The organism is Actinomycetospora sp. NBRC 106375, assembly GCF_030269665.1.
In the GTDB taxonomy this organism is placed as follows: domain Bacteria; phylum Actinomycetota; class Actinomycetes; order Mycobacteriales; family Pseudonocardiaceae; genus Actinomycetospora.
Genome location: NZ_BSTS01000003.1, coordinates 55865 through 168544, shown reverse-complemented (window position 1 = coordinate 168544; position 112680 = coordinate 55865). Strand labels below are relative to the sequence as shown.

112 protein-coding genes and 1 pseudogene (2 of these 113 only partly in view) are annotated in these 112680 nt (G+C 74.8%); 34 read left to right on the top strand and 79 right to left on the bottom strand.

Going from position 1 to position 112680, the window contains the following annotated elements; translation table 11 throughout:
* The 3 genes in view from pqqE to QSK03_RS06560 are tightly spaced (at most 55 nt apart) and all read left to right on the top strand, a layout consistent with a single transcriptional unit that may run on beyond the window.
* Positions 1–776 carry the 3' portion of a pyrroloquinoline quinone biosynthesis protein PqqE gene (gene pqqE / locus QSK03_RS06570; RefSeq protein WP_285649588.1) on the top strand. The gene continues 352 nt to the left of window position 1, outside the view, so only the last 776 of its 1128 coding nucleotides appear in the window; its start codon lies beyond the left edge, outside the window; it ends in the stop codon at positions 774–776.
* Positions 777–831: 55 nt separating this feature from the next.
* Positions 832–1419, top strand: a complete 588-nt coding sequence (locus QSK03_RS06565) for a TMEM165/GDT1 family protein (protein ID WP_285649586.1) — start codon at positions 832–834, stop codon at positions 1417–1419.
* Between the two features lie 13 nt (positions 1420–1432).
* Complete coding sequence (locus tag QSK03_RS06560; protein ID WP_285649584.1) at positions 1433–2512, top strand: sodium:calcium antiporter; 1080 nt, start codon at positions 1433–1435, stop codon at positions 2510–2512.
* Between the two features lie 23 nt (positions 2513–2535).
* Here the strand turns inward: QSK03_RS06560 and fdhA are convergent, their stop codons facing one another.
* Together fdhA and QSK03_RS06550 are read right to left on the bottom strand one after the other, a co-directional pair.
* On the bottom strand, positions 2536–3750 hold the full coding sequence (gene fdhA / locus QSK03_RS06555; RefSeq protein ID WP_285649582.1) for a formaldehyde dehydrogenase, glutathione-independent: 1215 nt from the start codon (positions 3748–3750) through the stop codon (positions 2536–2538).
* Between the two features lie 344 nt (positions 3751–4094).
* Entirely contained in the window at positions 4095–4706 is a 612-nt protein-coding gene (locus tag QSK03_RS06550; protein ID WP_285649580.1) for a hypothetical protein, read from the bottom strand.
* Positions 4707–4744: 38 nt separating this feature from the next.
* Between QSK03_RS06550 and QSK03_RS06545 the strand changes: the two genes are divergently transcribed.
* The gene (locus QSK03_RS06545; protein WP_285649578.1) at positions 4745–5131 is read left to right on the top strand and encodes an NUDIX hydrolase; all 387 of its coding nucleotides are present in this window, start codon (positions 4745–4747) and stop codon (positions 5129–5131) included.
* An 11-nt stretch (positions 5132–5142) separates the two neighbouring features.
* On the opposite strand, the gene QSK03_RS06540 is transcribed toward QSK03_RS06545, so the two are convergent.
* The 3 genes from QSK03_RS06540 to thyX form a co-directional block, all read right to left on the bottom strand.
* Positions 5143–6915 carry a ribonuclease J gene (locus QSK03_RS06540; protein WP_285649576.1) on the bottom strand — a complete coding sequence of 591 codons (1773 nt, stop codon included), beginning with the start codon at positions 6913–6915 and terminating at the stop codon, positions 5143–5145.
* A 103-nt stretch (positions 6916–7018) separates the two neighbouring features.
* Complete coding sequence (locus QSK03_RS06535) at positions 7019–7651, bottom strand: TIGR03085 family metal-binding protein (protein ID WP_285649574.1); 633 nt, start codon at positions 7649–7651, stop codon at positions 7019–7021.
* Positions 7652–7714: 63 nt separating this feature from the next.
* Complete coding sequence (gene thyX / locus QSK03_RS06530; protein WP_285649572.1) at positions 7715–8467, bottom strand: FAD-dependent thymidylate synthase; 753 nt, start codon at positions 8465–8467, stop codon at positions 7715–7717.
* Positions 8468–8564: 97 nt separating this feature from the next.
* Here thyX and QSK03_RS06525 point away from each other — a divergent pair, with 97 nt between their 5' ends.
* Both QSK03_RS06525 and QSK03_RS06520 read left to right on the top strand, forming a co-directional pair.
* Positions 8565–9401 carry a hypothetical protein gene (locus tag QSK03_RS06525; RefSeq protein ID WP_502872142.1) on the top strand — a complete coding sequence of 279 codons (837 nt, stop codon included), beginning with the start codon at positions 8565–8567 and terminating at the stop codon, positions 9399–9401.
* Entirely contained in the window at positions 9398–10330 is a 933-nt protein-coding gene (locus QSK03_RS06520) for a DUF4097 family beta strand repeat-containing protein (protein ID WP_285649570.1), read from the top strand. The genes QSK03_RS06525 and QSK03_RS06520 overlap by 4 nt, the downstream gene beginning before the upstream one ends.
* Positions 10331–10357: 27 nt before the next feature.
* Here QSK03_RS06520 and QSK03_RS06515 read toward each other — a convergent pair whose 3' ends face one another.
* The 3 genes from QSK03_RS06515 to QSK03_RS06505 are packed head-to-tail and all read right to left on the bottom strand — an operon-like array spanning position 10358 to position 13784.
* Positions 10358–11113, bottom strand: coding sequence for a succinate dehydrogenase/fumarate reductase iron-sulfur subunit (locus QSK03_RS06515; RefSeq protein WP_285649568.1), 756 nt, complete (start codon positions 11111–11113; stop codon positions 10358–10360).
* Positions 11110–13086, bottom strand: coding sequence for a fumarate reductase/succinate dehydrogenase flavoprotein subunit (locus QSK03_RS06510; RefSeq protein ID WP_285649567.1), 1977 nt, complete (start codon positions 13084–13086; stop codon positions 11110–11112). The genes QSK03_RS06515 and QSK03_RS06510 overlap by 4 nt, the downstream gene beginning before the upstream one ends.
* 2 nt (positions 13087–13088) lie before the next feature.
* Positions 13089–13784 carry a succinate dehydrogenase cytochrome b subunit gene (locus tag QSK03_RS06505; RefSeq protein ID WP_285649566.1) on the bottom strand — a complete coding sequence of 232 codons (696 nt, stop codon included), beginning with the start codon at positions 13782–13784 and terminating at the stop codon, positions 13089–13091.
* Positions 13785–13860: 76 nt separating this feature from the next.
* Between QSK03_RS06505 and QSK03_RS06500 the strand changes: the two genes are divergently transcribed.
* Complete coding sequence (locus QSK03_RS06500; RefSeq protein ID WP_285649565.1) at positions 13861–14805, top strand: LysR family transcriptional regulator; 945 nt, start codon at positions 13861–13863, stop codon at positions 14803–14805.
* Here the strand turns inward: QSK03_RS06500 and QSK03_RS06495 are convergent.
* Positions 14775–16040, bottom strand: coding sequence for a winged helix-turn-helix domain-containing protein (locus QSK03_RS06495; protein ID WP_285650067.1), 1266 nt, complete (start codon positions 16038–16040; stop codon positions 14775–14777). The genes QSK03_RS06500 and QSK03_RS06495 overlap by 31 nt on opposite strands.
* A gap of 132 nt (positions 16041–16172) precedes the next feature.
* On the opposite strand from QSK03_RS06495, the gene QSK03_RS06490 reads away from it, so the two are divergent.
* The 3 genes from QSK03_RS06490 (at position 16173) to QSK03_RS06480 (ending at position 19033) form a co-directional block, all read left to right on the top strand.
* Complete coding sequence (locus tag QSK03_RS06490) at positions 16173–16439, top strand: DUF8836 family protein (RefSeq protein ID WP_285649563.1); 267 nt, start codon at positions 16173–16175, stop codon at positions 16437–16439.
* 63 nt (positions 16440–16502) lie between these two features.
* On the top strand, positions 16503–17792 hold the full coding sequence (locus tag QSK03_RS06485) for an acetyl-CoA hydrolase/transferase family protein (protein WP_285649561.1): 1290 nt from the start codon (positions 16503–16505) through the stop codon (positions 17790–17792).
* Positions 17789–19033 carry a wax ester/triacylglycerol synthase domain-containing protein gene (locus QSK03_RS06480; protein WP_285649559.1) on the top strand — a complete coding sequence of 415 codons (1245 nt, stop codon included), beginning with the start codon at positions 17789–17791 and terminating at the stop codon, positions 19031–19033. The genes QSK03_RS06485 and QSK03_RS06480 overlap by 4 nt, the downstream gene beginning before the upstream one ends.
* Positions 19034–19075: 42 nt before the next feature.
* On the opposite strand, the gene QSK03_RS06475 is transcribed toward QSK03_RS06480, so the two are convergent.
* Positions 19076–19567 carry a beta-class carbonic anhydrase gene (locus QSK03_RS06475; protein ID WP_285649556.1) on the bottom strand — a complete coding sequence of 164 codons (492 nt, stop codon included), beginning with the start codon at positions 19565–19567 and terminating at the stop codon, positions 19076–19078.
* A gap of 93 nt (positions 19568–19660) precedes the next feature.
* Here QSK03_RS06475 and QSK03_RS06470 point away from each other — a divergent pair, with 93 nt between their 5' ends.
* Positions 19661–20254 carry a GNAT family N-acetyltransferase gene (locus QSK03_RS06470; protein WP_285649554.1) on the top strand — a complete coding sequence of 198 codons (594 nt, stop codon included), beginning with the start codon at positions 19661–19663 and terminating at the stop codon, positions 20252–20254.
* A gap of 95 nt (positions 20255–20349) precedes the next feature.
* On the opposite strand, the gene dapB is transcribed toward QSK03_RS06470, so the two are convergent.
* From dapB to truB, 7 genes are all read right to left on the bottom strand, one after another.
* A complete protein-coding gene (gene dapB, locus QSK03_RS06465) occupies positions 20350–21084 on the bottom strand; it encodes a 4-hydroxy-tetrahydrodipicolinate reductase (RefSeq protein WP_285649552.1) in 735 nt (244 codons plus the stop codon).
* Positions 21081–22373 carry a M16 family metallopeptidase gene (locus tag QSK03_RS06460; RefSeq protein ID WP_285649550.1) on the bottom strand — a complete coding sequence of 431 codons (1293 nt, stop codon included), beginning with the start codon at positions 22371–22373 and terminating at the stop codon, positions 21081–21083. The genes dapB and QSK03_RS06460 overlap by 4 nt, the downstream gene beginning before the upstream one ends.
* A 50-nt stretch (positions 22374–22423) precedes the next feature.
* Positions 22424–24757 carry a polyribonucleotide nucleotidyltransferase gene (locus QSK03_RS06455; RefSeq protein WP_285649548.1) on the bottom strand — a complete coding sequence of 778 codons (2334 nt, stop codon included), beginning with the start codon at positions 24755–24757 and terminating at the stop codon, positions 22424–22426.
* Positions 24758–25021: 264 nt separating this feature from the next.
* A complete protein-coding gene (gene rpsO / locus QSK03_RS06450) occupies positions 25022–25291 on the bottom strand; it encodes a 30S ribosomal protein S15 (protein ID WP_285649546.1) in 270 nt (89 codons plus the stop codon).
* 225 nt (positions 25292–25516) lie between these two features.
* Positions 25517–25984 carry a helix-turn-helix domain-containing protein gene (locus QSK03_RS06445; RefSeq protein ID WP_285649544.1) on the bottom strand — a complete coding sequence of 156 codons (468 nt, stop codon included), beginning with the start codon at positions 25982–25984 and terminating at the stop codon, positions 25517–25519.
* A 110-nt stretch (positions 25985–26094) separates the two neighbouring features.
* On the bottom strand, positions 26095–27039 hold the full coding sequence (locus QSK03_RS06440) for a bifunctional riboflavin kinase/FAD synthetase (protein ID WP_285649542.1): 945 nt from the start codon (positions 27037–27039) through the stop codon (positions 26095–26097).
* 347 nt (positions 27040–27386) lie between these two features.
* The gene (gene truB, locus QSK03_RS06435; RefSeq protein WP_285649540.1) at positions 27387–28334 is read right to left on the bottom strand and encodes a tRNA pseudouridine(55) synthase TruB; all 948 of its coding nucleotides are present in this window, start codon (positions 28332–28334) and stop codon (positions 27387–27389) included.
* 64 nt (positions 28335–28398) lie between these two features.
* Here truB and QSK03_RS06430 point away from each other — a divergent pair, with 64 nt between their 5' ends.
* The gene (locus QSK03_RS06430; protein ID WP_285649538.1) at positions 28399–29664 is read left to right on the top strand and encodes a geranylgeranyl reductase family protein; all 1266 of its coding nucleotides are present in this window, start codon (positions 28399–28401) and stop codon (positions 29662–29664) included.
* A gap of 5 nt (positions 29665–29669) precedes the next feature.
* Here QSK03_RS06430 and QSK03_RS06425 read toward each other — a convergent pair whose 3' ends face one another.
* The 12 genes from QSK03_RS06425 to rimP form a co-directional block, all read right to left on the bottom strand.
* On the bottom strand, positions 29670–30380 hold the full coding sequence (locus QSK03_RS06425) for a hypothetical protein (RefSeq protein WP_285649536.1): 711 nt from the start codon (positions 30378–30380) through the stop codon (positions 29670–29672).
* Between the two features lie 68 nt (positions 30381–30448).
* Entirely contained in the window at positions 30449–30991 is a 543-nt protein-coding gene (locus QSK03_RS06420) for a GrpB family protein (RefSeq protein ID WP_285649534.1), read from the bottom strand.
* An 89-nt stretch (positions 30992–31080) separates the two neighbouring features.
* Positions 31081–31302, bottom strand: a complete 222-nt coding sequence (locus tag QSK03_RS06415; RefSeq protein ID WP_285649532.1) for a hypothetical protein — start codon at positions 31300–31302, stop codon at positions 31081–31083.
* The gene (locus tag QSK03_RS06410) at positions 31299–31619 is read right to left on the bottom strand and encodes a DUF4288 domain-containing protein (protein ID WP_285649530.1); all 321 of its coding nucleotides are present in this window, start codon (positions 31617–31619) and stop codon (positions 31299–31301) included. Before QSK03_RS06410 ends, QSK03_RS06415 begins: the two co-directional genes overlap by 4 nt.
* 66 nt (positions 31620–31685) lie before the next feature.
* Entirely contained in the window at positions 31686–33026 is a 1341-nt protein-coding gene (locus QSK03_RS06405) for an MATE family efflux transporter (RefSeq protein ID WP_285650062.1), read from the bottom strand.
* Positions 33027–33069: 43 nt separating this feature from the next.
* Entirely contained in the window at positions 33070–34086 is a 1017-nt protein-coding gene (locus QSK03_RS06400) for a DHH family phosphoesterase (protein ID WP_285649528.1), read from the bottom strand.
* 75 nt (positions 34087–34161) lie between these two features.
* A complete protein-coding gene (rbfA, locus tag QSK03_RS06395; protein WP_285649526.1) occupies positions 34162–34695 on the bottom strand; it encodes a 30S ribosome-binding factor RbfA in 534 nt (177 codons plus the stop codon).
* Positions 34696–34725: 30 nt separating this feature from the next.
* Positions 34726–35022 (bottom strand): DUF503 domain-containing protein, encoded by a 297-nt coding sequence (locus QSK03_RS06390; protein ID WP_285649524.1) that lies wholly within the window; start codon positions 35020–35022, stop codon positions 34726–34728.
* Between the two features lie 29 nt (positions 35023–35051).
* Positions 35052–38213 (bottom strand): translation initiation factor IF-2, encoded by a 3162-nt coding sequence (gene infB / locus QSK03_RS06385; RefSeq protein ID WP_285649522.1) that lies wholly within the window; start codon positions 38211–38213, stop codon positions 35052–35054.
* Between the two features lie 61 nt (positions 38214–38274).
* Positions 38275–38547, bottom strand: coding sequence for a YlxR family protein (locus QSK03_RS06380; protein WP_502872141.1), 273 nt, complete (start codon positions 38545–38547; stop codon positions 38275–38277).
* A gap of 132 nt (positions 38548–38679) precedes the next feature.
* Complete coding sequence (gene nusA / locus QSK03_RS06375; protein ID WP_285649518.1) at positions 38680–39801, bottom strand: transcription termination factor NusA; 1122 nt, start codon at positions 39799–39801, stop codon at positions 38680–38682.
* The gene (gene rimP / locus QSK03_RS06370; RefSeq protein WP_285649516.1) at positions 39798–40466 is read right to left on the bottom strand and encodes a ribosome maturation factor RimP; all 669 of its coding nucleotides are present in this window, start codon (positions 40464–40466) and stop codon (positions 39798–39800) included. Before rimP ends, nusA begins: the two co-directional genes overlap by 4 nt.
* 212 nt (positions 40467–40678) lie before the next feature.
* On the opposite strand from rimP, the gene QSK03_RS06365 reads away from it, so the two are divergent.
* Together QSK03_RS06365 and QSK03_RS06360 are read left to right on the top strand one after the other, a co-directional pair.
* Positions 40679–41218: a hypothetical protein gene (locus tag QSK03_RS06365; protein ID WP_285649514.1), complete on the top strand. Its 540-nt coding sequence runs from the start codon at positions 40679–40681 to the stop codon at positions 41216–41218.
* Complete coding sequence (locus tag QSK03_RS06360) at positions 41215–41703, top strand: DUF4439 domain-containing protein (RefSeq protein ID WP_285649512.1); 489 nt, start codon at positions 41215–41217, stop codon at positions 41701–41703. The genes QSK03_RS06365 and QSK03_RS06360 overlap by 4 nt, the downstream gene beginning before the upstream one ends.
* Before the next feature lie 20 nt (positions 41704–41723).
* Here QSK03_RS06360 and QSK03_RS06355 read toward each other — a convergent pair whose 3' ends face one another.
* Positions 41724–43130, bottom strand: a complete 1407-nt coding sequence (locus tag QSK03_RS06355) for a hypothetical protein (protein ID WP_285649510.1) — start codon at positions 43128–43130, stop codon at positions 41724–41726.
* A gap of 107 nt (positions 43131–43237) precedes the next feature.
* Complete coding sequence (locus tag QSK03_RS06350; protein WP_285649508.1) at positions 43238–44056, bottom strand: SDR family NAD(P)-dependent oxidoreductase; 819 nt, start codon at positions 44054–44056, stop codon at positions 43238–43240.
* Positions 44057–44108: 52 nt separating this feature from the next.
* Here QSK03_RS06350 and QSK03_RS06345 point away from each other — a divergent pair, with 52 nt between their 5' ends.
* On the top strand, positions 44109–44519 hold the full coding sequence (locus QSK03_RS06345) for a secondary thiamine-phosphate synthase enzyme YjbQ (protein WP_285649506.1): 411 nt from the start codon (positions 44109–44111) through the stop codon (positions 44517–44519).
* A gap of 84 nt (positions 44520–44603) precedes the next feature.
* Here the strand turns inward: QSK03_RS06345 and QSK03_RS06340 are convergent, their stop codons facing one another.
* On the bottom strand, positions 44604–45797 hold the full coding sequence (locus QSK03_RS06340) for an ROK family transcriptional regulator (RefSeq protein WP_285649504.1): 1194 nt from the start codon (positions 45795–45797) through the stop codon (positions 44604–44606).
* 57 nt (positions 45798–45854) lie between these two features.
* Here QSK03_RS06340 and QSK03_RS06335 point away from each other — a divergent pair, with 57 nt between their 5' ends.
* The 3 genes from QSK03_RS06335 to QSK03_RS06325 all read left to right on the top strand — a co-directional run bounded on the left by QSK03_RS06335 (position 45855) and on the right by QSK03_RS06325 (position 48556).
* Positions 45855–46514 (top strand): HAD-IA family hydrolase, encoded by a 660-nt coding sequence (locus QSK03_RS06335; RefSeq protein ID WP_285649502.1) that lies wholly within the window; start codon positions 45855–45857, stop codon positions 46512–46514.
* Entirely contained in the window at positions 46511–47752 is a 1242-nt protein-coding gene (locus tag QSK03_RS06330; RefSeq protein ID WP_285649500.1) for an MFS transporter, read from the top strand. The genes QSK03_RS06335 and QSK03_RS06330 overlap by 4 nt, the downstream gene beginning before the upstream one ends.
* A 156-nt stretch (positions 47753–47908) precedes the next feature.
* Positions 47909–48556 (top strand): DUF1345 domain-containing protein, encoded by a 648-nt coding sequence (locus QSK03_RS06325; RefSeq protein WP_285649498.1) that lies wholly within the window; start codon positions 47909–47911, stop codon positions 48554–48556.
* Between the two features lie 65 nt (positions 48557–48621).
* Here the strand turns inward: QSK03_RS06325 and QSK03_RS06320 are convergent, their stop codons facing one another.
* Positions 48622–50370, bottom strand: coding sequence for a proline--tRNA ligase (locus QSK03_RS06320; protein ID WP_285649496.1), 1749 nt, complete (start codon positions 50368–50370; stop codon positions 48622–48624).
* A gap of 81 nt (positions 50371–50451) precedes the next feature.
* Here QSK03_RS06320 and QSK03_RS06315 point away from each other — a divergent pair, with 81 nt between their 5' ends.
* Positions 50452–50811: a hypothetical protein gene (locus QSK03_RS06315; protein ID WP_285649494.1), complete on the top strand. Its 360-nt coding sequence runs from the start codon at positions 50452–50454 to the stop codon at positions 50809–50811.
* Between the two features lie 37 nt (positions 50812–50848).
* On the opposite strand, the gene QSK03_RS06310 is transcribed toward QSK03_RS06315, so the two are convergent.
* The 3 genes from QSK03_RS06310 to QSK03_RS06300 form a co-directional block, all read right to left on the bottom strand.
* Positions 50849–51724: a hypothetical protein gene (locus tag QSK03_RS06310; protein ID WP_285649492.1), complete on the bottom strand. Its 876-nt coding sequence runs from the start codon at positions 51722–51724 to the stop codon at positions 50849–50851.
* 153 nt (positions 51725–51877) lie between these two features.
* A complete protein-coding gene (locus QSK03_RS06305; protein ID WP_285649490.1) occupies positions 51878–52975 on the bottom strand; it encodes a class I tRNA ligase family protein in 1098 nt (365 codons plus the stop codon).
* Positions 52975–53409 carry a LapA family protein gene (locus QSK03_RS06300; protein WP_285649488.1) on the bottom strand — a complete coding sequence of 145 codons (435 nt, stop codon included), beginning with the start codon at positions 53407–53409 and terminating at the stop codon, positions 52975–52977. Before QSK03_RS06300 ends, QSK03_RS06305 begins: the two co-directional genes overlap by 1 nt.
* 144 nt (positions 53410–53553) lie before the next feature.
* Between QSK03_RS06300 and QSK03_RS06295 the strand changes: the two genes are divergently transcribed.
* Positions 53554–54219, top strand: a complete 666-nt coding sequence (locus QSK03_RS06295) for an alpha/beta fold hydrolase (protein ID WP_285649486.1) — start codon at positions 53554–53556, stop codon at positions 54217–54219.
* On the opposite strand, the gene QSK03_RS06290 is transcribed toward QSK03_RS06295, so the two are convergent.
* From QSK03_RS06290 to QSK03_RS06265, 6 genes are all read right to left on the bottom strand, one after another.
* Positions 54220–54567 (bottom strand): cobalamin biosynthesis protein, encoded by a 348-nt coding sequence (locus QSK03_RS06290; protein ID WP_285649484.1) that lies wholly within the window; start codon positions 54565–54567, stop codon positions 54220–54222. It lies immediately after the preceding gene.
* Complete coding sequence (locus QSK03_RS06285) at positions 54568–55434, bottom strand: alpha/beta fold hydrolase (RefSeq protein ID WP_285649482.1); 867 nt, start codon at positions 55432–55434, stop codon at positions 54568–54570.
* The gene (locus QSK03_RS06280; protein WP_285649480.1) at positions 55431–56819 is read right to left on the bottom strand and encodes a cobyrinic acid a,c-diamide synthase CobB; all 1389 of its coding nucleotides are present in this window, start codon (positions 56817–56819) and stop codon (positions 55431–55433) included. The genes QSK03_RS06285 and QSK03_RS06280 overlap by 4 nt, the downstream gene beginning before the upstream one ends.
* 34 nt (positions 56820–56853) lie before the next feature.
* On the bottom strand, positions 56854–57468 hold the full coding sequence (gene cobO, locus QSK03_RS06275) for a cob(I)yrinic acid a,c-diamide adenosyltransferase (protein WP_285649478.1): 615 nt from the start codon (positions 57466–57468) through the stop codon (positions 56854–56856).
* Positions 57469–57525: 57 nt separating this feature from the next.
* The gene (locus tag QSK03_RS06270) at positions 57526–59691 is read right to left on the bottom strand and encodes a VWA domain-containing protein (protein ID WP_285649476.1); all 2166 of its coding nucleotides are present in this window, start codon (positions 59689–59691) and stop codon (positions 57526–57528) included.
* Positions 59692–59827: 136 nt separating this feature from the next.
* Complete coding sequence (locus tag QSK03_RS06265) at positions 59828–60697, bottom strand: S1 family peptidase (RefSeq protein WP_285649474.1); 870 nt, start codon at positions 60695–60697, stop codon at positions 59828–59830.
* A gap of 333 nt (positions 60698–61030) precedes the next feature.
* On the opposite strand from QSK03_RS06265, the gene QSK03_RS06260 reads away from it, so the two are divergent.
* Positions 61031–62419 carry a mycothione reductase gene (locus tag QSK03_RS06260; protein ID WP_285649472.1) on the top strand — a complete coding sequence of 463 codons (1389 nt, stop codon included), beginning with the start codon at positions 61031–61033 and terminating at the stop codon, positions 62417–62419.
* On the opposite strand, the gene QSK03_RS06255 is transcribed toward QSK03_RS06260, so the two are convergent.
* On the bottom strand, positions 62420–63283 hold the full coding sequence (locus QSK03_RS06255) for an ABC transporter permease (protein WP_285649470.1): 864 nt from the start codon (positions 63281–63283) through the stop codon (positions 62420–62422).
* The gene (locus QSK03_RS06250) at positions 63283–64287 is read right to left on the bottom strand and encodes an ATP-binding cassette domain-containing protein (RefSeq protein ID WP_285649468.1); all 1005 of its coding nucleotides are present in this window, start codon (positions 64285–64287) and stop codon (positions 63283–63285) included. Before QSK03_RS06250 ends, QSK03_RS06255 begins: the two co-directional genes overlap by 1 nt.
* A gap of 68 nt (positions 64288–64355) precedes the next feature.
* Here QSK03_RS06250 and QSK03_RS06245 point away from each other — a divergent pair, with 68 nt between their 5' ends.
* A complete protein-coding gene (locus QSK03_RS06245; RefSeq protein ID WP_285649466.1) occupies positions 64356–64997 on the top strand; it encodes a TetR/AcrR family transcriptional regulator C-terminal domain-containing protein in 642 nt (213 codons plus the stop codon).
* Positions 64998–65000: 3 nt separating this feature from the next.
* On the opposite strand, the gene QSK03_RS06240 is transcribed toward QSK03_RS06245, so the two are convergent.
* Together QSK03_RS06240 and QSK03_RS06235 are read right to left on the bottom strand one after the other, a co-directional pair.
* Positions 65001–65276, bottom strand: coding sequence for a hypothetical protein (locus tag QSK03_RS06240; RefSeq protein WP_285649464.1), 276 nt, complete (start codon positions 65274–65276; stop codon positions 65001–65003).
* 85 nt (positions 65277–65361) lie between these two features.
* Positions 65362–66018, bottom strand: a complete 657-nt coding sequence (locus tag QSK03_RS06235; protein WP_285649462.1) for a TetR/AcrR family transcriptional regulator — start codon at positions 66016–66018, stop codon at positions 65362–65364.
* Between the two features lie 112 nt (positions 66019–66130).
* Here QSK03_RS06235 and QSK03_RS06230 point away from each other — a divergent pair, with 112 nt between their 5' ends.
* The 4 genes from QSK03_RS06230 to QSK03_RS06215 all read left to right on the top strand — a co-directional run bounded on the left by QSK03_RS06230 (position 66131) and on the right by QSK03_RS06215 (position 68427).
* A complete protein-coding gene (locus tag QSK03_RS06230) occupies positions 66131–66580 on the top strand; it encodes a nitroreductase/quinone reductase family protein (RefSeq protein ID WP_502872140.1) in 450 nt (149 codons plus the stop codon).
* 187 nt (positions 66581–66767) lie between these two features.
* Positions 66768–66932 carry a hypothetical protein gene (locus tag QSK03_RS06225; RefSeq protein WP_285649460.1) on the top strand — a complete coding sequence of 55 codons (165 nt, stop codon included), beginning with the start codon at positions 66768–66770 and terminating at the stop codon, positions 66930–66932.
* Positions 66929–67141: a hypothetical protein gene (locus tag QSK03_RS06220; RefSeq protein ID WP_285649458.1), complete on the top strand. Its 213-nt coding sequence runs from the start codon at positions 66929–66931 to the stop codon at positions 67139–67141. The genes QSK03_RS06225 and QSK03_RS06220 overlap by 4 nt, the downstream gene beginning before the upstream one ends.
* 62 nt (positions 67142–67203) lie before the next feature.
* Positions 67204–68427 carry a saccharopine dehydrogenase family protein gene (locus QSK03_RS06215; RefSeq protein ID WP_285649456.1) on the top strand — a complete coding sequence of 408 codons (1224 nt, stop codon included), beginning with the start codon at positions 67204–67206 and terminating at the stop codon, positions 68425–68427.
* 3 nt (positions 68428–68430) lie between these two features.
* On the opposite strand, the gene QSK03_RS06210 is transcribed toward QSK03_RS06215, so the two are convergent.
* Positions 68431–68859, bottom strand: coding sequence for a hypothetical protein (locus QSK03_RS06210; RefSeq protein WP_285649453.1), 429 nt, complete (start codon positions 68857–68859; stop codon positions 68431–68433).
* Between the two features lie 102 nt (positions 68860–68961).
* Here QSK03_RS06210 and QSK03_RS06205 point away from each other — a divergent pair, with 102 nt between their 5' ends.
* Entirely contained in the window at positions 68962–69447 is a 486-nt protein-coding gene (locus QSK03_RS06205) for a MarR family winged helix-turn-helix transcriptional regulator (RefSeq protein ID WP_285649451.1), read from the top strand.
* Here the strand turns inward: QSK03_RS06205 and QSK03_RS06200 are convergent.
* From QSK03_RS06200 to QSK03_RS06160, 9 genes are all read right to left on the bottom strand, one after another.
* Entirely contained in the window at positions 69444–70964 is a 1521-nt protein-coding gene (locus QSK03_RS06200; RefSeq protein WP_285649449.1) for a cobyric acid synthase, read from the bottom strand. The two genes, QSK03_RS06205 and QSK03_RS06200, sit on opposite strands and share 4 nt — an antisense overlap.
* Positions 70961–71536: a pyridoxamine 5'-phosphate oxidase family protein gene (locus QSK03_RS06195; protein WP_285649447.1), complete on the bottom strand. Its 576-nt coding sequence runs from the start codon at positions 71534–71536 to the stop codon at positions 70961–70963. The genes QSK03_RS06200 and QSK03_RS06195 overlap by 4 nt, the downstream gene beginning before the upstream one ends.
* Before the next feature lie 43 nt (positions 71537–71579).
* On the bottom strand, positions 71580–72101 hold the full coding sequence (locus tag QSK03_RS06190) for a hypothetical protein (RefSeq protein WP_285649445.1): 522 nt from the start codon (positions 72099–72101) through the stop codon (positions 71580–71582).
* Between the two features lie 43 nt (positions 72102–72144).
* Positions 72145–73155 (bottom strand): dihydrofolate reductase family protein, encoded by a 1011-nt coding sequence (locus QSK03_RS06185; protein WP_285649443.1) that lies wholly within the window; start codon positions 73153–73155, stop codon positions 72145–72147.
* A 93-nt stretch (positions 73156–73248) separates the two neighbouring features.
* Positions 73249–74106 (bottom strand): type I methionyl aminopeptidase, encoded by an 858-nt coding sequence (gene map / locus QSK03_RS06180; protein WP_285649441.1) that lies wholly within the window; start codon positions 74104–74106, stop codon positions 73249–73251.
* Between the two features lie 92 nt (positions 74107–74198).
* On the bottom strand, positions 74199–74906 hold the full coding sequence (locus QSK03_RS06175) for a GIY-YIG nuclease family protein (protein ID WP_285649439.1): 708 nt from the start codon (positions 74904–74906) through the stop codon (positions 74199–74201).
* Between the two features lie 86 nt (positions 74907–74992).
* Positions 74993–75361: a DUF3054 domain-containing protein gene (locus QSK03_RS06170; protein ID WP_285649437.1), complete on the bottom strand. Its 369-nt coding sequence runs from the start codon at positions 75359–75361 to the stop codon at positions 74993–74995.
* Complete coding sequence (locus tag QSK03_RS06165) at positions 75361–76194, bottom strand: GNAT family N-acetyltransferase (protein ID WP_285649435.1); 834 nt, start codon at positions 76192–76194, stop codon at positions 75361–75363. Before QSK03_RS06165 ends, QSK03_RS06170 begins: the two co-directional genes overlap by 1 nt.
* 79 nt (positions 76195–76273) lie before the next feature.
* Positions 76274–78277, bottom strand: a complete 2004-nt coding sequence (locus QSK03_RS06160) for an alpha/beta hydrolase family protein (RefSeq protein WP_285649433.1) — start codon at positions 78275–78277, stop codon at positions 76274–76276.
* A 661-nt stretch (positions 78278–78938) separates the two neighbouring features.
* On the opposite strand from QSK03_RS06160, the gene QSK03_RS06155 reads away from it, so the two are divergent.
* Complete coding sequence (locus QSK03_RS06155; protein ID WP_285649431.1) at positions 78939–79382, top strand: hypothetical protein; 444 nt, start codon at positions 78939–78941, stop codon at positions 79380–79382.
* Positions 79383–79555: 173 nt separating this feature from the next.
* On the opposite strand, the gene ispG is transcribed toward QSK03_RS06155, so the two are convergent.
* The 3 genes from ispG to dxr form a co-directional block, all read right to left on the bottom strand.
* Positions 79556–80719 (bottom strand): flavodoxin-dependent (E)-4-hydroxy-3-methylbut-2-enyl-diphosphate synthase, encoded by a 1164-nt coding sequence (ispG, locus tag QSK03_RS06150; RefSeq protein WP_285649430.1) that lies wholly within the window; start codon positions 80717–80719, stop codon positions 79556–79558.
* 83 nt (positions 80720–80802) lie between these two features.
* Positions 80803–82095 carry a M50 family metallopeptidase gene (locus QSK03_RS06145; protein WP_285650058.1) on the bottom strand — a complete coding sequence of 431 codons (1293 nt, stop codon included), beginning with the start codon at positions 82093–82095 and terminating at the stop codon, positions 80803–80805.
* 65 nt (positions 82096–82160) lie between these two features.
* Positions 82161–83327, bottom strand: coding sequence for a 1-deoxy-D-xylulose-5-phosphate reductoisomerase (gene dxr, locus QSK03_RS06140; protein ID WP_285649428.1), 1167 nt, complete (start codon positions 83325–83327; stop codon positions 82161–82163).
* Between the two features lie 93 nt (positions 83328–83420).
* Between dxr and QSK03_RS06135 the strand changes: the two genes are divergently transcribed.
* The 4 genes from QSK03_RS06135 (at position 83421) to QSK03_RS06120 (ending at position 89280) form a co-directional block, all read left to right on the top strand.
* Positions 83421–83732 carry a DUF2631 domain-containing protein gene (locus QSK03_RS06135; RefSeq protein WP_285649426.1) on the top strand — a complete coding sequence of 104 codons (312 nt, stop codon included), beginning with the start codon at positions 83421–83423 and terminating at the stop codon, positions 83730–83732.
* Complete coding sequence (locus tag QSK03_RS06130) at positions 83729–85705, top strand: APC family permease (protein ID WP_285649424.1); 1977 nt, start codon at positions 83729–83731, stop codon at positions 85703–85705. The genes QSK03_RS06135 and QSK03_RS06130 overlap by 4 nt, the downstream gene beginning before the upstream one ends.
* A gap of 115 nt (positions 85706–85820) precedes the next feature.
* Positions 85821–88397, top strand: a complete 2577-nt coding sequence (locus QSK03_RS06125) for an ATP-binding protein (protein ID WP_285649422.1) — start codon at positions 85821–85823, stop codon at positions 88395–88397.
* Between the two features lie 79 nt (positions 88398–88476).
* Complete coding sequence (locus tag QSK03_RS06120) at positions 88477–89280, top strand: alpha/beta fold hydrolase (protein WP_285649420.1); 804 nt, start codon at positions 88477–88479, stop codon at positions 89278–89280.
* A gap of 52 nt (positions 89281–89332) precedes the next feature.
* Here QSK03_RS06120 and QSK03_RS06115 read toward each other — a convergent pair whose 3' ends face one another.
* On the bottom strand, positions 89333–90715 hold the full coding sequence (locus QSK03_RS06115) for an FAD-dependent oxidoreductase (RefSeq protein ID WP_285649418.1): 1383 nt from the start codon (positions 90713–90715) through the stop codon (positions 89333–89335).
* A 35-nt stretch (positions 90716–90750) separates the two neighbouring features.
* Between QSK03_RS06115 and ligD the strand changes: the two genes are divergently transcribed.
* Positions 90751–91695, top strand: a complete 945-nt coding sequence (ligD, locus tag QSK03_RS06110) for a non-homologous end-joining DNA ligase (RefSeq protein WP_285649416.1) — start codon at positions 90751–90753, stop codon at positions 91693–91695.
* Positions 91696–91713: 18 nt separating this feature from the next.
* Here ligD and QSK03_RS06105 read toward each other — a convergent pair whose 3' ends face one another.
* The 16 genes and pseudogenes from QSK03_RS06105 to rpsB all read right to left on the bottom strand — a co-directional run.
* Positions 91714–93321 carry a protein kinase domain-containing protein gene (locus QSK03_RS06105; protein WP_285649414.1) on the bottom strand — a complete coding sequence of 536 codons (1608 nt, stop codon included), beginning with the start codon at positions 93319–93321 and terminating at the stop codon, positions 91714–91716.
* A 73-nt stretch (positions 93322–93394) separates the two neighbouring features.
* Positions 93395–94648 (bottom strand): GNAT family N-acetyltransferase, encoded by a 1254-nt coding sequence (locus tag QSK03_RS06100; protein WP_285649412.1) that lies wholly within the window; start codon positions 94646–94648, stop codon positions 93395–93397.
* 4 nt (positions 94649–94652) lie between these two features.
* Complete coding sequence (gene rlmN, locus QSK03_RS06095; RefSeq protein ID WP_285649410.1) at positions 94653–95798, bottom strand: dual-specificity RNA methyltransferase RlmN; 1146 nt, start codon at positions 95796–95798, stop codon at positions 94653–94655.
* Positions 95795–96391 (bottom strand): hypothetical protein, encoded by a 597-nt coding sequence (locus tag QSK03_RS06090; RefSeq protein WP_285649408.1) that lies wholly within the window; start codon positions 96389–96391, stop codon positions 95795–95797. The genes rlmN and QSK03_RS06090 overlap by 4 nt, the downstream gene beginning before the upstream one ends.
* A 99-nt stretch (positions 96392–96490) precedes the next feature.
* The gene (locus QSK03_RS06085; RefSeq protein ID WP_285649406.1) at positions 96491–97465 is read right to left on the bottom strand and encodes an electron transfer flavoprotein subunit alpha/FixB family protein; all 975 of its coding nucleotides are present in this window, start codon (positions 97463–97465) and stop codon (positions 96491–96493) included.
* A gap of 11 nt (positions 97466–97476) precedes the next feature.
* The gene (locus tag QSK03_RS06080; RefSeq protein ID WP_285649402.1) at positions 97477–98232 is read right to left on the bottom strand and encodes an electron transfer flavoprotein subunit beta/FixA family protein; all 756 of its coding nucleotides are present in this window, start codon (positions 98230–98232) and stop codon (positions 97477–97479) included.
* Between the two features lies 1 nt (position 98233).
* The gene (locus tag QSK03_RS06075) at positions 98234–100744 is read right to left on the bottom strand and encodes a GcvT family protein (RefSeq protein ID WP_285649400.1); all 2511 of its coding nucleotides are present in this window, start codon (positions 100742–100744) and stop codon (positions 98234–98236) included.
* Positions 100745–100762: 18 nt separating this feature from the next.
* Positions 100763–101476 carry a methylenetetrahydrofolate reductase gene (locus tag QSK03_RS06070; RefSeq protein ID WP_285649398.1) on the bottom strand — a complete coding sequence of 238 codons (714 nt, stop codon included), beginning with the start codon at positions 101474–101476 and terminating at the stop codon, positions 100763–100765.
* Positions 101473–101610 carry a hypothetical protein gene (locus tag QSK03_RS06065; protein ID WP_285649396.1) on the bottom strand — a complete coding sequence of 46 codons (138 nt, stop codon included), beginning with the start codon at positions 101608–101610 and terminating at the stop codon, positions 101473–101475. Before QSK03_RS06065 ends, QSK03_RS06070 begins: the two co-directional genes overlap by 4 nt.
* Before the next feature lie 6 nt (positions 101611–101616).
* Positions 101617–102843, bottom strand: coding sequence for a glycine cleavage T C-terminal barrel domain-containing protein (locus QSK03_RS06060; RefSeq protein ID WP_285649394.1), 1227 nt, complete (start codon positions 102841–102843; stop codon positions 101617–101619).
* Between the two features lie 161 nt (positions 102844–103004).
* Positions 103005–103727, bottom strand: coding sequence for a class I SAM-dependent methyltransferase (locus QSK03_RS06055; protein ID WP_285649392.1), 723 nt, complete (start codon positions 103725–103727; stop codon positions 103005–103007).
* The gene (locus QSK03_RS06050; protein ID WP_285649390.1) at positions 103724–104701 is read right to left on the bottom strand and encodes a phosphatidate cytidylyltransferase; all 978 of its coding nucleotides are present in this window, start codon (positions 104699–104701) and stop codon (positions 103724–103726) included. The genes QSK03_RS06055 and QSK03_RS06050 overlap by 4 nt, the downstream gene beginning before the upstream one ends.
* A 15-nt stretch (positions 104702–104716) precedes the next feature.
* Positions 104717–105274, bottom strand: coding sequence for a ribosome recycling factor (frr, locus tag QSK03_RS06045; RefSeq protein WP_285649388.1), 558 nt, complete (start codon positions 105272–105274; stop codon positions 104717–104719).
* 12 nt (positions 105275–105286) lie between these two features.
* Positions 105287–106033, bottom strand: a complete 747-nt coding sequence (gene pyrH, locus QSK03_RS06040; RefSeq protein ID WP_285650057.1) for a UMP kinase — start codon at positions 106031–106033, stop codon at positions 105287–105289.
* A gap of 105 nt (positions 106034–106138) precedes the next feature.
* Positions 106139–106963, bottom strand: a complete 825-nt coding sequence (gene tsf, locus QSK03_RS06035) for a translation elongation factor Ts (protein ID WP_285649386.1) — start codon at positions 106961–106963, stop codon at positions 106139–106141.
* Between the two features lie 331 nt (positions 106964–107294).
* A pseudogene (gene rpsB / locus QSK03_RS06030) lies at positions 107295–108054 on the bottom strand (30S ribosomal protein S2); the annotation flags it as partial.
* 827 nt (positions 108055–108881) lie between these two features.
* Here rpsB and QSK03_RS06025 point away from each other — a divergent pair.
* Positions 108882–109457, top strand: a complete 576-nt coding sequence (locus QSK03_RS06025; RefSeq protein ID WP_285649382.1) for a murein hydrolase activator EnvC family protein — start codon at positions 108882–108884, stop codon at positions 109455–109457.
* Between the two features lie 4 nt (positions 109458–109461).
* Here QSK03_RS06025 and QSK03_RS06020 read toward each other — a convergent pair whose 3' ends face one another.
* From QSK03_RS06020 to dprA, 3 genes are all read right to left on the bottom strand, one after another.
* On the bottom strand, positions 109462–110607 hold the full coding sequence (locus tag QSK03_RS06020; protein WP_352231950.1) for a FliA/WhiG family RNA polymerase sigma factor: 1146 nt from the start codon (positions 110605–110607) through the stop codon (positions 109462–109464).
* Positions 110582–111529: a tyrosine-type recombinase/integrase gene (locus QSK03_RS06015; protein WP_502872145.1), complete on the bottom strand. Its 948-nt coding sequence runs from the start codon at positions 111527–111529 to the stop codon at positions 110582–110584. The genes QSK03_RS06020 and QSK03_RS06015 overlap by 26 nt, the downstream gene beginning before the upstream one ends.
* 450 nt (positions 111530–111979) lie before the next feature.
* Positions 111980–112680 carry the 3' portion of a DNA-processing protein DprA gene (dprA, locus tag QSK03_RS06010; protein ID WP_285649379.1) on the bottom strand. Its footprint extends 514 nt past the window's final position, so only the last 701 of its 1215 coding nucleotides appear in the window; its start codon lies off the right edge, out of view; its stop codon occupies positions 111980–111982.

Here is a 112680-nt window from a genome sequence, read left to right as displayed (position 1 = left end):
TGCTCTCCGACCGGCTGGCCGGCATCTCGTCGTTCCAGAAGAAGATCGAGGCGGCGCGGCTGGTCAAGGAGCTGGACTGGCCCCTGACGCTCAACGTGGTGCTGCACCGCCAGAACATCGACCGGATCGAGGCGATCCTCGGCTGGGTCGAGGACCTCGGCGCGGACCGGGTCGAGCTGGCCAACACCCAGTACTACGGCTGGGCGCTGCGCAACCGGTCGGCGCTGCTGCCGAGCCGCGAGCAGCTGGCGCACGCGGAGCAGGTCACCCGCGAGTGGCGCGAGCGGCTCCGGGGCCGGACCGAGGTCATCTACGTCATCCCGGACTACTACGCGGAGTACCCGAAGCCCTGCATGGGCGGCTGGGGTGCGCGCCAGCTCGTGGTCGGCCCCGAGGGCAACGCGTTCCCCTGCCTCGCGGCGCACGAGCTGCCGCTGCCCCGGGCGAGCGTCCGCGAGCACGAGCTCGCGTGGATCTGGGAGTCCTCGCCGCTGTTCTCCGCGTTCCGCGGCACCGACTGGATGCCCGACCCCTGCGCGAGCTGCGATCGCCGCGAGGTCGACCTCGGCGGCTGCCGCTGCCAGGCGTTCCAGCTCACCGGCGACATGGGGCGCACCGACCCGGTCTGCGTCCTGTCCCCCGACCGGCACCTCGTCGACGAGGCGGTGGCGGCCGCCAACGCCCCCGACGCGCCGTCGTCGCCGGGCCGGTCGGCGCGCGAGCCCGTGCTCGTGCCGGTGCCGGAGCTCGTGCCCCGCCCGCACCGCGCGGACTGATCACCCGACCCTCCCGGCGGTTGCGGTCGCGGCGCGCGACCGGTCACCATGCCCCGTGTCCGTGATCGCCATCACCTTCGTCGTCGTCGCGCTGGCGGAGATCGCGGACACGAGCGGCCTGGTCACGCTCGTGCTGGCCACCCGCTTCCCGGCCCGCTGGGTGCTCCTCGGCGTCTGCGCCGGGATGCTCGTGCACGTCGGCGTCGCGATCGCGGCCGGGAGCCTGCTGGGCCTGCTCCCGGAACGCGCGCTCGAGGCCGTCCTCGCCGTGGTGCTCCTCGTCGGCGCGGTGCTGCTGATCCGCGAGGGCGAGGAGGACGACGACGACGACGATGACGACGACGAGGAGCGGGAAGCGCCCCGGTCGCGGTGGGGGGTGGTCGCCATGGCCTTCGGCGTCACCGCGCTCTCGGAGTTCGCCGACCCGTCGCAGATCCTGGCCGCCGCCCTCACCGCGCGCTACGGCGAGCCGCTGCTGGTCGCCATCGGGGCCGTCCTGGGGCTGTGGGCCGTGTCCGCCCTCGCGGTGTACGGGGGCAACCGCCTGCGCCGCTTCGTGCCGGTGCGCTGGGTGACCCGGATCGCCGGCGCCATCATGATCGTGCTGGCCGTCATCAGCGCGATCGACGCCATCCGCGGCTGAGGGGGAGCGCTCAGTGGTCCCGATCATCGAGTTCGCGCTGGGCATCGCGGTCCTCGTCTACAGCGCCGAGAAGCTGATCGGTTACCTCGTCGGCGTCGCGAGCCGGTGGGCGATCTCGTTGTTCCTCGTCGCGGTCGTGTTCACCGGCATCGAGTTCGACGACCTCGCGTTCGGCATCGTGCTCAACGTCGAGGACCTGAGCGAGGTCGCGCTGGGCACGGTCATCGGGACGACCGTGGCGCTGACCGGCCTCGTGCTCGCGCTGGCCGCGCTCATCGCGCCGTGCCGCGTCGACGTCCCGAAGGACTACCTCGGCCTCTTCGTCGCCGGCCCCGTCGTCGTGTACGCCCTCGCGCTCACCGGGGCGCTGACGGTCGCCGCCGGCCTGGTGCTCCTCGTGCTGTTCGTGGCGTTCGTCGGCTGGATCGGCTTCCGCGAGTACACCTCGCGGCGCCCGGTGTGGCGCCACGCCGAGCTCTACGAGCAGATCGACCACGTGACCGTGGGGCGGGGCGCGACCGGGACCGGGGTGGGGCGGACGCCGCCCGACGGCGGGAGCGGGCGCTTCGACCTGCCCCCGGACCTGCGCGTCGACCAGGGCTTCCTGCGGGCCCGCCAGCACACGCCCGGGGTGACCGTCGCCCTCGCGGTGCTCGCGCTCGCCGGACTGATCGCCGGCGCGCTCGTCGCCGGGCAGGGCACCGACGGCATCCTCCGGGAGTTCGCCCTCTCGGGCACCGTCTTCGGCGTCACGATCGCGACGCTCGCCCTCTCGCTCGAGGACATCTTCCTCACGGTCGAGCCCCAGCGACGCGGGGCACCGGAGATCGCCGTCGCGAACATCGTCGGCAGCGTCGTGTTCTCGGTGACCGGCAAGCTCGGGATCATCCTGCTCGTCGGCGGCGCGATCGTGGTCACCCCGGACGTGGTGGGCTGGCACCTGCCGGCGCTCGTGCTCATGACGGCGACCGCGGCGGGGTTCCTGGCGACGGGACGCGTGCGCCGCTGGCACGGGATCGTGCTGCTCGCCCTCTACGCCGCGTACTTCGTCGTCAGCCTCGTGGCCTTCGGTGCGGTCCCGGTCGACGGCTGACGACCGGGACCGCACCGAGCGGGTCAGGCCGCGATCGACCCGTGCGGGTCGATGACGAACTTCTTCGCCACGCCCGAGTCGAACTGGGCGTAGCCCTGCGGGGCGTCGTCGAGCGAGATGACGGTCGCGTTGACCGCCTTCCCGATTTGGATCCGGTCGCGCAGGATCGCGTTCATCAGCTGCCGGTGGTACCGCATGACCGGGCACTGCCCCGTGGTGAACGCGTGCGACTTCGCCCAGCCGAGCCCGATCCGGATCGACAGGCTGCCCTCCTTGGCGGCCTCGTCGGCCGCGCCGGGGTCACCGGTGACGTAGAGGCCCGGGATGCCCAGCCGCCCTGCCGCGCGCGTGACCTCCATGATCGAGTTCAGGACCGTCGCCGGCTGTTCGTGGGCCGCGTCGGCGCCGTGGCCGCGGGCCTCGAAGCCGACCGCGTCGACGGCCGCGTCCACGACCGGCTCGCCGACGATCTGCTCGATCTTGTCGGGCAGCGATCCCTCCTCCGCGAGGTCGATGGTCTCGGCCCCGATGGCGTTCCTGGCGTGCTCGAGGCGCTCCTTGTTCATGTCGCCGACGATCACCGCCGAGGCACCGAGGAGGCGCGCCGAGGCGGCCGCGGCCAGGCCGACCGGACCGGCGCCCGCGACATAGACCGTCGAGCCCGTGGTCACGCCGGCCGTGACGCAGCCGTGGTACCCGGTCGGGAAGATGTCCGACAGCATCGTCAGGTCGAGGATCTTCTCCATCGCCTGCTCGCGGTCGGGGAAGCGCAGCAGGTTCCAGTCGGCGTAGGGCACCATCACGTACTCCGCCTGGCCGCCCTGCCAGCCGCCCATGTCGACGTAGCCGTACGCCGAGCCGGGGCGGTCGGGGTTGACGTTGAGGCAGACGCCGGTGTGCCCCTCCTTGCACATCCGGCAGCGGCCGCAGGCGATGTTGAACGGCGTCGAGACCAGGTCGCCCTGGGCGATGAACTCGACGTCGCGCCCGACCTCGACGACCTCGCCGGTGATCTCGTGGCCGAGGATCAGGCCGGGCGGCGCGGTGGTCCGGCCGCGCACCATGTGCTGGTCGGAGCCGCAGATGTTGGTGGCGACCAGCTTGAGGATCACCCCGTGGGGACACTTCCGTCCGATGTTGGCGGGGTTCACCCCCGGCCCGTCCTTGAGCTCGAGGCCCGGGTACTCGATGTCCTGGATCTCGACCTTCATGGGTTCGATGTAGGCGACGGCCTTCATGGGCGCTCCTCGGTGAACGTCGCGCTGGCCCTGACGGCCCTGTCGAGAGCCGCCGTGGCGGGCTGACCCCTCGATTCTCTTGGGGAAAGTGGGTCGCGTCACTCGCACAGCCGCAGCAGGTGACCCCGCTGGACAGGCTCGTCCGCCGTGGTCAGGAGGCCCAGTGGTGACCCGGGAGCCCGTCCCGCTCCCCCGGCAGCTCGCGGCGTGGTCGACGCCGGCCGCGGTGAGGGCGACCGTGGCGGGACCCGTGAGCCGGCGCCGCAGCCCGGTGTACCGGGCGACCAGCGCCCACCGCGGTGTGCGGTCGGTCCGATCGACGCGGCGCAGGCCTCGTCCGGTTCTCACGGCACCCCGGCGAGCAGCAGCACCGCCGTGCTCACGCCCGCGCCGACGACGAGCCCGGCGAGCACCTGGGCGAGGGTGTGCGCCCGCAGCACGAGCCGGGCCCACCCGACGGCGGGGACGGCGAGCCATGCGAGCGCCCACCAGGGTCCGCCCAGCAGCGTGAGGACGGCGGCCGCGGCGGCGACGACCGCGGTGTGGAAGCTGACCTTCCAGACCAGCGTGATGCCGGTGGCGACCGCGACCGTGACCAGCACGGCGAGCTGCAGCGCCGTGATCGCCCGCGGCGCGCCCAGGACGAACAGCACCACGACCCCGATCGCGACCGAGAGCGCCGCCAGCCCGAGCGGGACCGCCCGCTGCTCGCGTTCGCGCAGGTGGTGGTCGGTGTAGCGCCCCGTGCGCACGCCACGGTCGACGATGAAGGCCGGGACCGCCACGGTGAACAGCATCCCGATCAGTGACCACGCGACCCCCACCGGCCCCGCCGCGAGCGCGCCCACCACCGGGTAGAGCACCGCGAGCAGCAGCGTCGGCGAAGTGACCGTCGTGATGCGGGCGGCGACACGGCCGGCCGGTGTGGTCACCTGTGCGCCCTGGGTGGTGGTCACCCGCCGTAGCCTAAGCGGCCGAGCGCAGGGAGGGACGGATGAGCCGGGACGCGCAGCTGGTGCTGGCCGTGGTGACGGCGCCGCCGGGTCGGCTCCTGCTCGTCCACCGGCCGGGGGAGATCCCGCCGGCCGTGCTCCCCGGCGGGCGCCCGCAGGCCCGCGAGTCGCCCGGCGCGACCGCGGAGCGCGGGTGCCGCGAGGAGACGGGCGTCGAGATCCGCGCGGGCCGCCAGCTCGGGCGCTTCAACCACGACGGCATCGCGACCATCTACGTCGCCGCACGGCCGGTGCACGAGGTCGACCCGGAGGAGATCCCGGACAGCGTGCGCGCCGGCTGGTACCTCCACGACCAGGTCGACATGGTGCTGCCGAACCTGTGGGCGCCGGTGCGTCTCCACCTCGAGAAGACGATCCGGCGCCGCTGAGCCCGCCGCCCCTACACGGGCAGGACCGTCGGGACGATCATCGGACGGCGGCGGTAGGTCTCGCCCACCCACTTGCCGACCACGCGGCGCACCGCCTGGGCGATCCGGTGGGTATCGGTGATGCCCTCGGCCTCGGTGCGCGAGAGCTCCATCTCGACGAGCGAGACCACGTCCTCGAGCGCCTTGGGATCGTCGGAGAACCCGCGCCCGGAGATCCGCGGCGCGGACAGCGCGCGGCCCGTCGCGGCCTCGACGGCGACGGTGATCGCGATGAAGCCGCCCTCCCCGAGGACCGTGCGATCCGAGAGCGTCGACTCGCCGACGTCACCGACCTGGTTGCCGTCGACGTAGACGTGGCCGACCTCGACGCGCCCGGAGATCGCGGCCCGGCGCTCGACGAGGTCGACGACGACGCCGTCCTCGGCGATCACCACGTTCTCCACCCCGGTGCGCCGGGCGATCTCGGCGTTGGCCCGCAGGTGGCGCCATTCGCCGTGCACCGGCATGACGTTGCGGGGCCGCAGCGCGTTGTAGAGGAACATCAGCTCGCCGGCGCTCGCATGGCCCGAGACGTGGACCTTGGCGACCCCGGAGTGCACCACGTCGGCGCCGAGCCGCGTCAGGCCGTTGATCACCGCGAACACGGCGGTCTCGTTGCCGGGGATGAGGCTCGAGAGCAGGACGACGGTGTCGCCCGGGGTGATCGTGATCTGGCGGTGGTCGCCGCGCGCCATGCGCCCCAGGGCGGACAGCGGTTCACCCTGCGATCCCGTCGAGACGAGCACGACGTCCTTCTCGGGCATCGCGAGGGCGTCGTCGAGCTCGACGAGCAGGCCCTCGGGCACGTGCAGGAGGCCGAGGTCGGTCGCGATGCCCATGTTCCGCACCATCGAGCGCCCGGTGAAGCACACCTTGCGGCCGTGCTTCGCCGCCGCGTCGAGCACCTGCTGGACGCGGTGCACGTGGCTCGCGAAGCACGCGACGATCAGGCGGCTCGGTGCCTTGCGGAACACGTCGTCGATCACCGGCGCGATGTCGCGCTCCGGGGTGACGAAGCCCGGGACCTCGGCGTTGGTCGAGTCGACGAGCAGCAGGTCGACACCTTCGTCGCCGAGGCGCGAGAAGCCCGCGAGGTCGGTGAGGCGCCCGTCGAGCGGGAGCTGGTCGAGCTTGATGTCGCCGGTGTGCAGCACGGTGCCCCCGGGCGTGCGCACGGCCACGGCGAGCGCGTCGGGGATCGAGTGGTTGACCGCGAAGAACTCGCAGTCGAACGTGCCGTGGTGGTTGCGCTCGCCCTCGCGGACCTCGAGCAGGTGCGGGGTGAGCCGGTGCTCCCGGCACTTGGCCTCGACCAGCGCGAGCGTGAACCTCGAGCCCACGACCAGGAGGTCGGGACGCTGGCGCAGCAGGAACGGCACGGCGCCGATGTGGTCCTCGTGCCCGTGGGTGAGCACCAGCGCGTCGACGTCGTCGAGACGGTCCTCGACGGCCCGGAAGTCGGGCAGGATCAGGTCGACGCCGGGCGAGTCCTCGGACGGGAAGAGCACGCCGCAGTCGACGATCAGCAGCCGGCCGCCGTACTCGAGCACGGTCATGTTCCGGCCGATCTCGCCGATGCCGCCGAGCGCGACGACGCGCAGGGCGCCCTCGGGCGTCGGCGGCGGCGTGCCCTCGGAGCCGGGGACCGACTGCGTGGGGACGCCGGAGCCCCGGGCGCAGTCGTGGTCGTGGGAGCCCTGCTCGGCCTTGTTCTGGTCCTGGCGGCGGGCGGTGGAACGGCTCATCGGGCGGCTCCCGGGGACGGGAGCGTGGGACGTGCGGTGATCGGGTCCTCCTGGTGCGGGGCGGCGGTCGCCGCCGGGGGCGGGGAAGTGTGGGTGCGGCCGTCTACAGGCCGCGGTCGAGCGCCATCACGGCGGCGACGTCGGCGGGCTCGCCCTCGGGGTGCACGACGCACTCGTCGCGTCCCGCCGCGTGCAGCAGCAGCTCACCGGGCTCCCCGGTGAGGATGACGGTGCGCGGGCCCGAGCGCACGGCGTGCTCCTCGCCGTCGGGCCGGCGCAGGGTGACGGCCACCGGGCTGGACCGGTAGCTCAGCCGGCCGAGGAGGCCGGCCATCCGCCACAGCACGCGGTCGCGCGCCGCGTCCGGCGGCCGCGGCGACCATCCGTCCTGGGCGCGCCGTACGTCCTCGTGGTGGATGAAGAACTCCTGCACGTCGACCGCGCGCAGCGGGGGCAGCGCCATCGGGCTCCAGAACGGCGGGCCCGAGCGCATCGTCGCCACCAGCTCGCCGAAGTCACTGCGCGCCACGCCGGACTGCACGTGCTGGGTCCATGCGGCCAGCGGCGGGATCAGGATGCCCGGCGCGGCGTCGGGCCGCCGCTCACGCGTGATCAGGTGCGCCAGGAGATCGCGCGTCGTCCAATCCCCGCACAGCGTGGGTCGGTCGGGACCCAGGCGCAGGAACAGGTCGGCGAGATCGCGACGCTCGGCGTCGGCGATCTGGGCGGCACTCATGCAGTCCTCCTACCCGGTGGCCCACCCGCGCTCACGCCGGTGGCCCACCCGGGCTCGGCACACTCAGCCCTCGGCGACGAACGGGCTGCTCGCGACCTCCGAGCCGCTGGGCAGGGCGGTGATCTCGAAGTCGGCGAACACGTTGGGCACCTCGTCCTGCAGGACCTTGAGGCACGCGATGGCGAGATCGCGGATCTCGACGTCCGCGTGCTCGCTCGCCCGCATCGCGATGAAGTGCCGCCAGGCGCGGTAGTTGCCCGTGACGACGAGGCGCGTCTCGGTGGCGTTGGGCAGCACGGCACGGGCGGCCTGGCGGGCCTGCTTGCGGCGCAGCGTGCGGTTGGGCTCGTCGGCGAAGCGCTCCTCGAGCCCGGCCAGGAGCTTCTCGTAGGACGCGAGGGCCGCGGCGCTCGCCTCCGCGAAGAGCTGGTGCAGCTCCGGGTCGTCCGCGATGACGTCGGGCTCGACCATCGCGGCGTCCTTCTCCGGGACGTAGCGCTGGGAGAGCTGCGAGTACGAGAAGTGCCGGTGCCGGATGAGCTCGTGGGTGAGGCTGCGCGACATGCCGGTGAGGTAGAAGCTGACCGTGCCGTGCTCGAGCACCGAGAGGTGCCCGACCTCGAGGATGTGGCGCAGGTACCCGGCGTTGGACGCCGTCGCCGGGTTGGGCTTGCTCCACGACTGGTAGCACGCCCGGCCGGCGAACTCGGCGAGCGCCTGCCCGCCGTCGGCGTCGGTCTCCCACGGCACCCCGGGCGGCGCGCGGAACTCCGTCTTCGCGATCAGCGTGACCTCGGGCTGCACGGTCTCGGGCACGCTCGTCACGGTACAAGCCGCCTCCGACAACGTTCGCCCACGGCGGACTGACACCACGATGGTGGCGGCTTCGGCGTTGTGGTGTCACAGTGGTGTCATGGACCTGACACCGTACGTCGCCGCCCTGCGCGACGACCTCGCCGCGGCCGCCGCGGTCGGCGACGAGGCCACCGCCCGGGCGGGCACCTCCCTCGCCGCCGCCCTCGAGCCCGCCGTCCGGCTGGCGCTCATGAACGCCCTGTCCGACCTCGCCGGTGAGGTCTCCGAGTCCCTCGGCGACCGCACCGTCTCCCTGCGCCTGTCGGGCCGCGAGGTGAACGTCGTGGTCGATCGCGACCCCGCGGCCGAGGACGGCTTCTTCGCCGGCCCGTCGTCGTCGCCGTTCGCCGGCGCGCCGAACGGGGGCCCCGGCGGGCACGGCCCCACGCCCCCGCCGCCGCCCGGGCCGGGCTTCGGCCAGGGCTTCGGCCAGGGCTTCGGTCAGGGCTTCGGTCAGGGCTTCGGCGGCCAGGGCTCCGGCGGGCCCGGCGGTCCGGGCGGGCCGGACATGGGCGACATCTCGCGGATGACCCTGCGTCTGGTCGACCAGATCAAGGGACAGGCCGAGCGCGCCGCCGCGGCGCAGGGGATGTCACTGAACTCCTGGATCGGCCAGGCCGTCCAGGGCGCCCTCAAGGGCCAGTATGGCGGCCACCGGGGTGGCCCGTGGGGCGGCCGGTGGGAGGGCGGCTGGGACGCCGACCGTTCCTCCGAGCGCGACGAGAACTGGCAGAAGGGGTGGGACCAGGGTGCGCCGGGGTCCTCCACTCCCCCGGGAGGCGCCACCGGTTCCTCCGGCTCGTCCGAGGAGTCCGAGAAGAAGGACGACGGTGGCGACGGTGGCGACGGCGGCGACGGCGGCGACGGCGGCGTGGCCGGCTGGGTGAAGGGATGACCCCCGCCCGCGAGGTCGTCGGGGACGGGCCGGGCCCGGCGACGCTCGACCTCGCCCTCGACGCCGGGACGGTGCGCGTGACCCTGTCGGGCGCCACCACCGACACCGCGACCGACACCGCCGCCGTGCGGGTCCGCGTCGAGGCCGATCCCGAGGCACCGCCCGGCTGGCTGCGCGGGATCTCGGGCCTGCTCGGGCTCCTCGGGGAGCGCCTGTCCGAGGGTCCGTCCTCGCCCGACGAGCGCGCCGAGGCCGCGGTCGCCGCCACCACGCTCGACTGGGACGCCGACGCCCGCCGGCTGACGGTGCGCGGACCCCGCGACTGGAGCCTGCGCGGCGTGCCGCTCGCGGTCACGGTGCAGGCGCCCGCCGACTCCGACCTGCGGGTGCGGGCCGGCGCCGCGCGGATCGCCGTCGAGGGCCGGGCCGGCGAGGTCTCCGTGTCCGGCACCGGGGAGGTGAGCCTGGACGAGGTCGCCGGGCGCACGGAGCTGCGCTGCGGCGCCGGCGAGGTCCGCATCGGGCGCCTCGGCGCCCCGCTGCGCATGAGCGGCGGTGCCGGCGGCGTGCGCGTCGACCACGTGCTCGCCCCCGCCGAGATCACCACCGGCGCCGGGCGGGTCCGGCTCGGCGAGGTGCGCGCCGACGTGGCGGTGCGCGCCGCGGCCGGCGACGTCGAGGTCGCCGACGCCGTCACCGGCGAGGTCGAGCTCGGCACGGGCGTCGGGTCGCTCCGCGTCGGCGTCCACCCCGGCGTCGACGCCCGGGTGCGCCTCGACGCCACCGTCGGGCGGGTGCGCAGCGAGCTCCCGGTGCGCGCCGACCGCCCCGAGCACCCCGACGGCGGCCCCTTGAGCGTGCGCGCCCGCACCGGGGCCGGCGACGTCACCGTCACCGCCGCCCGGATCCCGGCGCTGCCGGCGTCCTGAGCCGCGTCCGGTGGGGGCGCCCCGGTGCTAGTCCGAGCGCGCGCCCGACAGGGTGGCGCCGAGGACGTCGTGGTTGAGCTGGGCGATCGAGGCCAGCGGGATGCCCTTGGGGCACACCTCGTGGCAGGCGCCGACGTTGGTGCACCCGCCGAAGTCCAGCTCGTCCTGCTTCGCGAGCATGTTCATCGCCCGCGTCGCCCGCTCCGGCTGCCCCTGCGGGAGCAGGCCGAGGTGGGTGACCTTGGCCGAGGTGAACAGCATCGAGCTGCCGTTCGGGCACGCCGCGACGCAGGCGCCGCAGCCGATACAGGTGGCGGCGTCGAAGGCGTCGTCGGCCGAGACCTTGTCCACCGGGATCGCGTGCGCCTCGGGCGCCGAGCCGGTGTTGACCGAGATGTAGCCGCCGGCCTTGATGATCTCGTCGAAGGCGCTGCGGTCGGTGACGAGGTCCTTGACCACCGGGAACGCCCGCGCCCGCCACGGCTCGACGTCGATCGTGTCGCCGTCGTTGAAGTGCCGCATGTGGAGCTGGCAGGTGGTGGTGTTCTTCTGCGGGCCGTGCGGGGTCCCGTTGATGACCATCGCGCACGAGCCGCAGATGCCCTCGCGGCAGTCGTGGTCGAACGAGACCGGGTCCTCGTCGTCGAGGATCAGCTTCTCGTTGAGCACGTCGAGCATCTCGAGGAACGACATGTCGGGTTCGACGTCGTCGAGCACGTACTTCTTCATCTTGCCCTTGGCGTCCGCCGACGGCTGGCGCCAGATGCGCAGGGTGAGTCTCACTTGTAGCTCCGCTGGCTCGGGTGGACGTAGGAGAACTCGAGGTCCTCCTTGTGGAGCACCGGGCGGTGGTCGTCACCGCCGTACTCCCAGGCCGCGACGTACGAGAAGTTCTCGTCGTCGCGCGCGGCCTCGCCGTCCTCGGTCTGGTGCTCGACGCGGAAGTGGCCGCCGCACGACTCCTCGCGGTGCAGCGCGTCGATGCACATGAGCTCCGCGAGCTCCATGAAGTCGGCGACCCGGCCGGCCTTCTCCAGCGACTGGTTGAAGCCGTCCCCGGTCCCGACGATCTTGACGTCGCGCCAGAACTCCTCGCGCAGCGAGGGGATCCGGTCGAGGGCCTTCTCCAGGCCCTCCTTGCTGCGGGCCATGCCGCACTGGTCCCACACGAGCTGGCCGAGCTCGCGGTGGAACGAGTCGACCGTGCGGTGCCCGTTGGCCGAGAGCAGCTTGTCGATGCGCTCCCGGGTGGACTCGACGGCCTCGACGACATCGGGGTGGTCCTCGGGGACCTCCTCGAACGGCGCGTCGGCGAGGTAGTTCGCCACGGTCGTCGGGAGCACGAAGTAGCCGTCCGACAGGCCCTGCATCAGCGCCGAGGCGCCGAGGCGGTTGGCCCCGTGGTCGGAGAAGTTCGCCTCGCCGCCGACGAACAGGCCCGGGATCGTCGAGCGCAGGTCGTAGTCGACCCACAGCCCGCCCATCGTGTAGTGGATCGCCGGGTAGATGCGCATCGGGACCTCGTACGGGTCGTCGCCGGTGATGCGCTGGTACATCTCGAAGAGGTTCCCGTACTTCGCCTCGACGGCGTGGCGACCCAGACGCTCGATGGCGTCGGAGAAGTCCAGATAGACGCCCAGGCCGCCGGGCCCGACGCCGTGCTCGGCGTCGCACATGTTCTTGGCGGCGCGCGAGGCGATGTCGCGGGGCACGAGGTTGCCGAAGGCCGGGTACTGGCGCTCGAGGTAGTAGTCCCGCTCGTCCTCGGGGATCTCGTTGGGCGGCCGGTCGTCGCCGCGCTCCTTGGGCACCCACACGCGCCCGTCGTTGCGCAGCGACTCCGACATCAGCGTCAGCTTCGACTGGTAGTCGCCCGAGACCGGGATGCAGGTCGGGTGGATCTGCGTGTAGCAGGGGTTCGCGAACAGCGCACCGCGCTTGTGCGCCCGCCATGCGGCCGTGACGTTCGACCCCTTGGCGTTCGTCGAGAGGTAGTAGACGTTGCCGTAGCCGCCCGAGCAGAGGATGACGACGTCCGCGAGGTGGGTGTCGATCTGCCCGGTGAACAGGTTGCGGGTGACGATCCCGCGCGCCTTCCCGTCCACGACGATGAGGTCGAGCATCTCGGTGCGCGGGTGCATCTCGACGGTGCCGGCCGCGACCTGGCGCTCGAGGGCCTGGTAGGCGCCGAGCAGCAGCTGCTGGCCCGTCTGGCCGCGGGCGTAGAAGGTGCGCGAGACCTGGGTGCCGCCGAACGAGCGGGTGTCGAGCAGGCCCGAGTACTCGCGCGCGAACGGCACGCCCTGGGCGACGCACTGGTCGATGATGTTGAGGCTGACCTCGGCGAGGCGGTGCACGTTCGACTCGCGCGAGCGGAAGTCGCCGCCCTTGACCGTGTCGTAGAACAGGCGGTGCACCGAGTCGCCGTCGTAGCGGTAGTTCTTGGCGGCGTTGATGCCGCCCTGGGCGGCGATCGAGTGCGCGCGGCGCGGGCTGTCCTGGAAGCAGAACGACTTCACGTGGTAGCCGGCCTCGCCCAGCGTCGCCGCCGCGGCGCCCCCGGCCAGGCCGGTGCCGACGACGATGACGCTCATCTTGCGGCGGTTGGCCGGGTTCACCAGGCGCGCCGAGAACTTGCGGTCGCTCCAGCGGTCGCCGATGGGGCTGTCGGGGGCGCGCGTGTCCGCGATCGGGTCGCCGACCACGTAGCGGCCCTCGCCCTGGGTGGCGGTGGGTTCCTGATGCAGTTCGGACATGGTCACCTCACCAGACCGGTCATGACGGAGACGGGGATGATCACGAAACCGACTGTGATCACCGCGGCGACGACGAAGGCCAGGGTCTTGAGCGCGTTCTGCTTCAGCGCGCTGTTCGCGCCGAACGTCTGCAGGGCCGACCAGAGGCCGTGCCGGATGTGCAGCCCGAGGGCCAGCATCGCGAGGATGTAGAAGATCGCCACGACGGGCCGGTCGAAGCTCGCGACGAGCTTCTCGTAGGCCCCGGACCCGGCCGGCGCGGGGTTCACCGTGCCGGTCGTCAGGTCGAGGATGTGCCACACCACGAACAGCGCGATGATCACGCCGCCCCAGCGCATCGTGCGGGCCGCGTAGCTGCCCTGCCAGCTCGGGCGGTGCTGGTAGCCGACGGGGCGGGCCCTCTTGGCCCGGTACCAGAGCGAGATCGCCGCCCACATGTGCAGCACCACGCTGGCGAGCAGCACGACACGCAGGATCCACAGGACACCCGAGTAGCCGAAGATCTCGGCGCCGAGGGTGCGCAGGTGCTCGGAGTACTCGTCGAACGCCGTGATCCCAAAGAAGATCTTCAGGTTGCCGAGCATGTGGGCGATGACGAACAGCAGGAAGATCACGCCGGTCACGGCCATGACCGACTTCCTGCCGACCGAGGTGCCCCACGTCCTCGACACGATGTTGCGCTGCGGGGTGATGACCACGTGAAAACGGTAGGTCCGCATCCGCCGGAGAGCCAATGCATGCAGGACCGTCATGCCATAGCGTGAGGCTATGGCGATGACCATCAAACAGCTCAGCTACTTCCTCGCTGTGGTGGACACCGGCCGATTCACGCAGGCAGCGGGCCTGTGCCGCGTCGCGCAGCCCACGCTGAGCAAACAGATCCGGGCCCTGGAGGAGGACCTCGGCGAGACCCTCGTCACGCGGGGTCACGACAACGTCACACCCACGCCGGCGGGCGAGGCCCTCCTGCCCCTCGCCCGGCGGATCGTCGCCGACTCCGAGACGGCACGGATGGAGATCGCCGAGCTCGCGGGGCTGCGCAAGGGCAGGCTGCGCCTGGGCGCGACCCCCAGCCTGTGCGTCAGCGTGGTCGCTGACGTGCTCGAAGTCTTCCACGGCCGCTACCCCGGCATCGCGATCCAGGTGACCGAGGGCGGCTCGCAGGACCTCGTCGCCGACCTCCAGCGCGGCCAGCTCGACTGCGCGCTCGTGATCGACCGCACCGAGGCGGTGGCCGATCTGGCCCTGACCCCGGTGCTGCGCGAGGAACTCGTCGTCGTCACGGGGCGTGGTCGGCCCGACCTCGGCGAGCACATCGGCGTGGCCGAGCTCGCCGCCCATCCCCTGGTGGTCAACCGCCCCGGCTACGAGCTGCGCGAGGTCACCCTCGCCGCGTGCGCCGCCGCCGGCGTCACCCCGCGGATCGCCGTCGAGGGCGGGGAGATGGACGCGGTGCTGCGCATGGTCGAGCGCGGCCTGGGCGTGGCGATCGTGCCGAGCCTCGTGCTGGCCGGGCACCCGTCCCTGCGCGCGACCCGCCTCGACGGCGGGGCCTGGAGCCACCGCACGATCTCGCTGGCCCACCGCACCGACGTCGCCCCGACCCGCGCCGCCCAGGCCTTCCGCGAGGACCTCCTGGCCGTGCTCGCCCGGACCTCACGCACCGGACACCTGCCCCCGGGAGTGCGCTACGTCCACCCGCCGGCGCTGACCGCCTGAGCCGTGGCCGCCTGGGCCTTGACGGCCTGGCGCAGCGCGTCCGCGTGGTCGCCGCCCTCGACCACGACACCCTCGAGCTCGAGCCACGCCGCCATCGTCGCGAGCTCGCCGGCGAGCTCGTCGGCGACACGGGCCTCCGGGGCTCCCGGCTCGAGGAAGGCGCCGGGCACCCGCAGCACGCCGGCCGCGCGGTCGGCCTTGAGGTCGACGCGGGCGACCAGGCGCCCGTCGAGCAGGAACGGGAAGACGTAGTAGCCGTGCGTGCGCTTCTCGGCCGGGGTGTAGATGCCGATGCGGTAGTGGAAGTCGAAGATCCGCAGGGTGCGCGCGCGGAACCAGATCAGCGGGTCGAACGGCGCCAGCAGCGCCCGACCGGTGACCCGCCGCGGGAGGCGCACGTCGGACGGGCGGTAGGCCGGCGCCGACCAGCCCTCGACGTCGACCGGCACCAGCTCCCCGGCGTCGACCAGCTCGGCGACGGCGGCCTGGCTCTCGGCGGGCGGCAGGCGGTAGTAGTCGCGCAGGTCGGGCTCGGTCGCGACGCCGAGGACACCCGCGGCCTTGCCGATCAGCGTGCGCATGGCCTCGTCACGGTCCGGCTCGCGGGCGTGGACCTCGGGCGGGAGCACACGCTCGGCGAGCTCGTAGGCCCGCCGGAAGCCCCGCCGGGTCCCCGTGGTGAGCACCCCGGTGGCGAAGAGGTGCTCGCAGGCGACCTTGATGTCCGAGCGCTGCCACCAGCCGCCGTAGGCGCGCGCCCGCCGGTCGCCCGCGTCGCCGAGGACCTCGCCGACCTCGCCCGCCTCCAGCGGACCGTGCTCGGCCACCACGTCGTGGACGGCCTGGAGGACGTCGGGCCGGTGGTCGAGCGCGGCGCCGAGCCAGCGGCTCTCCCGCGCCTCGTTGTCCCGCATCCGCCACCGGAACAGCGGCCAGTCCTCGATCGGCAGCAGGCTCGCCTCGTGGACCCAGTACTCGACCATCGTGCGCCGCCGGCGCTCGGCGGGCGTCTGCGGCCAGGCCAGCGCGTCGAGCGCGTCGCGGTCGTAGGGGCCGAGACGGGAGAACAGCGGCGCGTAGTGCGCCCGTACCGCCACGTTGACCGAGTCGAGCTGCAGCAGCCCGAGGCGCCGGGCCCCGGCCGCGAGCGTGGCCCGCGTGGCACGGCCACGCCGCGCGGGACCGCCGAACCCCTGCGCCGCCACGGCCGCCCGTCGCGCCTGCGCCGCCGACATCGTCTCCACGTCGCCGATCCTGCCCCAGGGGTCCGACAGCGGGACGGAGCGCCGCGGAGCCCGACCGTCGACGGAGCCGGAAGAAATCACCTCGCACCGGCGTTGACCAGGGAAAAGAGGAAAGGTGGACCCATGGTCGGGGACCGTGTGGAGATCGTCGTCGACGCCGGTGGCGCGACGCGGACGTGGGATGTGGAGGCCACCCGGGCCGGGCGGCGCGTGGAGATCGCGCACGGCCGTGGCGTGGTGGAGGTCAGCGAGGTCACCCGCGGCGGGACGCCGGTGCGCACCGCCCGGTTCATGTCCTCGCGGGTGCTCGCGCTCGTCGAGCACCCCGCGGCGACGGTGCGGATGAGCGACGACGAGGCGCCGCGGCTCCCGTTGCCACGTCCGGCCTAACTCGGCACCGTTCCGTCACGGGGAGTCTGTTCCCGGCGGGCGTGGTCGCCGAGGATGCGCACCATGACCTCCGTGCAGGAGACGATCGCGGCGCTCCGCCGGCCTCCCGAGGCCGTGCTCGACCACCTCGGGCCGGGCAGCGAGGTGGTGGTCGGCGCGGCCAACGGCGAGCCCGCCACGGTCGTCGACGCGATCGAGGCCGGCGCCGAGCGGCTGCGCGACGTGCGGCTGCACCAGATGCTGGCGCTGAGGGAGCGGCGCTCGATCGACGGCGCGGTCCCGGGGCTGCGCCACGTCTCGTGGTTCCTGTCCCCCGCGACCCGCGAGGCGTTCCGCGCCGGGCACTGCGACCTCGTTCCCAACAACTTCAGCGACGTGCCCCGGCTGCTGCGCCGCGCGGCCCGCCCCGACCTCGTCGTCGTCTCGGTGGCGCCGCCGGACCGCCACGGCTACTTCTCGCTCGGGACCAACGCCGACTACAGCGCCGCGTTCATCGGCGAGCTGCCCTTCTTCGTCGAGGTCAACGCCCAGATGCCGCGCACCTTCGGCGGCAACCAGCTCCACATCGACGACGTCGTCGGCTGGTGCACCGCCGACCGCCCGCTGTCCCCGCTCCCCCATCCCGAGCCCGGACCGCGCGACCGCGCGATCGCCGCCCTCGTCGCGGAGCGCATCCCCGACGGGGCCACGCTCCAGATCGGTCTCGGCGCGGTGCCCGACATGGTCCTGGCACAGCTCGGCGACCACCACGGCCTGGGCGTGCACACCGAGGTGCTCAGCAGCGGGGTCGTCGATCTCGTCGAGCGCGGCGCCGTCACCGGCACCCGCAAGACCACCCACCGCGGCAAGATCGTGGCCACGGTGGCGCACGGCGACCAGGCTCTCTACGACTTCGTCGCCGACAACGCCGGGGTCGAGCTGCACCCGGTCGACTACACCAACGACCCCTGGAACATCGCCCGCGAACCGCTGTTCCGCGCGGTCAACGCGACCCTCGAGGTCGACTTCCTCGGGCAGTGCGCCTCGGAGTCCCTGGGCAGCCAGTACTTCTCGTCCTCGGGGGGCCAGCCCGACTTCGCCCGCGGGGCGATCATGTCCGAGCACGGTGCGGCGTTCATCGTCCTGCACTCGGCCACGCACGACGACACGGTGTCGCGGATCGTCCCCCAGCTGCAGCCGGGTGCCGCGGTCACGACGTTCAAGAACATCGTCGACAACGTCGTCACCGAGCACGGCGTCGCCGAGCTGCGGGGCGCCTCGATCGCCGACCGCACCCGGCGCCTCATCGCGATCGCCCACCCGGGCTTCCGCGACGAGCTCACGGCGCAGGCGAAGGCCCTGGGGTACCTGTGACCCGCGTGCCGCTCTCCGACGAGGACCGGGCGATCCTCGACCTCGAGTGCGCCACGGTCGTCGGGCACGTGCTGCACATGACGATGCTCACCGGCCCGCCCGTGACCGCCGCCGAGCTGCGCGAACGGATCGCCGCCCGCCTGCCCGCCGCGCCGGAACTGCGCTACCGCCTCATCGACGGTCCGGCGTGGATCCCCGACGCGGACCTCGACCTCGACCGCCACGTGGTCGACGCCCCCGACGGGCCGTACGACGACGCCGGCCTGCGCGCCCTGGTGGCCGCCCGGTTCGCCGAGCACCTCGACCGGTCCCGACCGCTGTGGGCGATCGACGTCGCCCCGCTCGCCGACGGCGGCACGGCGCTGCTCTGGCGGGTCCACCACGCCCTCGCCGACGGCGCGACGATGACGCGCCTGTCGCACACGGTGCTCTACGACGAGGCGCCCGCCGGTCCCGTGACCGGTCCGTCCGCCTCGCCGCCCGCCACCGTGACGGCCGACCACCGGCGCCGGCGGGCGCACCTCCTGGGCGTGATCCACCGCGAGTTCACGGTCGGCCCGGCACGGTCGCCGTTCGACGGCGAGATCTCGACGCGGCGGGCCGTCGCGTTCGTCGACACCGACCTCGCGGCCCTGCACGCCGCCGCCCGCGCGGCCGGGGCGACCGTGAACGACGCGTTCCTCGCCGTGGTGGCCGGGGGGCTGCGGCGGTGGATCGACCACCACGCGGGCGCCGTGACCGACCTGCGCGTGCGCGTGCCGGTGAGCCTGCCCCGCGAGGACCCGTCGGAGGGCAACCGCGACTCGGCGTTCGACCTCCCGCTGCCGGTGCACGTCACCGACCCGCTCGAGCGCCTGCGCACCGTCCACGAGCTCACGACCTGCCGCAAGGACGCCCGCGACGCGGCGGTCCTCGACGACCTGCTGCACCACGTCGCCGACGTCTCGCCGCCGCTGCGCCGGGTCTGCGACCGGCTGCGGGCCACCGCCCGGGCGTTCACCGTCAGCGTCTCGAACGTGCCGGGCCCGCGGACGCCCGTCGCGGTGCTGGGCCGTCGCGTCCGCGCGACCTGGCCGCTGGCCGAGATCGGCTTCCACCACGCGCTGCGGGTCACCGCGGCGTCGATGGCGGAGGTGATGTCGTTCGGCCTGTGCGCCGACCCGGGTCTCGTGCCCGACGTCGACGTGCTCGCCGACGGGATGGGCGCGGAGGCCGCGCTGCTGGTCAGGGCATCCCCCTGAGCCGCCGCGGGACGTCGAGCTCGGCAGTGACGTCGAGGGCCGTCATGCGATCTCGGTGAGCGCCCCGGAGTCGACGTCGTAGACGAAGCCGCGCGCGGCGTCGGTGTGCAGCAGGAAGGGACACCCGCGGACCGCGGCGAGCGAGTCGCGGACGTCCTGCTCGGTGTCGGGGAAGGTCCCGGGCGCCCACCGCGGCTTCTCGCCGGTCTCGGCCTCGAGCTCGGCGACGAAGTCCTCGTCGGTGAACGTCGCCATGCCGCACCGCGTGTGGTGGAGCAGCACGACCTCGCGCGTCTGCAGCTTGCGCTGGCTGACCGCGAGCGAGCGCAGGACGTCGTCGGTGACGACGCCGCCGGCGTTGCGGATGACGTGCGCCTCGCCGTCGCCCAGGCCCAGCACGCGGTAGACGTCCAGGCGCGCGTCCATGCACGCGACGACGGCCACGTGGCGCGACGGCGGCCCGGGCAGCCCGGACCTGTCGAACGCCGCGGCGAAGCTCTCGTTCGCGGCCAGCATCTCGTCGGTCGCGGTCATGCGTCCTCCCTGGGGGTGTCGCGGCTGTCCGGTTGTCCCGTACCCGCTCCGGGCTGCGGCCCGCGGTGATCGTGGTCTCTAGGCTCTACGGCCATGGCGCTCGCCTCCGTCCGCCTCGCCACCGCCGACGACGCCGGCGCGATCGCGCACGTCCAGCGCACGGTCTGGACGTCGGCGTACGCGGACATGCTCCCGCCCGGCGCCGTCGAGGGGTTCGACGAGGTCGCCGTCGCCGCGGGCTGGGCCGACGCCATCGCGGCGGGCGCGGTGTGGGTGGCGACGGAGGGCGAGGCGCTCGTGGGCTTCTGTGCGGCGGGACCGGCGTCGCCCGACGACCTCGCCGACGCGGCGGGGGCGCTGCCGGACGACGCGGCGTCGGTCGCCGTCGTCGCGGCGCTGCTGGTCGAGCCGCGCTGGGGACGCCGGGGCCACGCGGGACGTCTGCTGGTGGAGGCCGCGGCGGCGCTGCGCGACGCGGGCGCGGTGCGCGGGATCGCGTGGGTGCCCGAGCGGGACACCGCCTCGCGGCGCTTCTTCGAGCGCGCCGGGTGGGACCCCGACGGCACCGTCCGCACCCTCGACGCCGGGGGGCGGCCGCTGCGCGAGATCCGCGTCGCGGGCACCCTCGATTTGGAGTTCCGGCCGGCGCCGTCGCTCGACGACCTGGATCTGCCGCTGCTGCCCTGAGCGCGCCGGCGTGTCGCCACAGCGAGCGTGTGGCGATCCTGGCGTGTCGTGCCAGGAAAGCCGCATCGCTCGCACACCTGTGTGCGCCGGTCGGGCTAGTCGAGGTCCGGGAGGGCGTCGAGGCCGACGGTGAGGCCGGGGTGGTCGGCGACCGTGCGGCAGGCGAGCAGGACGCCGGGCATGAACGAGCTGCGGTGCAGGGAGTCGTGGCGCAGCGTGAAGGTCTCGCCCTCCGAGCCCAGCAGCACCTCCTGGTGCGCGACGAGCCCGGCCATCCGCACGGCGTGCACCGGGATGCCGTCGACCGTGGCGCCCCGCGCCCCGTCGGGGTCGTGCGTCGTCGCGTCGGGCCCGGGGCCCAGGCCCGCCTCGGCGCGGGCGGCGGCGATCATCTGCGCGGTGCGGGTCGCGGTGCCCGAGGGGGCGTCCGCCTTGCGCGGGTGGTGCAGCTCGACGACCTCGACCGAGTCGAAGAACCGGGCCGCCTGCGCCGCGAAGCGCATCATCAGCACCGCGCCGATGCCGAAGTTCGGCACGACGAGCACGCCCTGGCCCGGCCGCAGGCGGGCGCGGACGTCGTCGAGGAGCTCCTCGCCCACCCCGCTGGTGCCGACCACGCAGTGCAGGCCGGCGTCGACGCACCAGCGCAGGTTGTCGGCCACGGCCGACGGGTGGGTGAAGTCGACGACGACGTCGGCGGCGCGCAGGACCTCGCGGTCGTCGCCGACGTCGACGCGGGCGACCAGCTCGAGGTCGTCGGCGCCCTCGACCGCGGCGCACGCCTCGGAGCCCATGCGCCCGGCGGCGCCCAGGACACCGACCTTCGTCAAGAGATCATCTCCCGCACCTCGTCCGGCAGCTCGTCGACGTCACCGTAGGGGCCGACGACGGCCGCGGCGCGCGGGCCGGTGAGCAGCTCGGACGCCAGCGCGGCGACCTCGGTGGCACCGACGGCGTCGATGCGCTCGAGGGTGCCGGCGAGGTCGGTGGCACGGTCCAGGCCGCCGTGGTCGAGCTCGCGGCGCCCGAGGCGGGTCATGCGGGCCGAGCTCTCCTCGAGGCCGAGCACGAGCTCACCGCGCAGCTGGCCGCGGGCGCGGGCGAGCTCGGCGTCGGTGATCCCGTGGGCGGCGAGGTCGCCGATCTCGTCGCGCACGACCGTCGCGGCGGCGCCGAGGCGCTCGGGCGCGCACCCGAGGTAGACCGCGAGCGTGCCGGAGTCGGTGTAGCCGGTGGTCGCCGAGTACACCGAGTACGCGAGCCCGCGCTGCTCGCGGACCTGCTGGAAGAGCCGCGAGCTCATGCCCCCGCCGAGCACGGTCGCGAGCACCTGGAGCGCGGGCCACCGCTCGTCGGCGCGGCGCAGCGAGCGCACGCCGAGCATGAGGTGCGCCTGCTCGGTGTCCTCGTCCCGGACGGCGAGGCGCTCGGCCGGGCCCGCCGGGCGGTCGCCCGCCTGCCGGTGCCAGGGCTCCGCGGAGCCCTCGAGCCGCCCGCCGTAGGCCGCCGCGACGGCGTCGAGCACCTCGTCGTGCGCGACGTTGCCGGCGACGGCCAGCACCGAGCGCGCGGGGACGTAGTGGCGGGCGTGGAAGTCCGCGAGACGGTCGCGGGTCATCCCGCGCACCGTCTCCTCGGTGCCGATCACCGGCAGACCGAGCGGGTGCGCCCCGAACAGCAGGGCGTCGAAGTCGTCGGCCAGCAGGTCCTCGGGGTCCTCGTCGCGACCGGCGATCTCGGAGAGCACGACGTCGCGCTCGAGCTCGACGTCCGCACCGGCCATGACGGCGTCGAGGACGACGTCACCGAGCACGTCGACGGCGAGCGGCATGTCGCGGTCGAGCACGTGCGCGTAGAAGCACGTGTGCTCCTTGCCCGTGAACGCGTTGAGGTCGCCGCCGACGGCGTCGATCTCCTCCGCGATCGCGCGGGCCGAGCGCCGCCGCGTGCCCTTGAACAGCAGGTGCTCGAGGAAGTGTGCGGCGCCGTGTGTGGCGGCGCCCGTCGCCGGCTCGTCCCGTGAACCGACCTCGACCCACAGTCCGACCGAGGCGGACCGGGCGCCGGCGACGTGCTCGGTGACCACCCGCAGGCCCCCGGGCAGCACGGTGCGTGCCACGCCGGGGGCCGGGTGCTGCGTCTCCGCGTGACCCGTGCTGGAGAGTGCCGTCACTCCGGCGACGAGCCCCCGATGGCACCGGTGACGGCACCGCTGGTGGCCGCGGGTCCGGTCGGGGCGGCCGGGGTCGACTCGGCGCCGTCGGCCGGGGCGTCGGAGCCGTCGGAGCCTTCGGAGCCGTCGCCGTTGGCGGCCGCGGCGTCCTCCTCCTTGACCGGGATCAGGCTGATCTTGCCGCGGTTGTCGATGTCGGTGATCTCGACGCGCAGCTTGTCGCCGACGTTGACGACGTCCTCGACCTTGCCGATGCGCTTGCCGCCGCCCAGCTTCGAGATGTGCACCAGGCCGTCGCGGCCCGGCAGCAGCGAGACGAAGGCGCCGAACGCGGCGGTCTTGACCACCGTGCCCAGGAAGCGCTCGCCGATCTTCGGCAGCTGGGGGTTGGCGATGGCGTTGATCCGGTCGATCGCGGCCTGGGCGCTCGGCCCGTCGGCGGCACCGACGTAGATCGTGCCGTCGTCCTCGATGGAGATGTCGGCGCCGGTCTCCTCGGTGATCGAGTTGATCATCTTGCCCTTCGGGCCGATGACCTCGCCGATCTTGTCGACCGGCACCTTCACCGTGGTGATGCGCGGCGCGTACTCGCTCATCTCGTCGGGCGCGTCGATGGCCTCGGCCATGACGTCGAGGATCGCGAGGCGGGCGCCGCGGGCCTGCGTCAGCGCCTTGCCGAGCACCTCGGACGGGATGCCGTCGAGCTTGGTGTCGAGCTGCAGCGCGGTCACGAAGTCCTTCGTGCCGGCGACCTTGAAGTCCATGTCGCCGAACGCGTCCTCGGCGCCCAGGATGTCGGTCAGGGCGACGAAGGTCTCCTTGCCGTCGACCTCGCCGGAGACCAGGCCCATCGCGATGCCCGCGACCGGGGCCTTGAGCGGCACACCGGCGTTGAGCAGCGACATCGTCGACGCGCAGACCGAGCCCATCGACGTCGAGCCGTTCGAGCCCAGCGCCTCCGAGACCTGGCGGATCGCGTACGGGAACTCCTCGCGCGACGGCAGGACCGGCACGAGCGCCCGCTCGGCGAGCGCGCCGTGGCCGATCTCGCGGCGCTTCGGCGACCCGACGCGGCCGGTCTCGCCCGTGGAGAACGGCGGGAAGTTGTAGTGGTGCATGTAGCGCTTGGTGGTCTCCGGGCCGAGCGAGTCGATCGTCTGCTCGAGACGGAGCATGTTCAGCGTGGTGACACCCAGGATCTGGGTCTCGCCGCGCTCGAACAGCGCCGAGCCGTGGGCCCGCGGGATCACCTCGACCTCGGCGGCCAGCGGACGGATGTCCGTGGTGCCGCGGCCGTCGATGCGGAAACCGTCGCGCAGGATGCGCTGGCGGACCGTCTTCTTGGTCAGCGAGCGGAACGCCTCGCCGATCTCCTTCTCCCGGCCCTCGAACTTCTCGCCGAGCTCGGAGACCAGTCGGTCCTTGATCGCGTCCTGGGCGTTGTCGCGGTCCTGCTTGCCCGTGATCTTGAAGGTCTCGTCGAGGTCGTTGCCGACCGCGGACTCGACCGCCGCGTACACGTCGTCCTGGTACGCCGGGAAGGTCGGGTAGTCCTTCGTCGTCACGCCGGTGGCGGCGTAGAGCTCCTTCTGCGCCTCGCAGAGGGAACGGATGAACGGCTTGGCCGCCTCCATGCCCTGCGCGACGATGTCCTCGGTGGGCGCCTGCGCGCCGTCGCCGACGAGCTTCCACGCGTGGTCGGTGGCCTCGGCCTCGACCATGGCGATGGCGACGTCGGAGCCGTCGGAGGTCACCGAGCCCGCGATGACCATGTCGAACACGGCGCTCTCGAGCTGCTCCCAGGTCGGGAACGCGACCCACTGCCCGTTGATGAGGGCAACGCGGGTCGCGCCGATCGGGCCGTCGAAGGGCAGGCCCGAGATCTGCGTGGACGCCGAGGCGGCGTTGATCGCGAGGACGTCGTAGGGGTCCTTCGGGTCCAGGCTCTGGACCGTGATGACGACCTGGACCTCGTTGCGCAGCCCACCGGTGAAGGTCGGGCGCAGGGGCCGGTCGATGAGCCGGCAGGTGAGGATCGCGTCGGTCGACGGGCGGCCCTCGCGGCGGAAGAACGAGCCGGGGATGCGGCCCGCGGCGTACATGCGCTCCTCGACGTCCACGGTGAGCGGGAAGAAGTCGAAGTTGTCCTTCGGCCGCTTCGACGCCGTGGTGGCGGAGAGGAGCATCGTGTCGTCGTCGAGGTAGGCGACGACGGCGCCGGCCGCCTGGCGGGCCAACCGGCCCGTCTCGAAGCGGACGGTGCGGGTGCCGTAGGCACCGTTGTCCAGGACCGCGGTGGTCTCGTGGACGCCCGAGTCGGTCTCGGTCATGAGGGTTCCTCCTCGAGGCCCCTCCCGCGGCGCGCCGACGGCTCCCCCGGCGACGCTGCTGGCGACGAGCGGTCTTCGATCGAAGCCCACGGACGTGTCGACGTCCGGAGGCCACTACCGAGGACCGGCCGGCGCACGGGCGTCCCGGGTGCGTGGGCGGCGGAGGTGGGGCCGGATGGTGGTGCGCACGCCGCCGCGCCGACCGGCGTCTGTGCCGACCGGCGCGGGGCGTGCGCGGGGTTCAGGGGTGCCTCGTCAGCTGGGTCAGCGACGCAGCCCCAGCCGCTCGATCAGCGAGCGGTAGCGGGCCACGTCGACGGAGGCGACGTACTTGAGCAGGCGACGACGACGGCCCACCAGCAGCAGGAGCCCGCGGCGGGAGTGGTGGTCGTGCTTGTGCATCTTGAGGTGTTCGGTGAGTCGCACGATGCGCTGCGTCAGCAGCGCGACCTGCGCCTCGGGCGACCCGGTGTCGGACTCGTGCACGCCGTACTCGGCGAGGGTCGCCTTCTTCTGCTCGGTGGTCAGTGCCACGGGGGTGGTGCTCCTCGTCTGCTTCGTCGGTGCCGTGAGATCGGGCGGCATCCACCGCGACCCGGAAGTCGGCGGTGTCGGGCGACGCACGCTCGCGGGGGTCGGGCTCTCGTTCTCGCCTGCCCGGATCCACCCGTCGTCCGGCCACCACGGACCGCAGCCGGACGAGTCGACTACCAGTGTACCGGTGCGCGTGCGAGCGCCTCGGGCGGGCCGTCGGGGCCGTCAGCCCTGGTCAGCGGCCCGGCGCAGCAGCCCCGCCAGCGACGGGAACCCGCGGTCGAGCGTGTCGGCGGCCCGCGCGAGCTCGTCGGGGTCGGCCACGGTGCGCAGGAGATCGTAGGAGTCCGCCGTCCGGGGCGCGGGCGGCCCGGAACGGGGCTGGCTCGCCCGGACCTCGGCGAGCAGGCGGCCGACGTCCACCGGACCGTTCGGCCCGCCGGCGAGGATCCGCTGCTCGAGCAGCACGAGGCGGCCCAGCACCGCCGGTGTCCCGATCTTGACCCGCCGGGCGCTGATCAGCTGGGAGAGCATCGCCGAGCTCAGCCCCAGCGTCTCGGCGAGCACTGCCTGCGAGATGTCGAGGGCGCCGAGCAGCCGGCGCAGACGGTCGCCGAGCGGCTCGCCGTAGAAGCGGCGCTGCAGCTCGCGGTTGCGTCGCACGGCGTCGGCGTCCCGCGGGCCGTCACCCACCGCCGCCCTCCCGTCCGCCCGGTACCCCCGCCCGCGGCGATGGTGGCACCGGCGTCGCGGCGGTGGTGGCCGTTCCGGGAGATCCGCCGGGGTCGGCCCCTCCGGATCCCTCAGACCCCGAGGACCTCGCGGGTGCGCGCGACGTCGCCGTCCATGGCGGCGATGAGCTCCTCGATCGAGTCGAAGCGGTCCATCCCCCGCAGGCGCTCGACGAAGTCGACGGCGACCCGGGCGCCGTAGAGGTCCTCGTCGGTGTCGAGCACGAACGCCTCGACGGTGCGCACCCGGCCGGAGAACGTCGGGTTGGTGCCGACCGACGTCGCCGCGGGCCGCCGGCGCCCCCGGTGATGGAACCAGCAGGCGTACACCCCGTCGGCGGGGATCGCGTCGTGCTCGCCGAGCTCGAGGTTGGCGGTCGGGTAACCCAGTTCGCGCCCGCGCTGGTCGCCGCGCACCACCACTCCCTCGAGGCGGTGCGGACGGCCGAGCGCCTCGGCCGCGGCCCGGACGTCGCCGGCGGCGATGCTGGCGCGGATGTAGGTCGAGGAGAAGGTCACCGACGACCCGGCGGGCGACGAGGGTTCGGCGACGAGGTCGACACCCTCGGCGGCGAACCCGAACCGCTGCCCGAGCCGCTCGAGCTCGGCGACGTCGCCGGCGGCGCGGTAGCCGAACGTGAAGTTGCGCCCGACCACCACCATCGCCGCGTGCAGGCGGTCGACCAGCAGCGTGTGCACGAACTCGTCGGGCGCGACGCGGGCCAGGTCGGGGGTGAAGGGCAGCACCCAGAAGGCGTCGATCCCGAGCTCGGCGACGAGCTCCGCGCGGCGGGTCAGCGACGTCAGCCGCGGAGGGTAGGTGCCGGGGCGCAGCACCGAGGCCGGGTGCGGGTCGAAGGTGATCAGCACGACGGGCAGGCCCAGGACCTTCCCGTGCTCCACCGCCCGCGCGATCAGCTGCTGGTGGCCGCGGTGCACGCCGTCGAACACGCCGATCGTCACGACGCACCGACCCCAGCCCGACGGCACCCCGTCGAGTCCCCGCCAGCGTTGCACGGCGCGGAGCCTACGGGCGGTGCCCGCGGTCACGCCGGATCGGAGGGGCCCGTCACCCCGGGCGTCGTGATCGCCACACGAGGGTGTCGCGGCGGCCGGTCACGGGTCGCCGGGCGCCCCACGCCTGCGTGCGTGTCTGCGCCCCCGGACCTGGACGTCGCGAGCCGGCGCGCCCGGAGGTCGCGATGGTGCTGCTCGTGCTCCGGTTCTCGAAGCATCGTGACGGGTGGTGCGGCCTTGCCCCGGGGCGCCGCGTGGCTGCGCCGGCCCTGCGGGCGAGAGGCACCTTCCGCAGGCCCGACGCCGCGTCGATCATGCGCACCGTGCCCCTCGCGGCGCGGGGCGACTCACGCCGGGGCGAGGACGAGCAGCGGGCGCGCGGCGCCGCGGTCGTCGGCGACGAGACCGATGACGTGCCCGTCGGGGCCGAACACCCCGATCGTCCCCGCGCAGCCGCCGGCGGCCAGCGGACGCCCGTGGGCGAGGCCGTCGGCCTCGTCGGCGTCGGCGTCGCGGCGGGGGAAGGCGGTGGCGACGGCGGTGTCGAGGTCGAGCGAGAGCGACGCGCGGCCGTGCTCGGACTCCTCGGCGGCCAGGGTGTCGATCGTGCGGGCGTGGGCGAGCGTGAACGGCCCGACCCGCGTGCGGCGCAGCGCGGTCAGGTGCCCGCCGACGCCCAGCGCGGCGCCGAGGTCGCGGGCCAGCGCCCGGACGTACGTGCCCGACGAGCAGTCGACGAGGACGTCGAGGTCGCGGAACGGCCCGTCGGTCCGGGTGGCGAGCACGTCGAACCGGTCGACCGTCACCGGCCGCGCCTCGAGCTGCACGTCCTCCCCCGCACGGGCGCGCTCGTAGGCGCGGCGGCCCTCGACCTTGATCGCCGAGACGCTGCTCGGGACCTGCGAGATCTCCCCGGTCAGCGCCGCGATGCCGCCGGCGACCGCCTCCTCGCCGAGCCCGCTCGCGTCCGCCGGCTCTCCGACGGGTTCGCCCTCGGCGTCGTCGGTGGTGGTCGCGAGGCCGAGGCGGATCGTGGCCAGATAGCTCTTGGTGTCGAGCGCGAGGTGGCCGAGCAGCTTCGTCGCCCGCTCCACCCCGAGCACGAGCACCCCGGTGGCCATCGGGTCGAGCGTGCCCGCGTGCCCGACCTTGCGGGTGCCGACGAGGCGGCGGGAGCGCCCGACGACGTCGTGCGACGTCCACCCGGCGGGCTTGTCGACCACCAGCAGCCCCGGCGGCGGGGGCTCGCGCCGTTCGCGGCGAGCACCGGGAGCACCTCGACCACGTCCGGACACGGCCGCCCATGATGCCTGCCACCGCCACCCGGCCCGTCACCGTCCCGCCAGGCATGCTGGAGGCGTGACCACCCCGACGCGCACCGACGTCCTCGTCGTGGGCGCCGGCCCCGCCGGTTCGGCCGCCGCGGCCTGGGCTGCCGACGCCGGCCACGACGTCGTCCTCGCCGACGCCGCGATGTTCCCGCGCGACAAGGCCTGCGGTGACGGGCTGACCCCGCGCGCCATCGCCGAGCTGACCCACCTCGGCCTCGGCGAGTGGGTCCGCGGGCGGGGCACGAACCGCGGCCTGCGCGCCGCGGGCTTCGGCCAGCTGCTGGAGCTGCCCTGGCCGGGCGGGTCGCTCCCCGCACACGGCGGGGCCGTCGCGCGCACGGAGCTCGACGACCGCATCCGGGCCGCGGCGCTCGAGCGGGGCGCACAGCCGGTGGAGGGCGCCCGCGCGGTCGACGTCGAGCGCGACGGCGACCGGGTCTCCGGGGTGGTGTTCGACGGACCCGACGGGGCGGCGACGATCTCCTGCCGCCGCCTGGTCGTGGCCGACGGGGCGCGCTCGACGCTGGGTCGGGTGCTCGGTCGCGAGTGGCACCGCGACACCGCCTACGGCGTCGCCGCCCGCGGCTACGTGCGCTCGGGCCGGCACGACGACGAGTGGATCTCGTCGCACCTGGAGCTGCGGGGCACCGACGACGAGGTGCTCTCCGGCTACGGCTGGGTGTTCCCGCTGCACGACGGGCACGTCAACATCGGCGTCGGCACCCTCGCGACGGAGGCCCGGCCCGCGAACGTGCGGCTGCGCTCGCTGATCGGGCACTACGCGCAGCAGCGCCGCGACGACTGGCAGCTCGACGGCGAGGTGCGCGACGTCGCGTCCGCACTGCTGCCGATGGGCGGCGCCGTGTCCGGCGTCGCCGGGCGGAACTGGGCGCTCGTGGGCGACGCCGCGGGGCTGGTGAACCCGCTGAACGGTGAGGGCATCGACTACGGCCTCGAGAGCGGGCGGACGGTCGCCGGGCTGCTCGGGGACGACGACCTCTCGCTCGCCTGGCCGGCCACGCTGCGGGCGCACTACGGCTCGGCGTTCTCGATCGCGCGGCGTCTGGCGAAGCTGCTGACGATGCCCCGCCTGCTGCCCATCGCCGGCCCCGTCGGCATGCGCTCGCGGGCACTGATGACCGTGGCCCTGCGGGTGATGGGCAACCTCGTGACCGACGAGGACGCCGACCTCGTGGCCCGCGCCTGGCGGGTGGCCGGTCGCGCCTCGCTGCGCGCCGACGATCGCCCGCCGTTCCCCGCCGCCGACCTGCGCTCCCCGGTGGCCGCGGGCTGAGCACGTCACGGCCGGATCCGCAGCGGGGTCCGCGTCCGGGGCAGCGCCACGAGCGGCTCCCGCGGGCGGGGTACGAGATCGGGACCGTGGTGCCAGACCTCCGTTGCCGCGAGCCACGGCGCGCTGCCCGGCGGACCGGCGTAGGGCACGGCGAGCCACCCGGTGGTGACCGCCGTACGCGGGTCGCCGGTCCAGACCAGCACGATGTGGCGCAGGCGCACCGGGTCGGCGTCACCGTCGTCGCCGACCAGGCCGCGCCACCACGTCTGGCCCCACTGGTGCTCCGGGCCCGGCTCGTAGCGGCCGGCGTTCTCGTGGGCCGCGTGACGGCGCACGTCGCTGGCGGTGTCCCACCGCGTCGCGTCCCAGCCCAGCTCGGCGGGCCCGACGGGGCCGAGCGCGCGGTCGGGCACCTTCATCAGCAGCAGCCGCAGGGTCCCGAGCCGCAGGACCAACGCCTGCTGCTCCGACGTCACGAGCACGCCGCGCGCGGCCCAGGCGGCGAGGTCCTCGCGCAGGAGCAGTGTGCGGATGTTCTCCGACGCCGTGATGCCCAGCGACGTCGCGGTGTCGCCCGCGACCGCGGGGTCGTACCGGTCGACGTTGCGCTCCCAGACCTGCGCGATCGTGCGCTCGAGCAGGTCGGCCAGCCCGATCGCCCGGACGGTGCCCAGCACCCCGTCGAGCCAGCCCTGCACCTGCTCGTCCCACCGCATGCACCCATGGCACCACCGACCCCCGACACTCCCGTCCGCGCCGACGTCGCGACCGGCCCGGCGACGTCTCAGAGCCGCGCCAGGACGCGCCGGACGAACGCCGCCTTGGTGTCGCCGTAGGCCTCGCGGTCGGCGGGGTGGTCGGCGATCGCACGGTCCTTGACCGCGGCGTACTCGGCGCGGAGCCCGGGGTCGGCGCGCAGGCAGTCGCGGAACGCGAGCTGCTCCGCCCAGCGGTCCTGACCCGGCGCCGTGAGGTGCAGGTGCGCCAGCCGGGTCCTCGCCGCGTCGTCGACCCGCACGAGGAACCACCGCCACGGTCGGCGGTCGAGCTCGCGCGGGACGAGCATCCAGCCGGCCGTCGCGGCGGCGTCGCGCGCCTCGCCCACGGCGGCCGCCGGGTCGTGCGCGACGGCCTGGAGGTCGATGATCGGCTTGGCGCGCAGCCCGGGGACCGCGGTCGACCCGACGTGCTCGACCCCGGTCGCGAGCCGGTCGCCGAACAGGTCCGCGACCTCGGCGGCGTACTCGCGCGCCCGCGCCGCCCACGCGGAGTCGTGCGCGACGAGCCGCGGCGCCTCCGTCGCCCACGCCGGGAGAGGCTCGCTCATCGACCCACCCTGCCACGCGCCGAGGAGCACGTTCCGCAGCCCGAGAACGCTCCTGATCATGCGCACCGTGCCGCTCGCGACGGGAACGATCACTCCCGCAGCGACTCGTGCACCGCGCGGGCGTCGTCGTCGAGGTGCCGGCCCGGGATCTGGGCGAGCGACCAGGGCACCGCGTCGACGTCCAGGACACCGGCGATGCGGTCCATCAGCGCGTCGGCCTCGGCGGCCGTGGCGATGACACCGACGCGCAGCTCCCAGAGCTCGGACTCGCCGGGTCGAGCTCTGCACCGCTCCGTCTCCGGCCCCGTCACCACGACGTGCTCGCCATGAGCGGCTCGAAGCGGCGGTAGGCGTCGAGGTCGCGGAAGTGGCGACGGTAGAGCTCGCCGCCCCCGAGCACGGGGGCGACGTCGACGAGGCGCACGAGCGAGGTCACCACGGTCTCGCCGAGGTGGTTCACCACGATCGTCTCCCGGGCGCGGGCGTGCGTGAGGGCCGCGGCGCGGGCCTCGGCCTCGCTCGCGGCCGGGAACACGGTCACGTCCTCGCGGTACACGGCCTGGTAGTCCGGCGCCTCGCTCGTCGAGCGGAACACCAGGATGGCCACCCACGGCTCCGTTGCGGTCACGCGGACGACGATCACAGCTCCGCGACGTCGGTGTCGTCAGGGTTTCCCCTCAGGGCGACCCCGAACTCACGTCCCCGTGACGGCCCAGGCCTCGCCCCGGACCCGCACCCCGACGGCGACCGCGCGGGCGAGGATGAACAGCGCCAGGCCGGCCCAGATGCCGAGCAGGCCCCAGCCGAGGACCAGGGACAGCCAGATCATGGGCAGGAAGGCGAGCAGCGCGGACCCGACCGTGATGCGCCGTAGGTAGGCGGCGTCGCCGGCGCCGAGCAGCACGCCGTCGAGGGCGAAGACGTACGCCGCCACGGGCTGGAGGGCGACGAAGAACCACCACGCCTCCGGGACCACGTCGCGGACGGCGGGGTCGGGCGTGAACACCCCGGGCAGGACGCCGGCGGTCGCCGCGAACACCACGCCCGCGAAGCACCCCAGCACCAGCCCGTAGCGCGTCACGCGCCTCGCCACGCCCCGCGCCGTGGCCACCGACGCCGCGCCGAGGGCGGCGCCGACCAGCGACTGCGCCGCGATCGCGAGGGCGTCCAGCACGGTGACCATGAACATCCACAGCTGCAGGACGATCTGGTGCGCGGCCACCGAGGGCGCGCCGAACCGGGCGGCGACCGCCGTCGCCGACAGGAAGCACGCCTGGAACGCGGCGCTGCGCAGCAGCAGGTCGCGGCCGAGCCCGAACTGCGCGCGCATGTCGGCGACGACGGGCCGCAGGGAGACCCGCTCGCGGGCCAGCGCCCCCACGAACAGCACGCCGACCGTGGCCTGGGCGACGACGTTCGCCCACGCCGAGCCCTCGAGGCCGAGGGCCGGGAACGGGCCCAGGCCGTACACGAGCGCCGGGCACAGCAGCGCCGAGAACCCGTTGCCCGCGAGGACGATGACGATGGGCCGGCGGGTGTCCTGCACCCCGCGCATCCAGCCGTGGCCCGCGAGGGCGACCAGGATCCCGGGCGCGCCCACCACCGCGATCCGCAGCCAGGAGGTCGCGGCGCCGGCCACCGCTCCCCCGCCGCCCAGCACGTCGCCGACCCACGGCGCGAGCGTCCAGCCGGCAACGACGACCAGGGCGCCGACGCCGAGCGCGATCCACGTCGCGGCCACGCCCTCGCGGACGGCGGCCGCCCGGTCGCCGGCGCCGTGGTGCCGGGCCGCGCGGGCGGTGGTGCCGTAGGCGAGGAACGTGCCGAGGCTCGCGACCTGCGCCAGCACGATGCCGCCGACCGCGAGGCCCGCCAACGGGATCGCGCCGAGGTGGCCGACGACCGCGGTGTCGACGAGCAGGTAGAGCGGCTCGGCGACGAGGACGACGAGCGCCGACGAGGCGAGCGCGAGGACACGCCGGGCGCCGGGCTCGTCGTCCGGGCGCGCCGCGTCCCGCGAGCGAGCGTGTGGCATCACGGACGCTCAGTGTCTGCGGTGGCCCACCGCTGACACTCGCTCACCCCAGCAGGGGCGCGTCCGCGAGGGCGCGGCGGACGCGGTCGAGGATCGCGGGGGCGTCGCCGTCGAGCGTGAACCCGGACGCCACGCGGTGGCCGCCGCCGCCGAGCGCGGACGCCGCCGCGGCGACGTCGAGGCGCCCCTTGGAGCGCATGTTGGCGGTCCACCGGTGCGCGCCCACCTGCTTGAGGACGACCGCCACCTCCGCCTCGGCGGTCGTGCGCAGCACGTCGATGACGCTCTCGATCTCCTCCTGGCGCCCGGTCGAGGTGTGGTCGCGGGTCACCAGCGCGTGCACGAGGCCCAGCCCGCGCGCCTCGCCGACCTCGAGCCGCGCGGTGGCCAGCACCGCCGAGAGCATCGACAACCACGAGAAGGGGTGCGTGTCGAGCAGGGGACGGGTGACGGCCTCGGCGTCGACGCCGGCGACGAGCAGGCGCGCGGCCATGGCGTGGGTGTCCGGCGACGCGGCGCGGAAGTTGCGGGTGTCGGTGACCAGCCCGGCGTAGAGGCAGCGGGCGGTCGGGAGGTCGACGGGCGCGCCGATGGCGTCGAGCAGGTGCAGCACCATCACCGCGGTGGCCTCGGCGCGCGGGTCGACGTAGTAGTAGGTGCCGAAGCCCGAGTTCGAGATGTGGTGGTCGATCACCAGCGTCGTGCCCGCGGTGTCTGCCCTGTCGGCGAGCGGGCCGAGACGGTCGACGCTGCCGGTGTCGAGCACCACGAGCAGCTCGGGCACGTGCACGACCCGGTGGTGGGGCACGACGAGCCCGGCGACGTCGAGGTCGCGCAGCGACTCCGCCGGGTGCTCGGGCGCCCCGAACGACACCTGGACGTGCGCGCCCCGCCGGTGCAGCGCGAGCCCGAGGGCCAGCGCGCTGCCGAGCGCGTCCGCGTCGGGGTTGACGTGTGCGAGCAGCACCACCTGCCGGGCGTCGGTCAGGAGACCGACCGCGTCCTCGAGCGGGATGGGACGGCTGCCCGTCTCGCCCCGTCTCGGTTCCGCCGCGACCATGGTTGCTGCGCTCCCTCGTGTCCGCGCCCCGAGGGAGAGCGTCGACGTCTCGACGGTGACCGTACGGAGTCGTCGTCAGCCCGTCGACCGCACCCCGTCACGATCCGCCGCGGATCCCGGGTCCGGCTCGTCGTGCTCGTCGCCGACCGGGACGTCGTCGAGATCCTCCGGGTCCTCGAGGTCGTCGTCCTCGCGCGGCTTGCGGTACGGGTCGGCCTCGCCCGCGTAGGAGGCGCCGACGGCGAGGGTGGCCACCTCCGCGTCCGCCTGCCGGACGCCCTCGAGCAGCTCGTCGAGCCGCGCGGCGCCCTCCGGCACCGCGTCCGGGACGAACGCGAGCGACGGCGTGAACCGCACGCCGGTCTGGCGTCCGACGGCGGTGCGGAGCACGCCCCGGGCGCTGGCCAGGGCGGCCGCGGACCCGGCCTGCTCGGCCTCGTCGCCGTAGACGGTGTAGTAGACCGTCGCCTCGCGCAGGTCGGCGGTCACCCGGGTGTCGGTGATCGTCACCATCGCCAGGCGCGGGTCCTTGACCTCGTGCTCGAGCGTCGAGGCGACGATCTGGGAGATCCGCTTGGCGAGCCTGCGGGCCCGTGGCGCGTCGGCCATGGCGCGGTTCCTCCTGTGTCGAAGGGTGGTCTAGTCGTCGTGCGGACCCAGCCAGCGGGTCCGCGCGGAGAGCACCTGGAACTCGGGGTGGGCGGCCACCAGGCGCTCGCAGTGGTCGAGCACGTCGGTGACGTGCTCGGGGTCGGCCGCCACCGCCGCCACCCCGATCAGGGCGCGGCGGTGCAGGTCGCGGTGACCCGCCTCGGCGACCGACACCGCGTACTTCCGCTTCAGCTCGGCGACGACGGGCCGCACCACGGAGCGCTTCTCCTTGATGGACCCGACGTCACCGAGCAGCAGGTCGAGCTCGAGGGCGCCGACGTACATCCGTCAGCGCCCCCGGGCGGGCATGACCGTCACTCGCGGGGCTTCTCCCGCATCTCGTAGGTCATGATCTTGTCGTCGACCTTGATGTCGTTGAACGACCCGAGCGTCAGACCGCACTCGTAGCCGTCGCGGACCTCGGTGGCGTCGTCCTTGAACCTCTTGAGCGAGTTGATCGTGAGGTTCTCGGCGACGACCGCACCGTCGCGGACCAGGCGCGCCTTGGCGTTGCGCCGGATGATCCCGTCGGTGACCAGGCAGCCGGCGATCGAGCCGACGCGCGAGGAGCGGAAGACCTCGCGCACCTCCGCGGTGCCGAGCTCCACCTCCTCGTAGATCGGCTTGAGCATGCCCTTGAGGGCCTGCTCGATCTCGTCGATCGCCTGGTAGATCACCGAGTAGTAGCGGATGTCGATGCCCTCGCGGGTGGCCAGCTCCGTGGCCTTGCCCTCGGCCCGGACGTTGAAGCCCAGGACGATGACGTCGGAGGCGATCGCGAGGTTGATGTCGCCCTCGGTGATCGCACCGACGCCGCGGTGCAGCACCCGCAGCTGGACCTCCTCGCCCACGTCGATCTTCATGAGCGCGTCCTCGAGAGCCTCGACGGTTCCCGAGTTGTCACCCTTGATGATCAGGTTGAGCTCGTTGGTCTCCTTCAGCGCCGCGTCGAGGTCCTCGAGGGACACGCGCTTGCGACGCGAGGCCAGCTGGGCGTTGCGCTCGCGGGCACGACGGCGGTCGGCGATCTGGCGCGCCACCCGGTCCTCGTCGACGACGAGGAAGGTGTCGCCGGCGCCCGGCACCGACGTGAAGCCGATGACCTGCACCGGGCGGGAGGGCAGCGCCTCCTTCACGTCCTCGCCGAACTCGTCGAGCATCCGCCGGACACGGCCCGACGCGTCGCCCGCGACGACGGAGTCGCCGACGCGCAGCGTGCCGCGCTGGACCAGCACCGTGGCCACCGGGCCGCGGCCGCGGTCGAGGTGCGCCTCGATCGCGACACCCTGGGCCTCCATGTCCGGGTTGGCCCGGAGGTCCAGGGAGGCGTCCGCGGTGAGCAGGACGGCCTCGAGCAGCCCCTCGATGTTGATGTTCTGGCGGGCCGAGATGTCGACGAACATGGTCTCGCCGCCGTACTCCTCGGCCACCAGCCCGTACTCGGTGAGCTGCTGACGGATCTTCTGAGGGTTGGCGCCCTCCTTGTCGATCTTGTTGACCGCCACCACGATCGGCACGTCGGCCGCCTGCGCGTGGTTGATCGCCTCGATCGTCTGGGGCATCACGCCGTCGTCGGCCGCGACCACGATCACCGCGATGTCCGTGGACTTCGCGCCGCGGGCACGCATGGCGGTGAACGCCTCGTGACCCGGGGTGTCGATGAAGGTGATCTTCCGGTCGACGCCCTCGAGCTCGGTGTCGACCTGGTAGGCGCCGATGTGCTGGGTGATGCCGCCGGCCTCGGCCTCGGCCACCTTCGTCTTGCGGATGGTGTCCAGCAGGCGCGTCTTGCCGTGGTCGACGTGACCCATGACCGTGACGACCGGCGGACGGGCCTCGAGGTCCTCGTCGCCGCCCTCGTCGGAGCCGTAGCTGATCGAGAACGACTCGAGCAGCTCGCGGTCCTCCTCCTCGGGGGAGACGACCTGGACGTCGTAGTTCATCTCGCCGCCGAGCAGCTCGAGGACGTCGTCGGACACCGACTGGGTGGCCGTGACCATCTCACCGAGGTGGAACAGCACCTGGACCAGCGAGGCCGGGTTCGCGTCGATCTTCTCGGCGAAGTCGGTCAGCGAGGCGCCGCGGGGCAGCCGGACGGTCTCGCCCTTGCCCTTCGGCAGGCGGACGCCGCCGACCGACGGCGCCTGCATGTTGTCGAACTCCTGGCGCTTCTGCCGCTTCGACTTGCGACCACGACGCGCGGGACCACCGGGACGCCCGAAGGCACCCGCGGCACCGCCGCCACGACCACGGCCACCGGGACCGCCGGGACGGCCGCCGCCACCGCGGAAGCCGCCGCCGGCCGGGGCACCGCCGCCACCGGGGGGACCCCCGGGACGACCGCCGCCACCGGGACCGCCACGGCCGCCGCCGGGGCCACCACGGCCGCCGCCGGGACCGCCACGGCCGCCGCCGGGACCGCCGGGACCACCGCGTCCGGGCGGGCCGGACGGGCGGGACGGCATCATCCCGGGGTTGGGACGCGGGGGCATGTTGCCCGGCGAGGCACCGCCGGTGCCGCCGGGGCGCGGCGGGCGCTCACCGCTCGCCGCGGCCGGACGCTCGCCGTCGCGCGGCGGGCGGGGCGCCGGGGCCTCGCCGTCACGCGGCGGCCGCGGGCCGCCCTGACCGCCGCCCTGCCCCTGGCCGGGCTGCTGCGGACGCTGCGGCCGCGGCGGGGCGCCGGACCCGACCCCGAAGGGGTTGTTGCCGACGCGCGGCGCCTTCGGCCCGGGCTTGGGGGCCTGGGGACGGGGCGCGACGGTCGCGTCGCCCGCGCCGCCCTGCTCGTCGGCCGCGGCGGCCGGCCGCTGCTGCGGGCCGGGTCGCGGGGCACCGCCCTGGCCGCCCTGGCCGCCCTGGCGCTGGTCGCCACCGCGCTCGGCGGGACGATCGCCGCCGGGCCGCGGGATGCCGCCGGAGCGCTGACGGTCGCCGCCGGGGCGGGGACGGTCGCCACCGGGCCGGGGCGCCTGGGGCGCCGCCCTGCCGGACTGACCGGTGTCGGGCGTGCTCTCGGCCGGTGCCGACGGGGCGGCCGGCGCGGACGCGGACGCCGCGGCGGGCGCGGACTGGTCCTGCCGGTCGCCGGGACGGGCGCCGGGACGCGGACCGGGGCGCGGAGCGCCACCGGACGAGCCCGCGCCGCCCGCACCGTTGCCGCCGCCGGACGGGGCCGCACCGGGGCGCGGGCCGGGGCGCGGGGCGCCGGACGAGCCGGACGGGCTCGACGACGGGCCCGGACGCGGGACGCCGCCGCCCGGACGCGCGCCGGACGAGGCGCCGGGGCGCGGCTTGCGCTCGGAGCCGTTGCCGCCGCCGGACATGGAGTCGCGCAGCTTGCGCGCGACGGGGGCCTCCACCGTCGAGGACGCCGACTTGACGAACTCGCCGAGGGACTCCAACTGCGTGAGTACCTGCTTGCTGGTGACGCCGAGCTCCTTCGCGAGCTCGTGCACCCGGGCCTTTCCTGCCACTGATCTCCTCATTCTCGAGGTCAGCGGGGGGCCCGCGACCTCGTCCTCTACGCCTGCGCCTTCATCGGGAGGGCTTCACGGCTGGCTCATGGGGGTCGACCTGCTTCCTCGTACTCACGCGACGGTCGTCGCGTGTGACTGGCCCGGGGCCGGAGTCCGGATCGAGCAGCGCGCGCAGGGCTCCGGTGTCGAGCGGCCCCGGGACACGTAGTGCCCGGGGGAACGCCGACCGGCGCTCCGCGCGATGCAGGCAGTCCGCGTCGGGGTGCAGCCACGCACCGCGACCGGGCAACCGATGTCGTGGATCGGGATCGACGACCCCGTCCGCGGCCACCACTCGCAGGAGTTCCGACGCCGAGGCCCGTGAACGGCAGCCGATGCAGGTGCGCACCGGGCCCCGACCGTCGTCCCGACGATCACGTTCCGGCGCCACCCCACGACTGGGCTCGCGGGTTCGGGCCACCGGTCACTCTACCGCGCCGCTCGACGGCTGCTCGACCCGCTCCGCCTCCGGCCGCTCCGCCGGCTCCCCGTCCGGCTGCGCATCCGGCTGCGCGTCCGGCTGTGCGTCCGGCTCACCGTCGGGCTCGGGCTCCTCGTCGTCCGGGGGCAGCGCCTCGGCGTCCGAACGGATGTCGATGCGCCAGCCGGTCAGCCGAGCGGCGAGGCGGGCGTTCTGGCCCTCCTTGCCGATCGCGAGGGAGAGCTGGAAGTCCGGCACGACGACGCGGGCGGTGCGGGCCTTCGCGTCGACGACCGTCACGGACACGACCTTGGAGGGCGAGAGCGCGTTGCCGACGTACTCCGCCGGGTCGTCCGCCCAGTCGATGATGTCGATCTTCTCACCGTTGAGCTCGCTCATCACGCCGCGCACCCGCGCCCCCATCGGGCCGATGCAGGCGCCCTTGGCGCCGAGCCCGGCGACGGTGGACCGCACCGCGATCTTCGACCGGTGCCCGGCCTCGCGGGCCACCGAGACGATCTCGACGGCGCCCGAGGCGATCTCGGGGACCTCGAAGGCGAACAGGCGCCGCACGAGGTTCGGGTGGGTCCGCGAGAGCGTCACGCCGACCCCGCGCGGACCGCGGTTGACCCCGACGACGTAGCAGCGGATCCGGGCCCCGTGCTCGTAGCGCTCGCCGGGCACCTGCTCGGCGGCCGGCAGCACGCCCTCGATCGACCCGATCTCGACCACGACGACGCCCCGGGCGTTGGCCCGCGCGTCGCGCTGGACGACGCCGGCGACGACCTCGCCCTCCTTGGCGGAGAATTCCCCGTAGGTGCGCTCGTGCTCGGCGTCCCGCAGCCGCTGCACGACGATCTGGCGAGCCGTCGCCGCGGCGATGCGTCCGAAACCCTCGGGGGTGTCGTCGTATTCCCCGAGGACCTCGCCGCCCTCGTCCGTCTCCGGCACGAGCACGGCGACCTCGCCGGTCTTGCGATCGACCTCGACCCGCGCCTTCGGGTGCTCACCGCCGTTCTGCTTGTAGGCGGTGAGCAGCGCGGTCTCGATCGCGGAGAGCACGGTCTCGAACGGGATCTCCTTGTCCCGCTCGATCGCCCGCAGCGCGGCGATGTCGACCTTCACGACCGGTCCTCCCGTCCCTGCGCCCCGGCCTCGTCACCGGTCGCCGCGGCCACCAGGGCCTCGACCTCGGCCGGCGGGGCCGGCTTGAACTCGACCTCGACCACGGCCCGCCGGATCTCCGTGAGCGGTACCCGGTGCAGCACCGGGCCGCGCGGCGTGCCCTCGGCCAGCGTCACCGCGGCGTCGGTGCCGGCGTCGGCGTCGTCCTCCGCGGCGCCGACGGGACCGACCCGCGCGGTGAGCGTGCCGCCGTCGGTGCGCGTGACCTCCACCCGGCGCAGCCACGCCCGCCGCCAGTGGTGGGGGCGGGTCAGCGGCCGGTCGGTGCCCGGCGTCGTCACCTCGAGCGTGTACTCGCCCTCGGGGGCGGCGCCCGCCCGCTCTCCGGCGTCGATCGCGTCGAGGACCGTCGACAGCTCGCGACTCACCCCGGCGACGGCGTCGAGGTCGGGGCTGGGCGCCGGCGGGTCGTGGGGGCCGGGGACCTCGGCGGTGTCCACCACGACGCGCACGACCTGGCGCCGCCCGGCCGGGCGCACCTCGAGGTCGTCGAGCACGAAACCGGCGGCCTCGACGACCTCGACGACGGTCGGGCGCAGGCGCTCGGCGGCCGTGCCGTCACGGCCGTCGCGACCGGCGTGCGCAGGGGACGTCCCTGGGGACAACGGGGCTCCTCACGGGGCGGGCCCGCCGCGGGCGACGCGCTGGGCGCACCGGTGGCGGTTCCGGTGGCCTCGGGGCGGCGCGGGCGGGTGGAGGCGGATGGCGCCGGGGTGCCGGCGCGCAGTGGTCCAGGGTAGCGCTCGCCCCCGGCGGGACCGGCCGGTGCGGGCGCGTCGGGCGGGGCGTCCGCCCGCGGCTGGCAGACTGCCCGGCCGTGGTCGCCGCCGACACCGCCGACGCCGCCGGACGCGGCGCCGGCCCTCCCCCGTCGCGTCCCGCGCCGTCACGTCGCACCGTGCTCGCGGGCGCCGCGGCGCTGGTCGCCGCGACCGGGCTCGCGGCGGCCGGGTGCGCCCGCGACGAGGGCCCCGACGAGCTCGAGGCGCCGCTCGCGGCCGCGCGCGCGGACGCGACCGCCGCGGCCGCCGCCGTGGCCGCCTTCCCGGAGCTGGGGAGCCGGCTCACCCCGGTCCGCGAGGCCCGCAGCGCCCACGCCGACGCGCTCGCCGCGGAGATCCGGCGGGCGCGCCCCGACCGCACGGAGGCCGTCGACGCCCCGACCGGCCCGGGCGTCCGCCCGGCCCCGGCGCAGCCGCCGGCGAGCGCCGCGGCCGCGGTCACGGCCCTGCGCGGCTCCCTCGGCGCGGCCCGCGACGCCGCCGGTGCCCTCGCGCTGACGACGGCGTCCTACCGGTGCGGCCTGGTCACCTCGGTGGCGGCGAGCTGCGCCGGGTACGCGACGGTGCTGGCATGACGACGCCCGCCCCCACCCCCGGACCGGGATCGCTCGACGACGACCTCGCGAACGCCGTCGTCACGGCCCTGGGCACCGAGCACGCCGCGGTGTGGGTCTACGGCCTCGCGTCGGCGTTCCTGCCGTCCTCGGCAGGGACCACGCTCACCGCCGCCTCGCTCGCCCACCGCGAGCGCCGCGACGCCGTCGTCGCGCTGCTCGGGCGCGCCGGGGTGACGCCGCCGCCCGCGGCGGCGGCCTACCGCCCGCCGTCGCCGGTGACCGACGGCGCGTCGGCCGCCGCGCTCGCCGCGGTCGCCGAGGACGACGTCGCCGCGGCCTGGCGTGCGGTCGCCGAGCGCACCGAGGCGCCCGACGACACCGAGCTGCGCCGCCTCGCGCTCGGCGCGGTCACCGCGGCCGCGACGACCTCGGTCACCTGGCGGCAGCTCGCCGGCCGCACGCCGCTCGTCCCCGCGTTCCCGGGGGACGGCACCGCGACCTGAACCCGCCTCGGCGCGGGGCCCTACCGCAGGGCGAGGCCCGCGCGGGAGATGCGGTCGAGGGCGTCGCCGTCGGTGAAGGCGGGGTCGATGCCGTCGGCCTCGGCCACGACGACGCGGTCGCCGAGCTGCGCCGACGCGTAGCCCTGGCCGGTGAGGCCGTCAGGCGCGCCCGGGTAGCCGCGGCGCTCGCGCAGGAGGTCGCTGATGTTGCCGGTGCCGTCGCTGTCGACGAGGGACCGGAAGGCGCCCGCCGTGTTTGTGTCGGCCAGCTGCACGGTGGCCACGGCGACGACGATGTCCTGGCCGTCGGCGGTCGCGGACCACAGCGAACGGTCCAGGTGCCGGCACGGGCGCTCGCGCAGGAACGCTGCGGCCTGGCGGTAGGCGTGGCCGTCGCAGGACGCGTCGGACGTCGCGACCTGGCGGGTGAAGGTGATGCCGTCGACCACGCGGGTCGCGGTGGGGTCGGGCTCCGCGGAACCCCCGGTGGCCGCGCGCCCCACGAGGAACGCGATCCCGAGCGCGACGAGGAACGCGGCGACGGCGGCGAGGGTCAGGCCGCGCCAGCCCCAGACCCAGTCCGGCAGCCTGCCGCCGTACCGGGAGCGCCCGGCGCGTCCGGGCGCGGAGACCATGCCGCCGATGGCCCCGCCCCGCAGCGGTCCGGAGGACTCGGGGGCCGAGGCGGGCAGCCGGCCCGTGGCCGGGAGGGGGGTGCGGCCCGGGGAGCCCGAGGAGCCCGGCGAGCTCGAGGTGCCCGGCGACGAGTCGCTGCTGCGGGAGGTCGGGACGGGCACCGGGGCGGTCTCGGGGACCGCGCCGGCCTCGAGGGCCGGCGTGCCCGGGGCGAGGAAGCCGACCTCGGCCAGCTTCGTCCCGTCGGGGACGTGGTCGCCGAGCCGGAAGGCCGCGAGCAGGCGGCGCACGTCCTCGACGTCGAGCACGCGGAAGGAGCCGACGGGGGCGGTGAGCGCCGTGCGGGTGGCGCCGACGCCGGCCTCGTCGTCGCCGACGGTCGCGAGCACGCGCCGGGGGGCGCCGCACGCCGGGTCGGGCAGGGCGAGCAGGCGGTCGAGCTCGTCGGCGGACTCGCGGGCCGTGGGCGGCACGGTGTCGGGGGCGCCGGAGCGGGCGCGGGGCAGGCCGGTCGCCGGGGTCGCGAGGCCCGCCCGTCCCCCGCCGGCGGCGACCGCTTCGCGCGAGGCGTCGCGCGCCAGCTCGCGCTCGCCCGCGGGCAGCGCGGCGAGGCCGAGGACGCCGTCCGGGCGCAGCACCACCGCGTCGAGCACGCCGTCGGGGCCGCCCGGCAGCGCCACGACGACGCCCGGGACGGGCGCTCCCGCCTCGGCCTGCTCGAGCAGGCCGCGCACCCGCGTCACCCGCTCCGGAGCGATACCGAGACGGGGATCGGGGGCCAGGACCAGCATCCGATCCTCCACGTTCGGGGGACATGGACCGTGCTCAACGTAGCCGAAGGGGTCACGATCCGATCACGACCCCCGGGCCCCGGCGTGTGGCCCCGCTCGCGGGGCCGTCAGCGCGACAGCCGCCGCCGTTCGCCCATCCGCGCCACGATCGGGACCGCGACCCGGGCGAGCGCCGGCAGCGCCGCCGACGTCCGCTGCAACGCTGCACGCCAGCCCGGCACGGTACGCATCGCCCGGCGGGACCCGAGCAGCCCCATGGCCGCGTCGACGACCTCGTCGACCGAGAGCAGCCGCGTGCCGGTGAACAGCAGGGCGGCGCTGGGCCGGTGGGCGACGTTGCTGACCAGGGAGGTGTCGACGACGTCGGGGCACAGGGCCCGGATGCGCACGGGGCGGCGGGCGGCGGCCAGCTCGATGTCGAGGGCCTGCGAGTAGCTCAGCGCCGCGGCCTTGCTGGCGCCGTAGAGCGCGAAGCCGGGCGTCGGGCCGAGCCCGGAGAGCGAGACGACGTTGAGGATGTCGCCGCGGCGCATCACCTCGATCGCGGCGCGGCTGCCGTGCACGACGCCGAGGGTGTTGACCTCGAAGGTGGTGCCGACCTCCTCGTCGGTCGCCTCCCACGCGGGCGCGGTCGACAGGACCCCGGCGTTGTTGATCCACACCGTGACGTCGCCGAGCCCGGCCGCGGTGCGCGCCACGGCGCGGTGGGCCGCGGGGTCCCGCACGTCGAGGGGCAGGGCGGTCGCGGGCCCGTCGAGGGACTCCGCGGTCGCCTGCGCCGCCGCGCCGTCGACGTCGGTGACGACGAGGTGGTGGCCCCGCGCCGAGAGGGCGGCCGCGAGGGCCGCCCCGATGCCCCGGCCGGCGCCGGTCACGACGGCGACGGCGACGCGTCCGCTCCTGGAGTCCTGTCCGGGCTGCTGCACGGCGGCATCCTGCACCTCCGGCGCTCCGGTCGCGGGCCCTACCCTCCGTCGGGTGTACAGCGAGGAGATCGAGGTCCGGACCGGCGCCCGGGAGACCGTCCGCGACATCACGGGCGAGTGCACGCGGTTCGTCCAGGGCGCGGACGCCCCCGACGGCCTGCTGCACGTGTTCGTCCCGCACGCCACGGCCGGTGTCGCGATCATCGAGACCGGCGCCGGCAGCGACGACGACCTGCTCGCCCAGCTGCGCGAACTGCTGCCCGCCGACGGCCGCTGGTCGCACCGCCACGGCTCGCCGGGCCACGGCCGCGACCACGTCCTGCCCGCCCTCGTCGCCCCGTCGATGTCGGTCCCGGTGCTGGGCGGCCGCCTCGCCCTCGGTACCTGGCAGTCCGTGTGCCTCGTCGACACCAACGGCGACAACCCCTCCCGGAAGGTGCGGCTGAGCCTGTTGGGCGGCTGAGGTCGTGTCAGCGAAGTGCCCCTATCGGCGTGCTCCGCTCGACGACACTCAGAGCGTCCGTATCGGTACTTCGATCACCGAGGATCAGGGTCGGTCGCCGGCGAGCGCCGCGAGTCCCTCGGCGCTCGTGGCGTGGTCGAGCGCCAGGGCCGCGGCACCGTGCAGGGCCCCGTCGTCGCCGTGGACCGCGTCGAGCACGGGCACCGGCTGCTCCCGCCGGAAGCCCATGAGCCCGCGGCGGTAGGCCTCGTCGAAGCCCGGCGCCGCGCGCAGGCCACGGGCGAGGCCGCCGACCACGACGACGTCCGGGTCGTGCACGTTCACCACCCCGGCGACGCCGCGCGCCAGCACGACGCCCGCGGCGCGCACCGCCCCGACGGCCGCGTCGTCCCCGGCGGCGCACCGGCACAGGACGGCCTCGGCGTACGAGCGGGGGTCGGTCGGCGTCGGGTCGCCCAGCAGGCGCGCGAGGGCCCGGCCGTCGACCTCCGGGCCCCAGCAGCCGGAGGCGCCGCACGCACAGGGTCGCGCCGGGTCGCCGAAGGGAAGGTGGCCGTACTCCCCCGCGGCGCCGTGTGCGCCGAGGTGCGGCCGCCCGTCGAGCAGGAGCGTGCCCCCGAGACCGACCTCGACCGTGAGGAAGACCGCCGTGCTCGCCCCGGCCGCCGCTCCGGTGCGCGCCTCGGCGACGCCGGCGAGCGTCGCGTCGTTGCCCACCCGCAGCGGCACCGGCGTCGGGCCCAGGCACCGCGTCACCGACCCGAGGTCGACGGCGTCCCAGGCCAGCTCGGTGGCGTGCACGAGCCCGTCGTCGCTCCCCGGAGCGGGCGCGGCGAGCCCGACAGCCACGACGTGGTGGTCGGCCGCCACCCGGGCGATGGCCCCGCAGAGGGCCTCGGTGACCGCGGCGGGATCGCGGTCGTGGCGGGCGCTGACGACCCCGGTGACCTCGCCGTCGAGCCCGGCCAGCCCCACGCGCCAGTCCTCGTGGCGCACGTCCGCGGCGACGACGCGGGGGCCGTCGGGCGCGGGCCCCAGCGTGGTGGTGGGCCGCCCGCGACCCTGCACCGGCGCGCGGTGCTCGCAGAGCCACCCGGCCTCGCGCAGGCGCGTGACGGTCTCCGTCGCCGACGCGCTGGAGAGCGCGAGCCGGCGCCCGAGCTCGACGCGGGTGATGCCGGGCGTGCGCCGGACCTCGTCGAGCACCTCCGCACTCGTGCGCCACCGGTCCACGCGGGCGCGACCGGGCTCACGTCCGATCTCCGTTGACGCGGTCATGGCTCCGATTATCCTCGGAACACGAGAATATACGACTCTGCGTTGGAAGGACCCGCCGTGACACTGCACGCCGAGGCACCCGCCCGTCGGGTGACCTGCGGTTTCACCGCCGTGCTCCTGGACATGGACGGCACTCTGGTCGACTCCGACGCCGCCGTCGAGCGTTCCTGGCGGACCTGGGCCCGGCGCTGGGGCGCCGACCCCGCCGCCGTGTTCGCCGTGATGCACGGCGCCCCGGCCGAGGCCACCGTGCGCCGGGTCCGTCCCGACCTCGACGAGGCCCTGGTCGCCGTCGCGACCCGCGACCAGCTCGAGGCCGAGTGCACCGACCTCGCCGACGTCGTCGCGGCGCCGGGCGCGCACGAGCTCGTCGCCCACCTCGACGCCACGCACACGCCGTGGGCCGTCGTCACCAGCGCCGACACGAGGCTCGCCCGCGCCCGCCTCGGTGCCGCGGGCATCGACGCCCCGGTACTCGTCCCCCGCGACATGGTGGCCGAGGGCAAGCCGGCCCCCGACGGCTACCTCATGGCCGCCGACTTCCTCGGCGTCGACCCCACCGACTGCCTCGTCGTCGAGGACTCGCCCGTCGGCGTCGCGGCGGGCCGCGCCGCGGGCGCGACCGTCGCCGGCCTGCGCGGCGCCCCCGGCGACATCCCGATCGGCACCCTGCACGAGGTCGTCCCGACCCTGATCGCCCAGGAGGTGACCGCATGACCCCGCCGACCTCGACCGAGGCCGCTCCGGCCCCTCGCACGGAGACCACCGCGCCGCGGACGGCCCGGGGACCCCGCGTCCCGGCGGGCGTCAGCCTGGCCGCCCTGTCGCTGGGCGGGCTCGCCATCGGCACCACCGAGTTCGCGAGCATGGGCGTGCTCCCCGGCTTCGCCTCCGACCTCGGCGTCTCGGTGCCGACGGCCGGCACCGCGATCAGCGCCTACGCGCTGGGCGTCGTGGTCGGCGCCCCGCTCATCGCGCTGATCGGCGCGCGGTGGCCGCGCAAGCGGCTCGTCGTCGCGCTGGCGGTCTTCCTCGTCGTCGCCAACGCCCTCTCGGCGCTGGCCCCGTCGTTTCTCCCCTTCGTCGGCCTGCGGTTCCTCGCGGGTGTGCCGCACGGCGCGTACTTCGGCACCGCGGCGGTGCTCGGGGCGGCGCTGGTGCCCCCGGAGAAGCGCGCCCGGGCGCTCGCGACGGTCATGCTCGGGCTGACGATCGCCAACATCATCGGCGTCCCGGCCGCGACGTGGCTGGGCGAGGCGTTCGGCTGGCGCAGCGCCTACGTCGCGGTGACGATGATCGCGCTGATCACGGTGCTCGCCGTCGTGACCCTCGTCCCCAGTCCCGCCGGCGACCGCGGCGGCAGCATCTCCGGCGAGCTCACCGCGCTGCGGCGCCCGCAGGTGTGGCTGACCCTCGGCGTCATCGCCGCCGGGTTCGGCGGGCTGTTCGCGGTCTACAGCTACATCAACCCGATCCTCACCACCCAGGCCCAGGTCTCCGCGACGACGGTGCCCCTGATGCTCGGTGCCCTCGGGATCGGCATGACCGTGGGCAACATCGCGGGCGGCCGGTTCGCCGAGAAGGCCCCGCGCCTGACGATCGCGATCGCCCTGGTCGTCTACTCCGCGGTGCTGGTGGGGTTCGTCTTCGCCGCGCACGACGCGGTCGCCGCGACGGTCGGGCTGTTCGCCCTGGGCTTCGTCGGCATGTCGGCGGGCCCGGCGCTGATGGGGCGTCTGATCGACTTCGCCGCCGAGGGCCCGTCCCTGGCCGCCGCGAGCTTCCACTCGGCCTTCAACGTGGCGAACGCCGTGGGCGCCGCCATCGGCGGCCTGGTCCTGGCCGCCGGCCTGGGATACGACGCCCCGGCCGCCGTGGGGGCCGTGCTGCCGCTCGTCGGCCTCGTCGTCCTGGCGGTGTCGGTGGGCCTGGAGCGTCGGCAGCGGGTCGGCTGAGCCCTCTGCGTCGCCGACCGCTGGGCTGATCGGGGTCTTTCCGTCTCCGGGCCGCCGGCGGACGTCGCGCTCCGTGAGATCGACGTGGCACCGTCGCCGGGTGATCGTCGGAGGAGATCGCGACCCCACGGGAGGCCCGGCCCGAGAGAGCACCCCATGACCACGTCGGCGGCGGCCCCGTCCACCCATCCGCTCTGCCGCGACGGGCGTCGGGGCGCCCTCGCCCTGGCCGTCGGCGTCCTGCTGCCGCTGGCCGTCGGCATCAGCCTGAACGGGACCGCTCTGCTCGACGAGCACGTGTGGGCCGCCCGCACGATCCTCCTGCTCCTCGGGTTCGACCTCTTCGCCCTCGTCTACGTCGTGCTCACCCTGCGGACGTTCGGGCGCGTCGGCCCCGAGGAGTTCCGGGCCCGGATGCGGGCGCGCGACCTCCCGAGCCGGGACGGCGGGCGGCGGCGCGCAGCGCCCGTCGGTGCCCCGGCGTTCGCCCTGGAGGCCACGCTCGTGGCGCTCGCCGCGGCGCTGGTGCTCCCGCACGTCGACGGGATCGTCGTCTCCGACCTGATCCTGGCGCCGGTGACCCTGAGCATCCTGGTCAGCTCCTGGGCGCTGTCGATCGCCGCGTACGCCCTGCACTACGCGCAGCGGGACCTCGACGAGCCCGGTCTCGAGTTCCCGGGCCGGCGCACCCACGACTTCGCCGACTACCGCTACTTCGCCCTCGCCGTCGCGACGACGTTCGGGGCGACCGACGTGGCCATCGTGACCCCGAGATGCGCCGGGTGGTCAACCTGCACACCCTGATGACCTTCGTCTACAACTCGGTGATCGTGGCCCTGTTGGCGTCGTTCCTCATCCACTGATCCCGGTCAGCGTGCGGACAGCTCCGCGACCACGGCGTCGACCGGCACCTCGCGGCGCTCGCCGGAGGCCCGGTCGGTGACCTCGACGACGCCGGTCGCGAGCCCGCGCCCCACGGTGAGCGTGGTGGGCATGCCGAGCAGCTCGGCGTCGGCGAACTTCACGCCGGGCGAGGCCTTGCGGTCGTCGAGGAGGACCTCGAGGCCCGCGGCGGCGAGGCCGTCGGCGATCGTCGTGGCGGCCTCGGCCTGGGCCGGGTCCTTGCCGGCGATGACGATGTGGACGGCGTAGGGCGCGACCTCGGCCGGCCACACGAGGCCCTTCGCGTCCGCGTGCTGCTCCGTGATCGCGGCGACGGCGCGGGTGACGCCGACGCCGTAGGAGCCCATGGTGATCGTGGTGGGCTTGCCGTCGGCGCCGAGCGCGGTGAGGCCGAGCGCATCGGCGTACTTGCGCCCGAGCTGGAAGATGTGGCCCATCTCGATGCCGCGGGCCGCGACGAGCGGGCCGCCGCCGTCGGGCGAGGGGTCGCCCTCGCGGACCTCGGCGGCCTCGATGGTCCCGTCGGGGGTGAAGTCGCGGCCGGCGACGAGGTCGACGACGTGGCGGCCGTGCTCGTCGGCGCCCGTGACCCAGGCCGTGCCCGTCACGATGCGGGGGTCGACGAGGTACCGGACGCCGTTCTTGGCCAGGCCGACCGGCCCGATGTAGCCCTTGGTGAGGAAGGGGTTCGCGGCGAAGTCGGCGTCCTCGAGCAGCGCGACCTCCGCGGGCGATACCGACGCCTCGAGGCGCTTCATGTCGACCTCGCGGTCACCGGGCACGCCGACCCCGAGCAGCGTCCACTCCACCGCGCCGGGGAGCTTGGTCTTGACCATGACGTTCTTCAGCGTGTCGTCCGCGGTGAACGTCCGGCCCAGGCCGAGACCGTTGACGTGGTCGACGAGCGTCTCGATCGTCGGGGTGTCCGGGGTGTCGTGGACGACGGCCTCGGGCTTGTCGTGGACGGACTGCTCGGGCGGCGCGGGCGTCGTGACGGCCTCGACGTTGGCGGCGTAGCCGGTGGCCGGGCAGCGGACGTAGGTGTCCTCGCCGGACTCGCAGGGCGCGAGGAACTCCTCGGACGCCGACCCGCCCATCGCCCCGGACATCGCGGAGACGATCTGCACCTCGAGGCCGAGGCGGGCGAACAGCCGCTGGTAGGCGACGCGGTGCGCGTCGTAGGAGGCCTGCAGTCCCTCGTCGGAGAGGTCGAAGGAGTACGAGTCCTTCATCGTGAACTCGCGGCCGCGCAGGATGCCGGCGCGCGGCCGCTCCTCGTCCCGGTACTTCGTCTGGATCTGGTAGAGCGTGATCGGGAAGTCGCGGTAGGAGCTGGTCTCCCCCTTGACCATGAGGGTGAACATCTCCTCGTGCGTCGGCCCGAGGAGGTAGTCGGCCCGCTTGCGGTCCTTGAGCCGGAAGAGCGCGTCGCCGTACTCGGTCCAGCGGCCCGTCGCCTCGTAGGGCTCGCGGGGCAGCAGCGCCGGGAAGTGCACCTCCTGGCCGCCGATCGCGGCCATCTCCTCGCGGATGATGCGCTCGATGTTCTCGAGGACCCTCATCCCGAGCGGCAGCCACGAGTAGATGCCGGGCGCGACGCGGCGCACGTACCCCGCGCGCACGAGCAGCTTGTGGCTGATCACCTCGGCGTCGGCCGGGTCCTCGCGCAGCGTGCGCAGGAACAGCCCGGACATCCGTGTGACCCCTCGTGCCATCTTCCGAGCGTAACGACGGTCGCGAAGCGGGTTGCGCAGGGCGGCGCCGGGATCGTGGCGAGGAGCCCGAGGCCGCCGGGGGTGGTGGTGCGAGCGCTCGGCGACGGGTCCGGCCGTGTCGAGGTCCGCGGTGGAGGCGTGCACCTCGACGGGCACCGCAGCGCGGACGTCCAGGAGCTGCGGGCCGCGGTCGAGGAGGTGCGCTGGGTGCTCGGGACGTCGGCGGTCTGCGGTGTCCTGGTCGTGCTCGGGACGCTCTCCGGTGGCGACCCGGACGCGCCCGAGATCCTGGCGGCGAGCGGGGCCGGGCTGGCCGATCGCCTGGCGATGCTGCCGGAGGTGCTCGGGTACGGACAGCTCGAGGCGCTGTGGGACCGGGGCGCGGCGCTCGACGACCTGGCGGCATCCATGATCCGTCCGGGTGCTCCTCCCACCCGATGACGTCGGGTCGGAGGAGCACCTGGAGCGATCATGCTCCTCAGCGGCCGAGCAGGACGTCCGGCCAGGCCGTCGCGGCGCGGACCGCGCGGGATCCCGGCCCGCCGGGCGCGAGCACGGCCCCCCGGAGCACCGGTGGCGCCGCGGCCCCGTCCGTGGCGACGACCGCCGCCGGTGTCGCGTCCACGATCGACGGGGTCTCGGCGGGCGACACCACGCCGAGGACCGTGAGGAACGACAGGCCCAGGGCGATCAGCCGCGGCACGATCCACACCGCCGCCACCGCGACGACCGCCGCCGCGAAGACCACGAGGACCCGGCGACGCCGGTGCTTCCTGTCGGCGGCGGCCGCTTCCCGCGCGGCCGCCTCCCGCGCCGCGGACTCCCGGGCCACCGACGGCGACACCGCCTCCGCGCCCGGAAGCGTCGAGACCCGCTCCTGCTCGGCGCGCTCGCGAGCGTCGCGTTCGGCCTGCTCACGGGCTTCGCGTTCGGCCTGCTCGGCGGCTTCCCGCTCGGCCTGCTCATGCGCTTCGCGTTCGGCCTGCTCATGCGCTTCGCGTTCGGCCTGCTCGCGGGCTTCCCGCTCGGCCTGCTCGCGGGCTTCGCGTTCGGCCTGCTCGGCGGCTTCGCGTTCGGCCTGCTCGGCGGCTTCGCGTTCGGCCTGCTCGGCGGCTTCGCGTTCGGCCTGCTCGGCGGCTTCGCGTTCGGCCTGCTCGGCGGCTTCGCGTTCGGCCTGCTCCGCCGCTTCCCGCTCCGCCAGCTCCCGCGCCTCACGTTCCGCGGCGTCGCGGGCGACGTGGTCGTCGGGTGCGCTGCGCGGAGCGGGCGCGAGGGTCACCTCGTCGGGGCCGCCCCAGACGTCGGGGTCCGGATCGGTCTCGTCACGCCGCCACCATCGGGTGCCCGCCACCACGAGGCCACCTCCCCTCCGCCGCCGGGGTCGGGGCAAGCCTCCGGCGCCCGGCCCACGGTAGGGGGACGCCCGACGGATCGCGGCGTGCCGCGCCCGACACGCTGGGAGCAGTTGCGCAGGCCACGGCCGTGGGTCGGGATCTCCCCGGCCGGGTCAGGTCAGGCCGAGCACCGCCAGCGCCGTGCGCGCGGCGTCACCACCGGACTCCTCCGCGACGGCCAGCGCGCCCGGCACGTCGAGGTCGTCGAGGAGCCGCTCGAGCACCGCGCCCGACGCGACGTCGCCCTCGACGTGACGCGCGGCCGCGGCGTAGAGCCGCTCCAGCCGGGCCTCGGCGGCGTCGAGCGCGCCGGTGTCGACGTCCCACGGCTGCGCCCATGCCCGGTCGAGCAGCAGGAGGCGCACCGCCGCGGCCGAGTGGGTCTCGAGCAGCTCCCCGACCAGCACCAGGTTGCCCGCCGACTTCGCCATCTTCCGGCCCTCGACCCGCACCGTCCCGACGTGGAGGCGCGCCCGGGCGAAGGGGTGGACGCCGGTGAGGGCCTCGGCCATCGCGGCCTGGACGGTGTGGTGTGGGTGGCGGAGGTCCGCGCCGCCGACGTGCAGGTCGACGGCCGGGCCCAGCACGGTGAGCGCCATGGCCGCGCACTCCGCGTGCCAGCCGGGCCGCCCGTCGCCCCACGGGCTCGGCCAGGCGGCCTCGCCCGGCGTGGCCGGGCGCCAGACCAGGGCGTCGCCGGGGTCGTCGGCGCCGGGCCAGGGGGCCTCGGTGGAGGTCTCGTCCGGGTCCGGGGACGGGCTCCGGGACGACGACGGGGCCGGGATCCGGTTGGCGCGGAACAGCACCGCCCCGTCGCGCTCGTACGCCGCCCCGCGCTCGATCAGCGCGGACGCGAGCGCGACGACGCCGTCGACGTGGTTGTGGGCGCGCGGCTCGTGGGTCGGTGGCCGGACGCCGAGCGCGGTCATGTCGCGGTCGAAGCGGAACTGGCCGACGGCCGCGAAGCTGTCGAAGCGCGCGCCCGCGCGTTCTGCCGCCGCGTCGAGGACGTCGTCGACGTCGGTGACGTTGCGGCAGCTGACGACCTCGATCCCGACCCGCCGCAGCACGCGGGTCGCCACGTCGGCCCACACGAACGTCGCCGCGTGCCCGAGGTGGGTCGTGTCGTACGGGGTGATGCCGCAGACGTAGGCGCGGGCCCGCCCGACCAGCGGGACCGGGTCGCCCGCGAGACGCAGGGACGGACTCATCAGCGCACCTTCCCCGTGCGACGTGCCGCGCGCCTCCACTGGATCATCCGCCCGAGACCGGGGATGGCGAGCAGCAGCACCCCCGCGATCGCGGCGAACAGCAGCCAGATGCCGAGCGGCAGCGTGGCCTCGAGCCCGAGGAACGCGACACGCGCCGGGTCGAGGTTCTGCAGGATGAACACGAGCAGGAACACCAGCACGACCGCACCGAGGATCAGCCCGATCCAGGCCCCGCCGATTCGCGTGCGGCCCGGCGAGGTCTGGAGTCGCGGACGGGCGGCGGCCGCGCCGTCGGGGATCGTGACCGGCTCCGAGGGCGGCCCCGTCCGCGGGGTCGCGGCCGGCGCGACGTCGGCACGCGACACGGCGCCGGTGCCGGGGGTGGTGGGCCCGTCGGCGGGCGACGGCGCGCCGTACCGGGGCTGCTCGCTCATGGTCGCATCCTCCCCCGTCCCGGCCCGGTCCGTGAGCCCCGCCCGTTGCGCGTCGGTGCGATCCGCGACGCAGAAGCAGCGGTGATGGACGGCAGTCCTGGTATGTCTTGGACGTATGCCCCCACCACGCCCAGGCTGAGAGCCATGACGACCTTCGTGCTCGTACCCGGGATGTGCCACGGCGGGTGGTGCTTCGACGACCTCGCCGCCGAGCTGCGCGCCGCCGGCCACACGGTGGACGCCGTGACGCTGACGTCGGTCGGCGACCCGACCACGCCGCCCGACCCCGCCGTGGACCTCGCCGCGCACGTCGCCGACGTCGTCCGTGCCCTCGACGCGGCGATCGGCCCCGTCGTGCTCGCCGGGCACAGCTACGGCGGGCTCCCGATGACGGTCGCGGCCGACCGGCGCCCCGCCGCGGTCGACGCGCTGGTCTACCTCGACGCCTTCGTCCCCCGCGACGGGGAGACCGCCCGGGCGATGACCAACGATCACGAGCGCGCCTGGTACGACGAGGCCCGCGCGTCCGGCCTCGTCCCGCGCATGCCGTTCTTCGACGCCCGCGCGACCGACCACCCGCTCGCCACGCTGGAGCAACCGGCCGAGCTGGCCGCGGGTCTCGAGGGCTTCCGGAAGCGCGTCTATCTCTACGCGACGCAGTGGGGCGAGCTCGCGTCACCGTTCGCCGCGACGCTCGCGCGCCTGCGCGACGACCCGTCGTGGGAGGTCCACGAGCTCGACGCCGCCCACAACCTCATGCGCGACGCCCCCGACGCGCTGCGCGACGTCCTGCTCGACGCGGCGGCCTGATCAGCGCGCCACGGCGACGGTGACCCCACGGCCCCGCTGCTTGGGCGTCACCAGCTCCCCGGCGCCGGCTTCGCGGGCCGCGAGCAGGGCCGCGGCCTCGGCGACGCTGCCCGTCCCCGTCAGCCGCCGCACGACCGCGGACGGGCTGGGCACCGCGACGGTGTCGAGGACGGCCGCGGGGTACGTGCGCAGCACCCGCCCGGCGGCGAGGTCGACGACGGCGGGCTCGGCGGCCCGGGTGTCGATGGTCGCGACCACGCCGTAGCCGTCGATCCCGAGCGCGTCGACCGCCTCCTGCAGGTGGGCCAGGGGCGTGCCCGGCTCGATGCCGACGCCGAGGACGAGCATCTACGGCGTGCGCAGGGCGTCGAGGACGTCGCCGATGTGGTCCTGGATCGACAGGTGCCCGGTGGCCGGCAGGCGGTGGAGACGGCCGACGCCGGCCGGGAGGCGGGACGCGATGTCCTCGGCGTGGTGCATCGGCACCATCGCGTCGTCCTCACCCTGGAAGATCTCCACCGGCGTCGTCACGGCGGCCCAGTCGAGGTGCCACGGCCCGGCCCAGAGCCGGTACTCGTCCATGACGCCGGCCGGGCCCTGGCGCAGCGACTCGACGAAGAACGACATCTCCTCCTTGGCGGAGCGGCGCGCGAGGAAGTCCTTGTCGGGCGCGGTGAGCTCGGCGGAGATCTGGCCGATCGCCGCCGACGGGACGAGCTGCGTCGCCCACTTCTGCACCCGCAGCGACATCGCCTCTCGCCGCGGGCTCTTCTCGAGGAGGTCGAGCATGTCGAGGTCGGACTTCGCGAGTCCCTCACGGGCGCCCGGGCGGTCGTCGATCGGTCCCGCGCCGGCCATGAGGGCGGTCCCGGTGACGCGCGGGTCCGCCCCGGCCGCGCAGGCCAGCGCGAAGGGCCCGCCCGCGGAATAGCCGACGGTCGCGAAGCGGTCGATGCCGAGGGCGTCGGCGAGCGCGAGGATCTCGGCCGCGTACCCGGCGATCGTGCGGCCCGGGACGGGGTCGGAGCCGCCGATGCCGCCGCGGTCGGGGCAGAGGATCCGCAGCCCGCGCTCGCGGGCCGGTCCGTCGGTGAAGTCCTTGCCGAGCCGGCTGTCGGGCGTGCCGTGGAAGAGGAACACCGGGGCGCCGGCCGGGTCGCCGTGCTCGGCGAGGGCGACGGCGCGCCCGTGGACGGTGACGCGGCGGTCGGTCACGAGGGCCTCCGGGGGTCGGTGTCACCACGAGCCCTACCACCGACGTGGCCGAGCCATCGCGCGACGCCACCCGGACGGCCCACCGGGTGCGTGTGCAGGTAGGAGGCGTGCACCCCGCCCGCGACGAAACCTTCGGGCTCCGCGCCGGCCCAGCGCCAGGCCGGGGAGGCGCCGGCGCGGGGCGTGGTGACCGTGCGGTGGAACTCGTGGCCGGTCACCGTCTCCCCGGCGGCCGCGAGCGGGGAGTCGGCCCCGGCGGTGGCGGTCCGGTAGCCCAGGGCCAGGCGCGGGCCCATCACGGCGTCGGCGTCGAGCACCCCGCACATCGGCAGGCCGTCGAGCGTCCGCGCCAGGTAGAGCAGCCCCCCGCACTCGGCGTGCACCGGCGCGCCGGACGCCGCGAACGCGCGCACGTCCTCGCGCAGGGCGGTGTTGCTGCTGAGGGCCTCGGCGTGCTCCTCGGGGAACCCGCCGGGCAGGACCAGGCCGGCGGTCCCCGCGGGCAGGGACTCGTCGCGGGCCGGGTCGACGGTGACGACCTGCGCCCCGCCCGCCGCGAGCAGCTCGGCGTGCTCGGGGTAGCCGAAGGTGAACGCCGCACCGCCGGCCACCGCGACCACGGGCCGACCTTCCACGGGCGGGCCGACGGCGTCCGCCGGGTCCCAGGACGCCGCGGCCGTCGCCGGCGCCGAGCGGGCGAGGGCGCTGACCGCGTCGAGGTCGACGTGCGCCGCGACGAGCCCCGCCATCGCGTCGACCGCCGATCGCGCGGCGCCGCCGTGCTCTGCGGCGGTGACCAGCCCCAGGTGCCGTGACGGCACGGCCAGCTCGGCGTGGCGCGGCAGCACCCCGAGCACCGGGAGGCCCACCTCGGCGCACGCGGACCGCAGGACCTCCTCGTGCCGCGGTGACCCGACCCGGTTGAGGATCACGCCGGCGAGCCGCAGGCGCGGGTCGAAGTCGCGGAACCCGGCGAGCAGCGCGGCGACCGAGCGGGACTGCCCGCGGGCGTCGACCACCAGCACGACCGGGGCGTCCAGCAGGCGGGCGACGTGCGCGGTCGACCCGTCGGCCTCCCGGTCGGCGTCGATCCGCCCGTCGAACAGGCCCATGACCCCCTCGACGACGGCCAGCTCCGCGCCCCGCGCCCCGTGGACGACGAGCCCGGGCAACGCCGCCGGGCCGACGAGCACAGGGTCGAGGTTGCGCCCGGGCCGGCCCGCCGCGAGGGCGTGGTAGCCGGGGTCGACGTAGTCGGGACCGATCTTGAAGGGCGCGACGGCGGCGCCCCGGGCGGCGAGGGCACCGAGCAGCCCGGTGGCGACGGTGGTCTTGCCGCTGCCGGACGAGGGCGCGGCGACCACCACGCGCGGCGGCAGTGTCATCGGGTCGAGCGCCGCCTTATTACGTCCCCCGCGCTCACCACTCGATGCCCTTCTGCCCCTTCTGCCCCGCGTCCATCGGGTGCTTGATCTTCGTCATCTCGGTGACGAGGTCGGCGGCCTCGACCAGCGCGGGCGGCGCGTCGCGCCCGGTGACGACGACGTGCTGGTGGCCCGGACGGTCGCGCAGCACCGCGACGACCTCGTCGGTGTCGATCCAGCCCCACTTCAGCGGATAGGTGAACTCGTCGAGCACGTAGAAGTCGTGCGCGCCGGCCTCGAGGCGGCGCCGGATCTCCGCCCAGCCCTCACGCGCGGCCCCGGCGTGGTCCTCCTCGGACCCCTGCTTGCGCGACCACGACCAGCCCTCGCCCATCTTGTGCCACTCCACCGGCCCGCCCTGGCCGGTGTCGCGGTGCACGTCGCCGAGGGCGCGCAGCGCCGTCTCCTCGCCCACCCGCCACTTCGCGGACTTGACGAACTGGAACACCGCGATCGACGAGCCGGCGGTCCACTGGCGCAGCGCGAGCCCGAACGCCGCGGTCGACTTGCCCTTGTTGACCCCGGTGTGCACGACGAGCAGCGGCCGCCGGCGACGCTGCCGCGTCGTCAGCCCGTCCTGCGGCACCGTCACGGGAACCCCCTGCGGCACGCTTGCCTCCTTCGTCGGTACGTGAGCAGTTGGCGCCCCGATGGGGGCGCCAACTGCTCACGAGGCCCGGAACTGCTCCACGACGCCCGCGACCGACTCGCCGGTCAGCTCGTCGAGGGTGACGACGGTGCCGCCGGCGACGCGGGCCACGCGCCCGGCGAGCCCCAGGCGCACCGGACCGGACTCGCAGTCGACGACGACGGTGCTCATGCTCGCCCCGCGACCCGAGGCCCCGGCGTCGCGCGCGAGACCCCGGGCGGCGTCGAGGGCCGCGTCGAGCCCGCCCGACGCCGTCGCCCGCCCGTCGGTGAGCACCACGAGCAGGCCGCGCCGGCGGGGGTCGCGGGTGCGCTCGGTGCGCAGGACCGCCCGGGCCGTGCGCAGCCCGTCGGCGAGCGGGGTGCGCCCGCCGGTCCGCAGGTCGTGCAGGCGGGCGTGGGCGGTGTGCACCGACGTCGTCGGCGGCAGCGTCACGCTCGCCGCGGTGCCCCGGAACGTCACCACGCCCACGCGGTCGCGGCGCTGGTAGGCGTCGCGGAGCAGGGCCGCGACGGCGCCCGTCACCGCGGACATCCGGCGGCGCGCGGCCATCGAGCCGGACGCGTCGACGCAGAACAGCACGAGGTTGCCCTCGCGGCCCTCCCGGACGGCGTGGCGCAGGTCCTCGGGCTCCACCCGAGCCCCGCGCCCGGCGGCGGCGAGGACGGTCGCCGGGACGTGCAGCGTCGTGTCGTCGCGGCGCTCGGGCACGGCCCGGACCGTGCGTCCCTGACGGCCCCGCGCCCGCGAGCGCCGGCCGGGGGCACCCTCGCCGGTCCCGCGCACCTCGAACCGGCGCGCCCGCAGACGCGTCCGGGCCGGCGCGCCGACCGGGACCCCGACGGGCTCGGGCCGGGGCTCCGACGGCGGCTCCGGCGACTGCTCCGACGGTGGGTCCGACGACGACTCCGACGACGGCTGCTGCTCCCCCGGCGGAGCCTGACCGTTCGTCGGCGGCGGCGCACCCCCGCCGGGGCCACCGCCGGGACCGGAGTCGTCGGGTCCCCCGTCGTCGGGTCCCCCGTCGTCCGGTCCCCCGTCGTCCGGCCCGCCCTCCGGCGGCTCCGGCGGCTCGGGCGGCTCGGGCGGCTCGGGCGGCTCCGGTGACTCGGCCTCGGACGTCGCCTCGTCCGCGCGCTCCATCGCCTCGTCCAGCTCGTCGTCGCCGAGGTGGGGCTCGTCGAACGGGTCGCGGCGCCGCCGGTGCGGCAGGGCGAGCCGTGCCGCGGCACGGACGTCGGAGGCGTCGACCGCCTCGGCGCCCCGCCAGGCGGCGTGGGCGACCGCGGTGCGCGCGAGCACCACGTCGGCGCGCATCCCGTCGACCTCGACCTCGGCGCACAGCGCGGCGATCCGCACGAGCTCCGCATCGGGCAGCACGACCGCCCCGAGGCGGGCCCGTGCCTCGACGAGGCGCGCGCGCAGGGCGTCCTCGTCGCCGGCGAAGCGGGCGGCGAAGGCGTCGGGGTCGGCGTCGTGCGCCAGCCGCCGCCGGACCACCTCGGTGCGCTCGCCGACCTCGCGGGACGCGCTGACCGCCACCGTGAGCCCGAAGCGGTCGAGCAGCTGCGGGCGCAGCTCGCCCTCCTCCGGGTTCATCGTCCCGACGAGCAGGAACGCCGCGGGGTGGGTCAGCGAGACCCCGTCGCGCTCGACGTGCGCGCGGCCGGTGGCGGCGGCGTCGAGCAGGAGGTCGACGAGGTGGTCGTGCAGGAGGTTGACCTCGTCGACGTAGAGCACGCCCCGGTGCGCGGCCGCCAGCAGCCCGGGCCGCACGGTCGCGCGCCCGTGGGCGAGAACCTCCTCGAGGTCGAGCGAACCGATGACGCGGTCCTCGGACGCCCCGACCGGCAGCTCGACCAGCCGCACCGGGCGCCGCTCACGGTCGGAGTCCGCGGGGAACGGGCCGTCGGGGCTCTCCTCGCCGGCGTCGGGGTCGACGGAGAAGCGGTCGCCGGCGACGACCTCGACCGGCGGCAGCAGCGTGGCCAGCGCGCGCACGATCGTCGTCTTCGCGGTGCCCTTCTCGCCGCGCACCAGGACGCCGCCGATGCCCGGGTCGACCGCGGTGAGCATGAGGGCCAGGCGCAGGTCCTCGTGGCCGACCACGGCCGAGAACGGGAAGGCCAAGGAACGTCCTTCGTCGAGCGGAGAGGAATGACGGCCGACCCTAACCCACGACATCTGAGCGCTCGCTGAGATGAGGACGACCCGTCGGCGCCCGCGGGGCGGGACCCGGACCGGGGGCCGGTGGTCCGGGTCCCGCACCCGTCTCGCCGGACCGGTCTGCCCTCCGGTCCGCACGTCCTGGGTGCGCAGCTCAGGCGAGCTGCGGTGCCAGCGCGGTGCTCACGGCCGCGACCCGCACGTAGTAGCCGGGACGCCCGGCGCGGGCGCACCCGTCGCCGAAGGACGTGACCCCGATGAGCTTGCCGCCGGCGACGAGCGGGCCGCCGGAGTCGCCCTGGCAGGAGTCGACGCCGCCCGCGTCGAACCCGGCGCAGGTCAGCTTGCGTCCGTCGAACGTCCCGTCGCCGGCGCGGCAGTAGGTGTCGCCGCGCATCGGCACCGTCGCCGTCAGCAGGTAGCGCGACGGCGGCGCGTTCTCGGCGGTCGCGCCCCAGCCGTAGACCTGGGCGGCGCGCCCGTCGGTGTAGAGCGACTCGTCGCCGGGCCCGGCGAGCGGCAGCGGGGTACGGGTGCTGGGGGTCGCCAGGGTGAGCACCGCGAGGTCGGTGCCCTTCCCGACACCCTCGAACTCGGGGCTGACCCACGCCGACGCCACCTTCAGCGTCTCCCCCGCGCTCGACTGCTTGTCGTCGCGGCCGGCGACCACCCGCACCTGGTCGGCGGCGGTGCTCGCCATGCAGTGCGCCGCGGTGAGGACCTTGGTCGGCGCGACGAGCGTCGCGCCGCAGAACTGGAAGCCGCCGGCGTCGGTGAGGAACACCGCCCACGGGACCTCGGTGGTGGTCGTCTGCGCCCCGCCGACGACCCGCGTCCCGGCGTCCACGGTGAGCCCGGAGCCGGAGCCGCCGGAACCACCGCCCGTCCCCGGGTCGGTGCCCGGGTCGTCGCCGGTCACGATGGAGGGAGCGGCCGCCGCGGTCCCGACCGCGGTCAGCGCCAGCAGGAGGGATATCCCGACGAGCACGAGGGTCCGTCCGACCGCGGTGACCCCGTCGCGCACGCCGTTCCTCATCCGTCCCGCCCCTCCGCTCACGTCCGTTCGGCTCTGGCCATATAGGCCGATCAGCCGAGCGGTCATCCGCCGTCGGCCGCAGACGACAGCAGCCGCCGAGGGCGGGCGACAAGACGGAACGGGGCAGGTTCGCTCCGCCGAGCGACGACGAACGGTCGATTTCTGTCGGTAAACGACACCGACGGGTGGCGCTTCGGCGGCAAGCGGTCGGCTCGGATCGCCGAGCGGAGGTCGTCGTGACCGTTCGTCGTGGGCCCCGCCACCCACACCGGCGGTCGGCCGGGACCGCAGCCGGTCCGGTCGCGCACTACCGTGGGGCCCGTGCCTCACCACGATCTCGTCATCATCGGCACCGGCTCGGGCAACTCGATCCCGGACGAGCGCTTCGCCGGCCTCGACGTGGCGATCGTCGAGCACGGGATCTACGGCGGGACGTGCCTCAACGTGGGCTGCATCCCGACGAAGATGTTCGTCTACGCCGCCGACGTCGCCGAGATCATCCGGCGGTCCGGCACCTACGGCATCGACGCGTCGATCGACAAGATCCGCTGGACCGACATCCGCGACCGCGTGTTCTCCCGCATCGACCCGATCTCGGCAGGCGGCCGGCGCTACCGCCAGGAGCAGTCCGACACCACCGTCTACCTCGGCCACGCCCGGTTCACCGGCGAGCGCGCGCTCGAGGTCACCCCGACCGACGGCGGCGCGCCGGTGGCCGTCACCGGCGACCGCTTCGTCGTGGCCGCCGGCGCGCGCCCGGCGATCCCCGAGAAGATCGTCGAGAGCGGCGTGCCGTACTACACGTCCGACGACGTGATGCGCATCGACGAGGTCCCGCGCCGCCTGACGATCATCGGCGGGGGCTACATCGCCGCCGAGTTCGCGCACGTGTTCTCCGCCCTGGGCAGCGAGGTCACCATCGCGACGCGCGGGCCCGCGCTGCTGCGCGAGCAGGACGAGGAGATCTCCGCGCGATTCACCGAGCTGGCGGCGACCCGCTGGAACGTGCTCGTCGACGCCGCCCCGACCGCGCCGCCCGAGCAGCGCGCCGACGGCACGATCGTGGTGCACTGCCAGCACGGGCAGATCGAGGCCGACGCCCTGCTCGTCGCCACCGGACGCCTCCCCAACGGCGACCGCCTCGACGCCGCGGCCGGCGGGCTCGACCTGCACCCCGACGGGCGGATCGTCGTCGACGAGCAGCAGCGCACCTCGGTGCCCGGGGTGTGGGCGCTGGGCGACGTCAGCTCGCCGTTCCAGCTCAAGCACGTCGCCAACCACGAGGCCGCGGTCGTGCGGCACAACCTGCTGCACCCCGACGACCCGCGCGCGACCAACAACGCCCACGTGCCCTCGGCGGTGTTCACCGACCCGCAGATCGCGACGATCGGGCTACGCGAGCAGGACTGCCGCGAGCGCGGCATCCGCTACGTCACCAAGGTCCAGCGCTACGGCGACGTCGCCTTCGGCTGGGCGATGGAGGACACCACCGGCGTCGTCAAGCTCATCGCCGACCCGACCGACGGCACGCTGCTCGGCGCCCACCTCATGGGCCCCGAGGCCTCGTCGCTCATCCAGCCCCTCATCCAGGCGATCACCTTCGGGCTCGACGCGCGCACGATGGCCGAGCACCAGTACTGGATCCACCCGGCGCTGCCGGAGGTCATCGAGAACGCGCTGCTGGGGCTCGCGCTCGATCCCGAGGCGTGATCACTCCGTCCGCCGGAACCGCCACACCGCGAGCGCCAGCAGCAGCACGCAGAAGCCGATCGTCATGAGGATCTGCACGCCCACCGGCACGACCCAGGTGCCCCAGACGATGCCCGGGTCGAAGCGCGCGCGGGTGGCGGCGTCGACGTCGAGGTGGTCGAACACGAGCGAGCGCAGCGGCTCCACGGCGTAGGTCATCGGGTTGACGTGCGTGAGCACGGTGAGCCAGGTCGGCAGGCCCGAGAGCGGGAACAGGGCGCCGGACAGGAACATCAGCGGCGTGATCACGAGCTGGACGAGCGGCATCGCCGTCTGCACCTGCCGCACACGTGCGGCGAGCACCAGCCCCAGCGCCGTGATCATGAAGGCCATCAGGAAGATCAGACCGATCATGCCGAGGAGCATCAGCGGGTCGTAGGGCACGCCGACGAGCCCGGCCAGCGCCAGCAGGACCAGGCACTGCAGGGTGGCGACCGAGGCCCCGCCCAGGGCCTTGCCGACGAGGATCGACGCCGTCGACACCGGCGCGACGAGCATCTCGCGCAGGAACCCGAACTCGCGGTCCCAGACGATCGAGATGCCCGCGAACGCCGCGGTGAACAGCACCGAGATCGCCATGACGCCCGGGAACAGGAACGTCGTGAACTGGACGGACCCGCCGGCGCTGCTGTTCAGCAGCGAGCCCAGGCCGCTGCCGAGCACGAAGAGGAACAGCAGCGGCTGCGCGAGCGACGACAGGATCCGGGACCGGTCCTTGACGAAGCGGATCATCTCGCGCTGCCAGACGACGACGGCGGCGCGCGCCTCGGTGGCGAGGCTGCTCTCGGGGATGTGGAGGGACTCGGGGGTCAGGGTGGTGGTCATCAGCGCCCTCTCATCCGCATGGCCATCGGGTGCATGCTCGGCCCGGTCTCGGCGTCGCGGATCGTCGTGCCGGTGTGGGCGAGGAACACGTCGTCGAGGCTGGGCCGGGTGACGGTGACGGACCGGATGCCGACGCCCAGCCGGTCGAACAGTCGCGGCACGAACCCCGCGCCGTCGGGCACGGCGATCGACACGACGCCCTCGCGCACCGCGCCCTCCAGCCCGAACTCGGTGCGCAGCGCCCGCAGCGCCGCCTCGTCGTCGTCGGTGGTGATCGTGACGCGGTCGGCGCCGACCTGGGCCTTCAGCGCGTCCGGGGTGTCGAGGGCGACGATCCGCCCCTCGTTCATGATCGCGATCCGGTCGCAGTGCTCGGCCTCGTCCATGTAGTGGGTGGTGACGAAGACCGTGATCTCCTCGGTGTGGTGCAGCTCCGCGACGTAGTCCCAGATGGAGCCCCGGGTCTGCGGGTCGAGCCCGATCGTCGGCTCGTCGAGGAAGAGCACCTGCGGCGAGTGCAGCAGCCCGCGGGCGATCTCGAGGCGGCGCCGCATGCCGCCGGAGTAGGTCCGCACCTCGTCGGCCCGCCGCTCCCAGAGCCCCACCATGCGCAGGACCTCCTCGCGCCGGCCGGGCGCGCGGCGGCGGTCGACGCCGTAGAGCTCCTGGTGGAACCGCAGGTTCTGCTCGCCCGACATCGGGCCGTCGAGCGTCGGGTCCTGGAAGACCAGGCCGATCCGGCGGCGCACCGCCGCGCGGTCGCGCACGACGTCGAGCCCGACGACCTCGGCGTCACCGGCGGTCGGCTCGACCAGCGTGCACAGGATGTTGATCGTGGTGGACTTCCCGGCCCCGTTCGGGCCGAGGAAGCCGAAGGTCTCGCCGCGCGCGACCTCGAGATCGATCCCGCGGACCGCCTCGACCTGCTTCTCGCCGCTGCCGTAGCGCTTGACGAGGCCGCGGACGGAGACGGCCGGGCCGCTCGGCCCCGTGGTGGTGTCCATGCGTCCTCCCCTAACAGTGTTAGAGACGCTACTCTGACGCTGTTAGAGACGGCAAGGAGGTTTCCGCGGTGGCGCGCCAGACCCTCACCCGCGACGACGTCGTCGACGCCGCGGTGGACCTGCTCGCCGAGGTCGGCCTCGAGGGGCTCTCGCTGCGCCGGCTCGCCCGCGAGCTCGGGGTGAGCGCGCCGACGCTGTACTGGCACGTCGCCGACAAACGGACCCTGCTCGACCACGTCGCCGAGCGCCTGCTCGCCGACCAGTGGCAAGTCACGCCGCTCGCGCCGGGCGAGGACTGGGCGGACTGGCTGCGCGAGCGCGCCGTCCGGCAGTTCCGGGCCCTGGTCGCGCACCGCGACGCCGCCCTGGTGGTCGCGGGCAACCGTCCGACCGAGGCCTCGTTGCCGGTGGTGGAGCTGACACTCGGCACCCTCGTCCGGGCGGGCTTCTCCCCCGCCGACGCGTTCGCGACCGTCCAGGCCGTCGGCAACCTCGTCATCGGCTCGGCGATCGAGTACCACGCCGAGCGCGACCGCGAGACCGGCGCGCCGGCGCGTCCCCCGGGCTCCTACCCGCACCTCGAGGCGCTCGCGCCCGTGCTCGCGGCGCGCACCGGCACGGCCGCCGACCACGAGGCCCCGTTCCGGCACGGTCTCGACCTCATGATCGCGGGGCTGCGCGCCGGGGCCGCGGCGCGCGCGGGCGGCTGACCGTCAGTCGGAGCGGCCCCGCTGCTCGGTGCCCGGGATGGACGGGTTGTCCGACTGCGCCTGCTCGGCGTCGGCGGACTCCTCGGCGGCGCGCTCACGCGCCTCGGCACCGGGCAGGGAGTCCTCGTCGCCCTTGGCGTGGCGCCCGCGGCTCTCGGTGCTCGCGATCGAGGTCACGCTGTCGGCATCGGCGGCTTCCTCGGCCTCGCGCTCGCGCCGGATCGCCTCGGGGATCGGCGGCGGGCGTTCCTCGTCACCGGACCGGTCGTGCTCGGCCATCGCATCCCCTCTCGACGTCCCTGCCGATGTCAGGCGAAGCACACCGTCCGGCGCCGGGACGACGGCGTCAAGCGTCCGGACGGCGTCACCTGCCCGCGGGGAGCCCCACGGACGTCGCGGCGGCGTCGGCGACCGCGTCGAAGTAGGCGTCTCGGTCGGTCACGACGTTCTCGTACTGGCCGAAGAGCTCGAAGCCCACCGTGCCGAAGAGCTGCGTCCACGCGACGACCGCGGGCACGACCACCGGGCGGGCGAGCTCGGGCAGGACGTCGTCCCGGACCACCGAGGGCCAGCCGCCGACCGCACCGGGGTCGCCGTGGGCGACGACGATGCCCGCGAGGACGACGCCGACGCGCCCGGCGGCCGGGATCGTCTCGGTCGGGGCGGCGTAGCCGGGGACGGGCGTGCCGTAGATCAGGCCGTACTCGGCCGGGTGCTCGTGCGCCCAGGCGCGCACGGCCCGCCACACCGCCCGCCACTGCGCCCGGGGACCGGCGCCGTCGTCGCGCGCGCCTTCGGCGGCCTCCCCGATCGCGTCGTAGGCCTCGACGATCAGGCGCGTGAGGAGCTCGTCGCGGCTGGCCACGTAGCGGTAGACCGCCGACGACACCATCCCGACCTCGCGCGCCACCGAGCGCAGCGAGAGCGCCGCGGCGCCCTCCCGCGCGAGCTGGCGGCGCGCCTCGTCGAGGATCGCGCGGCTCGTCTCGGCACGTGCCCGCGCGCGGGCTCCGGGGGGCATGACCAGCATCCTGCCACGGATCGAGAGCAGTGCTCTTGACGAGGAGCCACTTTTCGAGAACACTGCTCTTCATCGAGAGCAGCGCTCTCAGAAGACGTCCCGAGGAGACACCGTGAACACCAGCCACTACCAGGCCCCCGGCCGCATCACCCGCCGCGTGATGAACCCCCTCGTGGCCGGACTGACACGCCTCGGCGTCCCGCTGGCGGGCTCCGCCGTGCTCGGGGTCCGCGGGCGCACCAGCGGCGAGGTGCGCACCACGCCGGTCAACCCGCTGACGTACGAGGGCCGCCGCTACCTCGTCGCCGCGCGCGGCCACACCCAGTGGGTGCGCAACCTGCGCGTCGCCGGCGAGGCCGAGCTGCACGTCGGGCGCCGCACCGAGACCGTGCGCGCCGTCGAGCTGGCCGACGCTGACAAGGTGCCGGTGCTGCGTGCGTACCTGCGCGCCTGGGCGTGGGAGGTCGGCGCGTTCTTCTCCGGCGTCGGCGCCGACGCGAGCGACGCCGAGCTCGCGGCGATCGCCGACCGCCACCCGGTCTTCGCGATCACACCGCGATGAGCGAGCACGGCCCGCTGAGCGGGCGCACCGGGTAACGTGGACCACGTACCGGCCCGGAGCGGAGCTCCGGACGTCGCCTGTGGGATGAGCGAAGGGAAGCGCGCTCCTCGGCGCGGCCCGTGCCGGTCAACCACCGTCACGCCCGGCCTGCCACGGGCCGCCGCGACGGCCTCCTCGGGGAGACCCCGTGTCCGACAAGTCGCCGCGCCAGACCGCGAGCAAGAAGTCCGGCAAGTCCATCAAGGAGAAGCGGGCCATCAAGAAGGCCAGGAAGGACGCCGGCGACGACGGCGCCTTCGCCGCGGCCACCCGCAACGCCCGCAGCCCGCGCAGCCAGGGGGGCGCGCCGTGAAGGCCCGCCCCAAGGCCGACCCGGTGGCGAACCGCGTGACGGGAGCCCACGAGTCCGCGCTCGCCGCCCACGAGCAGGACCAGCTCAGCGCGGCCCGCGTCGTCGCCTCCCGGGCGACCGGGGTCGAGGACTGTGCCGAGCTGCTGGGCATGCTCGGCCTCGCCCGCGCCGTCGGGCTCCCGGTGACCGAAGCCCCGATCCGGCACTGAGCCCTCGGTGAGCGGCGGCGGCGCGCCCTGCTGCACCTGGGGTGCGCCGCTATCGTTCCGCCATGTCCGGTGATCGTGAGCACGAGCTGGTCCTGTTCGGCGCGACGAGCTTCGTCGGGGAGCTGACCGCCGCCTACCTGGCCCGCCACGCCCCGGCTGGCACGCGGATCGCGCTGGCCGGGCGCTCCCGGCAGCGCCTCGAGGCCGCACGCGACCGGCTGCCCGCCCCGGGCGGAGACTGGCCGCTGGTCGTCGCCGACACCTCCGACACCGAGGCGCTGGCCCGGATGGCGGCCGCCACCGATGTCGTCGCCACGACCGTCGGCCCCTACGCGAAGTACGGGATGCCGGTGGTCGAGGCCTGCGCCACCGCGGGCACCCACTACGCCGACCTCACCGGCGAGGTCCAGTTCGCCCGCGAGGCGATCGACCGCTTCGACGAGGTCGCGCGCAGCACCGGCGCCCGGATCGTCCACTCCTGCGGCTACGACTCGATCCCCTCCGACCTCGCGGTCCTCCTGCTGCACAGCCGCGTCCAGGCCGACGGCGAGGGCGAGCTCACCGACGTCACCGCCGTCGCCCGCATCCGCGGCGGCGTCTCCGGCGGCACCGTGGACTCGATGCGCGGGCTCGCCGACGCGGCGAAGGCCGACCGCTCGGTGTTCAGGCTGCTGCGCGACCCCTTCGGCCTGAGCCCCGAGCGCGACGCCGAGCCCGAGACCCGCCAGCCCAGCGACACCCCCACGCCGCACCGGCTGCACGGCCGCTGGGTGGCCCCGTTCGTCATGGCCTCGTACAACACCCGCATCGTGCGGCGCTCGAACGCCATCGCCGGCTACTCGTACGGCAAGGGCCTGCGCTACGGCGAGGTCATGGGCGTCGGCAAGGGACCCGTCGGCGCCGTCGCCGCCGGCGCGGTGACCGCGGGGCTCGGCGGGCTGCTCGCGGGACTCTCGACGCCGGGCGTGCGCCAGGTGCTCGACCGGGTCCTGCCGAAGCCGGGCACCGGCCCGAGCGAGAAGACGCAGGAGACCGGCTGGTTCCGCCACGACGTCGACGCGACCACCACCACCGGCGCCCGCTACACCGCCCGCGTCTCCGGCTCGGGCGACCCGGGCTACGCCGCGACCGCGGTGATGCTCGGCGAGAGCGCGCTGTGCCTCGCCCTCGACGGCGACCGGCTGCCGAACCGCACCGGCTCGCTGACCCCGGCCACGGCGATGGGCCCGGCGCTGGTCGAGCGCCTGCGCACGGCGGGGCACGTCTACGACGTCGCGCCCGCCTGACCCTCACCGCACGGGGAGCACGCGCGGCAGGACCGCGACACAGGCCGCCGCGACGACGGCGTGCATCAGGGCGAGCCCGACGACGTTGAGCACGCCCGCGCCACCGGCGAGCACGACGGCGTCGGGGATCCACGAGACCACGAGCGCGACGGGGACCAGCACCCGCAGCAGCGCCGCCGGCCGCGCGGCGAGGCGACGGACCGCGACCCACCCGGCCGTGCCGATCAGCACGCCGACGATGCTCATGCTGATCCAGGCCATGGCGGGCTCGAGCCCGACGGCCGGTCCGGTGAGCAGCGCGGACAGCGCCAGCGCGAGCAGCGCGTTGACGACGACCGCGCCGAGGGCGGCGACGGCGATCCCGCCGACGAGGCGCGGTGTCGGGGCGGCGGCGGGGACGGCGCCCGCCGGCGGGGTGGCGATGGAGGTCATGGCGGAGCCTTCCCGGGCCTTGGGTTGCGTGTTCAACCCAACGACTTTGACTCTCCTCCGGGTTGCGTGTTCACGTCAAGTATTTGGTGGCACGATGGGCGGGTGACCGACGCCGCCGACACCCGCTGGCTCGACGACGACGAGCGCGCGGCCTGGGTGCTGCTGTGCAAGGTGCTGCTCGTGCTGCCCGGCGCGTTGGAGAGCCAGCTGGTGCGCGACGCCGACCTGACCCTGTTCGGCTACATGATCCTGGCGCGGCTGTCGGTGAGCCCCGAGGAGACGCTGCCGATCTCCGCGCTCGCCGAGATGGCGAACGGCTCGCTCTCGCGCACGTCCCACGCGGTCACCCGGCTCGAGCAGCGCGGCTGGATCCGGCGCACCGTGTGCCCGGGCACCGGGCGGCGCTACACCGTCGCCACCCTCACCGAGGAGGGCCGGGCGACGCTCACCGCGGCGGCGCCGGGACACGTCGAGACGGTGCGGCGTCTCGTCGTCGACCCGCTGGGCCCCGAGCGGACGGTCGCTCTCGGCGCCGCCTGCGCGACGATCGCCGAGACCCTCGGGCTCCCGACCGAGCCGTTGGCCTAGCCCGCCCGGACGACCCGCAGACCGGGCGGGGCTCCCCCGCTGATCAGCTGCTCGAGGGCGGCGGTGTCGAGGTGGTCGGCGACGAGGTCGCCGAGCAGGTCGAGCTGGGCGGCTCGCACGACCGCGTAGGACGTGTCCGGCGCCGGGGCGAAGTCCCGCCCGGCCGCGGCGGCGACGCGGGCGAGCAGACGGCGGCGCAGGGCGTCGTTCTCGAGCAGCCCGTGGGCGTGGGTGCCGAGCACGTGGCCGGCGTCGACGCCCTCGGGAGCGCCGTCGGCGAGCGTCACCAGCGGGGCGGCGGCGCCGGACCGCAGCTCCCGCCCGTGGTGGATCTCGTAGAACGTGACCGGCTCGCCGAGCGCGACGCCCGCCGGGGTGCCGAGGTGCTTGGCGACGTCGAAGGTGACCTCGAGGTCGAGGAGGCCCAGCCCGTCGACGGTGCCGGGCGTGGTCTCGACGCCGTGCGGGTCGTGGATGCGCCGGCCCAGCATCTGGTAGCCGCCGCAGACGCCGAGGACGGGCTTGCCCTCGCGGGCGTGCGCCGCCACCGCGTCGGCGAGGCCGGTGGAGCGCAGCCAGGCGAGGTCCGCGACGGTCGTCTTCGAGCCGGGCATGACCACGAGGTCGGCGTCGGCCAGGCGCGAGGGCTCGGTGACCCAGCGCACGGCCACCCCGGGCTCGGAGCTCAGGGCGTCGACGTCGGTGCCGTTGGACACCCGCGGCAGGCGCACGACCGCGACCCGCAGCCAGTCCCGGCCGGCGGGTGGCGCGGGCCGTCCGACGACGCCGTCGGCGACGTGGCCGAGCGAGTCCTCGGCGTCGATCCACAGCTCCGGGCTCCACGGCAGCACGCCGAGCGTCGGGCGCCCGGTGAGGTCCCGCAACTGGTCGAGGCCGGGGGCGAGCAGCGCCGGGTCGCCGCGGAACTTGTTGACCACCCAGCCCGCGACCAGCGCCTGGTCGGCGGGCTCGAGCACCGCGAGCGTGCCGAACAGGTGCGCCAGCACGCCGCCGCGGTCGATGTCGCCGACCACGATCACCGGCAGGTCGGCGGCGCGCGCGAGGCCCATGTTGGCGATGTCGGTGGCGCGCAGGTTGATCTCGGCCGGGGACCCGGCGCCCTCGCAGATCACGACGTCGTGGTCGCGGCGCAGGTCGGCGAGGGTCGCGGTGACGACCTCGAGCAGCGCGGCCTTGCGCTCCCGGTAGCTCGCCGCCGACACCGTCCCGTCGACGACCCCGCGCACGACGACCTGCGCGCTGCGGTCGCTGCCCGGCTTGAGCAGGACCGGGTTGAACCGGACGCTGGGCGCGAGCCCGCAGGCCGCGGCCTGCAGCGCCTGCGCGCGCCCGATCTCCCCGCCGTCGGCGCACACCACGCTGTTGTTCGACATGTTCTGCGCCTTGAACGGCGCCACGTCGACGCCGCGGCGGTGCAGCCACCGGCAGAGGCCGGCGACGAGGACGCTCTTGCCCGCGTCGGACGTCGTCCCGGCGACGAGCAGAGAACCCCTCACCAGTCGGGGAGTCCGGCGAGACCGGGCAGGCCGTCGAGGGAGTACTCGTTCTTCTCGCCGCGGTAGTTCCGCAGCCACTCCGGGCTGCGACGCTCGGCCCAGGAGTCGAGCAGCTCGCGGTCGCTGTCCAGGGTCATGCGCGGCACGGCGTACCCGCAGGCGTCGGCGACGCGGGAGACGTCGACGGTGACGACGCCGCGCGCTTCGGTGCGTCGCGACGCGAGACCCATCGCGAACGGCTCCAGCGCCGCGTCGAACCCGGGCTCCCCGTGGGTGACGACGCGGCCGTGCCCGTGCAGGCGCACGACGTTCGGCGTGCCGTCGAAGGAGCAGAACATGACGCAGATGCGCCCGTTCTCGCGCAGGTGGGCCGTGGTCTCGATGCCGCTGGCGGTCATGTCGACGTAGGCGAACGTGTGGTCGTCGAGTACCCCGAACGTCCCCCGCAGCCCCTTGGGCGAGACATTGACCAGCCCGTCGCCGGCCAGTGGGGCGGTGCCGACGAAGAACACCGGCTGCTCGCCGATCCACCGGGCCAGGCGCGGCTCGATGCGCTCGTAGACCTTCGCCATGCCCGGCAATCTCGCACGCCGCGCCGCGGGGTGCACGGGTGATTCAGGTGACCCCGAGCTCGAGGTCCAGCAGGACGCCCCGGTCGCGGGTGCGGACGTCGAGGGCCGTCGTCCCCCGCTCGTGCTCACCGGGCGACCCGTCGTCGACGACCTTCGGGACCGCGGAGAGGTCGCGGGCCGTCAGGGCGACGACCCGCTCGCCCGCCGCGTCCTCCCGGACCGTCTCGGTGAGCAGGCGGACCCGGTGGATGCGGCCCGTCGTGGGGTGGCCGTCGAGCGGGTCGACGACGAGGTCGCCGCGCAGCCGCACGGGCCCCTCGACGCGGCGCGGGGCGTCCCACACGGCACGGAAGCCGTCGCCGGTGAGGTCGGTGGGCCCGTCGGGGCCGGGGCGAGGTGCGGCGTGGGCGTCGACCACGTCGGACCAGCCCGCGGGCCGGGCGACGTCCGGGGCGTCGTGCTCGACGAAGCGCAGGCGCCACGTCCGGATCTGCCGGATGGACGCGAGCGGGCAGGCGCGGGCACGGATCACCGCGGCGGGCAGCAGGATCGGCAGCGAGCGCACGGCCCCCACGATGACCGACCGCGCGGTGATCGTCCTGTCGGGCTCAGCGATGCCGGTTGGGCCGGCGGGCGAGGGCCTCGAACGCCGGGCACTCGACGACCTCGACGCCGGCCCCCGCCAGCCGCGCCGCGCCCGACGGCGTCCCGACGAACAACGGCGGCTCCCGCCACGCCATGACCACCCGGCCGATGCCCGCGTCGAGGATGTGCTGGGCGCAGGTGACCGGGCGCGAGGCGCGCTGCCCGCAGGGCTCCAGCGACGTGTAGATCGTGGCGCCGGGCAGGCGCGGGTCGTGGCGGTCGACGTCCCGCAGCGCGACCTCCTCGGCGTGGTCGAGGACGTCGTCGCGGCGGCTGTGGCCCGTCGCCAGCACGGTGCCGTCGGCGGCGACGACGACGCAGCCCACCGAGAACGCCGACGCCGACGGCGGGCAGCGCTCCGCGAGCGTGCACGCCTCGGCGAGCCAGCGGGCGTCGGTGTCGCCGAAGCGGTAGCGCAGCAGCACGTCCTGCCCAACGGGGCGGGTCTCGACGAGGTGCGCCACGGTCGGTGCCCCGGTGAAGCGTGGGCCGTCGCCGACGAGCCGAGGGGCCACCACCAGCTGGAGCTCGTCGACGGCACCGGCGGCGAGGAACTCCCGGTGCACGTCGGCGCCGCCCTCGACCATGAGCCGCAGGACGCCGTGGGCGGCGAGCTCGTCGAGCACGTGGTGCGGGTCGCCGGCGAGCACGACGGTGTCAGCGAGATCGCGGCCCTCGGTGAGGACGCGGGCCCCGGGGTCGACGGGTGACGCGGAGAGCACCACCCGCAGGGGCGAGGGCCCGAGGCCCCGGTCGACGCGATCGGCGCGCCGGTCGGGCGAGCGGACGAGCAGGCGCGGGTCGTCGGCGCGCACCGTGCCGGCGCCGACGAGGATCGCGTCGACCCCGGCCCGCTCGGCGTCGACACGGTCGAGGTCGGCGGGACCCGAGAGCACGAGCCGCTGCGGGGAGGCGTCGTCGAGGAAACCATCGATCGACACCGCCGCCGAGGCGAGCACGTGCGGCCGCGTCATGGGCGCGTCATCGGCGTGTCGTCGTCGCGAGCATGTGGCGATCCTGGCGTGTGACGCCAGGAAAGCCGCATCGCTCGCACCGCCGGGCGCGTCTCACGGGAGCGTGAGGATCTCGCTGCCGGTGTCGGTGACGAGGATCGTGTGCTCGAACTGGGCGGTGTGCGACTTGTCCTTGGTCGTCACCGTCCACCCGTCGTCCCAGACGTCGTAGTCGATCGCGCCGCGGGTGATCATCGGCTCGATCGTGAACGTCATCCCGGGCTCGAGCATCTCCTGGCGCGCGGGGTCGTCGTAGTGCACGACGACGAGCCCGGAGTGGAACGCGCGCCCGATCCCGTGCCCGGTGAAGTCGCGGACGACGCCGTAGCCGAAGCGGTTGGCGTAGGACTCGATGACGCGGCCGACGACGTTGAGCTCACGGCCGGGCTTCACCGCCCGGATCGCCCGCATGGTCGCCTCGTGGGTGCGCTCGACGAGCAGGCGGTCCTCCTCGTCGACGTCACCGGCGAGGAACGTGGCGTTGGTGTCGCCGTGGACACCGCCGATGAAGGCGGTGACGTCGATGTTCACGATGTCGCCGTCCTCGATCACGGTCGAGTCCGGGATGCCGTGGCAGATGACCTCGTTCAGCGAGACGCAGCACGACTTCGGGAAGCCGCGGTACTCCAGCGTCGAGGGGTAGGCACCCTGGTCGACGAGGAACTCGTGCACCGCGCGGTCGACCTCGTCGGTGGTGACGCCGGGCTTCACCGCGTCGCCGCCGACCTGCAGCGCCCGCGCGCCGACCTTCCCGGCCACTCGCATCGCTTCGATGATCTCGGGCGGCTGCACCCACGGGTCGGTGCTGCGGGTGGGCGCCGGCTTGCCGACGTACTCGGGGCGGGGGATCTGGGCAGGGACCGGGCGCAGCGGCGTCTGCTGCCCCGGCCGCAGCGGAGCGCGGACCGGCATGCAGCCCAGCGTAGGCGCCCCTGCCGAGCCGGGGCGGGTCCGGGAGGCGATCACATCACAGACCCCGGGGCGGTATCAGCTGCGTCGAGTCCTCAGCCTGCGACCGACCGATAGATCTCCTCGATCTCCTCCGGAGTGGTCAGGAACCATTCGCTACCGACGACGCCGTCGAGTCCTCTGCCCCGGAGCATCAACGCGCCGTACACCACACGCTCGAGCAGCGCCGCGTTCTCGTGCCTGATCACGAGTGGAATGCGAGGAACCTCGGGGAGCGCAGTCCGGTGAGTCTCCATTCGCTTGTCGAGCTGCCCGGTGGTCATCCCGATCTTGATAGGCCAACGATTCTCACTCTTCGCCTCCGCAGCCACTCGGTAGGTGTCGAGATAGAACGAGTAGACGAGATGAGAGCCGACTCCGAGCTCCTTCTCCACGACGACAGTCAGCGAGCCCGGATCGCCGCAGTCCGCCTGCGGTGCGTCGCTTCCGTCACCGCCGGGCAGCTCCATGTCCCGATCATCGGCACCCGTCTCGTGCTGGTCACGCGTCAGCACCCAGATGCCGTGAACGCCGCTCGGCCTGACGATGTCTTGCTTCGTCAGATCCGAGAGCGCTTTCTTCACCGCTGAGGTCAGATTGACGGAGAGGCGTCGGCCACTCACGGCGCGCCACTCGGTCTCCGCGGCATTGATGAAATCGCCACGCTTGCTCGGGCCATGGGACTCGAGATACTGGACGATGAACTGACCGAGATGCCGGGGCGTCGGTTCGGCACCCAATGTTGCGAGGTCACGGAAGTCCATGCCGGGATCGTGCCACCACCCACCGACATCGGGGGACACGACGCCGAGGCCGCGGAGGGTTCCCCGTCCGGGCCGCGTCCTACGGATCAGGCCCGGCGTGAACGCACGACGCGTGCGATCGCCCGCCACCCGAGGAGCAGCACCCCGAGCGAGACGGTCGCCACGATCGCGAAGGACACCGGCAGCCGGCCGGTGAACGCCGCGCGCAGGGGCAGGCCGACGACGACCGCACCCGCCCAGACCACGAGGCCCGAGCCCCAGGCGAGCGGGTCGCGCCACGTGCGCCCCGCCAGCGTCCCGACCGCGGCGCCGGCGACGAAGGGCGCGGCGGTGAGCAGGGTGCCGGCGAGGTCCTCGGCGTGGCTGGCCCGGCCGAGCGCGGCGAAGGCGACGACCGCGACGGCGTCGAGGACGATCCAGCCCGCCCGCCGGGTGGGCGGTGCCGTGGTGGTCACTAGAACAGCACCGTCGCGAACGCCCCGACCTGCTCGAACCCGATGCGCTCGTAGGCGCGGCGGGCCGGGGTGTTGAACGCGTTGACGTAGAGGCTCGCGACGCGCCGGGCCCGCACGAGGTGCGCGACGACCGCGGCGGTGCCGGACTGGCCGAGGCCCCGGCCGCGCCACTCGGGGTGCACCCACACGCCCTGGATCTGGCCGACCCGCGAGGAGAGCGCGCCGATCTCGGCCTTGAACACGACCTCGCCCTGCTCGAAGCGCACGAACGCGCGCCCGGCGCCGATCAGCTCGGCGACGCGGGCCCGGTAGCCGGCGCCGCCGTCGCCGAGGCGCGGGTCGACGCCGACCTCCTCGAGGAACATCGCGATCGCCGCCGGCAGGTAGCGCTCGAGCTCGTCGGGCCGGGTCTGGCGCACCGCCGGGTCCGGGGTGACCAGCGGCGCACCTGCCGTGGCCATCAGCGGCTGGTCGGGACGGACCTCCCGCGCGGTGTCCCAGTGCTCCCGCAGCTCCTCCCACAGCGGGAGCACGAGCTCGCGCCGACCGACCAGCGACGAGCACGCGCGGCGCTGGCGGCGGGCCCGCTCGGCGAACTGGCGCACCTCCGCCCGGTCGCCGCGCAGGGGCACGAGATTGGCCCCGGAGAAGCACAGACCGTCGAGACGTCCGCCCACGCCCCACAGCTCACCGCCGAGGCGCCAGGGCTCGACCCCGACCGTCTCGACCCGCGACGCGACCATGCACGTGGCGACGGGGTCGGCGTCGAGGGCGCTCCGCACCTTGGACCGGTCCCGGTCGTCGAGCAGCCGCGCACCGGCGGTACGGAGCACTCCATCAGCCTGCCACGTCCGGGGCCGGAACACCCAGTCCGGTCGCCCGCCCGCCGACCCGTGTCCCCCCTCCCGCGCGTCACACGAGCGCGGGCCGTTCGTAGGCCTGACCGAGGACGTGGTGATCGAGGAAGGCCCAGACCGTGCGGTACCAGAGCTTCGCGTCACCGGGGGCGAGCACCCAGTGGTTCTCGTCGGGGAAGTAGAGGAACTGGGACGTCACTCCGCAGCGCTGCAGGTCGTACCAGAGCCGCAGGCCCTCGGAGATCGGGACGCGGTAGTCCTTGTCGCCGTGGATCACCAGCATCGGTGTGCGGATGGCGCGCACGTGGCGGTGCGGCGAGTGGGCGTCGTAGCGCTCGCGGTCGTCGAGCGGGTCGCCCCACTCGCGCCGCCAGTGGAACGACGCGTCCGTGGTGCCGACGAAGCCGTCGAGGTGCCAGATGCTGGCGTGGGTCACGATCGCGGCGAAGCGGTCGGTGTGCCCGGCGACCCAGTTGGCCATGTAGCCGCCGAACGAGCCGCCCATCGCCGCGACCTTCGTCGCGTCGATGTCGTCGCGGGCGGTCGTCGCGTCGGTGACCGTCATGAGGTCGGTGTAGGGCAGCTCCCCCCACGCCCCGGTGGCCGGGTCGAGGAACTCCTGCCCGTAGCCCGTGGACAGCCGCGGGTCGGGCAGCAGGACCGCCCAACCGCGGGCGGCCATGAGCCACGGGTTCCAGCGCCACGACCAGGCGTTCCAGCTGGACAGGGGCCCGCCGTGGATCCAGAGCACGAGCGGTGCGGGTGACGACGCCGACGCCCCGCCGGGCAGGACGAGCCAGGCGCGCAGCGGCGTGCCGTCGGCGGCGGTGGCGTGCACCTCGGTCAGCGCGCCCGGCAGCGGGTCGATCTCGGTGACGCCCCGCAGCGGGGCCGGCTCCTGGTCGGGCGCCTCGGGGTCGAGACGCACCGGCGTCGGCGGCGCGTCCACCGCGGCCCGCAGCGCGTAGAGCGCCGTGCCGTCGGCCGCGGCCACGACGTCGGTGTAGGTCCCGCTGCGGGTCAGGCGGGTCACGGTGCCGTCGGTGATCGACACCCGCAGCACCGGCCCGTGCCCGGCCTCGTCGACGACGACGTGGACGGCGTCGCCGGTGGGCGCGGCGGTGATCCCGCGGACCTGGCGGGCGCCCTCGGGCAGCACGTCGACCTCGTGGCCGTCGTCCAGCGACCGCGCCCGCAGCGTGTGCGCCATGCCCCGCCCGGGCCGCGGGTGGCGCTCGCGGACCCACAGCAGCCAGCGCCCGTCCGGTGTGATCACCGGGGACTCGTGGTCGGCGCCCGGTTCGTCACCGACCGCCGTCGTCCCGTCGGGGCCGTGGAGCGTGAGCCGGCGCCGCCAGGAGGCCGGGTCGTCGGGGTCGGGGACGTCGGCGACGACGGCGACCGTGCGCCCGTCGGGGCTGATCGCGCTGCCCCCGAACCGCTCGCCGGCGTGGGGCGCGACGTGCTCGGGCTCGCCGTAGGTCGCGTCCGGGTCGTCGGGGTCGGGCGGGGCGCACCGCTGCAGGTGGGCGCGGCCCGGGCCCAGGTCGTGGTCCCAGAAGCGGACCGGGAACTCGGTGTGCAGCCGCGCCGACACCCCCGCCGACTCGCGGGCCTCCTTCTGCTCGGCCGCGTCGCCCTCGACCGGCTTCGGGGTGACGAGCGCCAGCGTGCCCGCGTCGCGCGCGACCGCGAACCCGCTGACCCCGCCGGGCCGCTCGGCGACCGGGCGCGCCTCGCCCCCGCCGGCGGGCAGGAGCCACAGGGCCGCCGTGTCCTCGGCGGGCTTCTCGGCCGTGGTGTCGGGGCGCCGCGAGGTGAACAGGAGGTCGCCGGCGGGGGTGAAGGCCGCGGACGACTCCCCCGCCGACGAGCGAGTCAGCCGCCGCGGCGCCTGCTTGCCACCGGGGTCGATCTCCCACAGCGAGGTGCCGGAGGACTTGCCGTCCGCGGAGAGCTCCGAGACAGTCGTGACGAGGCGCGTCCCTTCCGGGGACAGCGCGAGCCCGGCGCAACGGCGGGCGGCGACGAAGGCGTCGAGGTCGTCGAACGTGCTCACGCCCCCATCCGACCACGACGTCCGACCGTCCCGCACGCGCGTCGCTTGGCACCGTGCGGAACCCGGTGACCGCGGGAGCCGACGCCGGCGCAGCGCGCCACGACGGGAGCGTGCACGGGTGCCTGACCCCGGAGGAACCCACCCGCACACGACTCGACGCCGGCGGCCGTCACCTCGAACGACCAGCCAGGGAGCTCGACTCCTGCAGGGAGGACGAAGCATGTCCGCGCGGCGGACCGCGCGCCGCGACGCCCCTCCTCGGCCCCGCGTCGTTCGGGCGGTCCCGGCTAGCATCCGTCCGCCACCGCTCGCGGACTCCCGGGATCGGATCGGTGGTCTCATCCCTCGGGCGGACCGACCTCCGGGAGGCGCACCCGCGGCGGGACACACAGCTGACCGCGCGCGGCCGACGACGGCAGGCGATCGTGGAAGCGAGCGCGAGGCCGTCGGCGAGCGCCACCGGACCCGAGCCGCGGCCGGGGCCAGAACCGGGGCCAGAACCGGGGCCAGAACCGGGGCCAGAACCGGGGCCAGAACCGGGGAGCCGGACGCCGCAGACCGGACCGGCCCGCCGCTCGGGCCCCGCGTCCGCGGGCTCGGGCGGTCTGGCGTCGAGCGGGTCGACGCCGGCCGTACCGGCGGGATCGACCGCTTCGGCCTCGTGCGCGTCGCCGTCGACCCCCAACTCGTCGGCCGGGACCACGTCCGCAGGGACCCCATCAGCAGGGACCATGCCAGCCGAGACGCACGCGGCGAGGAATCCGGCGACGGCCGGGGCGAGGTCGACGCCGCGACGGGCGCGGGCGAGGTCGACGAGCCGGCGTTCCAGCGCGACCACGAGGTCGGCGCCGTACCCGTCGCGGACGAGCTGCTGAACGCCCCCCTCGAGGGCGAACAGCTGGTCGGCGTCGAGCGAGCCCTCGAGCACGGCGTCGGCGGCGAGGGGCAGGCGACGGACGAGCGTGTCGGCGATCGCCCGCCGCAGCACGAGCGGCGGCAGGTCGCCGCCCTCGTCCCACCCGCTCTTCTCCACGACCCCGACGCTAGGACCACCCCCCGACAGCGCCCGGGGTCCTCAGCCCATGATCACGTCACGGCTCGATGACGATTCGTCCATCGTGCACCGGCCCGAGCATCACACGCGACGCGTGCGAGCCGGACCGCCCGGACCTGTCGATCATGACGCGCGCACACCCGACGTGAGTGATCGAAGTACCGATACGGACGCTGAGTGTCATCGAGGGGAGCACGCCGATAGGGGCACTTCGCTGACAAACCTCAGCCGACGGTCACCGTCGGGGCGCCGCCCGCCTGGCCGCCGGCGAGCTCGTCGTCGCCGGAGTCCTCGGCGAGGCGCAGGGCCTCCTCGATGAGGGTCTCCACGATCTGCGCCTCGGGCACGGTCTTGATGACCTCACCCTTGACGAAGATCTGGCCCTTGCCGTTGCCGGAGGCGACGCCGAGGTCGGCGTCGCGCGCCTCGCCCGGGCCGTTGACGACGCAGCCCATGACGGCCACGCGCAGCGGGACCTCCATGCCCTCGAGCCCGGCAGTCACCTCGTCGGCGAGCTTGTAGACGTCGACCTGGGCCCGCCCGCAGGACGGGCAGGACACGATCTCGAGCTTGCGCGGGCGCAGGTTCAGCGACTCGAGGATCGAGAGCCCGACGCGGACCTCCTCGATCGGCGGCGCCGAGAGCGACACGCGGATGGTGTCGCCGATGCCGCGGCTCAGGAGGGCCCCGAAGGCGGTCGCCGACTTGATCGTGCCCTGGAACGTCGGCCCGGCCTCGGTGACGCCGAGGTGCAGCGGGTAGTCGCACTGCTCCGCGAGCTGCTCGTAGGCGCGCACCATCGTCACCGGGTCGTGGTGCTTCACCGAGATCTTGATGTCGTGGAAGTCGTGCTCGGCGAAGAGCGAGGCCTCCCAGAGCGCCGACTCGACCAGCGCCTCCGGCGTGGCCTTGCCGTGCTTGGCCATGATCCCCGGCTCCAGCGAGCCCGCGTTGACGCCGATGCGGATCGGGGTCCCCGCGTCCTTCGCGGCCCGGGCGATCTCGCCGACCTTGTCGTCGAACTTCTTGATGTTGCCGGGGTTGACGCGGACCGCGGCGCACCCGGCGTCGATCGCGGCGAACACGTACTTCGGCTGGAAGTGGATGTCGGCGATCACGGGGATGCCGGACTTCTTCGCGATCGCCGGCAGCGCCTCGGCGTCGTCGGCCGACGGGACGGCGACGCGAACGATGTCGCAGCCGGCCGCGGTGAGCTCCGCGATCTGCTGGAGCGTCGAGTTGATGTCCGCGGTCAGCGTGGTGGTCATCGACTGCACGGACACGGGGTGGTCGCTGCCGACTCCGACACCGCCCACGTCGAGCTGGCGGGTCCGGCGGCGCGGCGCGAGCACGGCGGGTGCTTCGGGCAGGCCGAGATCGATGGTCATCTCTCTCCCGTACTGGAGGACCTGACGTTCTCCAGTGTCCTACAGCGTCGCGACGCTCGCCGGTGGCGAGTCTTACAGCGGGGCTAAAGGCCCAGGTCGATCGGGTTGACGATGTCCGCCACGATCACGAGCAGGCCGTAGGCCATGATCACCGCCGCGAAGCCGACACCGATCGGCATGAGACGGGCCAGGTCCACCGGCCCGGGGTCGGGGCGACCGCGCAGCCGGGCGATCCGCTTCTTGACCGCCTCCCACAGCGCCGGCAGCACGTGCCCGCCGTCCAGCGGCAGGATCGGCAGCAGGTTGAGCAGGCACAACGACAGGTTCACCGCGGCGAGCAGGTTGAGGAAGATCGAGACCTCGACCGCCACGGGGCGCTCCTGCTCGAGCACCTGGCCGCCCATCACCGACACGCCGACCAGGCTCACCGGCCCGTTGGCCTCGCGCTCCTCCCCCAGGAACACCGCCCCGAACAGCGCCGGCACCTTCTGCGGCAGGCGCCCGATCGCGTACACCGAGCCCTCGAGCATCTCCCCGATGCGGTCGGTGACCTGCCCCACGCTCTGCCGGGTCACCGGCTGGATGGGCTCGAGGCCGAGGAACGACGCCGTCACGAAGCGGGTGTCGGAGCCGAGCGGCCGGTCCAGGTCGGGCACCTGGTTCTCGATCAGCGTCGGGTAGAGCGTCAGCTGCTGCCCGCCGCGGTCGACGACCACGGGCACGGTGCCGCGGGCGTCCCGGATGGCGCGCTGGAGGCTCTCCCAGTCCGGGTAGCTCTGCCCGTCGAAGCTCACGATGCGGTCGCCGGGCAGGAAACCGGCCTCCGCGGCCGGGGTGCGCGGCGCCCCCGGCGGGCAGCCGGGACCGGCCTGCGAGGCGGGGACCACGCACTCGCTGACGGCATTGACCACCGGCTGCGGGGTGGCGATGCCGAAGCCCATGAGGACGACGGCGAAGAGGACCACCGCCAGGACCAGGTTCATGAACGGGCCCGCGAGCATGACGATGATCCGCTGCCAGGGCTTGCGGGTCCAGAACTGGCGGTCCTCGTCGCCGGGCTCGAAATCGCGCACGGAGTCGGCGCGGACGTCGTCGACCATGCCCTGGAACGGGCCCGACCGGCGGCTGCGCCCGATCCGCTCGCCGGGCGCCGGCGGGATCATCCCGATCATGCGGATGTAGCCGCCGAGCGGGATCGCCTTGAACCCGAACCGCGTCTCGCCCTTCTTGACCGAGATCACCGTCGGGCCGAAGCCGACCATGAACTCGGGCACGCGGATGCCGAAGAGGCGGGCGGTGGAGTAGTGGCCGAGCTCGTGCCACGCGATGGAGAGCAACAGGCCCAGCGCGAAGAGCACGATCCCGAGGACGAGCATCACGGCGGCCCACGGTAGACGCGCCGGTGGTGTGCCCTGCGTGGGGTGGTCTCCTCGGGTCTTCGTCACGCCACCGCGACGGCCAGCAGCTCTCCCGCCCGGCGGCGCGCCCAGGCCTCGGCGGCGTGCACGTCGTCGACGTCGCGGGGCTCGGCGGCCCACTCCCCGGCGTCGGCGAGGACCGCGGCGAGGGTCCCGTCGATGCCCGTCCACGCGCAGCGCCCCGCGAGGAACGCCGCCACGGCCTCCTCGTTGGCGGCGTTGAACACCGCGGGCTGGCACCCGCCCGCGGCGCCGGCCGCCCGGGCCAGGTCGAGCGCGGGGAACGCCGCGGTGTCGACGGGCTCGAAGGTCCAGCTCGTCGGGTCGGCGAACGTCTCGGGACGGCTCGCGCCGGCCAGCCGGTCGGGCCACGCCAGCGCGAGGGCGATGGGCATGTGCATGTCGGGCGGGCTGACCTGGGCGATCGTCGCGCCGTCGGTGAACGTGACCATCGAGTGGATCATCGACTGGGGGTGCACGACCACGTCGATCCGCGCGTAGGGCACGCCGAACAGCAGGTGCGCCTCGATGAGCTCCAGACCCTTGTTGACCAGTGTCGACGAGTTCAGCGTCACCACCGGGCCCATCGCCCAGGTCGGGTGGGCCAGCGCCTGGTCGACGGTGACGCCGCTGAGCTCGTCGCGTGTCCGGCCGCGGAACGGGCCGCCCGACGCGGTGAGCACGAGCCGCGCGACCTCGTCCGGCGCGCCCCCGCGCAGGCACTGCGCGAGCGCCGAGTGCTCGGAGTCCACGGGGACGATCTGCCCGGGCGCAGCCGCCCGCGTCACCAGCGGCCCGCCGGCCACCAGCGACTCCTTGTTGGCCAGGGCCAGCGTCGAGCCCGCGGCCAGCGCCGCCAGCGTCGGCGCCAGGCCCCGCGAGCCGTCCATGGCGTTGAGCACCGTGTCGGCGCCGCTGCCGGCCAGTTCGGCGGCGGCGTCGGGGCCGGCCGTGACGGTCACGCCCGCCCCGACCCGCGTCCGGAGATCCTCCGCGGCCGCCGGCTCGGCGACCGCGACGGCCGGCACGCCGAACTCGGCGGCCTGGGCCGCGAGCAGGTCGGGCCGCCCGCCGCCCGCGGCGAGGCCGGTGACGACGAAGCGGTCCGGGTGGGCGCGGACGAGGTCGAGGGCCTGGGTGCCGATCGACCCGGTCGAGCCCAGGACGACGATCCGGCGCGGTGTGCTCATCGCGCCTCATCATCACCGGCGGCTGCCACGCGCGGTAGTCAGGCGCACGGTAGGTTGGGCGCGCCCCGGAACCACCGACCCCAGGAGCCCCTCGTGGCCACGAACAGCCCGGCCCGGCAGGAGCACGGCGGCGGAGTCGCGCACCACGACGATCACCACGCGCCCGCGGTGGTCGTCAACGGCGTGTCGTCCGACGACGAGCCGTCGGTCGAGTGGGGCTGGCACGGCCACTACCCGAAGGTCGCCCGCCTGGCCGGCTTCGTCGTGGCCGCGGTCCTGCTGATCTTGCTGTGGGGCAACCACGTGGGCAAGCAGGAGGACATCTGGCTGATCGCCCTCGCGATCGGCTTCTTCGCCCTCTCGCTCGGCGCGATCATCCGTTCACGGACGTCCTGGCGGCGGTGAGCGCACCGCCCGCCGCGCCGCCCGACCGGCATCCGCGGTCGTCGGCGATGCGGCGCTGGCTGCTCGACGGCCTGACCGCCCGCGGTGCCCAGTACTCGGGTCCGCACGCGAAGCCGCGGCCGGAGAACGAGGGCAAGCCGTGGTGGCGCGTCATGTGCCTCACCGGCGTCGACTACTTCTCGACGCTGGGCTACCAGCCCGCCGTCGCGGTCGTCGCCGCCGGGGTGATCTCCCCGATCGCGACGCTCGTCCTCGTCGTGGTGACGCTGGCGGGCGCCCTGCCGATCTACCGCCGCGTCGCCCGCGAGAGCCCGCACGGCGAGGGCTCGGTGGCGATGCTCGAACGCCTGCTCTCGTACTGGTGGGCGAAGCTCCTGGTGCTGGTCCTGCTGGGCTTCGCGGTCACCGACTTCCTCATCACGATCACGCTCTCCACGGCCGACGCCACCGCCCACATCGTCGAGAACCCGCTGGTCGGCGGGGCGCTGCACGGCTGGGAGGTGCCGCTGACGTGCGCGCTGGTGGTGCTGCTCGGCGTGGTGTTCCTCATGGGGTTCGCCGAGGCGGTCGGCATCGCCGTCGTCGTGGTCGGCGTGTTCCTCGCGCTCAACCTCGTGGTGGTCGCCGGGGCGCTCTACCGCATCGCCACCGAGCCCGTCCGGATCGCCGACTGGGGCGAGGCGCTGACCACCCAGCACGGCAATCCCGTGATCATCGTGGCGATCGCCCTCGTCGTGTTCCCGAAGCTGGCGCTGGGCCTGTCCGGCTTCGAGACCGGCGTGGCCGTCATGCCGCTGGTGCGGGGCGCGCCGGGCGACACGCACCGCGACCCGGCCGGTCGCATCGCCGGGGCCCGCAAGCTGCTCACCACCGCGGCACTGATCATGAGCGTGTTCCTGGTGACCTCGAGCTTCGCCACGACGCTGCTCATCCCGCTCGACCAGTTCGGGCCGACCGGCCAGGCCAACGGGCGCGCGCTCGCCTACCTCGCGCACGAGCAGTTCGGCGCGGTCCTCGGCACCGTCTACGACCTCTCGACCATCACGATCCTGTGGTTCGCCGGCGCCTCGGCGATGGCCGGGCTGCTCAACCTCGTGCCGCGCTACCTGCCCCGCTACGGCATGGCGCCGAACTGGGCGCGCGCCGTGCGGCCGATGGTGCTGGTGTTCACGGCCTGCGCGATCGTCATCACGATCGTCTTCGACGCGAGCGTCGACGCCCAGAGCGGCGCGTACGCCACCGGCGTGCTCGTGCTCATCACGTCGGCCGCGATCTCGGTGACCCTCTCGGCGCGCAAGAAGGGCCAGCGCGCGGCGACCGTCGGCTTCGGGGGCATCGCCGTCGTCTTCGTCTACACGACCGTGGCCAACATGATCGAGCGCCCGGAGGGCCTGCGGATCGGCCTGCTGTTCGTGGCGGCGATCTTCGTCGTGTCGTTCGCCTCGCGGGCGCTGCGCAGCACCGAGCTGCGGGTCTCGGAGGTGCACCTCGACAAGACCGCGCGGCGCATCGTGCGCGAGGCCCACGAGAAGGACCCGGACGCCGCGATCCGCCTGGTCGCCAACGAGCCGGACCGCCGCGACCGCCGGGAGTACGAGGACAAGGAGCTCGAGGAGCGCTACGACCACCACATCCCGTCCGGAGACGTGATCGTCTTCGTCGAGATCACGGTCGACGACCCCTCGAACTTCGAGGACGACCTGCACGTCCTCGGCGAGGAGCGCCACGGCTACCGCGTCCTGCGCGCCCGCAGCGCGACGGTGCCCAACGCCATCGCCGCGCTGCTGCTGCACCTGCGCGACGTCACGGGCCACGTGCCGCACGTCTACTTCGAGTGGGACGAGGGCAGCCCCGCCACGAACATCGCGCGCTACCTGCTCTTCGGCGTCGGCGAGGTCGCCCCCGTGACCCGCGAGGTGCTCCGCGAAGCCGAGCCCGACCGCACCCGCCGCCCCGCGGTCCACGTGGGCTGACCGGCGGTACGTGAGCAGTTGGCGCCCCCCATCGGGGCGCCAACTGCTCAGATGGGCTATGCCGAGTGCGTCCGGTCCGTCCACCATCGGCGCGAGGCGGGAGGCGGTGGTGGCGATGGGGTCCCAACCGCTGCTCGAGCGCCACGCCGAGCTGGAGCAGCTGAGCACGTGGGCCCGGGGAACACGCACCGACGGCTCCCTCGTGCTCGTGAGCGGCCCGGCGGGAATCGGGAAGACCAGCCTTGTCGAGGCCTTTCTCGCGTCGCGGCCGGCGAGCCGGGTCCTTCGGGGCGCCTGCGAATCGCTCTCGACGCCGCAGCCGCTGGCCCCGCTCGCCGATCTCGCCCGTGGGGACGACCACCTCTCCGATCTCCTGGCGTCCGGCGCTGCCCCGATCGCGGTGTACGGGGCCGTGCGTGACGGGCTCGCCGCTCGAAGGGGCACGACCCTCCTCCTCGAGGACCTGCACTGGGCCGACGATGCGACCCTCGATCTGCTGCGCTATCTCGCGCGGCGCCTCACGAGCGTCCCAGCGCTGGTCATCGCGACGTACCGCGACGACGAGATCGGCGCAGGGCACCCCCTGCGCGTGCTCCTCGGCGACATCGGAGCCCACAGCTCGATCCGGCGGACGACCCTCCGACCGTTGTCGGAGCAGGCCGTGGCGGCACTGGCGGCGCCCACCGGCGTCGACGGCGTCGGACTCTGGCACCGCACCGGCGGCAACCCCTTCTTCGTCACCGAGGTGCTGGCGGCCAACGGCGCAACGCTCCCGCCGACGGTCAGCGACGCGGTCCTTGCCCGCGCGGCCCGCCTGCCCGAGGGCGCACGCGCCCTGTTGGCGACGGTCGCGGTGCTCGGCAGGGACGCGGAGCTCCCGATCCTGCGGTCGGTGGCCCCGTCGCTTGTTCACCACGTCGATCGTTGCGTCGACGCCGGGATGCTGGGCGCCGACCGGAACGCGGTGGGGTTCCGCCACGAGCTCGCTCGGCTCGCCGTGGCCGCCGCGACACCGCCCGGCCGCCGTGCGGAGCTCCACCGTTCCGTGCTCGCCGCGCTGGAGGCGGCTGGGGCGCCCGCGGCCACGCTCGCCCACCACGCCGAGGAGGCGGGCGACCGCGCGGCGACACGGCGGCACGCCGACGACGCCGCGCAGCACGCCACACGCCTCGGGGCTCATCGTCAGGCTGCGGAGCAGTGGCAGCGGGTCCTGCGCGCTCTACCGGCGACCGCCGACGCCGAGCGCGCCGACGTCCTCGGTCGATGTTCGTACGCGTGCGCGTTGAGCGACCACATCGCCGAGGCCACCGAGGAGGCCGAACAGGCACTGCGCCTGTGGCGGGCGCTCGATGAACCACTTCGGGAAGGCGACACCCTGAGCTGGCTCGCGCGGCTGGCGTGGATGTCGCAGCGCGTCGACGATGCCGACCGCCTCGGGCGGACGGCCGCCGCGCTGCTCGAGCAACTCCCTGCCGGCGTCGAGCTGGCCCGAGCGCGCGCCACGGTCGCGCAACACCTCGCCACGCACCTCGGCCCGGCCGAGGCACGGGACTGGGGGCGCCGGGCCCGCGAGCTCGCCGAGCAGCTCGGCGCGGACGCCATCGCGGCGCAGGCCACCATCGATCTCGGCCTCTCCCGCGCGTTGACCGGTGATCTCGGCGGGCTCGGCGAGATGCGAACGGGCGTCGCGGCGGCGATCGTGGCTCGGTCCGACGACCACGCCGCCCGCGGACTGTTCCAGATGGTCCGGGTCGCGTGCGTCGCCCTGGACCACGAGGCGGTCGACGAGCGCGCCGCGGCGGCTCAGGCCTTCTGCGCTGAGCGGGGCGTCGAGTTCTGGGGCGATTACGCCCGGGCGTTCCGCGCGCAGAACCTGCTGCATCGCGGGCAGTTCGACGACGCGGTCACCGAGGCCGGACCGGTCTGGCACCGGACGGCGCCGACCTCCCCGGCCGTGCGCACGGCGACGGTCGCCGTGAATCTCGGGCTCGTCCGGCTGCGCCGCGGCGAAGCCGATCCCGACGACCTCCTCGACGTCGCGGCCCGGACCGCCGTCCTGCCCTCCCTCAAGGGCTCGCTCGGGGTGGCGGCGGCGCGCGCCGAAGCCGCGTGGCTCGCCGGTGGTGGCCAGGCGGTGCTCGACGAGGTCCGGTCGGCGTGGCACGCGGCGCGCAGCGTTACCGATGGCTGGTGGAACGCGGAACTGGCGTGGTGGCTCGATGTGCTCGGCGCCCCCGAGGAGGTGGAAGGGCGTGGAGGTTTCGCCGGCGGTGTCGCCGGCGGGTGGCAACCGGCAGCGGACGGTTTCGGGGCGCTGGGGCTGCCGTACCACCGTGCGATGGCATTGGCCGGCTCTCATGAGGAGGCACCCTTGCGCGAGGCCCTCGCGATCGCCCACGCACTCGGTGTCCACCCCCTGAGCCGCCTCGTCTCACGGCGTCTGCGAGCGCTCGGCGCGCGCCGCATCCCGCAGCCACCCGGCACCGACCGCTGGCGCGATGGAACGCTGACGGCCCGCGAACGGGAGGTTCTCGACCTCCTGGCCGAGGGACTGCGGGACGCCGAGATCGCGGCGCACCTGCACCTCTCCGCGCGCACCGTCAACCATCACGTCTCGGCGATTCTCCGGAAGCTGGACGTGTCCACGCGCGCCGCAGCGGCCGCGCGCGCCCACCGCGAGAGCACGAAGTAGGCAGTTTCGCCCATCTGCGCACGTCATGGTGTTCCTAGCGTCCCCTGCATCCACAATTCCTCGAGCAGGGAGCAGCACCATGCCCGTGATCACCGCGAACGGGACGGACATCCACCACGAGATCCTGGGCAGCGGCCCCCCGCTGCTGTTCACCTCCGGGGCGGGCGGCGACGCCGGCTACTGGACGGCAACCGCCACGCGACTCGCTGACCGGTACACCGTCGTGACGTACGACCGGCGCGGGAACTCCCGCAGCCCGGCACCCCCTGGCGCCGGCACCTCGCTGGCCGAACAGGCGGACGACGCCGCGGCCCTGCTGCGGGTGCTCGACCTCGCGCCTGCGACGGTCGTCGGGAACAGTCTCGGCGCGATCATCACCGCGGAGTTGGTCGAACGGCATCCGATGGTGGTCGAGCACGCGGTACTGCACGAGCCCCCGTTGCTGTCGGTCGTGCCGGACGCCGCCGAGGTCGGCGCCCAGCTGGAGGCACTGATCGGCGAGGGGATGGCCGGTGGCGGCCCGCCCGTGGCCATGGAGCGGTTCCTCCGGGCGGTCTGGCACGACGACGTGTTCGACGACGCCGACCCGCAGCTGGCCGCCCGCCTGCTCGCCAACGGGGAGGTCTTCTTCCGCGCCGAGATGCCGCTGGTCGCAGAGTACGTCCCGGAGCCGGAGAGCCTCGGCGACGCCGGTGTCCCGTTGATCGTCGCTGCGGGCCGGGACAACCGCGGGATGTACCTCCACACGGGCACCGCGTGGCTCGCCGATCGGCTCGGTCTGCCCCTTCGCGAGACGTCGGGCGCACACGTGCCGTACCTGGACCGCCCGACGGTCTTCGCGGCCGAGCTCGCCGGCCTCCTCTCCGAGGCCCGTGTGGGCTGACCGCCATGTGAGCGAATTTCGGAGCTATAGCTCCGAAATTCGCTCACATACGTCAGACGGGGGAGGCGGGGACGGCCGCCTGGACCTCCTTGGCGGCCTTGCGGGCGGCGACGAGGACGGCGTCCCAGACCGGCGAGAACGGCGGGGCGTAGGAGAGGTCCATGAACGTCATCTGCTCGACGGTCATGGCGTTCCAGATCGCCGTGGCGAAGACGTCGATGCGCTTGGCCGAGCCCGCACGCCCGACGATCTGCGCGCCCAGCAGGCGCCCGGTGCGCTGCTCGGCGAGCAGCTTCACCGTCATCAGCTCCGCGCCCGGCCAGTAGCCGGCGGTCGTGGTCGACTCCACCGAGGCGGTCACGTAGCCGAAGCCGGCCGCGGACGCCTCGCGCTCCCCCAGCCCGGTGCGGGCGATCTCCAGCGAGCACACCTTGCTGATCGCCGTGCCGATGACCCCGGGGAACGCGCCGTAGCCGCCGGCGATGTTGGTGCCGATGATCCGGCCGTGCTTGTTGGCGTGGGTGCCGAGCGCGATGTGCACGCCCTTGCCGGACAGGCGGTGCCGGACCTCGGCGCAGTCGCCGCCCGCCCAGACGCCCGGGGCGGCCTGCATGCGCACGTCGGTGGCGATGCCGCCCGACTCCCCGATCGTCAGGCCCGCCTCGGCCGCGAGCGCCACGTTGGGCTTCACGCCCAGCCCCATGATCACGATGTCGGCGGGCAGGACCGTGTCGCCCGCGCGCACGGCCCGGACGCGCCCGTCCTCGCCGACGTCGAACCCGTCCACCGACGTCCCGGTGCGCACCGTGATGCCCATGCCCTCCATCGCCTCGCGGATCAGCGCGCCCATGTCCGGGTCGACCTGGGTGAACGGCTCGGGCGCCATGTCGAGGATCGTGGTCTCGAGCCCGCGCGAGACCATGGCCTCGGCCATCTCGACGCCGATGTACCCCGCGCCGACCACGACGGCGCGGCGACGATCCCCGGCCCCCAGGTCCTTGACGATCTCCTCGCCCTGCTCCAGCGACTGCACGCCGAAGATCCCCTCGGCGTCGGCGCCCTCGAGCGGCGGCACGGTCGGGACGGCGCCGGTGGCGATGACCAGCTCGTCGTAGCCGAGCTCGTAGCTGTCGCCGTCGTCGACCCCGCGCACGCTCACGGTCCGCTCCTCGACGTCGATCGCGGTGGCCTCGGTGCGCATCCGCACGTCGATCCCGGCCTCGCGGTGCTGCTCGGGCGACCGGGCGATGAGCTCGTCGCGGTCCCCGACGTCCCCCGCGATCCAGTACGGGATGCCGCAGGCGGAGTAGGACGTGTAGTGCCCGCGCTCGAGGACGACGACCTCGAGGTCGCCGTCCGGCGCGTGGCGCAGGGCGGTCGACGCGGCGGACATGCCGGTGGCGTCGCCACCGACGACGACGATGCGCTTGGTCATGAGTCCGGAGTCCCTCCCGGGAGTATCGTGCCGCCGTGAGCGAGGCCGCGGAGATCGAGGTCGACGGGCGGACCGTGCGGCTCACGAATCCCGACAGGGTGTACTTCTCGGCCCGGGGAGAAACGAAACTCGATCTCGCCCACTACTACCTGGCGGTCGCCGACGGCATCGTCCGCGCGCTCTACGAGCGGCCCTGCATGATGCACCGCTTCCCCACCGGGGTCGACGGCGACAAGGTCCACCAGAAGCGGCTGCCCAAGGGCGCGCCGGACTGGGTCCGCACCGTCCGGGTGACCTTCCCGCGCTTCAACCGCACCGCCGACGAGCTGTGCGTCACCAGCCCCGCCGACGTCGTGTGGGCGGTGCAGATGTCGACCGTGGAGTTCCACCCGTGGAACACCCGCGCCGCCGACGTCGAGACCCCCGACGAGTGGCGGATCGACTTCGACCCGATGCCCGGGGTCGAGTTCGGCACGATCCGGCGGGTGGCGGCCGTGGCCCACGAGGTGCTCGACGAGCTGGGCGCCGTCGGCTTCCCGAAGACCTCGGGGGGCAAGGGCCTGCACGTCTACGTCCGCATCCGCCCCGAGCACTCCTTCACCGAGGTGCGGCGCGCGGCGCTGGCGTTCGCCCGCGAGGTCGAGCGGCGCGCGCCCGACCTCGTCACCACCGCCTGGTGGCGCAAGGACCGCGAGCCCGGCACCGTCTTCCTCGACTGGAACCAGAACACCCGCGACCACACGATCGCCTCGGCCTACTCGGTGCGCGGCACCCCGGAGGGGCGGGTCTCCGCGCCGCTGCGCTGGGACGAGATCGACGACGCCGAGCCCGGCGACTTCACCCTCGCGACGATGCCCGCCCGCTACGCCGAGCTCGGCGACCTGCACGCCGCCATCGACGACGAGGTCTTCGACCTGCGCCCGCTGCTCGAGTGGGCCGACCGCGACGACGGCGTGCCCGACGAGCCGCCGGAGGTCTGACCCCCGGGGCCGGGGCCCTCAGGCCCGGTTCATCGTGCCCCGCGCGACGACGGTGCCGGCCGCCGACGTCTCGTAGGAGAAGCGGTCCGTCCCCTCCGGGTTGATGCGCACCAGGCCCTCGGTGCACGGCCCGGACACCGGCCGCGCGTCGAGGTCGGTGGTCTCCGCGACGGCGGTGAGGTAGAGGTCGAAGCGGCAGTCGTAGACGGAGAACGCCATCTGCCCGACCTTCGCGCCGACGTCCCCGGCCTGCAGGTCGATGCGGATCGGGAAGGTGCGCCCTGTGCCGGGCTCGGTCTGCTCGCCGGCCCACCCGCCGACGAGACCCGCGGGCAGGGCCACCGGTGCGGGGCCCGCGTTCTGCGTGCGCCACCAGTACGTGCCCCCGGCCGCGAGCAGGGCGACCAGGACGATCACCACGGCGCCGATCACCAGCCCCCGGCGCCGGCGCGGCGAGGTCGGGGCGTCGCCGAGGGTCGGCGACGGAGGGCGCTTCAGGTCGTCGGTCGACCCGGGCAAGGTGCCCGACCCCGGCGGGGTGGTCACCCCGGGGCTCGTCGCCCCGGGGCTGGTGGCACCCGGGTGGGTCGGGGTCGTCGACGTGGCGGCCTCGCCGGCGTCGTGCGCCCGCGTGGGGGGCGGCGACACGGGCCCCCACAGCGCGTTGGACCGGGACCCGGTCGGCCGGGGCGGTCCCGGCGGTGCGTACTGCCCGGTCGGTCCGGGCGCCGCGGACGGCAGCACCCCGGTCCGCCCCGCGTCCGCGCCGTCCGCGCCCGGCGGCGTGACGCGCGAGACCGCCGCCCGCGCGGCCGCGGCGAGCTCCCCGGCCCGCTGGTAGCGGTTCTCGGGCTCCTTCTCCAAGGCGGTGGCCACCACGTCGTCGAGCTGGTGCGGGAGGTCGTGGCGCAGCGCGCCCGGGCGCGGCGGCGCCGCGTGGAGGTGGGCGTGCATCAGCTGCTCGATGGTCCCGCGGAACGGGGCGGCGCCGGTGACGGCCTCGTGCAGCACGCAACCCAGGGCGTAGACGTCGACCCTGTGGTCGCCGCCCGGGCCGGGCTTGAAGCGCTCGGGGGCCATGTAGCCGGCGGTGCCGATCAGCGTGCTCTGGGACGTGAGCCGGGAGTCGCGCAGGCTCGAGGCGATCCCGAAGTCGATGAGGTACGCGAACGCGGGCGCAGCGGTCCCGGGCACCTCCGGATCCGCGAGCAGGATGTTCGACGGCTTGACGTCCCGGTGGATCAGCTGGGCTCGATGGGCGGCGTCGAGCGCGGCCGCGACCTGTTCGACGATCGCGACCGCCCGCAGCGGGTCCATCGGGCCCTGGCTGCCGAGGGCGGTCCCGAGGTCGATGCCCTCCACCAGCCGCATGTCCAGGAACAGCCGGCCGTCGATCTCGCCGTAGTCGTGGATCGGGATGACGTGCGGCTCGCTGAGCCGCGCGGTCATCTCCGCCTCGCGCCGGAACCGGGTCGCGAAGCCCTCGTCACCGCTGTGCGCCGACGAGAGCCGCTTGAGCGCGACCGCACGGTCCTTGCGCACGTCGGTGGCCCGGTGCACCTCGCCCATGGCGCCCGCGCCGATCAGGCCCTCGATGCGGTAGGGCCCGAAGCGTTCCTCCGCCACGCGCCCCCCTCGGTGTCCTCGTCATCGCTGTCGGAAGGGGATCGTAGCCAGCCCGGCCGCCGCGACCGACCACTCAGAACCGCGTGCCGTTCCACGGCACCGACGGCGGGGCGAACAGCCGGGCCAGCCGGCCCGCCGCGCCCGGGGTGAGCTCCTCGAGGCGCCCGCAGCGGGCCAGCACCCGGGGATCGATCCCGCCGAGGTAGAGCGAGCCGAGGGTCGCGGCGTCGAGGGCGACGTCGGCGTCGCGGGTCGTGGTCGCCACCTCGGGGGCGGTGGGGTCGCTCGTGTCGAGCAGCCACGTGCCCGCGGCGTGGCCCGCGGGGTCCTGCACCCCCAGGACGACCCGGTCGGTCACCGGGTAGCGCCGCGCGGTCAGGGCGGCCGGCACGTCGAGCACGCGCAGCCAGAGCATCTCGCGGGACGTGCCCGCGGTGACCGGGCGCAGGTCGGTGAGCAGCCAGGGCAGCGGCTCGTCCACCGACGCGTCGGACCAGCTCACGGCTCCGACGAGGTCGAGCGAGGCGAGGTGGCGCCACAGCTCGCGATAGGACTCGGGCGTCGTGGCCTGCAGGTCGAGCACGGCGATCTCGGCGCTGTCGCCCAGCCAGTCCTGCGCCACGCGGTAGACGACGTAGCCGCCCGGCCGGCCGGTGGCGTCGGACCACAGCACCGCATGGCGCTCGCGGTCGGGCCGCATGCCGGAGAAGAGGTTCTCCCCGGTCATCAGCGTGGTCCACGACCGCGTCGACCGGCCCATCGAGCCCGGGTGCCGGCGGCGGGCGCGGTCGTGGACGGGCGCGGCCGCGGACGGGAGCGTCGCGACGTCGAGGGTGCGCAGCCGTCCGGTGGGCCCGGGATCGCGGAAGTCCGCGGCGCGCGTGTCGAGCCGCAGCGACCGCGTCGAGAACGCGAGACCGAACCCGAACCGCTCGTAGAGCGAGCCCTGGGTGGAGGTCAGCGCCGCCATCGGCGTGCCGGCGCGGGCGGCCTCGGCGAGGTCGTCGACGAGCACGGCGCGCAGCAGGCCGCGACGTCGGTGGGTGCTGCGCACCCCGATCGAGGTGATCGCGTCGACCGCCACCTCCCCGCCGGGCACCGTCATCAGCGAGTCCCACGACCGCAGCGTCGCGACCGGCGCGGGGTCGCCGGTCTCGTAGACCCCGCGCAGCCGCTGGCCGGCGTAGTCGGCGGCGGCGCGGGCCAGGTCGGCGGGATCCATGCGGGGCCGCAGGAAGGCCGCGGCCATCGCGCGGGCCCAGGTGACGGTGTCGGCGTCGGCGACGCCCTCGGCCACGTGCGGGACGAGCCGGCGGACCTCGGTCATCGCGCTAGCGGGCGGTGGCCGCGAGCTGCCCGCAGGCGGCCGCGATCTCGCGGCCCCGGGTGTCGCGGACGGTGCACGCGACACCGCCGTCGCGTACCCGCGCCACGAACTCGGCCTGCACCGGCGCGGGGCTCGCGTCCCACTTCCTGCCCGGGGTCGGGTTCAGCGGGATGAGGTTGACGTGCACCAGCCGCCCGAGGTGCTTCGACGCCAGCTTCGCGAGCAGGTCGGCACGCCACGGCTGGTCGTTGACGTCGCGGATCAGGGCGTACTCGATGGAGACGCGGCGCCCGGTGACGTCGGCGTAGCGCCGCGCCGCGGCGAACACGTCGGCGACCGGCCAGCGCTCGTTCACGGGCACCAGGCTGTCGCGCAGCTCGTCGTCGGGGGTGTGCAGGGAGACCGCGAGCGTCACCTGCAGGCCCTCGTCGGCGAGCCGGTGGATCGCCGGCACGAGGCCGACCGTCGACACCGTCACCGAGCGCTGGGAGAGCCCGAGCCCCGCCGGCGGCGCGTCGCAGAGCCGGTGCACGGCGTCGACGACGCGCCGGTAGTTGGCCAGCGGCTCGCCCATGCCCATGAACACGACGTTGGACAGCCGGGACAGGTCGGCACCGAGCTCGCCGTCGCGCACCGCGGCGGCCGCGACCCGGACCTGCTCGACGATCTCGGCAGTCGACAGGTTGCGCTCGAGCCCGTTCTGCCCCGTCGCGCAGAACGGGCACGCCATGCCGCACCCCGCCTGGCTGGAGATGCAGACGGTGGCGCGGTCGGGGTAGCCCATGAGGACGCTCTCGACGAGGGCGCCGTCGTTCGCGCGCCACAGCGTCTTGCGGGTGGCGCCGCCGTCGCAGTCGAGCACCGAGGTCGGCGTGAGCAGCTCGGGCAGCAGCGCGGGCGCCAGCGCCTCGCGGGCGGCCTCGGGGAGGTCGGTCATCGCCGCCGGGTCGCTCTCCAGCCGCGTGAAGTAGTGCCGCGAGAGCTGGTCGGCCCGGAAGCCGGGCAGCCCCAGCTCGGTGACGGCCTCGCGGCGCGCCGCGGGGTCGAGGTCGGCGAGGTGGCGCGCGGGCTTCGTGCGCCTGCTGCCCTTCGGGGAGAGGGAGAGGACGGGTCCGGCGGCGTCGGCGGGATCGAGGGCGGGCTCGCTCATCGCGCGCGGTCCCGCAGCATCTCGACGAGGCCGACACGGTCGGCGGCCGAGAGCAGCATCAGCACCCCGGCGAGCAGCCCGAGCAGACCCTGCGAGACGAACCCGCCCGCCGTGGCGGTGGTGACCAGCGCGGACAGCACCCCGGCGGCCACGACGACCAGGCCGAGCCAGCGGGTCGGCTGCTGGCCCGTCGAGCGGCTGAGCAGCACGAACGCCCCGCCGGTGAGCACGAGGGCGAGACCCGGCAGGAACGCCGAGGCGCTGATGAGGCCGAGCACGATCGACGCGATGATCACGATCGCGATCACGCCGCCGCCGAGGCGCAGCATCTCCGCCGACCGCGAGGTGTCGAACGGGCGCGGCCCGCGCCGGCGGTTCTCCACCCCGATGCCGATCGCGATCGCGATGCCCACCGCCAGGATCAGCGTGCCCACCCCGTCGGCCCCGAGACCGAGGGTGCCCACCGCGAGCCACACCAGCCCGGCGCCCAGCTCGACGAGCACGGGGTCGACGCGGACGGCCCGCCCGCGCCGCGGCGGCGGGGAGCCCTGGAATCCACGCCCGGGCGGGCGGGGAGGGGGATACGCGGACACGACGTCCACGGTAACGCGGCCGGTCACCGGGCCGGGACGCCAGCCCCGGCGGTGCCCGGCGGTCCGTCGCGGGCCCGTCGCCGGCCCGGCAGCATTCCGTCAGCGTCCGGACCGCCGCCGGATCTCGGCGATCACCGCGGGCAGGACCTCGTGCACGTCGCCGACCACCGACCACGTCGCGCGCCGCATCATCGGCGCCTCCGGGTCGGTGTTGACCGCGAGGATCGACCGCGCCCCCATGCACCCGACCCAGTGCTGCGTGGCGCCGCTGATGCCGCACGCGATGTAGAGGTCGGGGTGCACGCGGGTGCCGGTGAGCCCGACCTGGTCGGCGTGCGGACGCCACCCGTTGTTGGTGGCGACCCGCGAGCAGCCGACCGCCCCGCCGACGAGCCCGGCCAGCTCCTCGAGCACGGCGTAGCCCTCGGCGCTGCCCACGCCCCGCCCGCCCGAGACCACCACCGGAGCCGTGGCCAGCGTCATGCCGGCCGCCCGCGGGGCCCGCTCGACCCGGCGGGCACGCGGCACCGCCGCGTCGAGCTCGGGGACGAACACGTCGACGGTCACCTCGGCGGCCGCGGCGGTCTCGCCGGTCGGGCGTCCGCCGGCGCTCAGCGTGCAGAGACGCACCGGGGCGTCGAGCGCGGCGTCCTCGAGCAGGATGCCGCCCGAACGTTCCCGGGTGACCTCCCACAGCTCGTCACATCCCTCTGGCCTCGGCCGGATCTCCGTGCACGCCGTCGCCAGCGGCACGCCCAGCGCGGCGGCGGCCCACGCCATCGCCTCCGTGCTCTCCGTGGTGCTCGCGGCGAGCACGGCCGCCGGCCGCCGCGCCGCGACCAGCTGCGCGAGGGCCTCCCCCGTGCACGCCGGCCCGCCGTCGGCGAGCAGCTCGTGACGGAGCAGGTGCAGGTGCGAGACCCCCTGCTTGACGAGGTCCTCCGGGAGGTCGCCGGCCTCGCCGACGGCCACGGCGGCGACGGGGAGGTCCAGCCGGTGGGCGAGGTCGCGCGCCGCCGCGAGCACCTCCGCCGACGCGGCGCTCGGCGTCCCGTCGGTCTCCCTCTCGATCACGGCCAGCACCATCAGCGCACCACTCCCAGGTCGGCGAGGACGTCCACCACCGCGGGCGCCGCCGCGGCCCCGCGGCCCAGCTCGACGGTCTGCGCGCGGGCGTCCGGGCGGTGGCGCAGCCTCAGGGTCCGGAGCCCTCCCGTCGCGGACGGGGCGTCCAGCACCCGCACGCGGGCCTTCCTCGCCCGCAGCCGGCCCTTGATCGTCGGGTAGCGCGGGAGGTTGAGCCCTTCCAGCACGGCGACGACGGCGGGCAGCGGCGCGTCGTGGACCTCGACCCCGTCGCCGACCTCGCGGCGGACCGCGACGGTGTCGGAGCCGGGCTCGATGCCCTTCACCCCGCCGACCACCGGGCGGCGCAGCGCGCAGGCCACCCGGAAGGCGACCTGGGCGTGGCCGGCGTCGGCGGAGGCCTCCCCGAACAGGACGAGGTCGTAGGGCGGCAGGTCCCGCAGCGCGCTCGCGATCGCGGCGGCGCTGACCTCCGGCTGCGGGTCGGCGACCGGCGCGTCGACCCGTACCGCGTGGTCGGCGCCCATCGACAGCGCGTACCGCAGCTGCTCCTCGGTCTCGGCCGGCCCGACGGTCAGCACGCCGGCGGAGCCGCCGGTGCGCCCGGCGATCCGGACCGCCTCCTCGACCGCGCACTCCTCGTGCGGGCCGATCGTGAAGCCGAGGTGGCGGGTGTCCACGGCCGTCGCGTCCGCGGTCAGCAGGATCTCCGCGCCCACCGCGGGCACGCGCTTGACGCACACCAGCACGTCCATCTCAGCCCCGCATCCGCGCGTCGTCGGGGTCGAACAGCGGCCGGCGGCCCGCCCGGGCGACCGTCACCCGGTACCGCTCCCCCAGGTACTCGACGAGCAGGCCGGTGCCCTCGACCGCGTGCCACGGCGGGAGGTAGGCCATCAGCAGGTGCGTCCCGAGCGACGGGGCCGCCCCGGCGCTGGTGACGTACGACGGCCGGCCCCGGCGGTCGGCGATCCGCTCCCCGTCGAGGGTGAGGAGCGGTTCGCCGCCCTGGGGGTAGCGCCGCAGCCCGGCCCTGTCCCGTGCGCCGTCGAGCGTCAGTGTGCAGAGCGTCGCCTCCGGCTCGCCCTCGCGCGCCTTGGTGTACGCGGCCTTGCCGACGAAGTCCGCCGCCTTGAGCCCGGGCAGCGCGAGGCCCGCCTCCACCGGCCCGTGCTCGGCGTCGAGCTCGTGGCCCATGAGCCGGTAGCCCTTCTCCATCCGGGCCGTGGTGCCGTAGACGCCGATGCCGGCGGGCACGAGCCCGTGCGGGGCGCCGGCCTCGACCAGCGCGTCCCAGAGCCGCGGGCCGGACTCGGTCGGCGCGTGCAGCTCCCAGCCCAGCTCCCCGACGTAGGACAGCCGCAGCGCGAGGACCGGCGTCGAGCCCACGTGGACCGTCCGGGCGGTGCCGAACGGGAACGCGGCGTCGCTGACGTCGTCGTCGGTGACCGCCGCGAGGACGTCGCGGGCCCGCGGCCCCCACAGCCCGAGCGTGCACATCGCCGACGTCACGTCGTGCAGCGCCACCGACCCGTCGGCCGGGAGGTGGGTCGTGAACCAGTGCCGGTCCCGGGCACCGTCCGCGCCCCCGGTGACCACGCGGAAGTGCTCCTCGCCGAGCCGGACCACGGTCAGGTCGCTGCGGAAGCCGCCGTCGGGGCCGAGCAGCGGCGTGTAGATCACGCGACCGACCGGCCGGTCCATCTGGGCGACCGTGAGGTGCTGGAGGTACGGGAGCGCGCCCGGCCCGCGCACGTCGAACGACGTGAACGCGCTGAGGTCGATCATCGCGACACCGCGGCGCATCGCGAGGTGCTCGGCGTTGATGATCGGCGACCACCAGCGCGCGTCCCACTCGTGCGGCCGGTCGGCGACGCCCAGCTCGGCGACGAGGTGCTCGTTCGCGCGGTACCACTGCGGCCGCTCCCAGCCCGCCACCTCGAAGAACTCCGCGCCCAGGGCCTGCTCGCGCTCGAAGAACGGCGACCGGCGGGCACCGCGGTCGGAGCCCCACTGCTCGCGGGGGTGCACGATCCCGTAGGTCTTGTTGAAGCCCTCGGCGGCGCGGGCGCGGACGTAGGCCCGGGTGCGCTCGTGCGGGGCGAACCGCGCGATGTCCGAGTGCTGCGGGTCGATCTCGGGCGCGCCCGCCGTCATCCACTCGGCGATGAGGCGGCCGACGCCAGGCCCCTCCTTGATCCACACCGCGGCCGCCGACCAGAGCCCCCGCACCTCGGGGGTCTCGCCGAGCAGCGGGTGGCCGTCGGGTGTCAGCGAGAGCAGCCCGTTGATCGCGTGCCGGATACCGGCGTCGGGACGGTCGAGGACGCTCGCGAAGAGCTCGAGCGCCGCCTCCATCTGCGGGTCGAAGTCGTCGGGGGTGAACGGCAGCTGGGTCGGCGAGAGCGCCGCCGCGGCCAGCGACGGGATGTCGTCGGGGTCGACCAGGATCGGGCGGTGGGCGTAGGAGCCGATCTCGAGGTCCGCCCCGCTCTGCCGTTCGTACATCAGCGGGTCCATGTCGCGGATGATCGGGAACGCGATCTCGCGTCCGGTCGCCGCGAGCTCCGGGATCGGGCCGACGTCGATCATCTGGTGGACCGCGGGGGTCAGCGGGACCGTCGCGCCCGCCAGCGCCGCGATGCGCGGGCTCCACACGCCGCACGCGACGACGACGTACTCGGTCTCGACGTCGCCGCGGTCGGTGCGCACCCGCCGCACCCGGCCGCCGTCGGTGTCGATGCCGAGCACCTCGGTCATCGCCGAGACCGTCAGCGCGCCCGCGGCCGTGGCCCGCTCGCGCATGAGCTCGCCGGCCCGCAGCGGGTCGACGACCGCCACCGACGGCGTCCAGAACCCGGCCAGGACCGGGGCGGGGTCGAGGAACGGCACCTTGTCGGCCACCTCCGCCGGGGTGATCAGCTCGGCGTCGATGCCCCACGCCCGCGCCGACGACATCCGCCGGTGCAGCTCCTGCACCCGCTCCGGGGTGCGCGCCACCTCGATGCCGCCGCACGTCGTCAGCGTCCCGAGCTCGGTGTACTGGCGCGCGGCGTCCGCGGTCAGCTGCGTGATCTCGCGGGAGTGGTCGACCGGGAAGACGAAGTTCGAGGCGTGGCCGGTCGACCCGCCGGGGTCGGGCAGCGGGCCCTTGTCCACCAGCAGGATCTCGCGCCAGCCGAGCCGCGCGAGGTGGTGGACGACGGCGTTGCCGACGATGCCGGCCCCGATGACGACGACCTGGGCCCGGTCGGGGAACGGTGACACGGCTTCTCCTCGGGTTCCTCAGGCGGCCGTGCGGCGGGCCTGCGACAGCCAGCGCACGGTCGGCTCGATCTGGTTGAAGGTGAAGAGGTGCAGCCCGGCGAGGTCGCCGGCGCCCGCGGCGAGGCCCCGGACGAGGTCGTCGGGGGTGTGGCGGCCGGGCCGCAGGAGCGAGCGGGCGGTCGCGCGGTGGGAGCGGGCGAACCGGGCCGCGTCCGCGACCCCGATCCGCACCGAGAGGCGCAGCAGCCGCGCGGCGTCGACGACCCCGGGCACGCCCGCGACCACCGGGAGGTCGATCCCCCGCGCCCGCGCCTCGCCGGCGAACCCGCGGACGAGGTCGGCGTCGAAGCAGAGCTGCGTGACGGTGTAGTCGGCGTGGAACTGCTTGACCCGCAGGTCGGCCCACAGCACGTCGTCGCCGATGTGGTGGTGGCCGTCCGGGTAGGACGGGACGCCCACCCGGGGCGGGCGCCGGCCGAGGTCCTCCATCGCCCGCAGCAGCGCGAGCCCGTCGGGCAGGTCCCCGGCGGGCTCGCGCGCGTCGCCGCCGACGACGAACACGTCGCGCACCCCGGCCCCGGCGAGCCGGTCGAGGTGCTCGGTCAACTCGCCGCGGTCGCGCACGCTGCGCGCCGCGAGGTGGGGCACGGCCGCGAAGCCGCGGGCGACGAGCTCCACCGCCACGGCCACGGTGGCGGCCGGTCCCCGGCGCGGGGTGGCGGTGACGGTCACCGTCGCCCGGCCGGGAGATCCGCGACCGCGTCGAGCACGCCGGCCGTCGGCGCCACCTCGAAGCGCGGGTCGGCCAGCAGCGTGGCGACGGCGGCACGGACGTCCGGACCGCCGGCGGCGTCCAGCCCTCCCATGACCGCTCAGCCCTTGGGGGTCTGCTTGCTCGGGTCGACGAACGGCTTCTCCACGACCACGCCGTCGCGCACGTCGTCCGAGGTGATGACCTGCAGCGTCGTCCCCAGCGGCGTGGACGGCGTCGCGACCATCGCGAGGCCGATGTTGCGCTCGAGCCGCGGCGACCAGCACGCGCTGGTGACCGCGCCGACGAACTCGCCCGCCTCGTTGCGCACCGTGAACGGTTCGATCATCGACCCGTCGTTGAACGTGCCCAGCCGCGCGCCGCCGATCTCGACCCCGACGAGCGAGCGCGCGAGCCCCCGCTCCTTGGCCCGGATCAGGGCGTCCTTGCCGACGAAGTCGGCGTCCTGGGCGAGGTCGACCATCCACGTGTAGTCGTAGCCGACCTCGAGCGGGTTGGTGTCGAGGGTGATGTCGCAGCCGTAGGCGAGCATGCCGCCCTCGATGCGCCGGATGTGGCACGGGCCGATGGGGCGCATGCGGTGCGGGCGGCCGGCCTCCCAGACCCGGTCCCAGAGCCGGCCCGCGTTCCGGACGGCGTCGCGCAGGTAGATCTCGTAGCCGATCTCCGCGCTGTAGCCGGTGCGGCTCACGACGACCTCCATGTCGTCGATCACCGCGTGGCGCAGGTGGTAGTAGGGCATCTCGGCGACGTCGGTGCCGAACAGGTCGGTGACCACCGCCTTGGCCTTCGGGCCCTGGACCTGCACCGGGGCGACGTCGATCTCGCGGACCCGCACGTCCCAGCCGCCGGCGTGCGCCAGGCCGGTCGCCCACAGCCCGACGTCGGAGTCGGCCAGCGAGAGCCAGAACCGGTCCTCCTCGACCCGCAGCAGCACGGGGTCGTTGATGATCCCGCCGTCGGGGGCGGTGACGAACACGTACTTGCACTGGCCGACCGCGCACTTGGTCAGGTCGCGGGGGATCAGGTGGTTGGTGAACGCGAAGGCGTCCGGGCCGGAGATCTCGATCTGGCGCTCGACGCCGACGTCCCAGAGGGTCACGTCCTCGAGCAGCGCCCAGTACTCGGCGACCGGGTCACCGTAGTGCCGCGGGTGGTACGTGTGGTTGTAGACGCTGTACATCGCCACGCCGTGCGCCCGCGACTTCCAGAAGTACGGCGACTTGCGCAGGCGCGGGTAGAGCAGCACCCCCGGGTTCGTCACGACCGTCGACGACGGCTCCGGCACGAGGTCCACCGCGGCCCGAGTGGGCAGGACGTCCGTCATCAGCACCTCACCTCATCGTGCGTCCGCCGGCCCCCCGAGCCGGCAATCGGACGGGCGTTGCGCAGATAGCAACTGGTTTCCCTTGACGCAACGAGCATGCGTCCGTGACCGAGATCACGTCAAGAGATCCGACCAGGCGAACTGATATATCCGGCGCGGGGTCAGACGCGTACGAGTCCGGTGGGCTCACGGCGGGTGTGCACGCGGTAGCCCACCGACAGCGTGAGACCGGGGGTGCCGTCGATCGCGCGCTGCGCGACGGCCGGGGTGAACTCGATGCGCAGCACGTCGCCGAGCGTCGTGCGGTCCGCGAAGCGCCAGAGCGTGTCGACGCGGCGCACCCCGAAGCCCTCGGCGGCGAAGAAGCGCTCGGCGGCACCCGGGTCGTAGCGGGGGGCGGACGCCCGCATCCAGGCGCCGTAGGAGTGGCGGGTCGCGTCCAGGTCGACGATCACGACGATCCCGCCCGGCCGCAGGACGCGCGACGCCTCGGCGAGCCCCGGTTCGCAGCCGGGGCCGAAGAAGTAGGCGGTGCGGGCGTGGACGACGTCGACGCTGTCGTCGTCCAGCGGCAGGTCGGCCGCACTGCCCGGGACGAGCCGGCAGGTGGGGTGCCCGGCGACCCGCTCGCGGGCCCGCGCGACCAGGGGCCTGTGGGGCTCGACGCCGAGCACCGAGCGGGCTCGCCGCGCGAACCGCGGCAGGTGGTAGCCGTCGCCGCACCCGACGTCGACCACGTCGAGACCGTCGTGCGGGGCGAGCTCGACCAGGGTGTCCCACAGGGCGCCGGTGGCGTCCTGCGCCTCGTTCTCGCGCTCGTAGACCTCGGGCCAGCGCCAGATGTTGGGGGACTCGACGACGTCCCCCTTCTGGAAGCGGGTCACACGCCGTGCACCGGGACGAAAACGAGCAGCAGGAGCCAGGCCATCGGCGCCGAGGTCACCAGCGAGTCGAGGCGCTCCATCAGCCCGCCGTGGCCGGGGATCGTGTGGCCCATGTCCTTGATGCCGAGGTCGCGCTTGATCAGCGACTCGACGAGGTCGCCGGTGACGGCCGTCGCCACGAGCAGCGGGCCGATGATCAGGCCGTACCACCAGCGGTCGTCGAGCAGCAGCGCGACGCACAGGCAGGCCCCCGTCGAGCCCGCGATCAGCGACCCGGCGAGACCCTCCCACGACTTCTTGGGGCTGACCTTCGGCGCCATCGGGTGCTTCCCGAACAGCGCGCCCAGCGCGTAGCCGCCGGTGTCGGAGCAGATGACGACGATGAGGAACGTCAGGACGCGCGCGGTGCCGTCGGCGGGGACGACGAGCATCGAGCCGAACGCCATGCACAGCGGCACCCAGCACAGCACGAGCATCGACGCGCCGACGTCGCGCACGAACCCGGCGGCGCCGAGCCGCATGCGCCACAGGAAGCACCCAAGAACCGTGACCAGCAGGGCGCCGAGGATGCCCTCGGTGCCGAACGGCCAGGCCAGCCAGATCATCGCCTGCCCGCCGACCAGGACGGGGACGCGCGACAGGCGGATGCCGGCGCCGCGGTGCAGCGCGCCGAACAGCTCCCACGTGCCGATCACCGCGGAGATCGCGACGATGCCGATCCAGGCCTGCCGGACGGTCAGGAGCGCGACGAGGATGACCGCGCCCATGGCGAGCCCGACGCCGATGGCGACCGGCAGGTTGCGGCCGGCGCGGGAGGTGCGCTTCGGCTGGTCCGCGTCGGGCCCCGCGGTCTCGTCCGTGTGCTCGCCCGTGTCGTCGCCCGTGGGGTCGCCCGTGTCGTCGTCCGCCCCCGGCGTGGACGCCGGGGACTCGGTCGGGGCGGGCCGCCGGGGCCGCGACGCGGAGGAGGGCATGGGTCGTGGGCTGCCTCAGACCTCGAGGAGCTCGGCTTCCTTGTTCTTCACGAGCTCGTCGACCTGGGCGACGTACTTGGCCGTGACGCTCTCGAGCTCCTTCTCGGCGCGCCCGGTCTCGTCCTCGCCGGCCTCGCCGTCCTTGACGATGCGCTGCAGCTCGGACATCGCGCCGCGCCGCACGCTGCGGATGGAGACCTTGGCGTCCTCGCCCTTGCCGCGCGCGACCTTGACCATGTCCTTGCGGCGCTCCTCGGAGAGCTGCGGGAACACGACGCGGATGATCTGGCCGTCGTTGCTGGGGTTGACGCCGAGATCGGAGTCGCGGATCGCGCGCTCCATGCTCTGCAGCTGGCTCGCGTCGTAGGGCTTGATGACGGCCATGCGGGCCTCGGGCACCTGCACGGCGGCGAGCTGGTTGAGCGGGGTCCAGGCGCCGTAGTACTCGACCTGGATGCGGTTGAACATCGCCGGGCTGGCGCGGCCGGTGCGCACGCCGCCCAGATCCTCCTTGGCGACGCTGACGGCCTTCTCCATCTTCTCCTCGGCGTCGAGGAGCGTTTCGTCGATCATGGTCGCCTCTCCTCAGGGGCCGGAAGGGGTGTGGACCAGCGTGCCGATCCTCTCACCCCGCACCGCGCGGGCGATGTTCCCCTCGACGAGCAGGTTGAACACCATGATCGGCATCTTGTTGTCCATGCAGAGGCTGAAGGCCGTCGCGTCGGCGACCTTGAGGCCCTTCTCCAGCACCTCACGGTGGGAGATCTCGTGGTACATCGTCGCCGTCGGGTCGAGCTTGGGATCGGCGGTGTAGACGCCGTCGACGCCCTTCGCGAGCAGCACGACCTCGCACTCGATCTCCAGCGCGCGCTGCGCGGCGGTGGTGTCGGTGGAGAAGTACGGCATGCCGACGCCGGCGCCGAAGATGACCACGCGGCCCTTCTCGAGGTGGCGCATGGCGCGGCGCGGGATGTAGGACTCGGCGACCTGCCCCATGGTGATCGCGGTCTGCACCCGGGTGTCGATGTGGTGCTCGCGCTCGAGGAAGTCCTGCAGGGCCAGGCAGTTCATGACCGTGCCGAGCATGCCCATGTAGTCCGCGCGCTGGCGCTGCATGCCGTAGCGGTGCAGCTCCTCGCCGCGGAAGAAGTTGCCGCCGCCGATGACGACGGCGATCTGGATGCCGGAGTTGACGACGTCCGCGATCTGGCGGGCGACGGTCTGGACGACCACGGGGTCGACCCCGACGCCGCCGCCGCCGAACATCTCGCCGCCGAGCTTGAGCAGGACCCGCTTGTGGCCGGACCGCGTGTCCGGACCGTCGTCGGTCACGGTCTGGGGACTGGCCACGCTCTCCTCCAGCTGCTCGGCGGGGTGCTCGACGTCCGGCCCGTGGGGCCGGGGCCCGGATCGGGCCCCGGCCTCACGGGGACGTGGTCAGGGCTGGCCGACCTCGAAGCGCGCGAAGGTGCGGACGCCGACGCCCGCCTCCTCCAGCACCTTGCCGACCGTCTTCTTGTCGACGGACACCGAGTCCTGCTCGAGGAGCACCGTGTCCTTGTAGTAGCCGTTGAGACGACCTTCGACGATCTTCTCGAGGATCTTCTCCGGCTTGCCCTCCTCGCGGGCGGTGGCCTCGGCGATGCGCTTCTCGTTCTCCACCACGTCGGCGGGGACCTCGTCGCGCGTGGTGTAGAGCGGGCGCGCCGCCGCGACCTGCATGGCCGCGCCGCGCGCGGCCTCCGACGCGTCGTCGCCGTCGCCGGTGTAGGCGACGACGACGCCGATGGCCGGCGGCAGGTCGGAGGACCGGCGGTGCAGGTACGTCGCCGTCGGGCCGTCGAGCAGCGCGACGCGGCGCAGCTCGAGCTTCTCGCCGATGCGCGCCGAGAGCTCCTGCACCTTGTCCTCGACCGTGCCCTCGTCGAGGGTCGCGGCCTTGAGGGACTCGAGGTCCTTGGTGCCGCTGCTCAGCGCGACGCCGAGGATGTCCTCGGCGAGCTGGACGAAGTCGGCGTTCTTGGCGACGAAGTCGGTCTCGGAGTTGAGCTCGATCATCGCGCCGTCGCGGGCGGCCACCACGCCGTTGGCGGTGGTGCGGCCGGCCCGCTTGCCGACGTCCTTCGCACCCTTGATGCGCAGGGCCTCGACGGCCTTGTCCATGTCGCCCTCGTTCTGCTCGAGGGCCTTCTTGCAGTCCATCATCCCGGACCCGGTGAGGTCCCGGAGCTTCTTCACGTCCGCAGCGGTGTAGTTCGCCATGGTGCGGCTCTCGTCCGTCCTCGTCGTCTGGTGCGTCGTGGTTGCTGTGTCGCTGGGCCCGTCGGGCGTCAGCCGGCCCCGCCCTGCGGGGTCGGGGCACCGTTGTTCTGGCCGGCCTCCGGCGCGGCGGCGATCGCGTTGTCGTCGCCCTCCGAGTCGGTGTCGACGGTGCCGCCGGTGCGCTCGGGACGGCTGACCGGCGTGGTGTCGTCGCCGATCGCGTTGGTCGTCGCCTCGGCCTCGGGCGTCGCGACCGGCGAGTCGCCGGGCGCGTCGACCGCGGAGCTGGTGCTGCCCTGCTCCAGGCCGGTCGGCGCGCTGGCGCCGTCGCCGCCCTGGGCCATGAGCTCCTGCTCCCACTCGGCCAGCGGCTCGTCCTCGCCGCGCTCGCCGTCGCCGCGCTGGCCGCGGGCCTGCAGGCCGTCGGCGCACGCCTGCGCGACCACGCGGGTCAGCAGGGCCGCGGAACGGATCGCGTCGTCGTTGCCCGGGATCGGGTAGTCGACCTCGTCCGGGTCGCAGTTGGTGTCGAGGATGGCGACGACCGGGATGTTGAGCTTCCGGGCCTCGCCGACCGCGATGTGCTCCTTCTTGGTGTCGACCACCCACACCGCGCTGGGCACGCGGCCCATGTCGCGGATACCGCCGAGCGTCTTCTCGAGCTTGTCGTGCTCGCGGGTGAGCATGAGGATCTCCTTCTTGGTGCGACCCTCGAAGCCCCCGCTCTGCTCCATGGCCTCCAGCTCCTTGAGCCGCTGGAGGCGCTTGTGCACGGTGGTGAAGTTGGTGAGCATGCCGCCCAGCCAGCGCTGGTTCACGAACGGCATGCCGACGCGGCGCGCCTGCTCGTCGATGGCCTCCTGGGCCTGCTTCTTCGTGCCGACGAAGAGCACCGTGCCGCCGTGGGCGACGGTCTGCTTGACGAACTCGTAGGCGCGATCGACGTAGGACAGCGTCTGCTGCAGGTCGATGATGTAGATGCCGTTGCGCTCGGTGAAGATGAAGCGGCGCATCTTGGGGTTCCAGCGGCGGGTCTGGTGACCGAAGTGGACACCGGAGTCCAGCAGCTGGCGCATCGTGACGACGGCCATGCGGTGGAACTACCTTCTCTCTGCGGCCCGGCACGTGCGCCGGACCTGGCGGTTGTCGCGACGGTCCCGGCCGGGCCGCCGCCCTGGTGCCCTCGTGACCGATCCGGAACCCGCTGACGCGGGACCGCCCGGATGCGGCTCTGGCAGCGCCGCGCGTGGCGGCGCTTGAGAGGGCACGCGAAGTCGGCCCGCCCGACCCCGACGTCGCGAGGACACGGCGGACCGCTGGTCACGAGTGTACCCGCGCACCCCCGCGCCCTCCCCCGCGCCCTCGGCCCCCCGCGCCCGCCACCGGCCCGGGGACGCACACGGGGTGTGCGAGCAATGCGGCTTTCCTGGCGTGTGACGCCAGGATCGCCACAGGCTCGCCGGCGCGACACGCCGAGCCGGGGGGTGTCGGCGGCGCGAGGCACGGGGTGGTGTCAGCGTGGCGTCCACGCCGGCGTCCGACGTCAGGAAATCCACCAGCTCGCGGCGACGTCGGCGGGGTGCAGTGCTCGCGCGGGAGTGCGCGACGTCGGCGGGGGTGCGGCGACGTCGGCGGGGTTCGCGCGGGGGTGCGCGACGTCGGCGGGGTGCAGTGCTCGCGCGGGGGTGCGCGACGTCGGCGGGGTGCAGTGCTCGCGCGGGGGTGCGCGACGTCGGGGGGGGGGGGTGCGGCGACCTCAGCAGGACTCCGGGGCGGTTCGTGGAGATCAGGAGTGCGCCATGCACCTCCGGCGGGCTCCGGAGGTGCCTGGTGCGCTCCTGATCTCCGCGTGGGCAGGCGATGGATCCGGCGGGCGTGCTGCTGCGTCCAACCCGGTGTGAGGTGCTCCGGACCCGTCGTGACGCTGATCGCCGCCCTGATCGCCGCCCTGATCGTGACCCTGCTCGCCGGGCCGGCGCCGGTGGCGGCGGCGCCCGCTCCCCCGCCGGTGGTCCCGGTGGGTGCCTACGGGTGGCCGCTGGCCGGGGTCGACCCGGGCGGCGCGCCGGCGCGGTCCGGCCAGCCCGGGGCGGTGACGCGGCCGTTCGACCCGCCGCCGCACTTCTACGGGCGCGGACACCGTGGCGCCGACCTCGCGGGACGCCCGGGGCTGGCGGTGCTGGCCGCGGGCGACGGGGTGGTGGCGTTCGCGGGCGCGCTGGCCGGGCGTGGGGTGGTGTCCGTCGAGCACCCGGGCGGGCTGCGCACCACCTACGAGCCGCTGGTGGTCGGCGTGGCCGCCGGCGCGCGGGTCCGGCGCGGCGACACCCTGGGCACCCTCGCGCCCGGGCACCGCGGCTGTCCCGTGGCGGCGTGCCTGCACTGGGGCCTGCGCCGGCCGTCGACCACGACCGGCGCAGGCGGCCTCGAGTACCTCGACCCGCTGCTGCTCCTGGGGCTGGGGCCGGTGCGGCTGCTGCCGACCGACCCGTGACGCCTCAGGCGTGCTGGAGCTCGGCCAGCCGCGCCCGCAGGCGCATGACCGCGCGGGTGTGCAGCTGGCACACGCGCGACTCCGTGACCCCGAGGACCCGGCCGATCTCGGCGAGGGTCAGGTTCTCGAAGTAGTACAGGCCCACGACCGTGCGGTCCCTCTCCGCGAGCTGACCCACCGCCTCGGCCAGCAGGCGCCGCGTCTCGCGGTCCTCCATGGCCGCGAGCGGATCCTCCGCGCCGGTGTCGGGCAACGAGTCCGCCAGCGACGGCGCCGCGGCCCCGTCGCCCGCACCCCCGCCGCGCCCGGCGGCGACGAGCTCGTCGAGCGCCGCGACGCTCGTCATCGCGATCTGCCCGAACGTCGAGCGCAGGTCCTCGGTCGAGGTGTCGAGCTCGCTGGCCAGCTCGGCGTCGCTGCAGGAGCGCTGCTCGCGACCCTCGAGGCGCTCGATCGCGCGCTCGATCTCGCGGGCCCGGGAACGCACCGACCGCGGCACCCAGTCCTGGGACCGCAGCTCGTCGAGGATCGCCCCGCGGATGCGCTGCATCGCGTAGACCTCGAACTTGCGGCCGCGGTCGGGCTCGAACCGCTCGATGGCGTCGACCAGCCCGAAGATCCCGCACTGGATGAGGTCGGCGACGTCGACGTGCGAGGGCAGCCCCGTCCCCACCCGGCCGGCCACGTACTTGACCAGCGGCGCGTAGTGCAGCACCAGCCGGTCCTTGCGGGACTTGCGCGGGTCCTCGGTGTACGCGGCCCAGAGGTCGGCGATGCCGGCCTCGACGAGACCTTCCTCGTCGACCGTGCCCGGCGCGGCCCCGCCGAGTGTGGCCGGCAGGGCGTGGGTGCCGGCCTCGGCGCCGGGGGACGCGGTGTCGCGGGACCCGTCGGTGGGGGCCGGCACGGCCGCGAGCGCGGTGGCGCCCTCGGTGGCCGGCCCCGACGACTCGCGGCGGGCCGGCGACGGTCGGCGCGCCGCGCGCACCGCGCGCGCCGCGGCACCGGCGGCGCCGGCCGCGCGCACGGCGGACTCCGAGTTGGGCCCGGGTAGGGCGGGCAGCGGACCGGTCGGCGGGGCGTCCGGTGGCACGGTGGCCACCGGCGGGCCCTCGCGCCGCGGGTCAGGCGCGGGGGTGGGCGGTGTCATGGATGGCCCTCAGGCGCTCGGCGGACACGTGCGTGTACAGCTGGGTCGTCGCCGGTGACGCGTGTCCCAGCAGTTCCTGGACGCTCCTCAGATCCGCTCCCCCCTCGAGCAAATGTGTGGCCGCCGAGTGTCGGAGGCCGTGCGGCGCCATGTCGGGCGCCCCCGGAACGGCGCCGGTGGCGTCGTGCACCACCGTGCGGGCGATCCGCGGGTCGAGGCGCCCGCCGCGGGCGCCGAGCAACAGGGCCGGTGGCGAGGTCGCGACGGCGAGCGCCGGGCGGCCCTCGCGCCGCCAGGCCTCGAGCGCCGCGGCCGCCGGCTGGCCGTAGACGACGGTGCGCTCCTTGGCGCCCTTGCCGAGCACCCGCAGGGTGCGCCGGCCGTCGTCCACGTCGTCGACGTCCAGGCCGCAGAGCTCCGAGACCCGGACGCCGGTGGCGTAGAGCAGTTCGAGCAGCAGGTGGTCGCGCAGCGCCACCGGGTCGCCCTCGGCGGCGCCCGAGGCCGCCGCCTGCAGCGCGGCCGCGGCCTGGTCGGCGCGCAGGACCTCCGGCAGTCGCCGGTGCGCCTTCGGCGACGCGAGACGGGCGCCCGCGTCGGTCGGGGCGCGCCCGGTGCGGGCCGCCCAGGCGGTGAACGTCCGCGCGGCCGCGGCCCGGCGCGCCAGCGTGGTGCGGCTCGCGCCGCGCGCGCGGCCCTCGGCGAGCCAGGAGCGCAGGCCGGCGAGGTCGAGGTCGGCGAGGTCGACCGGCGCGTCGGGTGCCGGACCGTCGTCGGGACCGGCGCTGGTGGCGGCACCGGAACCGGTGTCGGCGGCTGCGTCGGCACCGGTGTCGCGTCCGCGCAGGTGGTCGAGCAGCGTCGCGACGTCGCCGAGGTAGGCGCGGACGGTGTGCGGCGAGAGCGCCCGCTCGTAGCGCAGGTGGGCGGCGAACGCGTCGAGGTGCGACGCGACGGGGGCCGAGCCCGTCGGGCCGGCGACCGCCGCGGAGCCGCCCGTCGGGACCGACGCCGCGCCCGGTCCGCCGCCGAGGCGGTTCCCGGGGCCGTCCCCGGCTCCGCGGGGCGCCGGAACCCCCTGGTGAGCGGTGGTCGGGGCGCCCGCATCGTCCGTCCCGGTGAACGCGGAGCGTGACGACGTGACCGGGTCGAAGGGGAACTCACGAGAGCGCCCTCGACCGGGTGACCGGGAGGCGCCGTGAGGGCGTCCGGTCGACCCGTCGGTAGGAAACGTGCCGGTCATCGCCGTGAAGACTCTCGGGCCGACCGGCCTCGGTCAAGCACCGCCGCGACTCGTGCGGTGACCGTGGGCCACTGTCGGGGAGCGGTTCCACTCGTCGCGCTCTGCAACCGTTCGTCGCTCTGTGCCTGTTCACCCGGGTCGGCGACGCCACCGCCCACCGTCGGACTCGGCGAGCCCGCGGGCCTCGAGTTCGCTCAGGTGGGTGGTGAGGTCCCGCGGGTCCACCCCCGCCTCGTGGGCCAGACGTACCGCTGTGCGCGCCGCGTGGAGGGACAGGGCCTCGTGCACACGGAGCGCGTCAGGGTCAAGACCGTCCGTCGGACGGGTCGGGGTCCCCGGTGGAGTGGCGATGTCCTCCCCCACAGGGCTCACCTCCTCCAGGACGTGGGCCACCCGCCCGACCACGGACACCTCCGGCCGGCGGGCGAGCTCGTGGCAGCCCAGCGAGAGGGCCGAGGTGACCGGCCCGGGCACCACCATCACCGCGCGGCCGAGACCGCCCGCGACGAGCGCCGTGCGCATGGCCCCGGAGCGCGCGGCCGCCTCGACCACCACCGTGCCCGCGGTGAGCGCGGCGATGAGCCGGTTGCGGACGAGAAACCGGTGGCGCGCGGGTGTCGAGCCCGGCGGGTACTCGGTGACGACGAGTCCCCGGTGGGCGATGTGGTCGAGCAGCGTGGCGTGGGTGGGTGGGTAGGCACGGTCGATCCCGCACGCCAGGACGGCCACGGTGGCTCCGCCGACGGCCAGCGCGCCGCGGTGCGCGGCCCCGTCGATCCCGAGCGCCGCGCCGGACACCACCGTGCGGCCCCGGTCGGCGAGGTCCGCGG

Coding starts and splice junctions, on each gene's coding strand:
- fdhA (WP_285649582.1), bottom strand. CDS start 3,750: ATGAAGGCCGTCGCCTACATCGAACCCATGAAGGTCGAGATCCAGGAC.
- QSK03_RS06545 (WP_285649578.1), top strand. CDS start 4,745: ATGAGCCGGGACGCGCAGCTGGTGCTGGCCGTGGTGACGGCGCCGCCG.
- QSK03_RS06540 (WP_285649576.1), bottom strand. CDS start 6,915: ATGAGCCGTTCCACCGCCCGCCGCCAGGACCAGAACAAGGCCGAGCAG.
- QSK03_RS06535 (WP_285649574.1), bottom strand. CDS start 7,651: ATGAGTGCCGCCCAGATCGCCGACGCCGAGCGTCGCGATCTCGCCGAC.
- QSK03_RS06525 (WP_502872142.1), top strand. CDS start 8,565: ATGGACCTGACACCGTACGTCGCCGCCCTGCGCGACGACCTCGCCGCG.
- QSK03_RS06520 (WP_285649570.1), top strand. CDS start 9,398: ATGACCCCCGCCCGCGAGGTCGTCGGGGACGGGCCGGGCCCGGCGACG.
- QSK03_RS06510 (WP_285649567.1), bottom strand. CDS start 13,086: ATGTCCGAACTGCATCAGGAACCCACCGCCACCCAGGGCGAGGGCCGC.
- QSK03_RS06500 (WP_285649565.1), top strand. CDS start 13,861: ATGACCATCAAACAGCTCAGCTACTTCCTCGCTGTGGTGGACACCGGC.
- QSK03_RS06495 (WP_285650067.1), bottom strand. CDS start 16,040: ATGTCGGCGGCGCAGGCGCGACGGGCGGCCGTGGCGGCGCAGGGGTTC.
- QSK03_RS06490 (WP_285649563.1), top strand. CDS start 16,173: ATGGTCGGGGACCGTGTGGAGATCGTCGTCGACGCCGGTGGCGCGACG.
- QSK03_RS06485 (WP_285649561.1), top strand. CDS start 16,503: ATGACCTCCGTGCAGGAGACGATCGCGGCGCTCCGCCGGCCTCCCGAG.
- QSK03_RS06475 (WP_285649556.1), bottom strand. CDS start 19,567: ATGACCGCGACCGACGAGATGCTGGCCGCGAACGAGAGCTTCGCCGCG.
- QSK03_RS06470 (WP_285649554.1), top strand. CDS start 19,661: ATGGCGCTCGCCTCCGTCCGCCTCGCCACCGCCGACGACGCCGGCGCG.
- QSK03_RS06455 (WP_285649548.1), bottom strand. CDS start 24,757: ATGACCGAGACCGACTCGGGCGTCCACGAGACCACCGCGGTCCTGGAC.
- QSK03_RS06425 (WP_285649536.1), bottom strand. CDS start 30,380: ATGCGGTGGGACGAGCAGGTGCAGGGCTGGCTCGACGGGGTGCTGGGC.
- QSK03_RS06420 (WP_285649534.1), bottom strand. CDS start 30,991: ATGAGCGAGCCTCTCCCGGCGTGGGCGACGGAGGCGCCGCGGCTCGTC.
- QSK03_RS06405 (WP_285650062.1), bottom strand. CDS start 33,026: ATGCCACACGCTCGCTCGCGGGACGCGGCGCGCCCGGACGACGAGCCC.
- QSK03_RS06400 (WP_285649528.1), bottom strand. CDS start 34,086: ATGGTCGCGGCGGAACCGAGACGGGGCGAGACGGGCAGCCGTCCCATC.
- rbfA (WP_285649526.1), bottom strand. CDS start 34,695: ATGGCCGACGCGCCACGGGCCCGCAGGCTCGCCAAGCGGATCTCCCAG.
- QSK03_RS06390 (WP_285649524.1), bottom strand. CDS start 35,022: ATGTACGTCGGCGCCCTCGAGCTCGACCTGCTGCTCGGTGACGTCGGG.
- QSK03_RS06360 (WP_285649512.1), top strand. CDS start 41,215: ATGACGACGCCCGCCCCCACCCCCGGACCGGGATCGCTCGACGACGAC.
- QSK03_RS06355 (WP_285649510.1), bottom strand. CDS start 43,130: ATGCTGGTCCTGGCCCCCGATCCCCGTCTCGGTATCGCTCCGGAGCGG.
- QSK03_RS06340 (WP_285649504.1), bottom strand. CDS start 45,797: ATGACCGCGTCAACGGAGATCGGACGTGAGCCCGGTCGCGCCCGCGTG.
- QSK03_RS06330 (WP_285649500.1), top strand. CDS start 46,511: ATGACCCCGCCGACCTCGACCGAGGCCGCTCCGGCCCCTCGCACGGAG.
- QSK03_RS06325 (WP_285649498.1), top strand. CDS start 47,909: ATGACCACGTCGGCGGCGGCCCCGTCCACCCATCCGCTCTGCCGCGAC.
- QSK03_RS06320 (WP_285649496.1), bottom strand. CDS start 50,370: ATGGCACGAGGGGTCACACGGATGTCCGGGCTGTTCCTGCGCACGCTG.
- QSK03_RS06305 (WP_285649490.1), bottom strand. CDS start 52,975: ATGAGTCCGTCCCTGCGTCTCGCGGGCGACCCGGTCCCGCTGGTCGGG.
- QSK03_RS06300 (WP_285649488.1), bottom strand. CDS start 53,409: ATGAGCGAGCAGCCCCGGTACGGCGCGCCGTCGCCCGCCGACGGGCCC.
- QSK03_RS06295 (WP_285649486.1), top strand. CDS start 53,554: ATGACGACCTTCGTGCTCGTACCCGGGATGTGCCACGGCGGGTGGTGC.
- QSK03_RS06290 (WP_285649484.1), bottom strand. CDS start 54,567: ATGCTCGTCCTCGGCGTCGGCATCGAGCCGGGCACGCCCCTGGCCCAC.
- QSK03_RS06280 (WP_285649480.1), bottom strand. CDS start 56,819: ATGACACTGCCGCCGCGCGTGGTGGTCGCCGCGCCCTCGTCCGGCAGC.
- QSK03_RS06270 (WP_285649476.1), bottom strand. CDS start 59,691: ATGTCGTGGGTTAGGGTCGGCCGTCATTCCTCTCCGCTCGACGAAGGA.
- QSK03_RS06255 (WP_285649470.1), bottom strand. CDS start 63,283: ATGACCACCACCCTGACCCCCGAGTCCCTCCACATCCCCGAGAGCAGC.
- QSK03_RS06250 (WP_285649468.1), bottom strand. CDS start 64,287: ATGGACACCACCACGGGGCCGAGCGGCCCGGCCGTCTCCGTCCGCGGC.
- QSK03_RS06240 (WP_285649464.1), bottom strand. CDS start 65,276: ATGGCCGAGCACGACCGGTCCGGTGACGAGGAACGCCCGCCGCCGATC.
- QSK03_RS06235 (WP_285649462.1), bottom strand. CDS start 66,018: ATGCCCCCCGGAGCCCGCGCGCGGGCACGTGCCGAGACGAGCCGCGCG.
- QSK03_RS06215 (WP_285649456.1), top strand. CDS start 67,204: ATGTCCGGTGATCGTGAGCACGAGCTGGTCCTGTTCGGCGCGACGAGC.
- QSK03_RS06210 (WP_285649453.1), bottom strand. CDS start 68,859: ATGACCTCCATCGCCACCCCGCCGGCGGGCGCCGTCCCCGCCGCCGCC.
- QSK03_RS06195 (WP_285649447.1), bottom strand. CDS start 71,536: ATGGCGAAGGTCTACGAGCGCATCGAGCCGCGCCTGGCCCGGTGGATC.
- QSK03_RS06185 (WP_285649443.1), bottom strand. CDS start 73,155: ATGACGCGGCCGCACGTGCTCGCCTCGGCGGCGGTGTCGATCGATGGT.
- map (WP_285649441.1), bottom strand. CDS start 74,106: ATGCCGGTCCGCGCTCCGCTGCGGCCGGGGCAGCAGACGCCGCTGCGC.
- QSK03_RS06175 (WP_285649439.1), bottom strand. CDS start 74,906: ATGGACTTCCGTGACCTCGCAACATTGGGTGCCGAACCGACGCCCCGG.
- ispG (WP_285649430.1), bottom strand. CDS start 80,719: ATGACCATCGATCTCGGCCTGCCCGAAGCACCCGCCGTGCTCGCGCCG.
- QSK03_RS06145 (WP_285650058.1), bottom strand. CDS start 82,095: ATGCTCGTCCTCGGGATCGTGCTCTTCGCGCTGGGCCTGTTGCTCTCC.
- dxr (WP_285649428.1), bottom strand. CDS start 83,327: ATGAGCACACCGCGCCGGATCGTCGTCCTGGGCTCGACCGGGTCGATC.
- QSK03_RS06125 (WP_285649422.1), top strand. CDS start 85,821: ATGGGGTCCCAACCGCTGCTCGAGCGCCACGCCGAGCTGGAGCAGCTG.
- QSK03_RS06120 (WP_285649420.1), top strand. CDS start 88,477: ATGCCCGTGATCACCGCGAACGGGACGGACATCCACCACGAGATCCTG.
- QSK03_RS06115 (WP_285649418.1), bottom strand. CDS start 90,715: ATGACCAAGCGCATCGTCGTCGTCGGTGGCGACGCCACCGGCATGTCC.
- QSK03_RS06100 (WP_285649412.1), bottom strand. CDS start 94,648: ATGACCGAGGTCCGCCGGCTCGTCCCGCACGTGGCCGAGGGCGTCGCC.
- rlmN (WP_285649410.1), bottom strand. CDS start 95,798: ATGAGCGAGCCCGCCCTCGATCCCGCCGACGCCGCCGGACCCGTCCTC.
- QSK03_RS06080 (WP_285649402.1), bottom strand. CDS start 98,232: ATGGACGTGCTGGTGTGCGTCAAGCGCGTGCCCGCGGTGGGCGCGGAG.
- QSK03_RS06065 (WP_285649396.1), bottom strand. CDS start 101,610: ATGGGAGGGCTGGACGCCGCCGGCGGTCCGGACGTCCGTGCCGCCGTC.
- QSK03_RS06060 (WP_285649394.1), bottom strand. CDS start 102,843: ATGACGGACGTCCTGCCCACTCGGGCCGCGGTGGACCTCGTGCCGGAG.
- QSK03_RS06050 (WP_285649390.1), bottom strand. CDS start 104,701: ATGCCCTCCTCCGCGTCGCGGCCCCGGCGGCCCGCCCCGACCGAGTCC.
- frr (WP_285649388.1), bottom strand. CDS start 105,274: ATGATCGACGAAACGCTCCTCGACGCCGAGGAGAAGATGGAGAAGGCC.
- tsf (WP_285649386.1), bottom strand. CDS start 106,963: ATGGCGAACTACACCGCTGCGGACGTGAAGAAGCTCCGGGACCTCACC.
- QSK03_RS06020 (WP_352231950.1), bottom strand. CDS start 110,607: ATGACACCGCCCACCCCCGCGCCTGACCCGCGGCGCGAGGGCCCGCCG.